General features: G+C 70.5%; 105 protein-coding genes and 1 pseudogene (1 of these 106 only partly in view). 41 read left to right on the plus strand and 65 right to left on the minus strand.

Annotated features, from left to right (window positions below; genetic code table 11):
- The first annotated feature begins 134 nt into the window (after positions 1-134).
- Positions 135-1,253 (plus strand): DUF5937 family protein, encoded by a 1,119-nt coding sequence (locus ACGFNI_RS23275; RefSeq protein ID WP_393686545.1) that lies wholly within the window; start codon positions 135-137, stop codon positions 1,251-1,253.
- A gap of 156 nt (positions 1,254-1,409) precedes the next feature.
- On the opposite strand, the gene ACGFNI_RS23280 is transcribed toward ACGFNI_RS23275, so the two are convergent.
- The 3 genes from ACGFNI_RS23280 to ACGFNI_RS23290 all read right to left on the minus strand — a co-directional run bounded on the left by ACGFNI_RS23280 (position 1,410) and on the right by ACGFNI_RS23290 (position 4,446).
- The gene (locus ACGFNI_RS23280) at positions 1,410-2,129 is read right to left on the minus strand and encodes a glycoside hydrolase family 75 protein (RefSeq protein ID WP_393686546.1); all 720 of its coding nucleotides are present in this window, start codon (positions 2,127-2,129) and stop codon (positions 1,410-1,412) included.
- 270 nt (positions 2,130-2,399) lie between these two features.
- Positions 2,400-3,095 carry a response regulator gene (locus ACGFNI_RS23285; RefSeq protein WP_393686547.1) on the minus strand — a complete coding sequence of 232 codons (696 nt, stop codon included), beginning with the start codon at positions 3,093-3,095 and terminating at the stop codon, positions 2,400-2,402.
- A gap of 148 nt (positions 3,096-3,243) precedes the next feature.
- Positions 3,244-4,446 carry a sensor histidine kinase gene (locus tag ACGFNI_RS23290; protein ID WP_393686548.1) on the minus strand — a complete coding sequence of 401 codons (1,203 nt, stop codon included), beginning with the start codon at positions 4,444-4,446 and terminating at the stop codon, positions 3,244-3,246.
- Positions 4,447-4,640: 194 nt separating this feature from the next.
- Here ACGFNI_RS23290 and ACGFNI_RS23295 point away from each other — a divergent pair, with 194 nt between their 5' ends.
- Both ACGFNI_RS23295 and ACGFNI_RS23300 read left to right on the plus strand, forming a co-directional pair.
- Positions 4,641-5,729 (plus strand): SAM-dependent methyltransferase, encoded by a 1,089-nt coding sequence (locus ACGFNI_RS23295; RefSeq protein WP_393686549.1) that lies wholly within the window; start codon positions 4,641-4,643, stop codon positions 5,727-5,729.
- 95 nt (positions 5,730-5,824) lie between these two features.
- Positions 5,825-6,967 carry an NADH-quinone oxidoreductase subunit D gene (locus ACGFNI_RS23300; RefSeq protein ID WP_393686550.1) on the plus strand — a complete coding sequence of 381 codons (1,143 nt, stop codon included), beginning with the start codon at positions 5,825-5,827 and terminating at the stop codon, positions 6,965-6,967.
- Between the two features lie 264 nt (positions 6,968-7,231).
- On the opposite strand, the gene ACGFNI_RS23305 is transcribed toward ACGFNI_RS23300, so the two are convergent.
- The 4 genes from ACGFNI_RS23305 to ACGFNI_RS23320 form a co-directional block, all read right to left on the minus strand.
- Complete coding sequence (locus tag ACGFNI_RS23305; protein ID WP_393686551.1) at positions 7,232-8,671, minus strand: hypothetical protein; 1,440 nt, start codon at positions 8,669-8,671, stop codon at positions 7,232-7,234.
- A gap of 63 nt (positions 8,672-8,734) precedes the next feature.
- Entirely contained in the window at positions 8,735-9,703 is a 969-nt protein-coding gene (locus ACGFNI_RS23310; RefSeq protein ID WP_393686552.1) for an ABC transporter substrate-binding protein, read from the minus strand.
- 89 nt (positions 9,704-9,792) lie between these two features.
- Positions 9,793-10,530, minus strand: a complete 738-nt coding sequence (locus ACGFNI_RS23315; protein ID WP_393686553.1) for an ABC transporter permease — start codon at positions 10,528-10,530, stop codon at positions 9,793-9,795.
- A gap of 3 nt (positions 10,531-10,533) precedes the next feature.
- Positions 10,534-11,325, minus strand: a complete 792-nt coding sequence (locus ACGFNI_RS23320; RefSeq protein ID WP_393686711.1) for an ABC transporter permease — start codon at positions 11,323-11,325, stop codon at positions 10,534-10,536.
- Positions 11,326-11,507: 182 nt separating this feature from the next.
- On the opposite strand from ACGFNI_RS23320, the gene ACGFNI_RS23325 reads away from it, so the two are divergent.
- Positions 11,508-12,710 carry an ABC transporter ATP-binding protein gene (locus ACGFNI_RS23325; RefSeq protein ID WP_393686554.1) on the plus strand — a complete coding sequence of 401 codons (1,203 nt, stop codon included), beginning with the start codon at positions 11,508-11,510 and terminating at the stop codon, positions 12,708-12,710.
- Positions 12,711-12,736: 26 nt separating this feature from the next.
- Here ACGFNI_RS23325 and ACGFNI_RS23330 read toward each other — a convergent pair whose 3' ends face one another.
- The 6 genes from ACGFNI_RS23330 to ACGFNI_RS23355 form a co-directional block, all read right to left on the minus strand.
- A complete protein-coding gene (locus ACGFNI_RS23330; protein WP_393686555.1) occupies positions 12,737-13,219 on the minus strand; it encodes a DUF3180 domain-containing protein in 483 nt (160 codons plus the stop codon).
- Positions 13,220-13,389: 170 nt separating this feature from the next.
- The gene (gene folK / locus ACGFNI_RS23335) at positions 13,390-13,983 is read right to left on the minus strand and encodes a 2-amino-4-hydroxy-6-hydroxymethyldihydropteridine diphosphokinase (RefSeq protein WP_393686556.1); all 594 of its coding nucleotides are present in this window, start codon (positions 13,981-13,983) and stop codon (positions 13,390-13,392) included.
- Positions 13,980-14,339: a dihydroneopterin aldolase gene (gene folB, locus ACGFNI_RS23340; protein ID WP_393686557.1), complete on the minus strand. Its 360-nt coding sequence runs from the start codon at positions 14,337-14,339 to the stop codon at positions 13,980-13,982. Before folB ends, folK begins: the two co-directional genes overlap by 4 nt.
- Before the next feature lie 367 nt (positions 14,340-14,706).
- Positions 14,707-15,198, minus strand: a complete 492-nt coding sequence (locus tag ACGFNI_RS23345) for a nuclear transport factor 2 family protein (RefSeq protein WP_393686558.1) — start codon at positions 15,196-15,198, stop codon at positions 14,707-14,709.
- Positions 15,199-15,203: 5 nt separating this feature from the next.
- A complete protein-coding gene (gene folP, locus ACGFNI_RS23350; RefSeq protein ID WP_393686559.1) occupies positions 15,204-16,109 on the minus strand; it encodes a dihydropteroate synthase in 906 nt (301 codons plus the stop codon).
- 139 nt (positions 16,110-16,248) lie between these two features.
- On the minus strand, positions 16,249-18,096 hold the full coding sequence (locus tag ACGFNI_RS23355) for a phosphatidylglycerol lysyltransferase domain-containing protein (RefSeq protein ID WP_393686560.1): 1,848 nt from the start codon (positions 18,094-18,096) through the stop codon (positions 16,249-16,251).
- Positions 18,097-18,236: 140 nt separating this feature from the next.
- Between ACGFNI_RS23355 and ACGFNI_RS23360 the strand changes: the two genes are divergently transcribed.
- Positions 18,237-19,352, plus strand: a complete 1,116-nt coding sequence (locus ACGFNI_RS23360) for an alpha/beta hydrolase (RefSeq protein ID WP_393686561.1) — start codon at positions 18,237-18,239, stop codon at positions 19,350-19,352.
- A gap of 70 nt (positions 19,353-19,422) precedes the next feature.
- Here the strand turns inward: ACGFNI_RS23360 and folE are convergent, their stop codons facing one another.
- From folE to dacB, 6 genes are all read right to left on the minus strand, one after another.
- A complete protein-coding gene (gene folE / locus ACGFNI_RS23365; protein ID WP_393686562.1) occupies positions 19,423-20,028 on the minus strand; it encodes a GTP cyclohydrolase I FolE in 606 nt (201 codons plus the stop codon).
- A gap of 108 nt (positions 20,029-20,136) precedes the next feature.
- A complete protein-coding gene (gene ftsH / locus ACGFNI_RS23370; RefSeq protein WP_393686563.1) occupies positions 20,137-22,149 on the minus strand; it encodes an ATP-dependent zinc metalloprotease FtsH in 2,013 nt (670 codons plus the stop codon).
- Positions 22,150-22,433: 284 nt separating this feature from the next.
- Positions 22,434-22,973: a hypoxanthine phosphoribosyltransferase gene (hpt, locus tag ACGFNI_RS23375; RefSeq protein WP_393686712.1), complete on the minus strand. Its 540-nt coding sequence runs from the start codon at positions 22,971-22,973 to the stop codon at positions 22,434-22,436.
- Positions 22,974-23,058: 85 nt separating this feature from the next.
- Positions 23,059-24,066 carry a tRNA lysidine(34) synthetase TilS gene (gene tilS / locus ACGFNI_RS23380; RefSeq protein WP_393686564.1) on the minus strand — a complete coding sequence of 336 codons (1,008 nt, stop codon included), beginning with the start codon at positions 24,064-24,066 and terminating at the stop codon, positions 23,059-23,061.
- Between the two features lie 228 nt (positions 24,067-24,294).
- Positions 24,295-25,422 (minus strand): zinc-dependent metalloprotease, encoded by a 1,128-nt coding sequence (locus ACGFNI_RS23385; RefSeq protein ID WP_393686565.1) that lies wholly within the window; start codon positions 25,420-25,422, stop codon positions 24,295-24,297.
- 85 nt (positions 25,423-25,507) lie between these two features.
- Entirely contained in the window at positions 25,508-27,121 is a 1,614-nt protein-coding gene (gene dacB / locus ACGFNI_RS23390; protein WP_393686566.1) for a D-alanyl-D-alanine carboxypeptidase/D-alanyl-D-alanine-endopeptidase, read from the minus strand.
- An 86-nt stretch (positions 27,122-27,207) separates the two neighbouring features.
- Between dacB and ACGFNI_RS23395 the strand changes: the two genes are divergently transcribed.
- On the plus strand, positions 27,208-27,702 hold the full coding sequence (locus ACGFNI_RS23395) for an inorganic diphosphatase (RefSeq protein ID WP_108151010.1): 495 nt from the start codon (positions 27,208-27,210) through the stop codon (positions 27,700-27,702).
- A 147-nt stretch (positions 27,703-27,849) separates the two neighbouring features.
- Here the strand turns inward: ACGFNI_RS23395 and ACGFNI_RS23400 are convergent, their stop codons facing one another.
- Together ACGFNI_RS23400 and ACGFNI_RS23405 are read right to left on the minus strand one after the other, a co-directional pair.
- Positions 27,850-29,613, minus strand: coding sequence for a threonine/serine exporter ThrE family protein (locus ACGFNI_RS23400; protein ID WP_393686567.1), 1,764 nt, complete (start codon positions 29,611-29,613; stop codon positions 27,850-27,852).
- A 242-nt stretch (positions 29,614-29,855) separates the two neighbouring features.
- Positions 29,856-30,566: a DedA family protein gene (locus ACGFNI_RS23405; RefSeq protein ID WP_393686568.1), complete on the minus strand. Its 711-nt coding sequence runs from the start codon at positions 30,564-30,566 to the stop codon at positions 29,856-29,858.
- 214 nt (positions 30,567-30,780) lie between these two features.
- Here ACGFNI_RS23405 and ACGFNI_RS23410 point away from each other — a divergent pair, with 214 nt between their 5' ends.
- Positions 30,781-31,149, plus strand: a complete 369-nt coding sequence (locus ACGFNI_RS23410; RefSeq protein WP_227049759.1) for a YbjQ family protein — start codon at positions 30,781-30,783, stop codon at positions 31,147-31,149.
- Positions 31,150-31,222: 73 nt separating this feature from the next.
- On the opposite strand, the gene ACGFNI_RS23415 is transcribed toward ACGFNI_RS23410, so the two are convergent.
- Entirely contained in the window at positions 31,223-31,981 is a 759-nt protein-coding gene (locus ACGFNI_RS23415; protein WP_393686569.1) for a MerR family transcriptional regulator, read from the minus strand.
- 115 nt (positions 31,982-32,096) lie between these two features.
- Here ACGFNI_RS23415 and leuE point away from each other — a divergent pair, with 115 nt between their 5' ends.
- The 7 genes from leuE to ACGFNI_RS23450 all read left to right on the plus strand — a co-directional run bounded on the left by leuE (position 32,097) and on the right by ACGFNI_RS23450 (position 36,307).
- Positions 32,097-32,750 (plus strand): leucine efflux protein LeuE, encoded by a 654-nt coding sequence (gene leuE / locus ACGFNI_RS23420; RefSeq protein ID WP_393686570.1) that lies wholly within the window; start codon positions 32,097-32,099, stop codon positions 32,748-32,750.
- A 429-nt stretch (positions 32,751-33,179) separates the two neighbouring features.
- Positions 33,180-33,386, plus strand: a complete 207-nt coding sequence (locus ACGFNI_RS23425) for a hypothetical protein (protein ID WP_392080173.1) — start codon at positions 33,180-33,182, stop codon at positions 33,384-33,386.
- Positions 33,370-33,894, plus strand: coding sequence for a DUF6879 family protein (locus ACGFNI_RS23430; RefSeq protein WP_393686571.1), 525 nt, complete (start codon positions 33,370-33,372; stop codon positions 33,892-33,894). The genes ACGFNI_RS23425 and ACGFNI_RS23430 overlap by 17 nt, the downstream gene beginning before the upstream one ends.
- Positions 33,878-34,714, plus strand: coding sequence for a Scr1 family TA system antitoxin-like transcriptional regulator (locus ACGFNI_RS23435; RefSeq protein WP_393686572.1), 837 nt, complete (start codon positions 33,878-33,880; stop codon positions 34,712-34,714). The genes ACGFNI_RS23430 and ACGFNI_RS23435 overlap by 17 nt, the downstream gene beginning before the upstream one ends.
- An 89-nt stretch (positions 34,715-34,803) precedes the next feature.
- Positions 34,804-35,061: a hypothetical protein gene (locus ACGFNI_RS23440; RefSeq protein ID WP_393686573.1), complete on the plus strand. Its 258-nt coding sequence runs from the start codon at positions 34,804-34,806 to the stop codon at positions 35,059-35,061.
- Positions 35,062-35,145: 84 nt separating this feature from the next.
- Positions 35,146-35,598: a glycine-rich domain-containing protein gene (locus ACGFNI_RS23445; protein ID WP_393686574.1), complete on the plus strand. Its 453-nt coding sequence runs from the start codon at positions 35,146-35,148 to the stop codon at positions 35,596-35,598.
- Between the two features lie 67 nt (positions 35,599-35,665).
- Complete coding sequence (locus ACGFNI_RS23450; protein WP_393686575.1) at positions 35,666-36,307, plus strand: class I SAM-dependent methyltransferase; 642 nt, start codon at positions 35,666-35,668, stop codon at positions 36,305-36,307.
- 742 nt (positions 36,308-37,049) lie between these two features.
- Here the strand turns inward: ACGFNI_RS23450 and ACGFNI_RS23455 are convergent.
- A complete protein-coding gene (locus tag ACGFNI_RS23455) occupies positions 37,050-37,100 on the minus strand; it encodes a hypothetical protein (protein ID WP_393686713.1) in 51 nt (16 codons plus the stop codon).
- 562 nt (positions 37,101-37,662) lie between these two features.
- On the opposite strand from ACGFNI_RS23455, the gene ACGFNI_RS23460 reads away from it, so the two are divergent.
- Positions 37,663-38,163 carry a hypothetical protein gene (locus ACGFNI_RS23460; RefSeq protein ID WP_393686576.1) on the plus strand — a complete coding sequence of 167 codons (501 nt, stop codon included), beginning with the start codon at positions 37,663-37,665 and terminating at the stop codon, positions 38,161-38,163.
- A gap of 46 nt (positions 38,164-38,209) precedes the next feature.
- Here the strand turns inward: ACGFNI_RS23460 and ACGFNI_RS23465 are convergent, their stop codons facing one another.
- Positions 38,210-39,790: a recombinase family protein gene (locus ACGFNI_RS23465; protein WP_393686577.1), complete on the minus strand. Its 1,581-nt coding sequence runs from the start codon at positions 39,788-39,790 to the stop codon at positions 38,210-38,212.
- Positions 39,791-39,817: 27 nt separating this feature from the next.
- Here ACGFNI_RS23465 and ACGFNI_RS23470 point away from each other — a divergent pair.
- From ACGFNI_RS23470 to ACGFNI_RS23480, 3 genes and pseudogenes are all read left to right on the plus strand, one after another.
- Positions 39,818-40,057: pseudogene (locus tag ACGFNI_RS23470) on the plus strand (LysE family transporter); the annotation flags it as partial.
- An 81-nt stretch (positions 40,058-40,138) separates the two neighbouring features.
- Entirely contained in the window at positions 40,139-40,789 is a 651-nt protein-coding gene (wrbA, locus tag ACGFNI_RS23475; RefSeq protein WP_393686578.1) for an NAD(P)H:quinone oxidoreductase, read from the plus strand.
- 16 nt (positions 40,790-40,805) lie between these two features.
- Complete coding sequence (locus ACGFNI_RS23480) at positions 40,806-42,221, plus strand: glutamate decarboxylase (RefSeq protein ID WP_393686579.1); 1,416 nt, start codon at positions 40,806-40,808, stop codon at positions 42,219-42,221.
- A 27-nt stretch (positions 42,222-42,248) separates the two neighbouring features.
- Here the strand turns inward: ACGFNI_RS23480 and ACGFNI_RS23485 are convergent, their stop codons facing one another.
- From ACGFNI_RS23485 to ACGFNI_RS23500, 4 genes are all read right to left on the minus strand, one after another.
- Positions 42,249-42,941 carry a PadR family transcriptional regulator gene (locus tag ACGFNI_RS23485; protein WP_393686580.1) on the minus strand — a complete coding sequence of 231 codons (693 nt, stop codon included), beginning with the start codon at positions 42,939-42,941 and terminating at the stop codon, positions 42,249-42,251.
- 78 nt (positions 42,942-43,019) lie between these two features.
- The gene (locus tag ACGFNI_RS23490) at positions 43,020-43,571 is read right to left on the minus strand and encodes a DinB family protein (protein ID WP_393686581.1); all 552 of its coding nucleotides are present in this window, start codon (positions 43,569-43,571) and stop codon (positions 43,020-43,022) included.
- Positions 43,572-43,717: 146 nt separating this feature from the next.
- The gene (locus tag ACGFNI_RS23495) at positions 43,718-45,175 is read right to left on the minus strand and encodes an aldehyde dehydrogenase family protein (protein WP_393686582.1); all 1,458 of its coding nucleotides are present in this window, start codon (positions 45,173-45,175) and stop codon (positions 43,718-43,720) included.
- Positions 45,176-45,259: 84 nt separating this feature from the next.
- Positions 45,260-46,123 (minus strand): helix-turn-helix domain-containing protein, encoded by an 864-nt coding sequence (locus ACGFNI_RS23500; protein ID WP_393686583.1) that lies wholly within the window; start codon positions 46,121-46,123, stop codon positions 45,260-45,262.
- A 302-nt stretch (positions 46,124-46,425) separates the two neighbouring features.
- On the opposite strand from ACGFNI_RS23500, the gene ACGFNI_RS23505 reads away from it, so the two are divergent.
- Positions 46,426-46,908, plus strand: coding sequence for an ATP-binding protein (locus ACGFNI_RS23505; RefSeq protein ID WP_393686584.1), 483 nt, complete (start codon positions 46,426-46,428; stop codon positions 46,906-46,908).
- A gap of 72 nt (positions 46,909-46,980) precedes the next feature.
- On the opposite strand, the gene ACGFNI_RS23510 is transcribed toward ACGFNI_RS23505, so the two are convergent.
- From ACGFNI_RS23510 to rpmG, 5 genes are all read right to left on the minus strand, one after another.
- Positions 46,981-47,220, minus strand: a complete 240-nt coding sequence (locus ACGFNI_RS23510) for a DUF397 domain-containing protein (protein WP_393686585.1) — start codon at positions 47,218-47,220, stop codon at positions 46,981-46,983.
- A 264-nt stretch (positions 47,221-47,484) separates the two neighbouring features.
- Complete coding sequence (gene rpsR, locus ACGFNI_RS23515; RefSeq protein WP_393686586.1) at positions 47,485-47,721, minus strand: 30S ribosomal protein S18; 237 nt, start codon at positions 47,719-47,721, stop codon at positions 47,485-47,487.
- 91 nt (positions 47,722-47,812) lie between these two features.
- Complete coding sequence (locus ACGFNI_RS23520) at positions 47,813-48,961, minus strand: CobW family GTP-binding protein (protein ID WP_393686587.1); 1,149 nt, start codon at positions 48,959-48,961, stop codon at positions 47,813-47,815.
- Complete coding sequence (locus tag ACGFNI_RS23525) at positions 48,961-49,254, minus strand: type B 50S ribosomal protein L31 (protein ID WP_393686588.1); 294 nt, start codon at positions 49,252-49,254, stop codon at positions 48,961-48,963. The genes ACGFNI_RS23520 and ACGFNI_RS23525 overlap by 1 nt, the downstream gene beginning before the upstream one ends.
- A gap of 5 nt (positions 49,255-49,259) precedes the next feature.
- Positions 49,260-49,463: a 50S ribosomal protein L33 gene (gene rpmG, locus ACGFNI_RS23530; RefSeq protein WP_393686589.1), complete on the minus strand. Its 204-nt coding sequence runs from the start codon at positions 49,461-49,463 to the stop codon at positions 49,260-49,262.
- A gap of 76 nt (positions 49,464-49,539) precedes the next feature.
- Here rpmG and rpmB point away from each other — a divergent pair, with 76 nt between their 5' ends.
- The 3 genes from rpmB (at position 49,540) to tatA (ending at position 50,412) form a co-directional block, all read left to right on the plus strand.
- The gene (gene rpmB, locus ACGFNI_RS23535) at positions 49,540-49,776 is read left to right on the plus strand and encodes a 50S ribosomal protein L28 (RefSeq protein WP_393686590.1); all 237 of its coding nucleotides are present in this window, start codon (positions 49,540-49,542) and stop codon (positions 49,774-49,776) included.
- On the plus strand, positions 49,776-50,081 hold the full coding sequence (gene rpsN / locus ACGFNI_RS23540; RefSeq protein ID WP_393686591.1) for a 30S ribosomal protein S14: 306 nt from the start codon (positions 49,776-49,778) through the stop codon (positions 50,079-50,081). The genes rpmB and rpsN overlap by 1 nt, the downstream gene beginning before the upstream one ends.
- A gap of 112 nt (positions 50,082-50,193) precedes the next feature.
- A complete protein-coding gene (gene tatA, locus ACGFNI_RS23545) occupies positions 50,194-50,412 on the plus strand; it encodes a Sec-independent protein translocase subunit TatA (RefSeq protein WP_393686592.1) in 219 nt (72 codons plus the stop codon).
- Positions 50,413-50,442: 30 nt separating this feature from the next.
- Here tatA and ACGFNI_RS23550 read toward each other — a convergent pair whose 3' ends face one another.
- The 7 genes from ACGFNI_RS23550 to ACGFNI_RS23580 form a co-directional block, all read right to left on the minus strand.
- Positions 50,443-51,288: a nitrilase-related carbon-nitrogen hydrolase gene (locus ACGFNI_RS23550; protein WP_393686593.1), complete on the minus strand. Its 846-nt coding sequence runs from the start codon at positions 51,286-51,288 to the stop codon at positions 50,443-50,445.
- 552 nt (positions 51,289-51,840) lie between these two features.
- A complete protein-coding gene (locus ACGFNI_RS23555; protein ID WP_393686594.1) occupies positions 51,841-52,248 on the minus strand; it encodes a rodlin in 408 nt (135 codons plus the stop codon).
- Between the two features lie 429 nt (positions 52,249-52,677).
- Positions 52,678-53,088 carry a rodlin gene (locus ACGFNI_RS23560; protein ID WP_393686595.1) on the minus strand — a complete coding sequence of 137 codons (411 nt, stop codon included), beginning with the start codon at positions 53,086-53,088 and terminating at the stop codon, positions 52,678-52,680.
- Between the two features lie 221 nt (positions 53,089-53,309).
- Positions 53,310-53,600 (minus strand): hypothetical protein, encoded by a 291-nt coding sequence (locus ACGFNI_RS23565; RefSeq protein ID WP_393686596.1) that lies wholly within the window; start codon positions 53,598-53,600, stop codon positions 53,310-53,312.
- 271 nt (positions 53,601-53,871) lie between these two features.
- Complete coding sequence (locus tag ACGFNI_RS23570) at positions 53,872-54,105, minus strand: chaplin (RefSeq protein WP_393686714.1); 234 nt, start codon at positions 54,103-54,105, stop codon at positions 53,872-53,874.
- A 373-nt stretch (positions 54,106-54,478) separates the two neighbouring features.
- Positions 54,479-54,889 (minus strand): rodlin, encoded by a 411-nt coding sequence (locus ACGFNI_RS23575; protein ID WP_393686597.1) that lies wholly within the window; start codon positions 54,887-54,889, stop codon positions 54,479-54,481.
- Between the two features lie 241 nt (positions 54,890-55,130).
- Positions 55,131-55,316 carry a chaplin gene (locus tag ACGFNI_RS23580; RefSeq protein ID WP_393686715.1) on the minus strand — a complete coding sequence of 62 codons (186 nt, stop codon included), beginning with the start codon at positions 55,314-55,316 and terminating at the stop codon, positions 55,131-55,133.
- Positions 55,317-55,622: 306 nt separating this feature from the next.
- Here ACGFNI_RS23580 and ACGFNI_RS23585 point away from each other — a divergent pair, with 306 nt between their 5' ends.
- The 4 genes from ACGFNI_RS23585 to ACGFNI_RS23600 all read left to right on the plus strand — a co-directional run bounded on the left by ACGFNI_RS23585 (position 55,623) and on the right by ACGFNI_RS23600 (position 59,972).
- The gene (locus tag ACGFNI_RS23585; RefSeq protein ID WP_393686598.1) at positions 55,623-56,747 is read left to right on the plus strand and encodes a winged helix DNA-binding domain-containing protein; all 1,125 of its coding nucleotides are present in this window, start codon (positions 55,623-55,625) and stop codon (positions 56,745-56,747) included.
- A 75-nt stretch (positions 56,748-56,822) separates the two neighbouring features.
- On the plus strand, positions 56,823-58,502 hold the full coding sequence (locus ACGFNI_RS23590; protein ID WP_393686599.1) for a bifunctional 3'-5' exonuclease/DNA polymerase: 1,680 nt from the start codon (positions 56,823-56,825) through the stop codon (positions 58,500-58,502).
- A 181-nt stretch (positions 58,503-58,683) separates the two neighbouring features.
- Entirely contained in the window at positions 58,684-59,553 is an 870-nt protein-coding gene (locus ACGFNI_RS23595) for a DeoR/GlpR family DNA-binding transcription regulator (RefSeq protein ID WP_393686600.1), read from the plus strand.
- Entirely contained in the window at positions 59,550-59,972 is a 423-nt protein-coding gene (locus tag ACGFNI_RS23600) for a RidA family protein (RefSeq protein WP_393686601.1), read from the plus strand. Before ACGFNI_RS23595 ends, ACGFNI_RS23600 begins: the two co-directional genes overlap by 4 nt.
- A 29-nt stretch (positions 59,973-60,001) precedes the next feature.
- Here ACGFNI_RS23600 and ACGFNI_RS23605 read toward each other — a convergent pair whose 3' ends face one another.
- The 8 genes from ACGFNI_RS23605 to ACGFNI_RS23640 all read right to left on the minus strand — a co-directional run bounded on the left by ACGFNI_RS23605 (position 60,002) and on the right by ACGFNI_RS23640 (position 66,558).
- Positions 60,002-60,910 (minus strand): phosphatase PAP2 family protein, encoded by a 909-nt coding sequence (locus ACGFNI_RS23605; protein ID WP_393686602.1) that lies wholly within the window; start codon positions 60,908-60,910, stop codon positions 60,002-60,004.
- 459 nt (positions 60,911-61,369) lie between these two features.
- Positions 61,370-62,329, minus strand: coding sequence for a hypothetical protein (locus ACGFNI_RS23610; protein WP_393686603.1), 960 nt, complete (start codon positions 62,327-62,329; stop codon positions 61,370-61,372).
- Positions 62,326-62,667, minus strand: coding sequence for a PadR family transcriptional regulator (locus ACGFNI_RS23615; RefSeq protein ID WP_393686604.1), 342 nt, complete (start codon positions 62,665-62,667; stop codon positions 62,326-62,328). The genes ACGFNI_RS23610 and ACGFNI_RS23615 overlap by 4 nt, the downstream gene beginning before the upstream one ends.
- A 212-nt stretch (positions 62,668-62,879) precedes the next feature.
- Positions 62,880-64,127 carry an acyltransferase family protein gene (locus ACGFNI_RS23620; RefSeq protein ID WP_393686605.1) on the minus strand — a complete coding sequence of 416 codons (1,248 nt, stop codon included), beginning with the start codon at positions 64,125-64,127 and terminating at the stop codon, positions 62,880-62,882.
- A gap of 197 nt (positions 64,128-64,324) precedes the next feature.
- Positions 64,325-65,164 (minus strand): glycerophosphodiester phosphodiesterase, encoded by an 840-nt coding sequence (locus tag ACGFNI_RS23625; protein ID WP_393686606.1) that lies wholly within the window; start codon positions 65,162-65,164, stop codon positions 64,325-64,327.
- Positions 65,165-65,435: 271 nt separating this feature from the next.
- Entirely contained in the window at positions 65,436-65,618 is a 183-nt protein-coding gene (locus ACGFNI_RS23630) for a hypothetical protein (protein WP_393686607.1), read from the minus strand.
- Positions 65,615-66,346 (minus strand): hypothetical protein, encoded by a 732-nt coding sequence (locus tag ACGFNI_RS23635; protein WP_393686608.1) that lies wholly within the window; start codon positions 66,344-66,346, stop codon positions 65,615-65,617. The genes ACGFNI_RS23630 and ACGFNI_RS23635 overlap by 4 nt, the downstream gene beginning before the upstream one ends.
- On the minus strand, positions 66,343-66,558 hold the full coding sequence (locus tag ACGFNI_RS23640) for a hypothetical protein (protein WP_393686609.1): 216 nt from the start codon (positions 66,556-66,558) through the stop codon (positions 66,343-66,345). The genes ACGFNI_RS23635 and ACGFNI_RS23640 overlap by 4 nt, the downstream gene beginning before the upstream one ends.
- Positions 66,559-66,792: 234 nt before the next feature.
- Here ACGFNI_RS23640 and ACGFNI_RS23645 point away from each other — a divergent pair, with 234 nt between their 5' ends.
- Both ACGFNI_RS23645 and ACGFNI_RS23650 read left to right on the plus strand, forming a co-directional pair.
- Entirely contained in the window at positions 66,793-68,127 is a 1,335-nt protein-coding gene (locus ACGFNI_RS23645) for a helix-turn-helix transcriptional regulator (protein ID WP_393686610.1), read from the plus strand.
- Positions 68,124-68,942, plus strand: coding sequence for a class I SAM-dependent methyltransferase (locus tag ACGFNI_RS23650; RefSeq protein WP_393686611.1), 819 nt, complete (start codon positions 68,124-68,126; stop codon positions 68,940-68,942). Before ACGFNI_RS23645 ends, ACGFNI_RS23650 begins: the two co-directional genes overlap by 4 nt.
- 150 nt (positions 68,943-69,092) lie before the next feature.
- Here ACGFNI_RS23650 and ACGFNI_RS23655 read toward each other — a convergent pair whose 3' ends face one another.
- From ACGFNI_RS23655 to ACGFNI_RS23695, 9 genes are read right to left on the minus strand one after another with little or no spacing between them, the layout of a single operon-like run.
- On the minus strand, positions 69,093-70,373 hold the full coding sequence (locus ACGFNI_RS23655; RefSeq protein WP_393686716.1) for a carboxylesterase family protein: 1,281 nt from the start codon (positions 70,371-70,373) through the stop codon (positions 69,093-69,095).
- Positions 70,370-71,374, minus strand: coding sequence for an amidohydrolase family protein (locus ACGFNI_RS23660; RefSeq protein ID WP_393686612.1), 1,005 nt, complete (start codon positions 71,372-71,374; stop codon positions 70,370-70,372). The genes ACGFNI_RS23655 and ACGFNI_RS23660 overlap by 4 nt, the downstream gene beginning before the upstream one ends.
- A gap of 8 nt (positions 71,375-71,382) precedes the next feature.
- Complete coding sequence (locus tag ACGFNI_RS23665; RefSeq protein ID WP_393686613.1) at positions 71,383-71,904, minus strand: 3-hydroxyanthranilate 3,4-dioxygenase; 522 nt, start codon at positions 71,902-71,904, stop codon at positions 71,383-71,385.
- Positions 71,901-72,368, minus strand: a complete 468-nt coding sequence (locus ACGFNI_RS23670; RefSeq protein ID WP_393686614.1) for a RidA family protein — start codon at positions 72,366-72,368, stop codon at positions 71,901-71,903. The genes ACGFNI_RS23665 and ACGFNI_RS23670 overlap by 4 nt, the downstream gene beginning before the upstream one ends.
- A complete protein-coding gene (locus ACGFNI_RS23675) occupies positions 72,361-73,176 on the minus strand; it encodes a 2-keto-4-pentenoate hydratase (RefSeq protein WP_393686615.1) in 816 nt (271 codons plus the stop codon). Before ACGFNI_RS23675 ends, ACGFNI_RS23670 begins: the two co-directional genes overlap by 8 nt.
- Positions 73,173-74,222, minus strand: a complete 1,050-nt coding sequence (gene dmpG, locus ACGFNI_RS23680; protein WP_393686616.1) for a 4-hydroxy-2-oxovalerate aldolase — start codon at positions 74,220-74,222, stop codon at positions 73,173-73,175. Before dmpG ends, ACGFNI_RS23675 begins: the two co-directional genes overlap by 4 nt.
- Positions 74,219-75,157 carry an acetaldehyde dehydrogenase (acetylating) gene (locus tag ACGFNI_RS23685; RefSeq protein WP_393686617.1) on the minus strand — a complete coding sequence of 313 codons (939 nt, stop codon included), beginning with the start codon at positions 75,155-75,157 and terminating at the stop codon, positions 74,219-74,221. The genes dmpG and ACGFNI_RS23685 overlap by 4 nt, the downstream gene beginning before the upstream one ends.
- Positions 75,154-76,011: a 2-keto-4-pentenoate hydratase gene (locus ACGFNI_RS23690; RefSeq protein ID WP_393686618.1), complete on the minus strand. Its 858-nt coding sequence runs from the start codon at positions 76,009-76,011 to the stop codon at positions 75,154-75,156. Before ACGFNI_RS23690 ends, ACGFNI_RS23685 begins: the two co-directional genes overlap by 4 nt.
- The gene (locus tag ACGFNI_RS23695) at positions 76,008-77,486 is read right to left on the minus strand and encodes a 2-hydroxymuconic semialdehyde dehydrogenase (RefSeq protein ID WP_393686619.1); all 1,479 of its coding nucleotides are present in this window, start codon (positions 77,484-77,486) and stop codon (positions 76,008-76,010) included. Before ACGFNI_RS23695 ends, ACGFNI_RS23690 begins: the two co-directional genes overlap by 4 nt.
- An 84-nt stretch (positions 77,487-77,570) precedes the next feature.
- Between ACGFNI_RS23695 and ACGFNI_RS23700 the strand changes: the two genes are divergently transcribed.
- Positions 77,571-78,503 (plus strand): LysR substrate-binding domain-containing protein, encoded by a 933-nt coding sequence (locus ACGFNI_RS23700; RefSeq protein ID WP_393686620.1) that lies wholly within the window; start codon positions 77,571-77,573, stop codon positions 78,501-78,503.
- Between the two features lie 18 nt (positions 78,504-78,521).
- Here ACGFNI_RS23700 and ACGFNI_RS23705 read toward each other — a convergent pair whose 3' ends face one another.
- The 6 genes from ACGFNI_RS23705 to ACGFNI_RS23730 all read right to left on the minus strand — a co-directional run bounded on the left by ACGFNI_RS23705 (position 78,522) and on the right by ACGFNI_RS23730 (position 84,555).
- Positions 78,522-79,061, minus strand: a complete 540-nt coding sequence (locus ACGFNI_RS23705; protein WP_393686621.1) for a Pycsar system effector family protein — start codon at positions 79,059-79,061, stop codon at positions 78,522-78,524.
- 57 nt (positions 79,062-79,118) lie between these two features.
- Positions 79,119-79,502, minus strand: a complete 384-nt coding sequence (locus tag ACGFNI_RS23710) for a hypothetical protein (RefSeq protein WP_393686622.1) — start codon at positions 79,500-79,502, stop codon at positions 79,119-79,121.
- Positions 79,499-80,476: a hypothetical protein gene (locus ACGFNI_RS23715; protein WP_393686623.1), complete on the minus strand. Its 978-nt coding sequence runs from the start codon at positions 80,474-80,476 to the stop codon at positions 79,499-79,501. Before ACGFNI_RS23715 ends, ACGFNI_RS23710 begins: the two co-directional genes overlap by 4 nt.
- A gap of 89 nt (positions 80,477-80,565) precedes the next feature.
- Positions 80,566-82,830 (minus strand): hypothetical protein, encoded by a 2,265-nt coding sequence (locus tag ACGFNI_RS23720; protein ID WP_393686624.1) that lies wholly within the window; start codon positions 82,828-82,830, stop codon positions 80,566-80,568.
- Positions 82,827-83,642: a hypothetical protein gene (locus tag ACGFNI_RS23725; RefSeq protein ID WP_393686625.1), complete on the minus strand. Its 816-nt coding sequence runs from the start codon at positions 83,640-83,642 to the stop codon at positions 82,827-82,829. The genes ACGFNI_RS23720 and ACGFNI_RS23725 overlap by 4 nt, the downstream gene beginning before the upstream one ends.
- Before the next feature lie 169 nt (positions 83,643-83,811).
- Entirely contained in the window at positions 83,812-84,555 is a 744-nt protein-coding gene (locus ACGFNI_RS23730; protein ID WP_393686626.1) for a Crp/Fnr family transcriptional regulator, read from the minus strand.
- A 772-nt stretch (positions 84,556-85,327) separates the two neighbouring features.
- Between ACGFNI_RS23730 and ACGFNI_RS23735 the strand changes: the two genes are divergently transcribed.
- Positions 85,328-86,716: an FAD/NAD(P)-binding protein gene (locus tag ACGFNI_RS23735; RefSeq protein ID WP_393686627.1), complete on the plus strand. Its 1,389-nt coding sequence runs from the start codon at positions 85,328-85,330 to the stop codon at positions 86,714-86,716.
- A 78-nt stretch (positions 86,717-86,794) separates the two neighbouring features.
- Here the strand turns inward: ACGFNI_RS23735 and ACGFNI_RS23740 are convergent, their stop codons facing one another.
- Positions 86,795-87,463: a GPP34 family phosphoprotein gene (locus ACGFNI_RS23740; protein WP_393686628.1), complete on the minus strand. Its 669-nt coding sequence runs from the start codon at positions 87,461-87,463 to the stop codon at positions 86,795-86,797.
- Between the two features lie 113 nt (positions 87,464-87,576).
- Between ACGFNI_RS23740 and ACGFNI_RS23745 the strand changes: the two genes are divergently transcribed.
- Entirely contained in the window at positions 87,577-88,041 is a 465-nt protein-coding gene (locus ACGFNI_RS23745; RefSeq protein ID WP_393686629.1) for a hypothetical protein, read from the plus strand.
- Positions 88,041-88,358: a transcriptional regulator gene (locus tag ACGFNI_RS23750; protein WP_393686630.1), complete on the plus strand. Its 318-nt coding sequence runs from the start codon at positions 88,041-88,043 to the stop codon at positions 88,356-88,358. The genes ACGFNI_RS23745 and ACGFNI_RS23750 overlap by 1 nt, the downstream gene beginning before the upstream one ends.
- 131 nt (positions 88,359-88,489) lie before the next feature.
- Here ACGFNI_RS23750 and ACGFNI_RS23755 read toward each other — a convergent pair whose 3' ends face one another.
- A complete protein-coding gene (locus tag ACGFNI_RS23755; RefSeq protein WP_393686631.1) occupies positions 88,490-88,642 on the minus strand; it encodes a hypothetical protein in 153 nt (50 codons plus the stop codon).
- A gap of 209 nt (positions 88,643-88,851) precedes the next feature.
- Between ACGFNI_RS23755 and ACGFNI_RS23760 the strand changes: the two genes are divergently transcribed.
- From ACGFNI_RS23760 to ACGFNI_RS23800, 9 genes are all read left to right on the plus strand, one after another.
- Complete coding sequence (locus tag ACGFNI_RS23760; protein ID WP_393686632.1) at positions 88,852-89,163, plus strand: plantaricin C family lantibiotic; 312 nt, start codon at positions 88,852-88,854, stop codon at positions 89,161-89,163.
- 53 nt (positions 89,164-89,216) lie between these two features.
- Positions 89,217-89,378, plus strand: a complete 162-nt coding sequence (locus ACGFNI_RS23765) for a class II lanthipeptide, LchA2/BrtA2 family (RefSeq protein WP_393686633.1) — start codon at positions 89,217-89,219, stop codon at positions 89,376-89,378.
- Between the two features lie 337 nt (positions 89,379-89,715).
- Positions 89,716-92,457 carry a type 2 lanthipeptide synthetase LanM family protein gene (locus ACGFNI_RS23770; RefSeq protein WP_393686634.1) on the plus strand — a complete coding sequence of 914 codons (2,742 nt, stop codon included), beginning with the start codon at positions 89,716-89,718 and terminating at the stop codon, positions 92,455-92,457.
- Entirely contained in the window at positions 92,454-94,610 is a 2,157-nt protein-coding gene (locus ACGFNI_RS23775; protein WP_393686635.1) for a peptidase domain-containing ABC transporter, read from the plus strand. Before ACGFNI_RS23770 ends, ACGFNI_RS23775 begins: the two co-directional genes overlap by 4 nt.
- On the plus strand, positions 94,607-97,357 hold the full coding sequence (lanM, locus tag ACGFNI_RS23780; protein WP_393686636.1) for a type 2 lanthipeptide synthetase LanM: 2,751 nt from the start codon (positions 94,607-94,609) through the stop codon (positions 97,355-97,357). Before ACGFNI_RS23775 ends, lanM begins: the two co-directional genes overlap by 4 nt.
- Positions 97,358-97,368: 11 nt before the next feature.
- Positions 97,369-98,316: an LLM class flavin-dependent oxidoreductase gene (locus ACGFNI_RS23785; protein ID WP_393686637.1), complete on the plus strand. Its 948-nt coding sequence runs from the start codon at positions 97,369-97,371 to the stop codon at positions 98,314-98,316.
- Between the two features lie 70 nt (positions 98,317-98,386).
- Positions 98,387-99,304 carry an ABC transporter ATP-binding protein gene (locus ACGFNI_RS23790; RefSeq protein WP_393686638.1) on the plus strand — a complete coding sequence of 306 codons (918 nt, stop codon included), beginning with the start codon at positions 98,387-98,389 and terminating at the stop codon, positions 99,302-99,304.
- The gene (locus ACGFNI_RS23795; RefSeq protein WP_393686639.1) at positions 99,301-100,029 is read left to right on the plus strand and encodes an ABC transporter permease subunit; all 729 of its coding nucleotides are present in this window, start codon (positions 99,301-99,303) and stop codon (positions 100,027-100,029) included. The genes ACGFNI_RS23790 and ACGFNI_RS23795 overlap by 4 nt, the downstream gene beginning before the upstream one ends.
- Before the next feature lie 578 nt (positions 100,030-100,607).
- Positions 100,608-113,394: the 5' portion of a non-ribosomal peptide synthase/polyketide synthase gene (locus tag ACGFNI_RS23800; RefSeq protein WP_393686640.1), read on the plus strand. The gene runs 4,013 nt beyond the window's last position; the window shows 12,787 of its 16,800 coding nt (coding positions 1-12,787); it begins with the start codon at positions 100,608-100,610; its stop codon lies off the right edge, out of view.

Genomic DNA, 113,394 nt, shown 5'->3' on the forward strand with positions numbered 1-113,394 from the left:
TAGGCGTCGAGCATGTGCTGCTGGTGTGCGTTCATGCCCTCACTCTGGGGCGCCGCCGAGTGCCGTGGCGCGTCGATTGACGAGAGCCGTCAATCGACAACGGTGCAGGTCGAAGCATCGCGCATGATGGGTGCATGGCCGACGTCATAGACATCACCGGGCTGCCGCCCGAGCGTCTCCTCTTCGCCCCGTCACCCCTGGCGGAGCTGGGCGCCGCACTGCACGCGCTGTCCGAGCCGGGCCACCATCCCGGACTGCACGGCTGGGTCACGGCGACCACGGCAGGGCTGAAGACCGACCTCGCCGACCGTCTGTGCGAGGCGGACTTCCTGTGGCGGTCGTCGCGTTCCGACATCCTGCTGCCGACCCGCCCGGGGGCGACGCTGGCCGAGGACCTGGACGCACTCGACCGGATCGACGACGAGCGGTTCGTGGCAGCAGCCTTCGAGGTCACCTGCTCGTCCCGCTACACCATGGTCACGCCCTCACCCCTCGTGGACGCCGAGGAGCGGGCGCGGGTACGGGAGATGGCGGCGGCGCGCGGGCCGCGCCAGGCGGCGTTCACCAACCGCATGCTCACCGACCCCGACGGGCTGCGGGTGTGGCTGCGCCGCCTGTTCGAGGACTGTGAGGAGGAGTTCTTCGGGGACATCTGGCGACGGGTCGGCATCCAACTGGCCGCGGACGCCCGGCACAAGACCGAACTGCTGCGGCACAAAGGGCTGGCGGAAACACTGCCGGCGACATCGACCGCCCTCTCCCTGGAGAGCGGCGGCCAGGACGGAAGGGGGAGCGACGGCGAGCGCATCATCGTCGACAAGCTGGCCGTGGGCCGCACGACGGCGTTCTCGGACGCGGCCGACCCTGGCGTGACGTTCATCCCGACGTCGTTCGGCTGGCCGCACCTGCTGCTCAGCCACGCGCCGGGCTGGCGCCCCGTGCTGCAATACCCGGTCGCCAGCCCGGAGTTGCCGGCACCGGCCGCACTGGAACTCGTACAGCAGCGGCTGGAGGCCCTGAGTCACCCGATGCGGATGCAGCTGTGCCGGACACTGTCACGCGGGCCGCACACCACGGGCGAACTGGCCACCGCGTTCAGCATCACGCCGCCCGAGGTGTCCCGGCACGTCGCGATGCTGAAGAAGGCCGGCCTGATCCAGACGCGGCGCCGTGGCCGATACGTCCTGCATCAGCTGGACCTCCAGGTAGTGGCCCGACTCGGCAGCGACTTCCTGGAGGGGGTGCTGCGGTAGGGAGTGCTGCCGCAGGGGGACGGTGCCGTAAGGGAGCGCTCCCCCGCAAGGGAGTGCTGCGGTGGGGGTGGGGTGGAGGGGGGGAGGCCCCCCCGGGGGGAGCAGGGACCTGCAGCCCCCTCCCTGCCTCCCCGCCCCCTCCCCGCCACCCCGCTCCTAGTTGTCCTGAAGGAACTTCTTCGCGAGGGCGTCGCCGCGGCTGACGGCGTCTTCGTGGCTCTCGATGGGGTCGGCCTTGGAGTTCTTGAAGAGGAGGTAGGTGACGCCCGAATCGGCGCCGCCCGACTCCGGGTTGGGGTCGATGCCCAGGTTTTTGGCGGCTGCGTACGACGCCTCACCGATGATCTTGTTCGGGCCGGTGTCGCCGACGACGGCGTACTCGACCTGGTTGTTGTAGATGATGGCGACCACGCCGCCGCCCTTGATGCCTGCCGCGCCGTAGTCCCAGATGTCGCTGACGCTCGGCACCACGACGTACGGGAGTTTCTCGGCGCTGAGCGGCTTGCCGTTGGACTGGTGGAACGCCGTGTCGTCCTGGAACCAGGGGTCTGTGTCGGCGTTGCACTGGGTGGTGATCTGGCCGTCGCAGTCTATGTCCATGTCGGCCTTCCAGAAGACTGCGCCGTTCTTGCCGCAGACCGGGACGGTGGCCGAAGTCTCTTCGTCGGTGCGGTACTTGCCCTTGGAGAGCTGGTCGCACGTGGCGAGCTTGGCGAGCAGGTCGGATGCGCCGACCGAGCCCTCCTGGAGGCGGTGCGCCTTTCCGGCGGACGGCGGGGGTGCTGCGGTGGTCGGCTGGGCCGCGGCGGGCAGGGCGGCTGCGGCGAGGAGTGCCGCACCGGAGGCGGTGGCGAGTGCCAGGATGCGTGTCCGCACTGGGGAACCTCTCTATTAGGAAGGTTTCCTTACCGAGCGGGGTCAATCTGCTCCTGTTGCGTGTCCACGTCAACCCTTTGGGTGATGCGGTTCCGGCCAGGCTCAGTCGTCTCCCGGCCCGAGTCTGACCCCCGCCGGTCCGCACGCCCCGCCCGACGTGCCCTCAGGACCGGCTGTTCGCCCGGTCGGAGGCGAGGCTTCGCCCACTCGCCTCCGCCGGCGCCTGACCCGTCCCCACCGAGCGCCCGACCCGCCAGACGCCCACCCCCGCTAGGCCCCCGGCCCCGACCCCGCGCCCCCGGCCCGTACCAGGCCCGTTTCGTAGGCGAGGACCACGGCCTGGACGCGGTCCCGGAGGCTCAACTTCGTGAGGATTCGGCCGACATGCGTCTTGACCGTGGCCTCCGACAGCACCAGCTTCGCCGCGATCTCAGCGTTCGACAGCCCCTGCGCGACCAGCAGCAGCACCTCGCGCTCGCGTTCCGTGAGCCGTCCCAGCTCGGGCCGGTCCGGCTCGGCGGCCGTGGCGGGCAGCATCGGGGTGAAACGGTCCAGCAGCCGACGGGTGGTGGAGGGAGCGACGACGGCGTCGCCGCTCTCCACGGCCCGGATGGCGCCCAGCAGTTCACTCGGCGGCACATCCTTGAGCATGAAGCCGCTGGCGCCCGCCTTCAGCGCGGAGAACGCGTACTCGTCGAGGTCGAACGTGGTGAGGATGAGGACCTTCGGCGCGTCCTCGTTCCGGCCGCCCTCGCAGATCCGCCGGGTGGCCTCGACGCCGTCCAGATGAGGCATCCGGACGTCCATGAGGATGACGTCGACCTTCGTGGAGCGCAGCACCTCCAGCGCCTGCACGCCGTCGCCAGCCTCGGCGACGACCTCCATGTCGGGCTGCGCGGCGAGCACCATCCGGAAGCCGGTGCGCAGCAGCGCCTGGTCGTCGACGAGCATCACGCGGATGGTCATGGCAAGGGGATCCCTTCGGGGGTGGGGCTCCAGGGTACGGAGCGTGCAGGGTACGGGCCGACGCACCGGAGCGGGTGCGGGGACCTGGCAGGCGCCGCTCGGCGTCCGGAAGCACCACCCCGTTCGCACCGCCCGGTTCGCACCGCCCTCACCGTTCGGGCTTGAGCGGCAGGACAGCATTGATCCGGAAGCCGCCGCCCTCGCGTGGCCCGGCCTCCAGCCGTCCGCCGACCATGCCGACCCGCTCGCGCATCCCGATGAGGCCGTGCCCCAGGCCGTCGGCGCCGCCCTCTTCGTAGAGTTCGTGCTGCGCGCCCCGCCCGTCGTCCTCCACGAGGAGGCCCAGGTCGGCGTCCCTGTAGGTGAGGCGGACGGTCGCGCCGACGTCGGGACCGCCGTGCTTGCGCGTGTTGGTCAGCGCCTCCTGCACGATGCGGTACGCGGTGAGTTCGACGCTGCTGGGCAGTGGCCGCGGCTCGCCCTCCACCCGGAAGTCGACGGGCAGCCCGGCGCCCCGTACCTGGTCGACGAGGTCGGCGAGCTGCTCCATGCCGGGCTGCGGTACGTACTCGCCGCTCTCGGGCTGCTCCCCGGTGCGCAGCACGCCGAGCAGGCGGCGCATTTCGGCCAGTGCCTGCCGCCCGGTGCCGGAGATGGTTTCCAGTGCCTGCCGGGTCTGCTCCGGGGCACTGTCGAGGACGTAGGCGGCGCCGTCGGCCTGGACGACCATCACCGAGACGTTGTGGGCGACGACGTCGTGCAGTTCACGGGCGATCCGGGCACGTTCGGCCGCGACGGCGATGCGGGCCTGCGCCTCCCGCTCCTTCTCCAGCCGGGTGGCCTTCTCCTCCAGCTGCGCCCAGTAGGCGCGCCGGGTCCTGACGGAGTCGCCGAGCACCCAGGCGAGCACGAACGGGCCGGTGAGCAGCGCCGTGACGAAGATGTCCCCCCAGACGGGGCGGTTGCCGGTCGCCCCGTCGAAGCGCATCAGGGAGAGCGCGGGGCCGATGAGCCCGCCGGTGAGGGCGAGCCGGGAGGCCCAGCGGGTGGTGCCGGAAGCGGCGGTGTAGATGATCACCAGCATCGCGAAGTCGCCGGGATTGCTCGGCACGTTGGCGATCAGCTGTCCGACGCCGAGCGCGACGGCCAGCAGCAGCATCCACTGGGGCCACTTGCGGCGCAGCGCGATGACGGTGCACAGGCCGACGGTGAAGAGTGCGCCGAGGGACTGCTCGACGGCTCCGCCCGGCAGCGACACGACCCACAGGCAGTTGAACCCGAAGAGGAGGAACGCCCAGAAGGAGTCCACCCCTGTCGGGTGTCTGCGGAAGAAGTCGTAGAGGCGCTGCACGTAACCCAGCGTATGCAGGCCGTATAGGTGTACGGGTCAACCGGAGGGGCGATCCTGTGCGCCGCGTCTACTCCAGAAGGTGGAGACCGGAGCACGCCTACGGCGTCGCCCGGCGCTCGTCCCTCCTGCCCATCCCGCCCGCCGAGCGCCCCCGCCGCGTGTACCTGCCACCCCCTCGTGCGTACCGTGGTCCGGTGACAAGCGAGTGGTGTGGCTGGCGGGACGCGGCGGAAGCGGCCCTCTACGGTCCTGACGGTTTCTACACCCGGCCCGGCGGCCCCGGTCCCGCGGGGCATTTCCGTACTTCCGTGCACGCCTCGCCCCTCTATGCCGGTGCCGTCGCCGGGCTCCTGTGCCGGGTCGACGCGGCGCTCGGGCATCCGGACGAGCTGGCGCTCGTCGACGTCGGCGCGGGCCGCGGCGAGTTGCTGACGGGGGTGCTGGACGCGCTGACGGACCGGACCGGGGCGGCGGGCGCCGCGGCCCCGCTGTCCGCGCGGCTGCGCCCGTACGCCGTCGAGCGTGCCGCGTGTCCTGACGGTCTGGATCCGCGCATCGGCTGGCTGGCCGAGCTTCCGGCGCCCGGTTCGCTGACCGGGCTGCTGTTCGCGAACGAATGGCTCGACAACGTTCCGGTGGAGGTCGTCGAGACCGATCCGGACGGGGTGCCGCGCCGGGTGCTGGTCGGCGCGGACGGCACGGAGCGGCTGGGCGACCCGGTCGGCGGCGCGGACGCGCAGTGGCTGGCCCGCTGGTGGCCCGGCCTCGTCCCGGAGTCCGGCCGGGCCGCCCCCGCCCCCGGCCTGCGCGCCGAGGTGGGCCGCCCGCGGGACGCCGCCTGGGCGCGGGCCGTCCGTACGCTGCGTGCCGGGCTCGCGGTCACCGCCGACTACGCGCACCGGCGGGACGGCCGTCCGCTCTTCGGCACGCTGACCGGGTTCCGGGCGGGGCGGGAGGTGCCCCCGGTGCCGGACGGTGGCTGCGACATCACCGCGCATGTCGCGCTGGACGCGTGCGCGGGCCCGGCGGCCGGGCTGCTGACCCAGCGCGAGGCACTGCGCGCCCTCGGCGTGACCGGCCGGCGCCCGCCGCTCCCCCTCGCCGCCACCGACCCCGCCGCCTACGTACGGGCGCTGGCCACCGCGGGCGAGGCCGCGGAGCTGACGGACCCCGCAGGGCTCGGCGGCTTCGGCTGGCTCGTCGAGCCCGTGGGCGCGGCCTGTGCCGGAATCCTGGACGATCTCGGCGCCGGGCGGGTCCGGCGGGAGCACGGCGGCGGCTAGGGCGCGGGCGCGGTACGGGCACCGGCCCGCCCGCGGCCCGTACCGCTCCGCCACCTCCTCCCGTCCCCGCCCCGCCGAACTGCGAGACTGTTCCCATGACGGAGACGACGGTCGGCATCGGCGGCGCGGCGGAGAGCACCGACATGGTGCTGAACATCGGCCCGCAGCACCCCTCCACGCACGGCGTGCTGCGGCTGCGCCTCGTTCTTGACGGTGAGCGCATCCAGCACGCCGAGCCGGTGATCGGTTACATGCACCGCGGCGCGGAGAAGCTGTTCGAGGCGCGCGACTACCGGCAGATCGTCATGCTCGCCAACCGTCACGACTGGCTGTCGGCGTTCTCCAACGAGCTGGGCGTGGTGATGGGCGTCGAGCGGATGCTGGGCATGGAGGTCCCGGAGCGGGCCGTGTGGACCCGTACGCTGCTCGCCGAGCTGAACCGCGTGCTCAACCACCTGATGTTCCTCGGCTCGTACCCGCTGGAGCTGGGCGGCATCACGCCGGTCTTCCACGCCTTCCGCGAGCGCGAGGAGCTCCAGACCGTCATGGAGGAGATCTCCGGCGGCCGGATGCACTACATGTTCAACCGGGTGGGCGGCCTCAAGGAGGACCTGCCGGCGGGGTGGCTCGGCCGGGTCCGGCACGCCATCGCCGATGTCCGTTCCCGGATGGACGTGTTCGACAATCTCGTCCTGGGCAACGAGATCTTCCGCGGCCGTACCCGCGGCGTCGGCGTGCTGTCCCGTGACGCGGTGCACGCGTACGGCGTTTCCGGGCCGATCGCGCGCGCCTCGGGTGTCGACTTCGACCTGCGGCGCGACGAGCCGTATCTCGCGTACCCGGATCTCCAGGACACCCTCAAGGTCGTCACCCGGGATGCGGGCGACTGTCTGGCGCGTTTCGAGTGCCTGCTGGAGCAGAGCCACAACTCGCTTGATCTCGCGGACGCCTGCCTGGACCGCATCGCCGAGCTGCCGCCAGGGCCGATCAACCAGCGGCTCCCGAAGGTCCTCAAGGCCCCGGAGGGCGCCACCTACGCCTGGACGGAGAACCCGCTCGGCATCAACGGCTACTACCTGGTGTCCAAGGGCGAGAAGACGCCGTACCGCCTGAAGTTGCGGTCCGCTTCGTACAACAACATCCAGGCGCTGACCGAGCTGCTGCCGGGGACGCTGGTCGCGGACATGGTCGCGATCCTGGGGTCGTTGTTCTTCGTCGTCGGCGACATCGACAAGTAGACGTCGGCAAGCAGCCGCTGCGGGGCGCGAGTCGGGGCCGCTCCCGGTCTGTGCCCGTGCCCCTGCCGCCGTCACTTCGGCTGCGTGCTGCCGGACGCGTCGTCGGGCAGCCGGCGCGGCGTGGCGGCCCGGTCCTTCTTCGCCGCGGCACCGGTGTCATGCGTCCGGCCCCGCCTCCGGCCCGGGAGACGGGCGGGGACGGGGCCGGAGCGCAGGTGCCGGAGGGCGAGTGCCTGAGGGCAGGTGCCGGAGGGCGAGTGCCGGTTACGAGATGGCGCTGCGCAGCTCCGCCACGTCGAGCTGTTCGGTCTCGTCGTGCGCCGTGAGGTCGATGACCTCGCCGACACCCTCCGCGGGAGCCTCGGCACCGGCCTCGCCGCCGTCATCGGCGGCGTTCCCCGGTCCGTCGGGCGCCGTCTCCGTACGCGCGTCGGGAGCCGTCTGCGGGCACCCGTCCCCGGCCTCTTCCGTACGGGCGTCCTGAGCCGCCGCTTCCGGGGTCTGGCCGGGGCGGAGGCGGGCGGTGGCGTGGGCCGACTGTTCGGCGACGGCCTCGTCGCCCACGACGTCCGCGAGGTCCTCCTCCAGCGGGGCGGGCAGTTCGCGCGGCGCCGCGTTGCCGAAGAAGTCGAAGCCGCCGATGGCGCGGGACGCCCGGGGGCCGGGTGCCGCGGGCGGTGCGACGGCGGCGGCAGCGGCCGGGATGTGGCGGAGCGCGGGGGCGGCGGCCTCGGCGGTGCGCGCGGTGGCCGTCGCTGGCTTCCCCCGGCCGTCCTCACCGTCCTGCCCGCCGGACTGCTCCGGACGGTCCTGGGCGGGGTTCCGGCTGCCGTCCTGGACACCGTGTGCGCCCTGGCCGCGGGCGCTCTCGTCGCGCTGGCGGGCGGCGTTGCGGGCCAGCCGCCGGAGGGCCAGGTCGGCCTGCGCGAAGGTGGCACCGGACGCGGAACGGCCGTCCGTGGCCCGCGCGTCGGCCGTGCCGCGCTTGTCGGTGGCGGCCCGCTTGTCGATGGCGGGGCGGCCGTGCGCCGCGTGCCGGCCGCCGGATGCGGCGGGACGGTCGGAGGCGGCGGGACGGTCGGAGGTGGCGGGACGGTCGGAGGTGGCGGGGCCGTCGGTCTGCGGCCCGTCGGTCCCGGGGCCGTCCTGTCCTTCGGTGCGGGTGCTGCGTTCGACGGACGTGCCCGGGGTGCCGTGCGGCTGCCGGGGCAGGCCACTGCCGAGCGCGGTCAGCTCCTTGGCGGGGGCCGCCGCCTCGATCGCGAGCAGCCGACGGCCCTCCAGGGCACTGGCGCGCTCGGTCTCGGCGGTGGCGTAACGGCGCAGCAGATCGGCGTGTTCGGTGCGCAGCCTGGCCAGTTCGGCACGCTTGGCCCGCAGCTTGGTGTCCAGGGCGGCTCGTATCTCGCGGGCCTCCTCGACGTCCGTTTCGAGTTCGGCGATCCGCTCCTCGGTCCGCCATTCGTCACGGGTCCGGGCGCGGCTCAGCTCGGCGACCCGCTTGCCGGCCTTGCGGTCCCAGACGCGCAGCAGGACGGAGCCGCTGACCGCGGCGGCTGCGGCACCCGCTGCGAGTCCCCGCTGCACCAGGTCGTCGCCGACGAACCACGCGCCCGCGGCGCAGGCGATCGACGTTACGGCGACCGAGGAGGGAGGAAGCAGCCGGTGGAGGGGTGGTGAATGGCGGTGGCGTCCTCGTGGCATGGCCAGAAACTTACCGTGCGTGCGGGGCCTATGGGGCCCCGCCCGCCGATCCGTTCCCCGTGGTTACTTCTTCACCAGGCCCTTCGACTCCAGAAATGTCTGGGCGACATCCGCGGGCTTGAGTCGCTCGGCGTCGACCTTGCGGTTCAAGTTGATCAAGTCCTTGGTCGTCAGCACACTCGTGAGCTTGCCCAGAGCCGTCTCGATCTCCTTGCTGCCGGCGCTCTTGGCATTCACCACGGGCAGCACATTGTCGGCGTTCTGGAGCTTCTTGTCGTCGTCCAGGAGCACCAGACCGAAGTTCTCCAGGGTGGCGTCCGTCGTCGTGGTCAGCACCAGTTGATCGGTGCCGTCCTTGACCGCCTGCTTGGCCGGTGTGGTGCCGACGCCCTTCGGATCGATGCCCTTGACGTCGATGCCGTAGGACTTCTCCAGGCCCGGCTTGCAGAACGGCCTGGTCTCGCACTCCTCGCCGGCGGCCAGGGTGACCTTCTGCCCGGACGCGCCGAGATCGGAGAGCGTCTTCAGCTTGTGCGCCGCGGCGAATTCCTTGGTAACGGCGAAGGCGTTCTGGTCGGTTGCCTCACCGACCGGCAGTACCTTCAGTCCGCGCGGCCCGGCGAGCTTCTTCAACGCCGTCACGGTCTTGTCGATGTCACTGGAGGCGACGGGCTTCGCCTTGGCGCCGTTCTTCTTCGCGTTGAGGAATTCGGCGAGGGTGGAGGCGTATTCCGGAACGACATCGATCTGGCCCTTCTCCAGGGCCGGTTCATACAGCTCGCGATTGGCGAGTGTCTGTACGCGTGCGGCGTATCCGGCATCGTTAATGATCTTGGAATAGATCTCGGCGAGCACCTTCGACTCGGTGAAACCGGCAGAGCCGACGACGATCTCGCCCTTGCCGTCCCCCTTGCTGGGTACTCCGCCCTTGTCCTCAAGGCTTTCGCCGCCGCATGCGGCCAGCCCGGCCGCCAATGCGATCACTGTGCCCGCGACAAGCGCGGTGCGCGACGCGCGTGACGTGCTGCTCATGGGATTCACCATTCGGTTCGTTGAGTTCGGATGTGCTGGTTGGAGCGCGGACCGTGCGGAAGGCAGCTTGGCAAAGGGCCGGCGCCGCGTCAGGCGGGTTTCCCTACCGCGACCGCATCGTCACCACGGCCGCCGCGCCGCCCGCGGCCCTTGGCGCGGCGCCGCCGCCCCCGCATCGGGTCGAACAGCCGGTCCACGAGGATCAGCGCGCCCTCAACGGCCAGCGCCAGTACGGCCACCAGCACGGCGCCCGCGACGACCTGCGGGGTGTCGTAGTTGCCGAAGCCCGCGGTGATGATCCGGCCGAGCCCGCCGCCGCCGGCCAGCGCGGCCAGTGTGGCGGTCGCGACGACCTGCACGGTGGCCGACCGCAGCCCGGTCATGATCAGGGGGTAGGCGAGCGGCAGTTCCACCCGCAGCAGGAGCTGCGGGCCCGACATGCCCATCCCCCGGGCCGCCTCGACCACGTCGCGGTCCGCCTCCCGCATCCCCAGGTAGGCGTTGGTCAGCAGCGGCGGTATCGCGAACAGCACCAGCGCGATGACGGTCGGCCAGTCGCCCTGCTTTCCCAGCGGGCTGAGCGTCAGCAGCACCAGCACCGCGAAGGTCGGCACCGCCCGCCCGATGTTGGAGAGGTTGACCGCCAGCGTCCCGCCCTTGCCGATGTGCCCCAGCCAGAGCGCCACCGGCAGGGCTATCAGGCAGGAGATGACCAGGCAGACCGCGCTGAGCTGGACGTGCTCGCCGAGCCGGTGCCATACCCCTTTTTCCCCGGCCCAGTTGGCGGCCGACATCAGCCACTGCCAGGCGCCCGTGATCGCATCCATCGCTCAGGCCACCGCCTTCGTCACCCGTGCCGCGCGCCGCGCACGCGACCTGGCCCGCGCCTGCGCCCGCGTCCACGGCGTCAGCAGCCGCTGGAGTGCCAGCAGCAGCAGATCGGCCACCAGCGCCAGCAGCACGCACAGCACCGAAGCCGTCAGCACCTCCGCCTTGAAGAAGCCCTCCATGCCGCTGGCGATGAGATTCCCCAGGCCGCCGTATCCGACGACGGAACCGATCGTCGTCATCGCCACCGTCGACACCGTGGCGATCCGCAGCCCGGCCACCAACGCCGGTATCGCCAGCGGGAGTTCCACGCCGAACAGCAGCCGCAGCGAGCCGTACCCCATCCCGCGGGCGGCCTCCCGGACCTCGCCCGGCACCGCTTCGAGCCCGGCGAGGATGTTCCGCACCAGGATCGTCAGCGAGTAGAGCACCAGGCCCGTGACGACCACCGAGACGGAGACCCCGAAGACCGGCGTCAGCAGGGCGAACATCGCCAGCGAAGGGACCGTGTACAGCACCGTCGTCAGCCCCAGGACCGGCCCGGCTGCGGCCCGCCAGCGCCGGGCGGCCAGCGCCAGCGGAAAGGCGATCAGCAGCCCGATGACGACGGACGCGACGGTGATCCCGATGTGCTGGAGCGTCGCGTCCAGCAGCTCCTGGCTCCGGGTGCGGACGTACTCACCGCAGATCCAGTCGTTCGCCTCCAGGCAGCTCGGGCCGCCCGGCTGCCCGGCCGCCTGCGCCACGTGATGTCCGGTCAGCTGTGTCGGCAGGCTCGCCGGCAGCTGTGCCATCAGCTGCGTACCCCACGGCACACTCACCCGTCGTCACCTCCCCCGCCCCTGTCGCTCACATTTTCGGTGACTGTCTGCGACCCTATCCCCCACCACTGACAATCGGCCCGGCCCGCCATTCATCCGCCACATCGCGTTCACAACTGCCTGGTCACAATGGAACCGTCCACCTTGGGGGAAAGATGATCCGCTTCGCGCACGTCACCAAGCGCTACCCCGACGGCACCACCGCCGTCGACGACCTCTCCTTCGAGGTCGCGAAGGGTGAACTCGTCACGCTCGTCGGCCCGTCGGGGTGCGGCAAGACGACGACGATGAAGATGGTGAACCGGCTCATCGAGCCCACCAGCGGCAGCATCCACCTCGACGGCGATGACATATCCGCCATCGACCCCGTCGAACTGCGCCGCCGGATCGGCTACGTCATCCAGCAGGTCGGGCTCTTCCCCCACAAAACCGTCCTGGACAACACCGCGACCGTCCCGCACCTCCTCGGCTGGCAGCGCAAGAAGGCCCGCGAGCGGGCAGCCGAACTCCTCGACCTGGTCGGCCTGGACCCGGCCGTCTACGGCGACCGCTACCCCGACCAGCTCTCCGGCGGCCAGCGCCAACGCGTCGGCGTGGCCCGCGCACTCGCCGCCGACCCACCCGTCCTCCTCATGGACGAACCCTTCGGCGCCGTCGACCCCGTCGTCCGCGAACACCTCCAGAACGAATTCCTCCGCCTCCAGTCCACCCTCCACAAGACGGTCCTCTTCGTCACCCACGACATCGAGGAGGCGGTCCGCCTCGGCGACCGCATCGCCGTCTACGGGGAGGGCAGGATCGAGCAGTTCGACACCCCGGCAACGGTCCTGGGCGCACCGGCCACCCCGTACGCAGCCGCCTTCGTCGGCGCGGACCGCGGCCTCAAGCGGCTCTCCGTCACCCCCGTCGAGAGCGGCGACCTCGATACGCCGCCGGTCGTCCGCCTCGACGACCCCGCGGACCGGGCAGCCGCCCTCCTCGCGGCCGACGACGCCTCCTGGGCGGTCGTCCTGGACGCCGACGCGTCCCCGTACGGCTGGGTGTCCGCCGCCGCGCTCGGCGGCCCGGCACCGGACGCCGCGGCCTCGCCCGGCACCACGAAGTCCGCCGCGGGCACCGTCCGCGACCACGCCCGCCCGATGGACGCCGCGCTGCCCCTGGGCGCGCCCCTCAAGGAGGCGTTCAGCGCGATGCTCCAGCACGACGCCGGCTGGATAGCGGTCCTGGACGGCACGGACTACCGCGGCGTCCTCACCCCCGGCCGGCTGCACGCCGCGCTGCGCCGCTCCACCGGCGCCGACGCCGCGCGCATCCCGCGCGACGAGGTGTCCCTGGACGCGGTGCCCGGAGGCCGCTGACCGGAGGCCGCTGACCTGCCGTCCGCCTACGCCGCGGTGGCGCCCGCTTCGTCCTCGTCGTCCGGCAGCTTGCAGACCCGCTCCAGGAAGATCGCCGCCGCCACCACGGCGGCGCCCGCCAGCACCGAGAGACCGGCGTAGATCGCCTGGTCCCGGCGCGGCGCGACATCCATGCCCGAGATCAGCAGGAAGACGCCCGCGCCGCCGTACAGCCCCGCGACCAGCGCCGCCACCAGAGCGCTCGCCTGCCCGAACACCACCGCACGGGCGGCGACCAGCGGCTCCACACCCTTCGCGCCGGAGCGCCGCTCGCGCTGCGCCCGCAGCCGCGCGCGGAACGAGAGGGCGGTGGCGGCCAGCACGGCCGCGATCAGCGCCAGCACGATCGGCGCGGCCAGCGGCACGCTCGGCAGGGTGCCCAGGCTGTCCCACAGCCGGGCGCCGGCCCACGCCAGCACCCCGGCCACCAGAAACAGCCCGACCAGCACCTTGATTCGTAGCTGCTTCACCGAGCCATCGCCCCTTGCGCCCTCATGGCTGCCCCGCTGTCCTGATCGAGTCGTCCGTCACGTACACCCGCGTCCGCGCCACCGCGGCCTCCGCGATCACGCCGTGCGTCACGCCGTACGCAACCACATCGCGCGGCCCGGACGCCGTACGCGACCCGCAAGCCTAACGACTACTCGGGCAGGTGCAGTTCCAGGTCGGCGCGCGCCTGCACGCCCTGGCTGCCGACCGAGGCCAGCAGTTCGGCGACCGCGCCGTGGCCAGGCACCTCGGCCGACGGGTCGACGTCGTGCCACGGCACCAGCACGAAGGCACGCTCGTGGGCGCGCGGGTGCGGCAGCGTCAGCCGCGGGTCGTCGGAGACCACGTCCTGGTAGGCGAGGATGTCGACGTCGATCGTGCGCGGGCCCCAGCGCTCGTCCCGCACCCGCTCGAAGGCTTCCTCGATCGCGTGCCCGCGCTCCAGGAGGGAGTCCGGCGGCAGCGTCGTCTTCACCAGCACGACGGCGTTGAAGTACGAGGGCTGCGAGCCCGGGGTCACGCCCCACGGCTCGGTCTCGTACACCGGGGAGACCGCCTTGACCCGCAGTCCCGGGGTGTCCTCCAGTGCGTCGACGGCACCCTGGAGCGTCTCCAGGCGGTTGCCGAGGTTGCTGCCGAGGGAGATCACGGCGCGCTTCGGGTTGGACAGGGTCACATCCGCCGCGTCCACCTGCTCCACCACGGAGGCGGGCACCGGCTGAACGGTCGGGTCACTGCTGGTCATACTCGACTCCGGGTGATGGTGATGGTCACGTCGTCGAAGGGGACGGTGATCGGGGCATCCGGCTTGTGCACCACCACCTCCACCTCCTGCACCCCCTCGTGCTTCAGGCACTGGGTGGCGATCCGCTCCGCGAGGGTCTCGATGAGGTCGACCGGATCGCCCTCGACGACGGCCACCACCTCCTCGGCCACCACGCCGTAGTGCACGGTCTTCGCAAGGTCGTCGGTGGCTGCTGCCGGGCGGGTGTCGAGCCCCAGCACCAGGTCCACGATGAAGGTCTGGCCCTCCTCGCGTTCTCGGGGGAACACCCCGTGGTGCCCTCGGGCCTTCAGCCCACGCAGCGCGACACGATCCACGCGAATCACTCCCACTGGTCCCACTGGCACCTTTGGCACCACTGCTCGTCGGAATTCCGGACATGCGCCGAACCTGTCCGGCACACCGCCCGTCGTCGAATCTACCTGCGAACACCGACAGCGCTCGCCCATGGGGGCTATGGACAAGGCCCCTCACTGCTGCTAGGAACCCGCCAGTCGGGCCGGGCCCGGACAGCCGTGAGGCCGCCCGCGCGGCCTCCTACCCCGGTTACCCCGGACCGCGTCCCCCACCCCTACCCACACCGCACTTGGCTCGAACGGGTGCGCTCCCGATCACCCCGCTGACGCCCGCCATCACCCTGCCGCGGCGCCCGGAGGCCCGGACGGCGACGTCCCGCGGTCCTCCTCAGACCGCGCCGGGCGCCCCGCCGGGACCGGCCGCGCCGTCCTCGTCGTCGCCGTCCTCGTCGCCGTCGCCCTCGCCGTCCGTCAGCACCGGCGAGCCGTGGTGCGACCACACCCGCCAGCCCTCCTCGGTACGCCGGAAGACGTTCGTCGCGACGACCAGTTGGCCGATAAGCGGCCCCACCGATCCGTCGTCCTCGGCGGGCCCGCCGCTGAGGATGTTCTCCGTACACGTCACCAGTGCCGTGTCACCCATCACATCGATCTCGACGTCGGTGAGAAAGAACTGGATGTACTCGGTGTTGGCCATGATCAGCGCGTACGAGCGGAGCACCTCGCCACGCCCGCGCAGCACAGGCCACCCGGGATGGACGACGCTGACCTGGCCGTCCAGCCACAACCCGGACATGGCTTCGTGGTCGCCGCGCTCGATGGTCTCGTACAGGGTCGTGTTCGCCTGCTCGACCAGCTCGATGTCCGTACGTGGGCGCAAGCCGCTCACACCGTTCCCGTCGCGTTCGCCGTCATGTCCTCGCGGCCGGCCGTGCCCGCCGCGCGTTCCACCGCGCGGGCCACGCGTACCGCGTCCGCGCTCGCCCGCACCTCGTGCACCCGCACCGCCCAGGCCCCCTCGCGCGCCACGATCGCCGACACCGCCGCCGTCGCCGCGTCCCGCTCCCTGGCCGGCGGCGGGGCGGTTCCTTCACCGCCCGCCAGCACCCTGCCCAGGAACCGTTTCCTCGATGCGGCCACCAGCAGCGGACGGCCCAGGGCGCGCAGCCTGCCCAGCCGGGCGACCAGCGCGAGATCGTGCCCGGCGTCCTTGGCGAAGCCCAGACCCGGGTCGATCACTATCCGCTCCGGGTCGATGCCGCCCGCCACCGCCCGCTCCATGCTGCGGCCCAGCTCGTCCACGACCTCGCCGACGACGTCCGCGTAGACGGCACGGTTGTTCATGTCGATGGACCGGCCCCGCCAGTGCATCACCACGAACGGGACGTACGCGGCGGCCACCGTCGGCACCATCGCCGGATCGGCTGCGCCCGCACTCACGTCGTTGACCAGCCGCGCCCCCGCCTGCACCGCCTGCTCGGCGACGGCGGCCCGCATGGTGTCGACGGAGACCACCGCGCCCGCGGCGGCCAGCTCCCGTACGACGGGGACGACACGGCGCAGCTCCTCGGCCTCGTCCACCCGCGCGGCGCCGGGGCGGGTCGACTCGCCGCCCACGTCCACCAGGTCGGCGCCCTGCGCCACCAGATCGAGACCGTGTTTGACGGCCAGCTCGGTGTCGAACCACTGGCCGCCGTCGGAGAACGAATCGGGCGTGACGTTCACCACGCCCATCACCGCACAGCGGTCCCAGTCCGGAAGTCCGGCCACCCGGTCACGCGAGGTACTCATGCCACCAGCGTAGGCGGTGTACCAAGGGTCTTTCGTTCGGATCATGCCGGCCCCCGCGAGCCCGGCACGATCCGAACGAAAGACCCTTGCGCCTGCGCGACGGCCACCGGCCGCCGCCCGCGCACCCGGTACGCCCCGCTCAGGCCGCGTGCTCCATGGCGCTCGCGGCCGGCCGGGGCGCATCCGTGTGCGCGCAGGGCCGCGGCTCGACGGGCTTGCGGCGGCGCAGCGCCCGCGGCAGGCCCAGCTCCAGATAGCCCTCGGCCTGGAGCGCCGCCAGGCCGATCCGCGGGATGTCCCGGCTGTTGCGGAACACCACGAAGCGGGGCTCCCAACGGGGCCTGAACTTGTCGTTGAACTTGTACAGCGACTCGATCTGGTACCAGCGGGACAGGAAGACCAGCATGCCGCGCCACACCCGGATGACCGGGCCCGCGCCCAGCTTCTCGCCGCGCTCCAGAGAGGAGCGGAAGACCGCGAAGTTCAGCGACACCTGCTTGATCTTCAGATCGGGCGCGGCCTGCAGCGCGGCGACGATCAGCAGTTCGTTCATCCCGGGGTCGGCGCTGCGGTCGCGGCGCATCAGCTCAAGCGAGATGCCGTCGCCACCCCACGGCACGTAGTGCTGCATCGCCTTCAGGTCGCCGAAAGGACCGGGCTCCTCGCCGTCGGCGGGTGCCTGGTGCGCGGTGGCTATCACCGCGTCGCCGTCGGTCACCGCGTCGATCCGCCCCAGCGCCATGGAGAAGCCGCGCTCGGTGTCGGTGTCCCGCCAGGCGTCCGCGGCCAGCTGGATGCGCGCCAGCTCGTCCGGCTCCAGGTCGCGCACCCGGCGCACCCGGGTCTCGTAGCCGTTGCGCTCGATGCGCTTGACCATCTGCCGTACGTTGCGCATCGCGCGCCCGGTGAGGCTGAAGTCCGCGACGTCGACGATCGCCTCGTCGCCCAGCTCCAGCGCGTCCATGCCGGTCTCCCGGGTCCACACCTGGCCGCCGGTCTCGCTGCACCCGGTCACCGCCGGCGTCCAGGAGTGCGCCCGCGCCTCCTCCATGAACCGCTCGATCGCGCCGGGCCACGCCTCGACGTCACCGATCGGGTCGCCGCTGGCGAGCATCACGCCGGAGATCACCCGGTAGCAGACCGCGGCTTTGCCGGTCGGCGAGAAGACCGCGCCCTTGTCGCGGCGGAGCGCGAAGTAGCCGAGCGAGTCGCGGCCCCCGTGCTTGGCCAGCAGCTCCCGCAGCCGCGACTCGTCCTCGTCGGTGAGCCGGGCCACCGGATGCTCCGGGCGGAACGCCAGATACGCGGTGGTGGCGAGGGTGAGCAGGCCGAGCGCGCCGAGCGAATAGCCGACGGTGTAGTCGACCCGGTGTGTGTAGGCGATCGGGCCCTCGAAGCCGAACAGGCCCCACAGCACGTGCTGGACCCGCTCCCACAGGGACGGCGAACCGACGATCTTGCCGGGGTGCGAGCTGACGATCACCAAGCCGATGCCGAAGCTGGCGCCGCCCAGCACCACGGCGTTGGCCACCGCCTTCCAGCGGCTGCGCGGGTCGGGCAGCGCGGCGAACTCCTTGCGGTGCCACAGCAGGAACGCCAGCAGCGCCAGCGAAAGCACCGCCCCGATGAAGGAGTGGCGGTAGACGAGCTGCGCGGCGATACCGACCGGGAGCAGCGCCACGGCAGCCGCCCAGGCCCGCCGCTTACGTCGTTTGAGGCCGTGCGCCAGGAGGAGCAGCAGAATGCCGACGACGAGGGACGCGGCGGCGGCCAGCGGGCTGACCGCGCCCGGCAGCACCTCGGCCAAGGCGTGCACCCGGCTGTGCCGGAACCGCGGGAAGATGCCTGCCACGAGGTTGAGCAGACCGATGAGGACACCGGCCGTGCCGACGCACCGCGGCACCGACTCGGGCCGCGGCCCGCGGAGCCAGCGTGGCGTGCGCCACGCAACCGTCTCCGACTTTTCGCCATCTAGCCTGTCAGACATCACTTTCCCGTCGCCCGGGTCGAGAGAACGTGCGAGCCTTGTCGCAGCATCTGGACTTTTTGCGCCCTGTATGACGGCGTTCCAGGGCTCGGGGTTCCATCAGCGGACGGATGGGCCGGCCGCTCGGAAGAAAGCACCTCATGGGTCTCACCAGCAAAAAAGTGCTGATTCTTGCTGTCGTCATCGCCGTGGCGCTGTTCATCGTCACGATCTGGCTCTGGCCGCGGCTCTCCGGCCGTAACTGGCGCACGGTCCTGGGCCGCGTCGGACTGCTGCTCGTCACCCAGATATCGCTGTTCGCCGCGGTCGGTCTCTTCGCCAACAACTCGTTCGGCTTCTACGCCTCCTGGGCCGACCTCTTCGGCCAGGAGCAGGAACCGGGCGTGGTGACCACCTACAAGACGGGACCGGACGGCACCCAGCTCCAGACGCTGGGCAGCGAGCGCTTCAGCATCCGCGGCGCGGGCCGCCCGGACGTCGCGGGCCGGATAGACAAGGTCCTGATACGCGGCGAGCAGTCCCACATCACCAGCCCGGCCTTCGTCTACCTTCCGCCGCAGTACTTCCAGCGCGCGCACGCCCACCGGACGTTCCCCGCCGCGGTCGTGCTCACCGGCTACCCGGGCACCGCCGAAGCGCTCTACAAGAAGCTGCACTTCCCGCAGACCCAGCACGACCTGCACAAGCACGGCAAGATGCAGCCGACCGTCCTGGTGATGATGCGCCCGACGGTGGCCCCGCCGCGTGACACCGAGTGCGTGGACGTACCCGGCGGCCCGCAGACCGAGACGTTCTTCACCAAGGACCTGCGCCGCGACATCGCCGGGCACTACCGCGTCGGACCCGACGCCAAGAGCTGGGGCGTCATGGGCGACTCCACCGGCGGCTACTGCGCCCTGAAGATGACCATGCGCCACCCCGAGTCGTTCTCCAGCGCCGTCGCGCTCTCCGGCAGCTACAAGGCCCCCCTCGACGCCACCACCGGCGCGCTCTTCGGCGGCGACAAGCAGCTGGAGCGCGAGAACAATCTGCTGTGGCGTCAGCAGCACCTGCCGGCCCCGAAGGCGAGCTTCCTGGTCACCAGCAGCAAGCAGGGCGAGGGCAACTACCGCGACACCCTGAAGTTCATCAAGGGGACCAAGTCCCCCTCGCAGGTCGCGTCGATCATCCTCGACAGCGGCGGCCACAACTTCAACACCTGGCGCCGGGAGATCCCGGCCGCCATGGAATGGCTGGGCGGCCGGCTCAAGGTCTGACCCGCAGAACGAACCCCCACCGCACGGCCCGTACGCTCCCGTACGGGCCGGACGCATGTCCGGACGGGCGTCAGCGGGCCAGTATCAGGCTCATCGCCTCGGCGCGGGTGGCCGGGTCACGGAGCTGCCCGCGCACCGCCGACGTGGTGGTCTTGGCCCCGGGCTTGCGGACGCCGCGCATGGTCATGCACATGTGCTCGCACTCGATGACGACGATGACGCCGCGCGGCTCCAGGATGTTCATCAGCGAGTCGGCGATCTGCGTCGTCAGCCGCTCCTGGACCTGCGGGCGGCGGGCGAACACGTCGACCAGCCGGGCCAGCTTCGACAGGCCGGTGATCTTGCCGTCGGTCGACGGGATGTAGCCGACGTGCGCGACGCCGACGAACGGCACCAGGTGGTGCTCGCAGCTCGACGTGACCTCGATGTCCTTGACCAGCACCATTTCGTCATGGCCGAGGTCGAACGTCGTCGTCAGCACGTCCTCCGGCTTCTGCCACAGCCCGCCGAAGATCTCCCTGTACGCGCGCGCCACCCTGTTCGGCGTCTCCCGCAGGCCCTCGCGGTCCGGGTCCTCGCCGACAGCGATGAGCAACTCGCGGACGGCGTCCGCGGCGCGCTTTTCGTCGAACTCGCCGATCGCGCCTTCGCCGTCCAGCGTCACAGGGTCGGTCATGTGGTGCCTCGTTCCTTCTGCGCCGGCTCCCCCATGCGGAATGCCGCGCCTCCAGGCTAGAACCTGTGAGGCGCGGCATTCATTCCGGGTCCGTTCGGGCCCTGGCGATCAGCTCTCCGGGTGGTTTTCCTCCGGGGACTCCGCCTTCTCCGTGGAGACCGTGGCGGTCGTGGGCACCGTGCCGTTGGCCGGCGACAGCTCCCGGGGGGACAGCACCGGCGGGCGGGTCGACGGGGTACGCCGCGAGGAACCGGTCCACGCCGGGCGGGCCGGGCGCTTCACGATGTGCTTGAAGACCTCGGCGATCTCCTCCTTGCCCAGCGTCTCCTTCTCCAGGAGCGTCAGGACGAGGTTGTCGAGCACGTCGCGGTTCTCGACCAGGATCTCCCACGCCTCGTTGTGCGCGGTCTCGATGAGCTTCTTGACTTCCTCGTCGACCAGCGCGGCGACCTCTTCGGAGTAGTCACGCTGGTGGCCCATCTCGCGGCCCAGGAAGGGCTCGGAGTTGTCGGTGCCGAACTTGATGGCACCGAGACGCTCGGTCATGCCGTACTGCGTGACCATCGCGCGGGCCGTGGCGGTGGCCTTCTCGATGTCGTTCGCCGCACCCGTGGTCGGGTCGTGGAAGACCAGCTCCTCCGCCGCGCGCCCGCCCAGCATGTATGCCAGCTGGTCGAGCATTTCGTTGCGGGTGGTGGAGTACTTGTCCTCGTCGGGCAGGACCATGGTGTAGCCCAGGGCCCGGCCGCGGGACAGGATCGTGATCTTGTGGACCGGGTCGGAGTTCGGGGAGGCCGCCGCGACCAGGGCGTGTCCGCCCTCGTGGTACGCGGTGATCTTCTTTTCCTTGTCCGACATGATCCGGGTCCGCTTCTGCGGGCCGGCCACGACGCGGTCGATCGCCTCGTCCAGGAAGTGATTGTTGATCAGCTTCGCGTCGCTACGGGCCGTCAGCAGGGCGGCTTCGTTGAGGACGTTGGACAGGTCGGCACCGGTGAAGCCGGGGGTCCGCTTGGCGACGGCCGTGAGGTCGACGTCCGAGGCGACCGGCTTGCCCTTCTGGTGCACCTTGAGGATTTCCAGCCGGCCCTGCATGTCCGGACGGTCGACGGCGATCTGCCGGTCGAAACGGCCGGGGCGCAGCAGCGCCGGGTCGAGGATGTCCGGGCGGTTCGTGGCGGCGATGAGGATCACGCCGCCCTTCACGTCGAAGCCGTCCATCTCGACGAGCAGCTGGTTCAGCGTCTGCTCGCGCTCGTCGTGGCCACCGCCGAGACCCGCACCGCGGTGCCGGCCGACGGCGTCGATCTCGTCGACGAAGACGATCGCCGGGGCGTTCGCCTTGGCCTGCTCGAAGAGGTCGCGCACCCGGGAGGCACCGACACCGACGAACATCTCGACGAAGTCGGAGCCGGAGATCGAGTAGAACGGCACGCCGGCCTCGCCCGCGACGGCGCGCGCCAGCAGCGTCTTGCCCGTTCCGGGCGGGCCGTACAGCAGCACACCCTTCGGGATCTTGGCGCCGACGGCCTGGAACTTCGCCGGCTCCTGGAGGAACTCCTTGATCTCGTGGAGCTCCTCGACCGCCTCGTCCGACCCCGCGACGTCCGAGAACGTCGTCTTGGGTGTGTCCTTGGTGATCAGCTTCGCCTTCGACTTCCCGAAGTTCATCACCCGGGAGCCGCCGCCCTGCATCTGATTCATCAGGAACAGGAAGACGACAACGATGAGGACGAAGGGGAGCAGCGACAGCAGCACACCGACGAACGGGTTCTGCTTCGACGGGGAGACGGTGTAACCGTCCTTGATCTCGCCGGTCTGGTACTTGGCCTGCAGGTTCTTGGCCACATCGACGCCCTGGTCGCCGATGTAGCTCGCCTGGAGCTTGTTGGAGCCTTGGATCTTGTTGTCGCCCGACAACTCGACCTTGATCTTGTTCTCGTCGCCGGTCGTCAGCTCGGCGGATTTCACCTTGTTGTCAGTGATCGCCTTGACGACCTGACCGGTGTCCACCGTCTTGTAGCCGCCGGACGAGCCGACGACCTGCATCAACACGACCACGGCGAGGACGGCCAGCACGATCCACATGACCGGCCCACGGAAGTATCGCTTCACGTCCATCCATACGGAGCCGACACGGCCCCGTCCCTCCTGCCACAGTGAGGCACAACAGCCCCGTGGAGGGCTGGTCGTGCGTACGGTGTATTACTGGCCCGAAAAATGAGTGCCTTCGGACGGTACCCCAGCATTGTCACCCGACGCCGCCGCCCACGGTTAACAATGAAGCCTCGGATTCCGTTCCCGCTGCTTCAACGGCGGACGGCCCCGAGGGGTTCCCGCCGCGGCACAACGGCTGCTCCGGGCCCTCGCCGGCCGATGGTGGCCGACGAGTGGTGGTGCGTCCCTCAGCCGCCGTACACGTGCGGCGCGAGGGTGCCGACGAACGGCAGGTTCCGGTACTTCTCCGCGAAGTCCAGGCCGTAGCCGACGACGAACTCGTTGGGAATGTCGAAGCCGACCCACTTCACGTCGAGTGCGACCTTGGCGGCCTCCGGCTTGCGCAGCAGCGTGCAGACCTCCAGCGAGGCCGGCTCGCGCGAGCCGAGGTTCGACAGCAGCCACGACAGCGTCAGGCCGGAGTCGATGATGTCCTCGACGATCAGGACGTGCTTGCCCTTGATGTCGGTGTCGAGGTCCTTGAGGATGCGGACCACGCCGGAGGACTGGGTGCCCGCGCCGTAGGAGGAAACGGCCATCCAGTCCATGGTGACGGGGGTGGACAGCGCGCGCGCCAGGTCCGCCATCACCATCACGGCGCCCTTGAGGACTCCGACGATGAGCAGGTCCTTGCCCGCGTACTCCGCGTCGATCTTCGCTGCCAGCTCGGCCAGCTTGGTGTCGATCTCTTCTTTGCTGATGAGCACCGACTGAAGGTCGGAACCCATGTCCTTGTCGTCCACCCGTGCCACTCTCGCTCGGTTCGGTGTTCATGTCAGTCGTGAGACTGGTGAAGCGGGGCAGTCCTGCGGCTCAGCCCTGCCGAATGACCAGTCTGCCACCCTGCCGTCGAACACCGACCCGCCCGGGGAGGTTGATGGCGCCCTGACCGCGCCAGGCAGTGATCAGCCGGTCCACTTCCTCGACGTGGCGGGCGAAGAGCGAACCGGCCGGCGAACCCGCCGTGATGGCGGCCCTGCGCAGCACCCGGCGGCGTACCGCGGCGGGCAGCGCGAACAGTCCGGCGACGTCCAGAGCACCGTCATCGACGAGGACCGTCCGTTCCGCGTCGGCCGCCCAGCAGTCCAGGGCGTCGGCATCGTCACGGGAGAGCTGCGCGGTACGGGCCAGGGCCTCCACGACGCCTTTGCCGAGCGCCTTTTCGAGCGCGGGCAGCCCTTCGTGCCGGAGCCGGGAGCGGGTGTAGGAGGGGTCGGCGTTGTGCGGGTCGTCCCAGACCGGCAGCGACTGGATCAGGCATGCCTTGCGGGCGGTCTGGCGGTCGAGTTCCAGGAAGGGGCGCCGGTAGCGGCCGTTGCGTCCTGTGGTGGCGGCCATGCCGGAGAGCGAGCGGGTGCCGGAGCCGCGGGCGAGGCCGAGCAGGACGGTCTCCGCCTGGTCGTCGCGGGTGTGGCCGAGGAGGACGGCGGCGGCGCCGAGGCGGTCGGCGGTCGCGTCGAGTGCGGCGTAGCGGGCGTCGCGGGCGGCGGCTTCGGGGCCGCCTCCCTTGCCGACGGAGACGGCGACCGACTCGACCGGATCGAGCCGCAGGCCGCGCAGCCGCAGCACGACCTCGGCCGCGCGGATGTCGGAGCCGGCCTGGAGGCCGTGGTCGATGGTCACGCCGCCCGCCCGGACGCCCAGCTTGGGCGCTTCGAAGGCGAGGGCGGAGGCGAGCGCCGTGGAGTCGGCGCCGCCGGAGCAGGCGGCGAGCACGAGCGGGGGCTCGGCCGATTCCTGCGCGCAGTGCTGGTTCAACACGTCGTGGAGTACGCGGCGGACCGCCAGGCGTATCGCGGCGACCGCTGGATGGGGACCCATGTCCGTTTCCAATCGTTCAGCTGGGGAGCCTCGGCGCGTGACGAGCAATTCGTCACACAGAGTGCCTAGATGGTGACAGAGGCGAGCAGTTCCCCGAGCATTGCACGCCTATCCATCGGTCACGGTCCCTCAGAAGGGTGATTGAGGGGGCATTCATCTGCCGTGCGAGGTGTGTGCGGCTCCCCGCTGCCTTACCGTGCCCCCTTCTCGGACGCGGCTTTCCCGGACCTAACCCCGCACGCGGGCGACCCAGTCGGCGGGCGCGGCGATCTCCTGCTTGGTGGGGAGGGTGTTCGGCGAGGTCCAGACGCGGTTGAAGCCGTCCATGCCGATGTCGTCGACGACGGCGCGCACGAACCGCTCGCCGTCGCGGTACTGCCGCAGCTTGGCGTCCAGGCCGAGGAGCTTGCGCAGCGCCAGGTCGAGCCGTCCTGCGCCGCTGGCCCTGCGCTTCTGGAACTTCTCGCGGATCTCCGCGACGGAAGGCACGACGTCGGGGCCCACGCCATCCATGACGAAGTCGGCGTGGCCCTCCAGGAGGGACATCACGGCGGTCAGCCGGCCGAGGATCTCGCGCTGGACGGGGGTCTGCACGAGATCGACGAGGGAGCGCCCGCCGTCCTCGCCCTCCTCGCCCTCGGGCCTGGCGCCGGCCAGCGACTGGGCGGCCTCGCGCAGCCGCTCCAGGAGGGTGCCGGGATCGATGTCGGTCTCCGCGAGGAACGACTGGATCTCGCCCTCGATGTGGTCGCGCAGCCAGGGGACGGCGGTGAACTGGGTGCGGTGGGTCTCTTCGTGCAGGCACACCCACAGGCGGAAGTCGTGCGGGTCGACCTCCAGCTCCCGTTCGACGTGCACGATGTTCGGCGCGACGAGCAGCAGCCTGCCGCCCTGGGCCGCGGCGGGCAGTTCGCGGGACGCGGGGGCGAACGTCTCGTACTGGCCGAGGACGCGGGAGGACAGGAACGACAGCAGCATGCCCAGCTCGACGCCGGTCACCTTGCCGCCGACGGCGCCGAGCACGGCTCCCCCGGGGCCGTTGGAGCGGCGGGTCTCCATCTTGTCCAGCAGCGGCTTGAGCACCGCGCGGAACCCGGCGACGTTGGCCTTGATCCAGCCGGGCCGGTCGACGACCAGGACCGGGGTGTCGTGCGGCGCCTCGCCCGCGGGGCCCGGCTGTGCCATCCGCGTGAAGGCGCGGACGTGTTCCTCTGATGACCTGGCGTGCCTGCGCAGCTCGGCGACGATCGCCCGCGCCTCGTCGCGGCTCACCTCTGGACCGGGCCGCACGAACCGGGTCGCGGTCGCCACCGCGAGATTCCAGTCGACCATCTCGACACCACCGATGCTCGTCATGCGTTCACGGTACGTGGGCAGTTGGCTCGGGGGTAGCCGACCGGGGTTTTGCGGTGCGGGCGCCTGCCGCCGCGCGGCCCGGGATTCAGCGGCAGCCGCAGTTGGCGACCGCCGACGCGAGGGTGTCGAGCGCCTCCTGGGCACCCTGGGCGTCGGTGGTGCCGCTGGTCATGAAGGCGAAGACCAGCAGCCGTCCGTCGGCGTCGACGACGGTGCCTGCCAGGGTGTTCACGCCGGTGAGGGTGCCGGTCTTGGCCCGTACCGCGCCGGCGCCCGCGGTGTCGCCGTAGCGGTCGCTGAGGGTGCCGGTGAAGGCGGCGACGGGCAGGCCGGTGACGATCGGGCGCAGCTCGGGGTGGTCGGGTGCGGAGGCGCGCAGCAGGAGGTGGGAGAGGAGTTCAGCGGTGACCTTGTCGTCGCGGTCGAGGCCGCTGCCGTCGGCGAATTTCGCGCCGGCCAGCGGCAGCTTCCGGTCGGCGAGGGCCTTGCGTACGGCGGTGGCGGCGCCGGCGAAGCTGACCGGCTCGCCCGCGCCGACGGCGGTCTGCCGGGCAAGACCTTCGGCGATGTCGTTGTCGCTGTGGGTCAGCATCCGTTCGACGAGGTCGGACAGCGGCAGGGAGCGGACCGCGGCGATCCGGTCGGCCTTCTTGGGGGCGTGGGCCGCTGCCGGGGTGCCCCGGACGTCGATGCCGCGGGCCCGGAGCAGGCCGGCGAAGGCGCGGGCCGCGGCGGCGGCCGGGTCGGCGTCCCGCGGCGCCGTGCCGTGGTCGCTGTCGTCGAGCCGTCCCTCGTCGGTCATCAGGGCGCTGACCGGGGCGATGTTCTCGTTGGGGCCGATGGGGTGCAGGCGGGGCCCGGAGTAGAGCGAGGTGTCGTAGCCGAGGGCGACGTCGGTGGTGCCGCGTTTCTTGAGCGTGCGGGCGGTGTCGTCGGCGAGGGTGCGCAGGTTGGCGGGGCGCTGGTCGGCGGCGCCCCGGGGCGGGCGGGCGGTGAGCGTCGGGTCGCCGCCGCCGACCAGCACGATGCGGTGCTTGCCCGCGTGCTTGCCCTTCCCGCCCTTCCCGGGGGCCGCCACGACGGTGGTCAGGATGCGGTGGTCGGGCCCGAGCGTGGACAGTGCGGCGGTGGCGGTGGCGAGCTTGACGGTGGAGGCGGGGGTGGAGGCGGCGTGCGGCTCGGCGCTGAAGACTTCGCGCCCGGAGGCGACGTCGAGGACGGAGGCGCTGCGCAGCGGGCCCAGCGCCTCGCTCTTGAGCAGCGGGGCGAGCGCGTCGGACAGCCCGGCCTTGGTGGGTGCGGGCGCCGCGGCGCGGCCTGACGTGCCCCGGTCGGGGGCGCCGAGCGCGGGCAGGACCTGCGGGGTGCCGGGGCCCGGATCCGCTTCCGGGCCGGGGGCTCCGGCGTGATGCTCGCCACCTGTTCGGGCCGCTGCCCCTGCGCGGGCCCGCTCGGCCGTACGCTGACCCGAGTCCCACGGCCCGGCCGTCGCCACCGCGGCGGTCGCGACCGCCAGACCGGCGACGGCGGACACCGTGGTCAGCCGCCAGGTCTGCCGCGTACGCAGCGGCGCGGACCGCCACGCCTGTGCTGCGTCACGCCCGGCCGCCTGCGCGGTGCGCGACGCGGTGCGCGCGGCTGACTTCGCCGACCGTTGCGCCGACTGCCATCTGACCTGCCACGATCCGGTCTCCGGCACCTCGGACCAGCCCCTTTCGCCACCACACACCTGCGTGGGGGACACTTAATCACCAGACCTATGTGTTGATCATGGAGGAGCCACCCGTGGAGTTCGACGTCACCATCGAGATCCCGAAGGGTTCGCGGAACAAGTACGAGGTGGACCACGAGACCGGTCGGATCCGCCTGGACCGTCGACTCTTCACCTCGACCAGCTACCCCGCCGACTACGGATTCGTCGAGAACACCCTGGGCGAGGACGGCGACCCGCTGGACGCGCTGGTCATCCTGGACGAGCCGACCTTCCCCGGTTGCCTCATCAAGTGCCGCGCCATCGGCATGTTCCGGATGACGGACGAGGCCGGCGGCGACGACAAGCTGCTGTGCGTGCCCGCGTCCGACCCGCGCGTGGAGCACCTGCGGGACATCCACCACGTCTCGGAGTTCGACCGCCTGGAGATCCAGCACTTCTTCGAGGTCTACAAGGACCTGGAGCCCGGCAAGTCCGTCGAGGGCGCGAACTGGGTCGGCCGCACCGAGGCCGAGGCCGAGATCGAGGCGTCGTACAAGCGCCTGGAGGCGCAGGGCGGCGCCCACTGACGTGGCCTTTCCGGGGGCCTTCACCGGCCCTCTGATCCGGCGCGTGCGCTGATTTTCGTACGCGAACGGGCGGCACCCGGTCGGGGTGCCGCCCGTTCGTGCGTGCCGGGGCTGGCGGGCGCGCCGGGAAGGGCCATCGGCCCCGGGTCAGAAGCCGCGGGTGCGCTTGGCGGCGCGGCGTCCGCCGCCGGCCGCCTCGGGCCCTGGGGCGCGGAGGAACAGCCGGGCGACCTCGCCTCCGAGGTTCACGCCGACGGCGATGGCCAGCGCCAGCGAGACCGCTTTGATCAGCGACGAGATGCCGTCGAGAAGGTTGCCCTGGGCGAAGTTGAGCAGCCCGAAGTACGTGGCGCTACCGGGCAGCAGCGGGCCGATGGCCGCGGTGACGTAGGGCAGCGCGGAGGCGTAGCGGTAGCGGGAGAGCAGCTGTCCGAAGAGGCCGACGAGGCCGGCGGCGATGGCGGTGGCGGGCACCGCGTCGAGCCGCGCGACGTTGGCGAGGGCGCCGTAGACGACCCAGGCCACCCCGCCGTTCAGCGTGGCGAAGGCGACGGTGTGACGTTCCTGCTGAAGCAGCACACAGAACGCCAGCGCCAGCAGCATGGACGCGCCGATCTGCACCACCGGCTCGTTGTAGACGTGCAGCGCCTCCTCGGGGTTGAGGCGTCTGAGCCCGGGATTCACCTGGAGCCCGATGTACAGCACGCCGAGCACGCCGACGACGATGCCGACGATGAGGTAGCCGACCTCCAGGAGACGCGCGGACGCGGTGATGTAGTAGCCGGTCAGGCCGTCCTGGACACCGGCGACCAGCGCCCGTCCCGGGATCAGCGCGAACAGCCCACCGGTGATCACCGCGGACGCCTGCACGTTGGCGTGGATCAGGCCGAAGCCGACGCCCATCATGGCGGGCGGCATCGCGGCCACCACGAACTGGTAGAACTCGGGCAGCCCGCGCCCGGAAGCCAGCCAGGCGAGCCGGTCGCCGAGCATCGAGCCGATCGCCGCCGCGACGAACACCAGCAGCCCGCCGCCGACCAGCATGGAGGCGGCGCCGGACAGCAGCCCGGAGGCCAGCGTCAGCGCCCAGCTGGGGAACGGGTGGCGGTTACGGCGGATCTCGGCGAGACCGCGGTACGCCTCTTCGAGGGTGATGCCCTCGGACGTGATGTCGTCGACGAGCCGGAAGACCGCGGACAGCCGGGTGTAGTCGACGCCGCGCCGCCGCACCGTCCTGCTGGCCGTGACGGGGTCGTCGACCAGCGAGGGCTGGTACGAGATGGACAGCAGCGTGAAGGTGACGGTGGGCTCGACCCGCTCCAGGCCGTAGGCGTGCGCGACGCCGAACATCGCGGCCTCGACGTCCTCGGCGCCCTCGCCGCCTGCCAGCAGGATCTCGCCGATACGGAGCGTCAGGTCGAGCACGCGCGGGACGGCGGGCCCGGTCTCGTCGGTCCGCTCGGTCCGCTCGGGGATCGGGCGCTCGTGGACCGGCATCCGCAGCATGGTGCGCATCCGGTCCTGCCAGGGCGCCTCTTTGGTGAGGCTGATGACGGGGATGCCGTGCGGCGGTGTGAAGGCCGGGAATCCGCCGGGCGGCGTGGTGCCGCCGGGCGGCGCGAACGCCGAGCCCTCCTGCTCCGCCGGCACCTCCGGACGCAGCCCTTCGGGCAGCGCGAACTCGGATGTGGTGCTGCTCTCGTCCTCGGGCAGCGGCGGGTACGGCACGCCCATCGGCGGGGTGAAGGCGCTGCGCGCCTCGTCGGGTGACAGCTTCCTGTCCTCGTCGAACGACTCGGGGCCGTTGCCCGACGAGGTGGTGCCGTTGCCGTTCCGCGCGCTCTTCGAGCCGTTCTGGGAGTGCGGTGTGCCGTTGGTTCCGCGCTGGCCGCGCTGTGGGTCCGACGCCACGTCTCTTCGCTCCTCGTACGCCTCATGCGACCGTCAAGGACACGATGCCTGATGGCGTCCCGGTGCGCGCGGGCCGGGGGGTGTTTCCCGGCCGCCCTACGGGCCGGCGAGGGTGGTTCGGGGGTGCGCCGGCGTGCCGCGGAGGCGCGGCCCGCGCTCCGGGTGCAGGTCCCGCACCGGCTGCGCGCCCCCGGTGCGCCCGCCGCCGCCGGACGCGGAGCGGCGCGGCGCCCGTACGGGTGTCAGCGCTTGGCGTGCCGGCCGCGGCGTCCGTCGCCGCCGTTCGGCTGCGGGGCGGCGGCCTGGCCCGGCACCTCGGCTGCGGCTGCCTTCTTGGCCTTGCCGCGGGCCCTGAGGAACTCGACGGCGATCGGCACCACCGAGATCAGCACGATCAGGACCAGCATGGCCTCGATGTTCTTGTGCACGAACTCGATGTTGCCCAGCGCGGCGCCGAGCAGCGTGACGCCCGCGCCCCACAGGGTGCCGCCGATGACGTTGAAGACCAGGAACGAGCGGTAGTTCATCCGGCTCACACCGGCGATGATCGGCGTGAACGTCCGCACGATCGGGACGAAGCGGGCCAGGATCAGCGACTTGGGGCCGTACTTCTCGAAGAAGTCGTGGGCCTTCTCGACGTTCTCCTGCTTGAACAGCCGGGAGTCGGGCCGCTTGAACAGCGAGGGGCCGACCTTGCGCCCGAAGAGATAGCCCGCCTGGTCGCCGAGCACCGCGGCCAGCACGACCAGCGCGCACACCGCCCACAGCGGCAGGTCGATCTTGTTGGTGGTCACCAGCAGGCCGGTGGTGAACAGCAGCGAGTCGCCCGGCAGGAAGAAGCCGATCAGCAGGCCGGACTCCGCGAAGACGATGACCAGGACGCCGATCAGGCCGTACGTCGCGATCAGGTAATCCGGGTCCAGCCACTGGGGGCCGAGCGCGAGAGTGTTCACGGGGTGAAGGCTCCTGGGTCGAGGGCGCCGGATCGCGCAGTGCGACGGGGAAGCGACGGGGATACGGGCGCAGTGTGCGGCCCAAAGCTATCAACGCCGGATGACGGCCCGTGGTTCCATCCGGCCCCGCGGACGGCCGCACCCCCGCGGATGTCCCGGACGGACTGGCCCGGCGGACCGAACCACGCAATGCTGATCACCAAGGAGGTGCGCCATGGGCATCGAGGAGTACGGCGGCGGACAGCAACCCCAGTCCGACGTCCTGGTGGTGACGACGAACGACGTCCCCGGTTTCACCGTGCAGCAGGTCATCGGCGAGGTATTCGGACTGACCGTCCGCTCCCGCCACCTGGGCAGCCAGATCGGCGCCGGGCTGAAGTCGATGATCGGCGGCGAGCTGAAGGGCCTGACCAAGACCCTGGTCGAGACGCGTAACCAGGCCATGGAGCGCCTGGTCGAGCAGGCCCGCTCGCGCGGCGCGAACGCGGTGCTGATGTTCCGCTTCGACGTCACCGAAGCGGCCGACGTCGGCACCGAGGTGTGCGCCTACGGCACCGCGGTGGTACTCGCCCCGCAGAGCTGACCCGGCGCGGCCGGCCCGGAGGCGCGCTCCCCGGACCGGCCGCCGCACCGCCGTACGACGACTGTGCCGCAGGTCACGCCCGCCGCGCCGCGTTGGCCAGGATGGCGTCGCGCAGGTAGACGGCCAGGCCGGGGCGGATCGCCTCGTAGGTGGCGGTGAACCGCTCGTCGTCGACGTACATCCTGCCGATCCCGGTGTGGATCTCGTAGGTGCAGTCGTAATACGCCCGGCAGATGAACTGCCGGTGTTCCTCGGCGACCGCCGTCGCCGCATCGGACGCCGGGTCCGCCCCCGCGTCGAGGAGGGCGGCCATCCGCTCGTGGACGGCGTCCATTTCGGCGGTCAGCCGCTTCCAGTCGTCCTTGGTGTACGCGGCGGTCCTGCGCTGCGACTCGCGGTACGCGTCCGTCGTGCCCCAGCGCTCGTGGACCTCGTCCTCGTACACGTCGGGGTCGAAGTCGCCGAACACCTCGAACTTCTCCTCCGGTGTGAGCCGTACGTTCATCCTTCGTGCCTCCATCGCCTTGTCGACGGCCGCGGCCATCTCCTGGAGCCGGCCGATGCGCTCGCCGAGCAGCTGCCGCCGACGCCGCAGGTGTTCGAGCGGATCGGCGTCCGGGTCGTCCAGGAGCACCGCGACCTCGTCGAGCGGAAAGCCGAGCTCCCGGTAGAAGAGGATCTGCTGGAGCCGGTCCAGATCGGTATCGGTGTACCGCCGGTGACCTGCGTGATTACGCGCGCCGGGCACCAGCAGGCCGATCTCGTCGTAGTGGTGCAGAGTGCGCACCGTGACCTTGGCGATGCCCGCGATCCGTCCCACCGGGTAACTCATTTCCGCCCCTTTCTCGGTACGTGTGCCACGCTCCCTCCTCCCGCCGCGTGAGGTGCAAGTCCGCATCCTGAAAAGGCGTGCGGGGGAACGGCCCCGGGGTGCGATCCTTCGTCCCATGCTGGGGATAACGGACCTTTCCACGTATCTGGCGGGCCTCGCGCTGATCATTCTGCTGCCGGGCCCGAACTCGCTGTACGTCGTCTCGGTGGCGGCCAGGCGCGGCCCGCGCGTCGCCTACCGCGCGGCGGCCGGGGTGCTCTGCGGCGACACGGTGCTGATGACGCTGTCGGCGGGCGGCGTGGCCTCGCTGCTCCAGGCCAGCCCGGTGCTCTTCACGATCGTCAAGTTCGCGGGCGCCGGCTATCTGACCTGGCTGGCGTTCGGGATGCTGCGCGGCGCGGTGGCCCTGTGGCGCGGCCGGGAGGCGCGCCGGGCCGCCCGCGACGGGGAGCAGGCGGAGCCGAAGGCGGCCGTCGAGCGGCCGTACCGCAGGGCGCTGGTGGTCAGCCTGCTCAACCCGAAGGCGATCTTGTTCTTCATCTCTTTCTTCGTGCAGTTCGTTCCAGAATCCAACCCCCTGCCAGGCTTCATCTTGCTTGGCGTCCTCGCCCAGGCCGCAAGCGTGTTGTACCTGTCGTTCCTGATCTTCGCGGGTGCCCGGCTGGCAGCGGCGTTCCGCAGGCGCAAGGCGCTCAGCGCGGGAGCTACCTCCGTGGCCGGGATGCTGTTCCTGGGGTTCGCGGTCAAGCTGTCGCTGGCCAGCGCGTAGGGGGCCGCCGTGTCTGACCCCCGCCAGGCAGCAGCCCTGTTCGCCCGCATGAGCCCCCAGGAGCAGCGAGAGGCACTAGGAGTCCTGGGGGTGCCCGAGAGGCCCCAGGAGGAGCCCCAGGAGCCTGTCAAGGTGACCCCGTTCTCTGCCCTGGTCAGCGCACCCAGCAGGCGGAAGCGTCGGCCCATCACCGTGAAGGTGGATACCGCCGATAGCGCGGGTTGATTCAGTAAGTTCAGTTTCTTCACGTGGGCTTGGCGTCGCTGGTAGCTGACCTGATGCGCTCTCAAGTCGCCAAGCTCCGTGCTCCCGGCCCGTGTTTATGCAAAGACGCGCATAGTCGCGTTCCTGCATAGACGGCTCACCCGCCCCGCTCGTACTGTCGTGACGACCGGCCCGCAAGGGGCCCGTAGCAGGGGGTTCACAGCTATGGCTCGTGAGGAACTGACCCGACTGACCGGCAACGGGAACGGGAACTGCAACAACGACGACTGCCCGAACGTCTACCGCACCGCGTCCGGCTCGTTCGTGGTCCAGGGGGACGTTTCCAAGGCGTTCACCGCACCGGACGGCGAAGGGCTCGTTGAGATCCCCGAGGAGACCTTGAGGGAGGCTTTCCGTGCTCTTGGATGGTGAAGCCTGGACGGCCAAGGTTCAGGGCTTCAAACAGGAAGCGTGGCGACTCGAAACCCTTCCCGTCTACAGGGTGCCGAGTGAGGACGGAGATATCCGGGACTTCCTGGCCGGGCAACGACTTGACCCCGAGAACTACTCCTCCGGTTACACAGAGGGCCTGAAAAAGATCAGGGCAGAGGGGAAGTCCAAAGGGCGGGTCCACATCGTCAGGCAACCGCTCACGGACTATCTCCGCTTTGAGTTCATGTACTACGACGTTCACTCGCGGGCCGGGGACGACATCCGCATCCTGGATGTAACAGAAAGGCCCAACCCCCTTGAAGGGGTTCAGGACTTCTGGCTTTTCGACCGTTCGGAAGTCGTCCTCATGAACTATGCGGAGGACGGCACCCAGGCCGGCCGGGAAATTTACGACGGCGACCCAGCACCGTACATCGAATACCAGCGGATTGCCCTCGCGGAATCCGTGCCGTTCAGGGAGTACATCAACGGTGGCCATCGAGCCTGACGAGCTAGACCAGTCGGGGCGTGAACTCGCGGCCATGCTTAAGCACCTTCGCAAGCAAGCCGGGCTCTCAGGGGGCCGGCTTGCTGCACGTTGCAACATGTCCCAATCCAAGATCAGCCGGATTGAGGGCAACAAATCCCGCCCGTCACTCCTGGACGTTGAACAGATTCTTCGGGGCCTTGAAGCTTCCCCCGCCATAGCAGCTGAGGTCATGGCCCTGGCCAGGATTGCGCAGACTGAGTGGCAGGACGGCAGGACCCTTCGCAGGAAAGGGCTCGACAAGAAACAGTTGCAGCTTGCTGGACTTGAAGCATCCTCCACAACATTCCGATACTTCCTTCTCTCCATGATTACCGGGCTCCTGGCCACCCCTGAATACGTCCGTGCCAGCTTGACCCAGGCACCCCCGGAGCAGCAGGCCAAGGCCGTGGCTATGAAACTCGACCGGCAAAGGGTCCTGTTTGATCGCTCCAAACAGTTCACGTTCATTCTGACTGAGCAGGCCGTCAGGTATCCGCTCGTGCCGCCTCACGAGCTGGCCATGCAGATTGACCGACTTGTATCCTTCACTCGCCAGCCGAACATCAGGCTCGGGATTATCCCCATGGGGGTCAACTTCTCTTCTGGGGCTCTGAACACATTTACGGTCTACGGCGAGACCCTGGCAACCGCTGAACTGGACCTGGGTGCAATCGTGTTCCGTGACAGTCGAGACGTACAAGACCTGATCAGCCGCTTCACCACCTACGAGGAATACGCGCTCTTCGGCGAGCCTGCCAGGGAGCACCTGACTGCCTGGGCCGATCACTGCCGAAGGTGATCTTTATTCGACAACGTGAATAACTTGCCGTATCGCTCCGGGACTCGGGGATCATTTTTCCCGCTACGAGCTACGGGAGGCGCGACGGCATGGCAGCAGATTCTCAGCAGGACGCACCGTGGAAGCCGGGCACAGCCGTGTTCGACAAATCCAGTCACATGGTCGGCGTCATCCAGGACCAACGCGGGCCCATGCTCACCCTAATCCGCCCCTCCGGCCTGAGCTGGCAGACCAGCATCGTTTCCGTGCGTCTCCTCGACGACAGGGAACGCATTCAGCTTGCTGCCCTTGCCCGGCACCAGCAGGTACAGACCCTGGCCAAGCTGCGGCGACGCGTAGCCCTCTGAGACCCCCGCCCCGATCACCCAGGCTCGTTGAGTGGCCGGGGCGGGCTCCATCACCCGAGCACGACCACGTGAAGGGAACCACTGATGGCAACAGCGGTACAGGTCCGAGACCCCCGGAGTCTCGTCCCCATCCAGGTGTGGGACAGGGCAGTCCGGCTGATCATGCGGGATCACGTCATGGGGCGTGACCTGGCTGAGCGCATCTGCGGTCAGGCCGTCGCCTACCTGGTGACCTCCGCCGAGTGCCCCGAGACGCGCATGGGGCCCTCCCAGGCCGTGGACCTGGGCGTCCACTCGTTCGTGCTCGACTCGGTCAATTACATGGCGTTCTGCGACCAGCACGCGGGACGCTACATCCACCACGTCCCGCACCTGCCCGGAGAGGGAGCCGGGGAGCCCCCCGCCCTGCGGGACACGGTCAAGGCCATCAAGGCTTCCGGCTTCGAGATCGACCCGGAGCTGTGGACCATGAAGGACGCGGCCGACTGCTCCCAGTGCCACGCCGGGTGCACGGACAGCCCCAACAGCGGGAAGTAGCACCGCACGGACCGTGGCAACTCCCCTCGGAGACGGGGGGAGTTGCCGCCACGAGGAAAGGTTCTGTATGGAGGTCGTTGACGCCTGGGAGCGGTACGCCCAGGGACGGACGCCACGGAGGGACGCCAACGCTTCCGGGGCCAAGACGTGGTTGAACTGGACGCAGTACGCCGACCACGGCCCTGATGAATCGATCCTCGGAGAACTTCAAGACCGGACCGTTCTGGAGTTGGGCTGCGGCACGGGATGCAACCTTGCCCATCTCTCCACGCTCGGGGCCGAGTGCATCGGCGTGGACATCGCCCCCAGCCAACGTGAGAAGGCCGTAGCGCGATGGGGCCACCTCCCCGGCCTCACCTTCCATACGGCAGAGGTGACCGACCACCTGTGCCGCACAGACGGCCCCCTCGATGTGGTCCTGTCCGTCTTCGGGCCTGTCTGGTTCGCGGACCCTGAACAGCTCCTCCCCCTGATTCGGAAGCGGCTTTCCCCTGGTGGGGTGCTGGCCTTCTCCCACAAGCCCCCCTCGGCCGGCTCGGAACCGGTCGGCACCCTGAGAGAGGCCAGGGCGGTAACCAGGTGGGACTACACCCCAGAGGAATGGTCGGCCCTTCTGACCTCTTCGGGGTACTCGAATTCCAAAGCCGAGATCATCCCTCCCCCTAAAGGGCAGGAGGTAGGAACCCTCCTAGTAAGGGCCTACACGTAAGACCCGGAATTACCCTGAATCCCTCTGCCTTATGGGTGGGGGGATTCTCTTTTACCCACCCTTCCGAAGGTGACGTAAATCACTCAATGGAGAATGGAGGCCAATAAAGGCAAAGGTTTTACAAAAGAATTCTGAAACCCTGGAAGCGTACGTTATCGGAGAGCCGCGCTCCGCCGGTTCTCTTTTCAATTCGACTAACCTTGTTACCCCACTCTCTGGGTAAATTCATTTTCACCGTCGGTAACAACTGGACCGTACCTCTCTGAATCAACTGAACCCAGAACCAGTTCTGGCGTGTCACTGCCAGCCCCACAAGGCTGGCTAGTTCCACTGTTCGGACTCTCGTCCTCTCCTGCCTTCGCCGTGTTGAAAATAGGAAAGGCCAGTCCAAAGACGGGCCCTGCCTCTACCTACATCCAAGGATCATCTACACCTAGGTCCAGCAGTTCAAAAGAAGTCTTAACTTGGTCCTTACTTGGACCGTTACTTGGTAGTCCCCTGTTGTTGAGGGTCGGTGCGTGCGGGGTCTTTAGGGTCGGCTCTGCCTGATGTTCAGGGCTGGCTACTCGACCCTGGACTTTAGGGCTCCCCAGGTTGCCCCGCTTGCTCCTGGGCTGCGCCTTGCACCTATCGCCGGGCAGCCTCCGATGACGGCAGCAGCCCGGGATGACGATTCGGAATCGCCAAGGCTTGCCCATGTGCCGTTCTTCCACGATCAGCCATTCAGCGGCGACGGCCTTTTCTATCCAAGGGTCGATATCACTACTGCGGGTCTTACCCATCCAGTGAGCAATGTTGGTCTTGCTTACGCGAATGCCAGCAAGGCCACCGTTCCTGCGATATTCCCCATCCTCCCAATCTGCATACTCTGCCATGACTGCCAGCATTGCGGAGGGCCCTAGATCCAGCCCCTTGCAGCCATGGACGATCTTCCGGACTATGCTCACTACCTTGTAGGTGTCATTCATTCTGTTCTCCTGAATTCGTGGCGTTACGCAGCTTCTTCATGATTTGCTTGCAATCCTCGGGCAGGTCTTCAAATCGGTACTCTCTGTCTCGAACGACCCGACTGTTCCCGTCTTCGTCCACTCGACAGGTGATCACTCGCATACCTTGCCCTTGTCCACCAGCGCTACTCAATGAACTTTCCTCTCGTCTACTTTCGCTCGACCCCACGCATTCAAGACTGCCCTGAACTTCAGGGCTAATCAACCCAGCCATGTCCAAACTGGGTGTATGAGTAAACCTAAATAAACTTCTGACCTGGGGTGACCCTGAGCCGGCCACCCCCTGTTTGTGGAACGGGTCACAGGGTTTATTCAGTGCGTGTCATGGCTGGGTGTAGCGTGCGCAGCATGAGCGGATACGAGGTGCGGCAACGGGTCGGGGATTGGGTACTCACGGCGGAGTGGTCCGGTGCCGACACCCAGGGAGGCCCCCAAAGGCTCACCATCGAGCCAGCAGAGGACGCCACAGGACGGGACGTTGCCCGAGGGGTTACCACCACCGTTCTGCGCCGGTTGGAGCCTGAGTTGAGCCGGATCATCGAGAAGGCCCAGGAGGCAACTGGACGGGCCCAGGGAGAGCTAGAGGCGCTGGCGGAGCAGGCGCGGGCGGAGCTGGCCTCCGGCCGTCTCTCAGACCGGTACCTAGCCCTTCTGTCTGCTCTGTACGTGGGGGCGTCCAACAGGGGTGTACAGGCCCCCGTGAAGTGGCTCGGGGATGCCGTGGGTAAGACTCAGAACACCATGAAGGATCACCTGAAGCGAGCGAGGAAAGGCGGCTTTCTGGAGACCGTTGCCGACAGGAAGGCCGGAGGCATCGTTACCGGGAAGGCCAGAAACCTCTTAGAATAGCAGAAAACCCCGGCCGCTGTGACCGGGGCTGTTCCGTGTCTGGGCTCTAGCTCCAGTGGTCACCCATCTTGATCAGCTTCTTCTTTACATCGTGCGGGATGACCAGCTTCCCAACTACTTCCCCGCCAGCGTCCCGGCCAAGTTCAAAGGTGATTCCGGCGCTCAGCAGGTCTTGCTCCATAGCCTCAATGCCACCAGCCTCCCAATGCTGCCTGTACGTCTTGCCAGCGCTCTGGTAGATCCACCTGTCCTTTATGGACTCCGGATCAATCTTGGCCAGGTCAGTCATTAGGGAGTCTAGAGTGCTCTCCGCCTTCTCTCGGATAAAGCCCGCCTTGTCGAACCTCCCCCCAGGTTCCAGGCCCGTCATGTAGTAAGCAATGGACTCTTCCAGTCGCTTACGCTCTCGCCTGTTCTCTTCGCCACGGGCGTACTCTCGGCGGATCACCTCGTAGTCTCCGAGTTCACCGAAGACGGCCTGCGCCAAGGAGCGGTAAGTATCCTCGGGGTCTGGAATCACAAAACCAGGCTTGCGACACCTGGGGCATCGCAGGTAGCGATATTCCCTCTCCTCTCCCGTGGAGAGCGTCTTGTAACTGTTGGTCTCGTTGATGTTATTGGCGCACGTCTCGTGCTTGATGACACCCAGGAAGCGAGTAGGGCGACGGTTCTTCTCGTGGTGGCGCTTGTTCTTCGCACGGGAAGCCAAGGCTTGCTGAACCCTCTCGAATTCGTCAGCGGTCAGGATCGGATCATCCGTCACCCTGATTTCCTGCCCGTTCTTATCCAGCACAGGTTTCGAGCCGTAGGCCGTGGATTTGGTGCCGCCCTCGGTTCGAATGCCCTTCACAGCAGGATTCCTTAGAGTCCTGAGCACCTGCTGATTGTTCCACTTGCCATTGCTGTAGGTTAGGACCTTAGCCCTGTCCAACACCTTGGCAATCCGGTTTGCCGGTACACCCCGCATCGCAGCGGCGTACATGTAGCGCACCACCCGCGCCTTTTTAGGGTCCTGAACGAGGCGCAGCTTTCCACTCACTCTGGCCGTCTTGTAACCGAATGACGGTTTACCGATGCGCCATTGGTCCTGCTGCTTGGTGTACTCCCAGAGCGAGGAAACACGGGTCTTGGTGTTGGCTGTTTCGATCTCTGCCACGGCCGCAATGAAAGTCACCATTGCCTGAGCCATCGGGGAGGACAGATCCAAAGTGTCATTCAAGGAGGCCAGGTTCTTCCCGAACTTCTCACACCATTTGATGACCTCGTGAAGGTCAGAGATTCGCCTGATGAACCTGTCCAGCTTCCAGAACAGAATCAGGTCAAATTCCGGTATCCGGTTGTTCAGCCAGTCGCCAAGCTCTTTCCGCTCCCAGGGTGCTTTCTTGGTGGCCGAGACTCCAAGGTCCCTCGCCACACCCACAACCCTGATGCCTTCCCGGACGGCGTGACGGCGTAGGTCGAGTTCCTGGCGTGCCGGACTGGTGGTGTCCTCCGTGAGGATCGAGAGTCGGACCGACAGGAGCCCACGGGGCGCGTCCTCGGGCAGTGCCTCGTTCTTGGCCTTGAGTTCGGCCAGCTCCGCCAGCTCGTCTGCGGTCCACTCCGGGGCGGTCTGAGTAGGTGTCATGAGATGAGAGCGTAGCAGTTTGATTCTGTCACGTTCTTCGTGCAGTTCGTGGATCCGTCGTACGCGCACCCGGTGCTGTCGTTCCTGACGCTGGGCGCCTGGGCGCAGCTGTTCAGCTTCACGTACCTGTCGGTCCTGATCTTCAGCGGGACGTACCTGGCGGCGACCTTCCGGCGCCGCCGCAAGCTGACGGCCGGCCTGTCGGCGGGCGCGGGCGCGGCGTTCCTCGGCTTCGCGGCGAAGCTGTCGATGGCCGGCGCCGGCTGATCCGGCCGCTGCGCCCTTTGGCCGTACACCGCAGGCCACCGCACCTCCTGCGCCCCTATGTTCGGGGTCAGGAGGTGCGCCATGTCCCCGCCCGACGCCCCTGACGGACACGAAGGACCGGCCGTCAACGTAGCGGTCATCTACTACTCGTCGACCGGCACCGTCGCCCAGCTCGCCCAGCTCATCGCGGACGCGGCCGAGCACGCCGGGGCCGAGGTGCGGCTGCGCAGGGCGGCCGAGCTGGCGCCGCAGGCCGCCGTCGACTCCAACCCGGCCTGGGCGGCGAACGCCGCCGCCACCGCCGACATCCTGGAGGCCGTCCCCGAGGACATGCTCTGGGCGGACGCGGTGATCTTCGGCACCCCCACCCGGTTCGGCAACGTGACGTCCCAGCTCAAGCAGTACATCGACACCCTGGGCGGCCTCTGGCAGCAGGGCAGGCTGGCCGACAAGGTCTACAGCGGCTTCACCGCGACCGCGACCCGGCACGGCGGCCAGGAATCCACCCTGCTCGCGCTCTACCAGACCGTCCACCACTTCGGCGGCATCCTCGTCGCCCCCGGCTACACCGAACCGGCGAAGTTCACCGACGGCAATCCGTACGGCACCTCGCACGTCGGCGGCCCCGACACCCCGCTCGACGACGACGCCCGCACCGCGGCCGGAATCCAGGCCCGGCGCGTGGTGAAGTTCACCCGGGCGCTCAAGTCCGGTCTTTCCGGCACGGATTGAGGGGTACCCGCGGCAGATGACTCTCCACAAAGGCACATCCGGCGGCGACCGCGAGCGGGCCCGGCACCCGGTCAACCCGTTCTACGGCGAGGCGGACCCGGTCGCCGGCATGAGCAGCTCGCCGTCCCGGCACACCCTGCCCGAAGGCCCCATCTCCCCGCACACCGCCTACCAGTTCGTGCACGACGAGCTGATGCTGGACGGCAATGCCCGCCTCAACCTGGCCACCTTCGTCACCACCTGGATGGAGCCGCAGGCCGGGGTCCTGATGGCCGAGTGCCGGGACAAGAACATGATCGACAAGGACGAGTACCCGCGCACCGCCGAACTGGAGAAGCGCTGCGTGGCGATGCTCGCCCACCTGTGGCACGCGCCCGACCCGTCGGCCACCGTCGGCTGCTCGACGACCGGGTCGAGCGAGGCGTGCATGCTCGCCGGGATGGCCTTCAAGCGGCGCTGGGCGCTGCGCAACAAGGACCGCTATCCCGGCAGCGCCAGGCCCAACCTCGTCATGGGCGCCAACGTCCAGGTCTGCTGGGAGAAGTTCTGCAACTTCTGGGAGGTGGAGGCGCGCCAGGTGCCCATGGAGGGCGACCGCTTCCACCTCGACGCCGAGTCGGCCGCGGCACTGTGCGACGAGAACACCATCGGCGTGGTGACGGTGCTCGGCTCGACCTTCGACGGGTCGTACGAGCCGGTGGCCGAGGTGTGCGCGGCGCTCGACGCTCTCCAGGAGCGCACCGGACGGGACATCCCGGTGCACGTGGACGGGGCGTCCGGCGCCATGATCGCGCCGTTCCTCGACCCCGACCTGCCCTGGGACTTCCGGCTGCCGCGGGTCGCGTCCATCAACACGTCGGGCCACAAGTACGGCCTGGTCTACCCGGGCGTCGGCTGGGCGCTGTGGCGGGACACCGACGCACTGCCCGAAGAACTGGTCTTCCGCGTCAACTACCTGGGCGGCGACATGCCGACCTTCGCCCTGAACTTCTCCCGGCCCGGCGCGCAGGTCGCCGCGCAGTACTACACGTTCCTGCGGCTCGGCCGGGACGGTTTCCGCGCCGTCCAGCAGGCCACCCGCGACGTGGCCCGCTCGATGGCCGAACGCATCGGCGCGCTGGGCGACTTCCGCCTGCTCACCCACGGCGACGAACTGCCGGTCTTCGCCTTCACCACCGCCGACGACGTCACCGCCTTCGACGTCTTCGACGTGTCCCGGCGGATGAAGGAACGCGGCTGGCTGCTGCCCGCCTACACCTTCCCGCCGCACCGCGAGGACCTGTCCGTGCTGCGGGTGGTCTGCCGCAACGGCTTCTCGCTCGACCTCGCCGACCTCTTCCTCGCCGACCTGATCCAGCTGCTGCCCGAACTACGCCGCCAGGAACACCCGTTGGGCCGCTCGGAGGCGGAGGCGACGGCCTTCCACCACTGACCGGCGCCGGTGGCCGGGCCGCGCCGCTCAGCCACCGCCAGGGCCGTCGTCCCCCTCGGCGTCCCGCGCAACGTCCCGCCCCGCGCGGCCCGGCCCGCCGCGCTCCCCCGCCGCGTACGGGTTGGCGGCGCCGTCCGGAAGCACCCCGACGAACGGATCACCCTCCCCTGCGAACACATACGCACCGGCCTCGATCCGCTCGATCAGGCCGCGCGTCCACGCGGCGCCGCTGTCCGCCGAGTGCACCCACATGTTCATGATCTCGCCGATGTGGCCGAGCTTTTCGGGGCCGTCATCGGGTGTGTAGTACGCGGTGACCGTGGCTCGCCACTCCGCCAGCGCCCGCACCCGCTCCTTGAGCAGCGCCACCGCGTCGGCGCGCGGCAGGTCGACGAGGAAGCCGAGTCCTGCGCTCAGTTCGTCGGTCTTCCGGTCGGGCTGCGACAGTGCGGCCCGCAGCAGCGTGAAGAACTCCGCGTCGCCCGCGGCGGTCACCTCGTACTCCGTGCGCGGCGGGCCGCCCGCCGTGCTCGGCGCGAGGTCGTGGGCCCGCAGCAGGCCCTGCTTCGCCAGCTGCTTGAGCGCGTGGTAGATCGACCCCGGCTTGGCGTTCGACCACTCGTGGGCGCCCCAGTACTCCAGGTCGCCTCGCACCTGATAGCCGTGCGCCCGCCCGTGCTGCCGCACCGCGCCCAGCACCAGCAGCCGGATCGCCGACATCGTCCCTCCGCCCCTGGCCGCACCGGGAGAGCCCTGCGCACCCGGTACGGCCAGCCTAGAGGGGACGGGTGCCGCCCGTTACGCCCCCTGCTGCGCCGCCCGCTCCTCGTCCACCAAGGCGAAGGCCGTCCTGCCGTCCAGGGACTCGCGGACGATGTCGGCGTGCCCCGCGTGCCGGGCCGTCTCCTCGATCAGGTGCAGCACGAGCCAGCGCATCGACTGCGTGGCCCGCGGCGGGTACCACGGCGCCTCCGGCAGCGGAAAGGTGTCGTCCAGACTCGGCACGGACCGGATGAACTCCTCGGTCCTGCGGGCGACCTCGTCCCAGAAGGCCAGCACGCTCCCGACCGTCTCGCCGTCCGCGAGCCGGAAGCTCAGCGGCCAGGAGTCCTGGTCCCTGGCGATGGAGTGCGGCAGTTCCTGCGCCGTCTCGACCCAGCCCTGCTCGGTCTCCGCGACGTGCTTGAGCAGCCCGCCGACCGACAGCTCGCCCGCGGTCGGCTGCCGCCGCGCGTCCGCCTCGCTCAGCCCGAGCGCCGCGCGCCGCAGCCCGCCGCGCTGTGCCTCCAGGAAGGCCAGGAGCGCACCGCGCTCGTCACCATGGGCCTCGGCAGGAACGTGAGTGGGCATGACGCCGCCTTTCGTGAAGTCCCGGGGCGGTGCGGCTGTGTGCCGCCCGCCTCCCGACACCTCGAACGCTACGGAGCCATGCGGACAGTGGCTGTCCGCATGGCTCCGGTGTCGCGCGAAAACCGGGACGCCGGTCCCGGTCGGCCTCAGAACGGAAAGCGCGACCTGCCGTGCTGGATGGAGATCCACTTGGTGGTGGTGAACGCCTCCACCACCGCGTCTCCGTTGAGCCTGCCCACGCCGGAACTCTTCTCACCGCCGAACGGCACGATCGGCTCGTCGTGCACCGTGCCGTCGTTGATGTGGATCATGCCGGTCTCGATCCGCTTGGCGAACCGCACCCCGCGCTCGATGTCCGCGGTGTGCACCGCCCCGCTCAGCCCGTACGGCGACGCGTTGGTGATCCTGACCGCTTCCTCGTCGCCGTCGAAGGGCACCAGCAGCACCACGGGACCGAAGATCTCCTGCCCGAGGATCCACGAGTCCTCCGGCACGTCACCGAGCACGCTCGGCGCGACGAGGGTGCCACGGGCCTCGCCGTGGACGAGCGCGGTGGCCCCCTCGGCGACGGCCCGGCCGACCATCGACGAGACCGCCTCGGCCTGCCCCTCGTTGATCAGCGGCCCGATGTGGGTCTGCGGATCCACCGGGTCGCCCACCTTCAGGGACGCGACCTTCGCCACGAACTTCTCGGTGAACTCCCGCTCCACCGCGCGGTCCACCAGCACGCGGTTGGCCGCCATGCAGACCTGGCCCTGGTGGACGAACCTGCTGAAGACCGCCGCGTCCACCGCGTAGTCGAGGTCCGCGTCGTCGAGGACGACCAGCGCGCTGTTCCCGCCCAGCTCCAGCACCGTCTGCTTGAAGTGCGATGCGGCGACCGTCGCGACGTGCCGGCCGACCTTCTCCGAGCCGGTGAAGGAGATCACCCTGGGCACCGGGTGCTCGATCAGCGCGTCACCGATCTCGGCGATGTCGGTCACCACGACGTTGAGCACACCGGCCGGCAGCCCGGCCTCCTCGAAGATCTTGGCGACCAGACCGCCGCCGCAGACCGGGGTGTTCTGGTGCGGCTTGAGCACCACGGCGTTGCCCAGCGCGATGGCGGGGGCGACCGACTTCATCGACAGCAGCAGCGGGAAGTTGAACGGGCTGATCACCCCGACGACGCCGACCGGCAGCCGGTAGAGGCGGTTCTCCTTGCCGTCCACGGGCGAGGGCAGGATGCGCCCCTCGGCGCGCAGCGCCAACTGCATGGCCTCCCGCAGGAATTCCCTGACCAGGTGCAGTTCGAAGCCCACCTTGGCGTGGGTGCCGCCGACCTCGGCGGTGATCGCGTCGGACAGCTCGGCCTCGCGCGCGTCGACGATCTTCAGCGCCCGCTCGAAGACCAGCCGCCGGGTGTACGGATTGACCTCGGCCCACTCGCGCTGCGCACGTTCCGCCGCGCGGTACGCCTGGTCGATCTCCTCGGCCGTGGCGACCGGTATGGAGGCCAGTTTCTCCCCGTTGTAGGGGTTGAAATCGACGATGTCCCAAGAGCCGCTCCCTGAGCGCCACTCGCCGTCGATGAACTGATGTGCCACGTCGTCGAAGTAGGACATGCGAACCCGATCTGGAGAACAGGGCGCTCAGGGCGCCGCATTGGGGGGTGCTGACTCCTGATGGTTTGTCATCCTACCCACGCGTCACATCAATTGGAGTAGACCACGAAGGAGATCCCGGGACTCGGCCGGATTCGGGCCTTCTTCCTGGAGTCGGTCCATCACGCGGGCGTACAGCGCCACTTCATCGGGCTTGTCCACGTACAGGGCGCTGGTCAGCTGCTCCAGGTAGACGATGTCCGGCAGGCCCGACTCCTGGAAGCCCAGCATGGTGAAGGCCCCGCTCTCGCCGGCGTGCCCGCCGATACCGAAGGGCATGATCTGGAGGCGCACGTTCGGCCGCTCCGACACCGCTATCAGATGTCTCAACTGGTCCCGCATCACCTGTCTTTCGCCGTACGGGCGGCGCAGCGCGGCCTCGTCGAGCACGCAGTGGAACTCCGCGGGCCGCTCGGCCAGCAGCAGCTTCTGCCGTTCGAGACGCAGCGCGACCCGGCGCTCCACCTCCGCCGGCGCGGCGTCCGGCATGCCGCGTCTGACGACGGCGTCGGCGTACTCCTCGGTCTGCAACAGGCCGTGCACGAACTGGACTTCATAGGTGCGCAGCGCGGAGGCGGCGCCTTCCAGACCGACGTACGTCTGGAACCACCCGGGCAGCACGTCGGAGTAACTGTGCCACCAGCCCGCGACGTTGGCCTCGCGGGCGAGCGACTGCAGCGCCTCGCGCTCCTTCTCGTCGCCGACGCCGTACAGCGCGAGGAGGTCCGCCACGTCTCTCGACTTGAAGCTGACCCGGCCCAACTCCATGCGGCTGATCTTCGATTCGGACGCGCGGATCGAATAGCCCGCGGCTTCTCGGGTTATCCCGCGCGACTCCCGCAGCCGGCGAAGCTGCGATCCCAGCAGAATCCGCCGCACCACCGACCCGCTCGACTCACTTGCGGACACCTTTCCGACCCTCCCGTGGCCCCACCCGCCCAATAGTGCGCCGCAGTCTGCCACGTTCCCGCATCGTTGAGTGCTCATCCGGTTACTGATATGTGAGGCCCGTCCGGCCCTTCCGCAAGAAGACGGCAGGAAGAATTGACCGCGAACCGGAACGCTCTCCCGCAATCGCGGCACGTGCACGTGCATCTGCCCTTGCATCTGACGTACGCATTCGGAACCATGGGCGTCGCACGCATGCACGCTCGTGAAAGATCCGCCAGATCCGGCTGACCGGCCGTCCGCGAACGCCAGGAGTGCCTCGCATGGGGACCAAGGTTTTGACCATGCTCGAGCCGTTGTGGCAGGGCTTTCCTCCCGTCGATCCCTGGGCAGTCTCCGGATCCGCCTCCTGCACCCTCGCGCCACGCTACGAATCGGTGAGCGGCGCGCGGAAGTTCACCCGCGAGACGCTCCAGGGCTGGGATCTGGACGACCTCTTCGACGGGGTCGGCCTGGTGGTCTCCGAGCTGGTCACCAACGCCCTGCGGCACGCCGTGCTCGCCGCCCCCACGCTCGCCGACGCCCCGCCGCCGGCCCGGCTCCATCTGATGCGCTGGTCCTCGCGGTTGGTGTGTGCGGTGCGCGATCCCAGCGACGATTCGCCGGTCGCGGGCGAGGCCGACTCCGGCGCGGAGTCCGGGCGCGGGCTGCACCTCGTCGACTCGTTCAGCGACAGCTGGGGCTGGCACCCGCTGTCGGGCACCCCGCACGGCAAGATCGTGTGGGCGCTCTTCCGGCTGCCGTAGCCCGAGCCGCTCCCCGCGCGGGCACGGACCGCCACCGGGCCGCTCCGCCCCCGCGCACGGCCCTTCCTGACCTCAGTCGCGCACCAGGTGGTCGAACTCCCCGTCCTTGACGCCGAGCAGCATCGCCTCGACCTCGGCCGGCGTGTAGATGAGCGCGGGCCCTTCGGGGAACCGGGAGTTGCGTACCGCTATCTCCCCGCCCGGAAGCTTGGCGAACTCCACGCAGGAGCCCTGGGAGTTGCTGTGCCGGCTCTTCTGCCACGCCACCTCACGGAGATCCGTTGCGGCCATGCCGTTGTATGCGTGGGGCACAGGAGTCTCCCGGGTGATTACTGGTCTTCAACTGCCCGGGATCATAGCCGCGTTCACATGCAGATGCATGCGCAGATGCAAGTGCACGACAGGGGGTGCCGACGCCGTCACTGCACGTCGAGCGCCCGCACTGCCGCACACCTGTACGTATATTCGGCCGGTAACCGCCCCTTACTGTCCGGCACCCGACGCGGCGGGACGGGCGGGCCGGCGCCACGGGGGACGAGCCGGTGGAGAGACGTACGCCATGCCCCGCGGGTTCCCTCACCTCGACGGGTACGGCAGCAGCGCCATCTCCCGGGCGTTCTTGATCGCCCGCGCCAGCTGCCGCTGCTGCTGCGCGGTGACCCGGGTCACCCGGCGGCTGCGGATCTTCCCGCGGTCGGAGAGGAACGTCCGCAGCAGACCGGTCTCCTTGTAGTCGACGTGGGTGATGCCCGCCGCGTCGAGCGGATTGGGGCGGGGAACGGGCGTCCTGCGGGGGTCGGATCGACGGGCCATGGCGGGGAACTTCCTTACGGGATGCGGGAGATGGGGGTATGAGACGAGCCGGCCGGGCCCGCGCCACTGCGCACGGGCCCGGCCGGCCCGGCTACGGAACGGGGTCGAGCAGCGCGTCGAAGGCGGGCGGCAGGCTCTTCCAGGCCGACGGGCCGCCGGCGAACTCCGCGTCCGTGAGCAGACAGGAGTCCAGCAGCGAGGCCAGCCCCTCCCGGTCGAGGCCGGGCGAGGTGAAGACCAGGTGCTGCCCGCGGTCGCCGTGCTCCGGATGCCAGTCCAGCGCGGCGGCTGCCCGGCGCACCGGCGGCACCAACTCCCAGGCGGCGTCCGGCAGCGAGGCCAGCCACGGACCCGCGTTCTCCACACACAGGGCGCCGCCGGCCGCGTCCCAGGACAGCAGCGTGTCGGGCCGGTCGGCCAGCCAGAAGCGGCCACGGCTGCGCGCCGCCGCGCAGGTCAGGTCCTCCAGCGCGGCATGGAGCCGCCCGGGGTGGAACGGCCTGGTGTGCTGCCAGACGAGCGTGCTCACCCCGTCCTCGTCGGCCTCCTGCGGCAGCAGGGCGCACGCCGGGTGCTGCCGCCCGGCCGCCGCCTCGACGTCGAACCCGGCGACCGCGACGGCCGCCAGCTCCGGCGAATCGACCGCCACCTGCCGCGCCGTCGGATGGAGCTGCCGCAGCAGCGCCAGATCGGCTTCGTCGGCCGCCTCCTCCCCCGGCACCAGCACGAGCACCGGCGGGTACTCCAGCTGCCGCGCCCAGGTGTCGGCGACGGTGCGCTGATCGGAAGCCGCCGCGGCGAGGCCCGCGTCGACGAGGTCGTCACCGCACCCGAGATAGGGCAGCAGCAGCGCCGGATCGACCGCGGTGATCACCCCGGTCAGCCCGATCTTCGCGCTGCCGCAGGCGGTGACCACCTCGGCCATCGCCTTCGGCTCGACCGAGTCCCACAGCTCCACGACGGCCAGCCGGCAGGTGCGCCCCGCCGCCAGCCGCTCCAGCTCCGGCACCAGATCCTCGCGCAGCGCACAGCACGCGCAGTCGTTGACCAGCGGCGCCCGGCCGGCATCGAGCGTGCCCGACGCGTCCCTGACGGTCCGCTCGACGGTGCCGTCGGCCGCCGACTCCAGGTCGTGGTGGAGGGCGACGCTGCCCGGCACGGCGTGCAGCAGCCGCTCGACGGCGGCCCGCCGCGCCTCCGCGTGCAGGCCACCGACGAGGACGACAGCGAGCCGCTCCATCAGCGGGCCCCGCCCTTGCCGTAACGGCGCTCGAAGCGCTCGACCCGGCCCGCGGTGTCGAGCACCCGGGCGGTCCCTGTGTAGAAGGGGTGGCTCGCCGACGAGATCTCGACGTCGACGAGTGGGTAGGTGTGCCCGTCCTCCCACTCGATCGTCGTGTCGCCGGTGACGGTCGATGGGGCCTCCCCTGGTCGAGCGGAGCCGAGAGCTCGGGGACGGGTCAGGAAGGCGAAGTCGGCGGCCCGGTCGCGGAAGACGACGGGCCCGTACGCGGGGTGGATTCCGGGCTTCACGAAGCTCAGCGCTCCTCTCGGAAGGTGACGTGCCGGCGGGCGACCTGGTCGTACTTGCGCAGGACGAGGCGGTCGGGATCGTTCCGGCGGTTCTTGCGGGTGACGTAGGTGAATGGGGCCTCCCCTGGTCGAGCGGAGCCGAGAGCTTGGGGACCGGCACCGGCGGTGGACCGGAGCTCGACGACCGGGCGTAGTTCGTTGCGGGCCATGTGGTTAGTATACGGAAATGGTTTCCATTTTCAATAGGCCCTCACCAGGGGCCCCTCCCGAAGGGACCTCGTCACCATGTCCGCCCATTGCCAGCTGACCGGCCGCAAGCCCGGCTTCGGCAACTCCGTCTCCCACTCGCACCGGCGCACCGCACGCCGCTTCGACCCGAACATCCAGCGCAAGCGCTACTGGCTGGAGAGCGAGGGCCGGCACATCCGGCTCACGCTGAGCACCAAGGGCGTCAAGACCGTCGACACGATCGGGATCGAGGCGACCGTCGCCCGGATCCGCGCACGAGGGGAAAAGGTCTGATGGCCAAGCAGAGCAAGATCGCCAAGAACGAGAAGCGGCGCGCGACGGTGGCCCGCTACGCCGCCCGCAGGGCCCTCCTCAAGGCCGTCATCCGCAACCCGCGGACCCCACAGGAGGAGCGGTACGCCGCCCAGCGCGAACTGTCCCGCCAGCCGCGCGACGCCAGCGCCACTCGGGTACGCAACCGCGACAGCGTCGACGGCCGCCCCCGCGGCCACCTCCGCGCCTTCGGCCTCTCCCGCATCAGGGTGCGCGAGCAGGCCCACGCCGGCTTTCTCCCGGGGGTGCGCAAATCCAGCTGGTGACCCGGGCCGCCCGGCCGCCCGCCCGGGGGCGACCCCTCGGCCGGGCGGCCGGACCGTTCCGGTCATACTGGGCAGAACGTCCGCAGGCACCCCCGACGAAAGCGAGCACGACATGCTCCGGAACGCCTTCGAACCCTGGCACCTCATCCTGATCATCGCGGCGCTCGTGCTGCTCTTCGGCTCGAAGAAGCTGCCCGACATGGCCCGTGGCCTGGGCCGCTCGATGCGCATCCTCAAGTCCGAGACCAAGGCGCTCAAGGAAGAGCGGCAGACCGAGGAGCCGCACACCTCGGCCGCCACCCCGCGTCCGGAGTCGGCCACCGGCCACTGACCGCGCACGGCCGCCAGGAGGCGGCAGCGCTCAGCTGTCCCCGCCCTCCTCGATCAGCCGCCGCACCTCGCGGTCGATCAGCCCCAGCCGCGCCTCGGCGACCAACGGCACGGAACGGCGCTGCCGCCGCGCCTCGGACAGATCGATGTCGACGGTGACCAGCGCGGGCTCCCACTCGGGCGCCTGCGCCACCACCGCACCCCGGGGATCCACCACCCGCGAGCCGCCCCAGAAGGCCGCCCCGTGCTCGTTGCCGACCCGGTTGACGAAGACCACCCAGCACTGGAGCATCTTCGCCGTATAGGCGAGCAGGGTGCCCCAGTACAGGCCGGTGTCCATCGCCCCCGGATCCAGGCTGGCCGCACTGTTCGTCGGCACGAACAGCACCTCGGCCCCGTCCTGCACCGCCAGCCACGGCAGCACCGGCTGCCACGCGTCGTTGCAGACCAGCGTCGCGCCCCGCCCGCCGCTCGGCGACTTCGTCAGGTCGTACGCCCGCAGCGACTGCCCCGGACTCACGTGCTTGCGCTCCTCCCAGGCGAGATAGTTCGGCAGGTAGAGCTTGCGGTGCGCGTGCACCAGCGCCCCGCCCGCATAGTGCGCCGACGTGTTGTACGCACGCATGTTGGTGTGCTCATGAAAGCCGACCAGGACATCGGGCCCCAGCATGCTCAGCTCCAGCAGTCGGGAATCCCGCGCCTCGACCGACGCGTCACGCTCCAGGGCGCCCAAGTGATAGCCGTGCAGGCTGAGTTCGGGAAACACCACCAGATCGGCGCCCTGGGTGGCGGCCTGCTCGATCTGCTCCCGGGCGACGGCGAGATTCTCCGGGACGTCCCCCAGGACGCAGTCCGTCTGCGCCAGCGCTATCCGCATCGCCGCACCTCACCCATTCATCACCTTTTGCGGCATTTCCTCCTGCCATCCTCCCAGAGGTGGCCCGAAAAGGCCCCGGCACAGCGACAGCCCCTGTCCGGCCCCGCTCCGCTCCCCGCCACCCGCCGCATCGTTTCCCCGCCGGCCCTGCGCCACCCCGCCTCTGACCGAGCCCTTTGCGCCACTTCAAACCCCCGACGTACGCCGGTCCCACCAATGAGCGAATGAACGATCCTGCCCGTGCCGGAGCGGATGTTCACGCGTTGATCCGCACAGTCCGTCGTCCGAGCGCCGGTGGCTTCCAGCCGCAGCGCCACCAGGCAGCGTGGTACGACGGCGCGCGGTCGAGTCGTCCGGCGATGCCGACGGCCGCCTCGACCGGGCGGCCCAGGCCGAGCGGCCCGCCGGACCCGCTCGGCCGGCCGCCGAGACCACCGCCCCGCGCGCCTCTCGGCCCCCGGCCCCCTCACCCCCACGCCCCGCCCTCACGACCGGGCGGCCGGCCCCGCGTCCACAGACGCGGAACCGGCCGCCCGGGCAAGCATGGGGCCGTCAGTGATTGCCGACACCGTTCCCGGAGAGCACCGGGATGTCGTTGACGAGGTGCGACAGCGGCTCGTCGCCCTTGGCCTGCGTCGAGTTCTTCGCGCACTGCTGGTTCTGCGGGTTGGCCAGGACGTTGACGTCCTGCACCGTGATCGGGACGAGCCCGATCAGCGAACCGACGTTGACCTTCGCCGGCACGCCCAGGCAGAGGTCGTTCAGCGACCCCTGGACGAGGCCGAGCTGAGTGCTCAGCTTGCCGTGCGTGGTGGAGTTGCCGTAGGCGGTCTTGGCACCGTTGCCGTTGACCGTCGTGGTACCCGAGTCGTTACCGACCGCGAGCGCCTGCGGGGCAGCCGCAGCCGAGACACCCACCAGCGACACCGCGAGGGCGGCGCCAGCCATGATCTTCTTCATCGTACAAACCCTTCCGTACACGGAGCTTCCGGCACGGAAGCCCTGATTCAACAACCCGTCAGAATGCCCCGGGTTCCGGCTGGTCACCCGAACAGATGGAGATCCCGCACCGAAGAGCCGTCACCCTTCGCTCACACGCGGGGTCTGCGCCGCCGCATCCGGCCGCGCAGACCCCTTGTGCACCTGCCGGCATGCCCACACTTCCGCAACCCCATCAATCCCACGGACGCATGGGCATGCATCCCTCCACACACCGTGCCCAACGAATGACATCGACCCCTCCGGTCACGGCCGCATAACAATGCAGGGAATTCGATAAGCCCCGCATTTCCGCTCCGAGCACGCTCCCCACGGCACTGTTCCGGGCAGCGAAAAACCCGGGCCGCCCAGAAGAAGGAGGGCTGGGCGGCCCGGGTTTCCTCGCACCGGTCAGTGGTTGGCGGTGCCGTTCCCGGAGAGCACCGGAATGTCGTCCAGAATGTGCGACAGCGGCTCGTCGCCCTTGGCCTGCGTCGAGTTCTCGGTGCACTGCTGGTTCTGCGGGTTCGACAGGACGTTGAGGTCCTGGACCGTGATCGGGATGAGACCGATGAGCGAGCCGATGTTCGCCTTGGCGGGCAGCCCGATGCAGGGCTTGTTGAGCGAGCCCTGGATAAGGCCGATCTGCGGGCTCATGTAGCCGTAGGTCGCGGAGTTGCCGTACGTCTGCGCGGCACCGTTGCCGTTGACGGACGTCGTGCCGTGGTCATTGCCGACCGCCATCGCCTGCGGGGCGGAAGCGGCAGCAATGCCGACGATGGACGCAGCCGCGGCTGCGGTCGCCAAAGCCTTCTTGATCATTGCGTTGTCCTTCGTGTTTCGGGTTGCCCTTGGACCGGGCACCGTGCCCAACCCGGGTTATTGGAGTGGGGTTGTGCAGATTCACTCGGATGAGCTTGCGTCCTGATCTTTTTCTTCGATCAGAAAATCCGCCCGAGATACCGAAGAAGCGATACGGCGGCCGTCTCGAATATCGGTGGTCCGACATTTCCGTACGACGACAATCCGCACCGCGCGGGGAATTAGCGCCCGAGCGGCAGACCACCGAGCAGCTTGCTGTCCTTGGCGGCCCCCGTGGCGCCGCCGAGGAGGTTCGCCGCTCCGGACTCCGCGTTTTCGCCCGCGCCCCTGACCGTGTCGACCAGCGGCCGGATCTGGTGACCGTCCAGCTGCTCGCTGTTCAGCGCCTCCGTGAGCCCGCCGTTGAGGCTCATGGCCGGAGGCGCGGGCGGCGCGGCAGCGAAGGCGGGAGTGGCCGCACCGATGGCCATCAGAGAACCGGCGACAACAGCGGCGGACTTCGCGTACTTCACTTTGGACTGTCCCTTCTCGGGCGGTGCTCGGGAGAGCGCGACACCAGAGCCGCGTGAGCAATCACTTCGCTGCTCGGATCACCGCTTTCCCCCTGACTAACGAGAACCGCCCGCCGGGGAAACTCTGAAGTTCCCGGTTCTTGGGAACGCCACTCAAAAGGTTCGCCGGGCCGCCGGGCACACCCCACGCGGACCGTAAACCGGCCGGCCTCGGTGCACGGAAAAGACGCACCGAGGCCGGCCAGGACAACGCGGTTCGAATATCTTCGAATCAGCCGTTGACGCAGGTGTTGCCGAACGCCGGGTTGAGCAGCCCGATGATGTCGATCGTGTTGCCACAGAGGTTGATCGGCACGTGGATCGGCACCTGGATGACGTTGCCTGAGATGACGCCCGGGGAGTTCTTGGCGGAGCCCAGGGCACCCGAGTCGGCGAATGCCGGTGCTGCCGCACCCACTGCCATGAGAGTTCCGGCGGCGACCGCAGCGGCCTTTGCGTACTTCACTTTCAGCCCTTCCTGCAGCGGGTCCGTGGCGGACACGTCCTTCGTGCCGCACGGGCGTGAACCTGCTCGCCCGTAGCTCCGCTGACGATATTGGTAACGACGTCCCCTCGCCGACGAAACTCCTGCGGAGGAGTTTTCGGAAAAATCGCCCGATCGACCCGGAGTCGTTTCGGCCGATAGTCACCACGCATGGTGCGCGGCCTCGCCGTCGGAGCCACCGCAGGACGAACAGACGAAGGATTGTTTGACGTATACGAATTCCTGCCGGAGGCGGATCGAAATACTCCGGCCCACGATTCGCAGCGGGGCACCACACGGCCCGGACCACCGGGAGGAGAGAACCGGGGATCCGGGCCGGTGGCTGACGGAAGGGTCAGTGGTTGGCGACGCCGTTGCCGGAGATGACCGGGATGTCGTCGAGGATGTGCGACAGCGGCTCGTCGCCCTTGGCCTGCGTGGAGTTCTCGGTGCACTGCTGGTTCTGCGGGTTGGCCAGGACATTGACGTCCTGCACCGTGATCGGGATGAGACCGATCAGCGAACCGACGTTCGCCTTGAGCGGCAGGCCGATGCAGGGGTTGTTCAGCGTGCCCTGGATCAGCTCCAGCTGCGGGCTCATGTTGCCCTTGGTGGTGGAGTTGCCGTAGGCGGTCTTGGCACCGTTGCCGTTGACCGTGGAGGTGCCGTTGTCGTTGCCGACTGCCATCGCCTGGGGGGCGACCGTCGCCGTAATGCCGACGATGGAGGCGGCTACGGCCGTCGTGGCCAGGACCTTCTTGATCACGATTTACCCTTCTCGAAGCGGAGCGTCCGAATCCGGAGCGCCCTGGTCAACTCGCTTCTGAGGGTGCGGTTTCGCCCCTTCACCCAAATGCCACGAAACCATAGACACATATCACCAGATCCAGGTGGCGCCGCGGGCCGTGATCCGGGCCCGGCATGCGGAAGGCCGGTACGGAGATCAAAGACTCCGTACCGGCCGGAAGCTGTGCGGCCCGGGGCGGGCGACCGCCGTCGGGCGGTGCTCAGCTGTTGACGCAGGTGTTGCCGAAGGCCGGGTTGAGCAGACCGATGACGTTGATGGAGTTGCCGCAGAGGTTGACCGGAACGTGGACCGGAACCTGGATGACGTTGCCGGAGACGACGCCGGGGGAACCGTTGGCGCCACCCGCGGCACCGGAGTTGGCGGAGGCGATGCCGGCCCCGCCCATGACAGCGACGCCCGCGGCGGCGGACAGGACGACGGCCTTGGAGACAAACTTCACGGCGAACCTCTTTAACTGAGCAGCATTCAGGACCTGTACGACTGCAAAAAGCGCCGTACTGCCGCGTAGAGCGACAAGCTGCTCAACGGCTCACGGCGCGTCGAAGTAGCGGCTCATTCGAGTGAATCGGGAGCCTGGTGTGCCATGTGTGGCCCTTGGAACATCGGCCCGGGGTACGGCCGTTCGAGGCCCGGGGCGCCAAGATCACGTCGCTCACGGTCGATTGTCAGTGGTCTCGTGTGCAATGGATCCATGAAGGTTACCCATGCTCAGGTGTGTGCCTGGCGGCTGCGGCAGCAGAGCCTTCTGCCGCGGACGAACGTGTCCCCGGCGAAGCTCGTCGGGCGGCTGGCGGGTGTCCAGGCACAGGTGGCGTCCGCCGCCGAACTCGCCCTGGCCACACGGCGGAAGACGCCGACGGCCGGCGCCGTGCAGCGGGCGCTCGCGGACCGTTCCCTGGTGCGCACCTGGGCGATGCGCGGCACCCTGCACCTGCTGCCCGCGCGGGAAGCGGCGGCCTATCTGGCGCTGCTCGGGGCCGCGCGCACCTGGGAAAAGCCTTCCTGGCAGCGGGCGTTCGGGGTCAGCCCTGCACAACTGGCGGCGCTCGGCGACGCGGTGGACGAGATCCTCGAAGGGCGGGTGCTGACTCGCCAGGAGTTGACGGCCGAGGTGCTCGCGCGGCCGGGGCTCGGTGGCCTGGGCGAGCAGTTGTCCTCCGGGTGGGGTGTGCTCCTCAAGCCGCTGGCCTGGACGGGACGGTTGTGCCAGGGGCCGGCGCAGGGGCAGCGGGTGACGTTCACCGCGCCGCGGACGTGGGTGCCGGGGTGGCAGGGGTTGCCGGATCCGGAGGAGGCCGCGGCGTTGGTGGTGCCCGCGTATCTCGGGGCGCACGGTCCTGCGACGCCTTCGGCCTTCGACGCCTGGCTGCTGCGCGGGGCGACGCGTAAGCCCGTGCTCCGTGGCTGGTTCGCGGCGCTCGGCGACCGGCTGACGGAGGTCGAGGTCGACGGGACGGGCGGGGCGTATGTGCGCAGCGAGGACGCCGAGGCGCTGGCGGGGACGCGGCCGTCGGACGTGGTGCGGCTGCTCGCCGGTTTCGATCAGTACGTCCTCGGGCCCGGTACGGCCGACACCCGGCTGATCGCGGCGGCGCGGCGCAGGGCCGTGAGCCGGGCCGGGGGCTGGGTCTCGCCGGTGGTGGTGCACGCGGGCCGGGTGGCGGGGGTGTGGGAGTTCGCGGACGAGGAGGTGGTGGTGGTGGTGACGCTCTTCCGGGAGCACGGCGCGGTGCCGCGGGCCGGTCTGGAGGCGGAGGCCGCGCATCTGGCGCGTTGCACGGGCCGGGAGCGGACGCTGCGGGTGCGGACGGAGTGAGGGGGGACGGGTGAGATGGGTGGGTGAATGGGCTGGTCAGGGGGATTGTCAGACCCTGGTGGAAGACTCGGGGGCATGAGATGGGCGGTGGCGGAGACGGGCGACGGGGGTGCGCGTCTCTGCCCGCTCGCCCAGGACGGGCGGCCCGCCGGGCCTGTGGTGCGGGAGCCGTCGCTGGCCGAGGCGGTCCGGGCGCGGCCCGAGGTCGAGCGGTGGGTCTGGCGTTCCACCGCGGACGTCTACCGGCGGCTGCTGGCGGCGGGGGTGCGGGTCGAGCGCTGCTACGACGTGGAGGCCGCCGAGGCGCTGCTGATCGGCCACGAGGAGGGGCAGTCGGGCCAGCCGCGTTCGCTGGCCGCCGCGTGGGCGCGGCTGCACGGCCTGCCGGTGCCGGAGGACGCTCCGGTGCGGGCGGCCGAGACCCAGCCCTCGCTGTTCGAGCCGGGTCCGGTGCCGCTGCCCGACGGCGCGGACGAGCTGACCGCGCTGCTGGAGGTCTACGCGGGTCAGGTGGCGCGTACGGAACGGGCCAAGGAGCCGGAGCGGTTGCGGCTGCTGCTGGCGTCCGAGTCGGCGGGGACGCTGGTCGCGGTGGAGATGACGCGGGCCGGGGTGCCCTGGCGGGCGGATGTGCACCGTGCGCTGCTGGACGGGCTGCTGGGCGAGCGGTATCCGGGCGGCCTGGAGACGCGGCGGCTGGCGGAGCTGGCGGAGGAGGTGTCGCGGGCGTTCGGCCCCGGGGCCCGGGTGCGCCCCGATCTGCCGAACGACATCATCAGGGCCTTCGCGGGCGCGGGGATTCCGCTTTCCTCGACCCGCAAGTGGGAGTTGCAGCAGCTCGACCATCCGGCGGTGGCGCCGCTCCTGGAGTACAAGGCGCTCTACCGGCTGCACACCGCGCACGGCTGGTCCTGGTTGCAGCAGTGGGTGCACGACGGCAGGTTCCGGCCCGCGTATCTGCCCGGCGGGACGGTGTCGGGGCGCTGGACGACCAACGGCGGCGGGGCCCTCCAGATCCCGAAGATCATCCGGCAGGCCGTGCGGGCCGATCCCGGGTGGCGTCTCGTGGTCGCCGACGCCGACCAGATGGAGCCGCGGGTGCTGGCCGCCGTCTCGCGGGACCGCGGCCTGATGGAGGTGGCGGGCAGCGGCCGTGATCTGTACGCGGATCTGGCCGCCCGTGCCTTCCGGGGTGACCGGGCGCAGGCCAAGCTCGCGCTGCTCGGGGCCATCTACGGGCAGACGTCCGGTGACGCGCTCAAGCACCTGGCCGACCTGCGCCGCCGTTATCCGGCCGCGGTGGCGTACGTCGACGACGCGGCGCGGGCGGGTGAGGAGGGCAGGCTGGTGCGGACGTGGCTGGGGCGCACCTCGCCGCCCGCGTCCGTGGCGCCGCCCGACGAGGCGGGTCTGCCGCAGGAGGAGGCGGTGTCCTCGGGGTACGGCAGCAGTGCGGCGGCCCGTGCCCGCGGCCGGTTCACCCGTAACTTCGTCGTGCAGGGCAGCGCGGCCGACTGGGCTCTGCTGGTGCTGGCGGGGCTGCGGCGGACGCTGCACGAGGCCGGGCTCCGGGCCGAGCTGGTCTTCTTCCAGCACGACGAGGTGATCGTGCACTGCCCGGCGGAGGAGGCCGAAACGGTGGCGGCGGCCATCGCTTCGGCCGCGGACGCGGCGGGACGGATCGCGTTCGGCCGGACCCCGGTGCGTTTTCCGTTCACGACGGCGGTGGTGGACTGCTATGCGGACGCCAAGTAGGGAGAAGTAGTGGGGGGGTGAGGCGCGAGAGGGGACGGGGGCGTGGCGGATGGGGTGTGTGGGGTACTCGGGATGCCGGTGCCATGACCTGGGGGTGCGGGCGGACAGCGCCTAAACTCCCGGAGTAGGGGGCCGGCCGTGCGGTGGGCGGCCGACATCCGATCCGGAAAGGGACCACGCGTTGACCGACAGCGAAGGGAATCAGACCTCGGTCGCGACCGGGGTCGCGGACGGGCACGCGTCGGCCACGGGCGTCCCGGCGGCGAAGCTGAGCCCCAGGAACCGCCGGAAGCGCATCGCGGACCGGGTGCTGGCCGAAGGCCAGGTGACCATCGAGGAGCTGGTACAGGAGCTGGGTGTCAGCCAGATGACGGTCCACCGCGACCTGGACACGCTGGAGCACCAGGGGTGGCTGCGGAAGGTGCGGGGCGGTGCGACGGCGGCGCCGAACGCCCTCTTCGAGTCCAACGCGCGCTGGCGCGGCAATGAGCAGGTGGCGGCGAAGGAAGCCATCTGCGCGGCGGCGCTGGCCATAGCCGAGCCGGGCCAGGCCGTGATCATCGACGACTCCAGTACGGCGCTGCCGCTGGCCCGTACGCTCGCCTCGCGCGGCGCCTACACCGTCATCACCAACTCCCTCCAGGTGATCAACGAGTTGGCGGAGGAGCCCGATATCCGGGTGATCGCGCTGGGCGGCGAGTACCACGCGGCGTTCAACGCCTTTCTCGGGATGTCCACCGCCGATATCGCCCGCAGCTTCCGCGCCGATGTCGCCTTCCTGTCCACCTCCGCCGTCGACAACGGCCACTGCTACCACCAGGCCCAGGAAAACGTCCTGGTCAAGCGGGCGTTGATGGCCGCGGCCCGGCGCCGGGTGCTGCTCGTGGACCACTCGAAGTTCGGCCGCCAGGCGCTCTACGAGCTGGCGCCGCTGGCCGACTTCGACCTCGTCATCTCCGACGAGCTGCTGCCGCAGGAGGAGCAGGACGCGCTGCAATCCCTGGGCGTGCGCTACGAGTTGGCGGCGGAGGGCGCCCACCATCGGTCGTGAGCGACACCCCGCTGGAGCGGATCAACCCGCCGCAGCTGTCTGCGCCGAGCGGTTTCAGCCATGCGGTCGTGGCCGCCACGGGGACGATGGTCTTCCTCGCCGGGCAGACCGCCCTGGACGCGTCCGGGCGGATCGTCGGGCACGGCATCGTCGAGCAGTTCGAGCGGGCCCTGGCCAATCTCCTGGCCGCCGCGGCTGCGGCCGGTGCCGCCCCCTGCGACCTGGCCAAGCTCACCGTCTTCGCCGTCGACGTGGACGGCTACCGGGCCCACGCCCGGGAGATCGGGCGGGTGTGGAAGCGCCTGGTGGGCGGCGACTACCCGGCGATGTCCGTGATCGGCGCCGCCCGCCTGTGGGACGAGGCGGCGCTGGTCGAGATCGAGGGCATCGCGGTGGTCGGCCGGGGCCGTGGCGTCTGAATCCGCACGGGGGCCGGCGCCCCGCGTCGTCAGGAGCGGCGCGGTGCGGGCCGTCCCATGGCGGTGAGCCAGAGCAGTGCCGCGCAGGCGACCGCGGCCACGGCGAACACCAGCGGGCGGGCGAACGCGTCGGCCCGTGAGCCCGCCGACAGGGCGCCGGCCACGGCGAGGGCCAGGGCCGGCCAGGCGCGCGGGCGCGTGCGGGCCTCGGGGGCGACGGACGGCAGCAGGCGGGTGGCGAGTGCGTAGCAGGCGCAGGCCAGCAGCGTGGCGCCGAGCGCGTCGCTGGGCCGGTGCCAGTAGAGCGCCTGGACGGCGGCGGCGGTGACCGCGAGCCAGAGCGCGCCGGCCGCGGCGACGTAGGGGCGGGTGCGCGGGGACGCGATGAGCAGGGCGCCGGCGACCAGCCCCGCGGCGATGGCGACGTGGCCGCTGGGAAAGCTCGCCTCGACGAGGTTCCCGGGGGCGTGTGACAGGTCGGGGCGGGGCAGCACCGCCTTGTTCAGGAGCTCCGTCGCCCCGAGCGTGACCACCGCGACCGCGACGGCGGCGGCGCCCGCGAGCGGGCGCCTGCGCACCGCGGCGACCACCGCGAGCAGCACGACGCCCACGATGAGGGTGGCGTACTCAGCCGTCAGCGGCGGCGGGCCGAGCGACTGGGCCCACGGGAAGATCCGGGCGTCGTCGGCGAATCCGACGACCAGGGAGTTCTCCGCCGCCTGCCCGAACGGGGTGCACACCGCGAGCAGGTAGACGGCCGCGAACGCGGCGAGGAACAGGGCGGCCGGGCGCAGCCGGGCCGGGTAGGAGGCGGTGCCGGCGGGTGCGCCGGAGGTCGCGCCGGGAGTCGCGCCGAGGGCCGTGGGATCCGGCCGGGATTCCCGTGTGTACCGGTGGTCCTGCTGGTCCTGGCGGTCCTGCTGGTCCTGCTGGTTCATGGCCTTCTCGTTCCGTCGGGGCTCGTGCCTCATGACATGCCGTCGGCCCTGGGCCGGGAGCGGGCACTAGGGCGTTTCTGACGGATCTCCGTGGAGGAAGGAGCGGCGTCTGGTGCGTGCGATCGCAAGGCGCCGGGATGTCTTCATAGCGGAGCTATGGGGACATTGCGGCAACGCCGCGAGCGTGCGTGCCAGACGCCGCGACGCCGCGGAGATCCGTCAGAAACGCCCTAGATCCTGTCGTGGGGGGGGGGGCGCCCGCCCGGGGGGGGGGGGGGGGGGGGGGGGGCCGCGGCGGGGGGGGGGGGGGGGGGGGGGGGGGGGGGGGGGGGGGGGGGGGGGGGGGGGTACGCCCCGCGCCCCCCCCCGCGCCCCCCCCCCGCCCCCCCCCCCCCCCCCCCCCCCCCCCCCCCCCCCCCCCCCCCCCCCCCCCCCCCGCGGCCCCCCCCCCGACAGGACCTAGCCGAGCTGCGGGCTGCTGCGCCGGGTCCTGGCCGCGGCGATCAGGACCGGGAGTGCGGCGAGCAGGACGAGGATGACGGCGGATTCCGATACGTGCCGGTTGTCCAGGGGCATCGCCGAGGTGAGGAGTGCGTGGGCGCGCAGCAGCGTGAACGCGGCGACGGGGATGGTCCACCGGAAGTCGCCTGTGGTGGTCGTCGCCCACCACGCGGCGAGCAGGGCGCCGGCTTCGACCACGAGTTGCGCGCGCTGGAACCACGGGTCGTAGGAGGCGATGCGCAGGGCGCCGGCCACGAACATGGCGAGGAGTACGGGGACGAGCCAGCCGTAGGAGCGGCGGCGCAGCCGTCGGGGGCGGCACAGGGCCAGCGCCGCGCAGGCGGCACACAGCGTCGCCGACAGGGCCAGGTTGCCGGCCCTGATCGGTGCGGCGAGGCCGTAGTAGCCGACGCCCACGACACCCTCGTCGCCGAAGAGCGTCGAGCTGCCGAGCGTGGCACCTGCGTAGATCATCAGCGCCGCGGCGGGCAGCGCGAGCCACGGTTTGCCGCGCAGCAGCGCCACCAGGGCGGCCAGCGGGAGCAGTCCGTAGGGCAGCAGCCGCGTGGGCGTGCCTGGCCCCTGCGCCCACGGGTACCAGCCGGCGTGATGGAAACCGATGGCGTTGCCGGGGTCGATGCGCAGCGCCCAGTCCCAGACGTCCTGGAGGTACGGCACCAGCGCCAGGGCGGCGAGGACGAGGGCGGCCAGGTGGATGCCGTCCAGCCACCACGGCCTGGCGGTGTCGTCGGCCGCGGTACGGGCGTGCGCCTGGATCCCGCCGCGCAGCAGGGCGGCGGCCTCGCGGGGCGGCGGCCAACTGCGGCCCGGGTGCGCCTCGGTGAGGCAGGCCAGCAGCTCGTCCCCGTACCGGTCACGGTAGGTCTTGGGGTAGGCGGCGAGCAGCAGACGGTTCATGCGGGGGCCGTCCCGGGGATCCTGCGGCGAGCGGTGACGACGGCCGCGGCCTGTTGCATGCGCAGCGCCTCCTGCTCCAGCGTGCCGGTGCCGTCGTCGGTGAGCCGGTAGTAGCGGCGTTGCCGCCCGTCCACGACCTCCTCGTGGTCGGCGGTCACCAGACCGGCCTTCTCCATTCGCTCCAGCGCCCCGTACAGGGTGCCGACGGCGAGTGTGAGCCGTCCGCCGGTGGCCTGTTCGGTGGCCTTGATGATGCCGTAGCCGTGCAGCGGTCCGTCCAGGAGCGCGGCCAGGATGAAGTACTGCGGTTCGGTCAGGATCGGCTGCCGTTTCCTCATGATCGGGAGCATATATCGGCACTCGAAGTATGCGGCTCCCGGGGCACGGCCTCAGGCCCGGCTCCGGCGGCCCGTGGCCGTGGCCGTGCCCGTGGCCGTTGACCGGCGGTGTACCGGAGCGGCACGCGGCAGGGCCTGGCCGCCGCCCCCGAGAAATGACGCGGCCGGGCACCGGAGCGAGTGCTCCGGTGCCCGGCCGGGTGGTGGCGGGCTCAGGCCCTGCCGCGTGCCGCTTCCACCGGGTCCTTCTTGAAGGCCCAGGTCATCTTGGGCTCCATGGCCCAGCGGAAGGCCCGTTGCACCGGTGGGGTGCACAGCAGTGTGATGACGGTGCCCGCGATGAGCGTCAGCAGGACGGCGCCCCACGGCGTGTGCATCCACGGGTTGTCGTACCAGTGCCAGAAGCGGGAGCCCTTGGCGAGGAAGCCGTGCAGCAGGTAGCCGTAGAGGGTGCCGGCGCCGAGTGCGGTGCACCACATCGTGCGGCCCGGGATCCAGGCGAAGAAGCAGGCCACGAGCACCAGCGAGCAACCGAACATGGCGAGCGTCATCACGGCGCCGCTCCACCACGGGGCGCCGAGTTCCTGGGCGGCGTCGCGGTGGTAGAACCACGCCGCGTTCATCCGCGGCGCGGCCCAGTACGCGAAGACCAGGGCGGCGGCCATGACCGGCACCGCCGCGATCCTGGCCTGCCGGCGCCTGACGAGCTTGAAGTGCTCGGGGCGCAGGCTCAGGCCGATCACGAAGAACGGCAGGAACTGGAGGACCCGTTGGAGGTCGAGGTCGTCACCGATGTCCGGTGAGACGGAGGCCAGTACGGCGATGGTCAGCGCCAGCGGGACGGGCCAGCGCACGATCTTCCACAGCGGGGTGGTCAGCCGCCAGATGAACAGGGCGATCAGGAACCACGTCAGGTACCAGGGGTCCAGGAGGCTGATCGGATAGCCGGGGTCATCGTCCGCCCACCGCTTGAAGAGGGTGTACGCCACCTCGAAGAGGATGTACGGGATGGCGACGCCGGTGATCAGCCGCTGGAGGCGGTCCTTGCGCATGTCGAAACTGCGCGAGAAATAGCCGGAGATGATGATGAACGCCGGCATGTGGAAGGCGTAGACGGTGATGTAGAGCGCGGCGGCCGAGCGGCTGCCGTCCCGGAGCGGTTCCCAGGAATGCCCCATCGCCACCAGCACGATGGCGAGGTATTTCGCGTTGTCGAAGAACGCGTCGCGCTGCTTGGCCTTCGGCTGCCCCGCATCGGCCTTCGGCGTCTCCTTGGCGGCGCCGGCCGTGGCCATCGCGGCCCTGGCGGGTGCCGTCGCCGTCGCCGTGCCGCCCCTCGCCACGTCCCGGTGGCCCTGCTGTGCCCCCGGCCACGCCAGGTTCAGCGTCTCGTCCGAGCCCTGCTGCTGCGGGGGAAGGGGAACCCGCCGGTCGCCGTGCGCCTGTGCATCGTTCGTCAAGGGCCCTCCCGGAACGAACCCAGAGGAGGAGTGGGACGCTGGATCTCACGGGGTGCCAAAACGGAACCCATAAGCCAAATCCTGCGTCTTAGTTCTTTTGCGGGGAGCATGGCGGCATCGAACATCCCAGGCACCTTAACCGCGGCGCGGGAATCCCGTAAATCCCTGCCGGATACGGCCCTTACCGCGCGGGAACCCTACGCGACGACACCCTCTATGCCCCGCGCCGCAGCGGCCGGCGCCCCGGCGCCCGTACCGGCTCCCCAGGCGTAGATCTCCAGGGGTCTGCCGTGCGGGCCGCGCAGCCGGTGCACGGCGGCGATCCAGGCCGGACGGGCCTTGGCCATCGGCGGGTTGATCTGGTCGGCGAACCTGGCGTAGCGCGCGAGGTCACGCAGCCGCGGCGCGCCCAGGATGCCGGTGCGCACCTGCGGGACCAGTGCGTGGACGGTCCGCACACACGGCACGCAGAAGCTCTGGACGACCAGTCGGCGGTCGGTGTGCGCGCGGTCAAGCCAGCCTTCCTCGCGGAGCAGGGCGACGGTCTGCGCCTCGATGCCCGGGTAGCGCGCGGGGGATTTCAGTTCGAGGAGCAGCGCCTGGCCGTTGTGCTCCAGCCGCCGCAGATAGCCGGTGAGGGTGGGCACCCGCTCCCCCGCGAACCGCTTCCCGAACCAGCTTCCGGCGTCCAGGCGGGCGAGGTCGGCGGCCGTGAAGTCGCCCACCCGCCACGGTGCGCGGGCGGGGAAGACCCGCGCCGCGTCCGTCGTCCGCCGCAGCGTCGCGTCGTGCATCACGATCAGCTGCCCGTCCTTGGTGCGCTGCACGTCGTTCTCGACCCAGACGCGGCCGAGCCGGTGCGCCGCGTCCACCGCGGCGATGGTGTTCTCCGGGGCGCGGTGTGCCGCTCCCCGGTGCGCTATGACCAGCGGCGCGGCGGCCGTGGCCGGTTTTCCGGGTGCCGCGGACGCCGTGCCCACGGCTATCGCGGCCAGCGCGGCGGCCCCGACGGCCAGCCGTATCGGTCGGCGCGGCATGGGGCCTCCAGGTGGCTCGCCCGCAGGGGGCGGACCACGGCCCCTCGGTTGCGTCGGCCCCTCCCACGGCGGAAGGCGGCACTCCACCGAAGATCACCCGGCCCCGGCACCCCCGCTATCCGGGCACGGCCATCCGGGCGCCCGGCGCTCTACGCGTGCAGGTGGCCCTGGCCGCCGTGCCGGGCTGATGCACGGGGCCTTCCGGTGGTGCCCGCCCCCGGTAAAGGGGGCGGAGGGCTGCCGTCGGCGCTTGCGGCGGCAGCCCACCCTGCTACGCCTCGGGGTCAGTGCGGCGGGGAGCCCGGTCGACGGTTCCTGGTGTGTCGAGCCAGGACGGGCCGGGTGCGCATTGCTCGCAGAGCGTACGAGTGATGACCGGCCCGGAGGCGGCGTCGATGAAGACGTTCCGCAGGCCGTTCATGGATCCGCAGTGACAGCATTCGGAATCGGTCACAGATCCCCCCTCCCGTCGACGGCCGTCTCGTGGGGGGCTTCGGACCACGTGAGGAGCCGGTCGATGTGTGCTTCGTGGTAGAGACCCGTCGGTGGTGCATCGGCGCACCGTTGGCATAGTGAAAACTCCCAGCCTGGCCCGGAGTCCGCATGCAGGTAGGTCTCGGCGACATCGTGGAGGGTGCCGCATCCCTCACACGATGCGGGCGTGGGTGGGGTGTCATCCATGTCGGTTCCTCGGGCCGACGGAGAGGACTCGGCATCTGGGTGTTGCCGGAGCGCGGTCATGCCCCGGTAGGCGCGGCCTGTGGCGGCGGTGCGGTGGAGGTACGCCCCGATGGAGTCGGGGCCGGCGCCGGGCGGCAGCGGATCGAGGCCGAGCGTGAGGCACACCGGTCCGCCCGCGGCGACATGGGCCTGCCAGCCGGGCCCCGGTGACGGCAGGCGCAGGGTGTAGGCCGGGTGGCCGTAGTCGAGCGCAACCATGGGGCCGCGCATCAGGACGCGGGTGCCGATATCGGGCATCGGCTCAGTGACTGGGCGAAGTGTCATGGCTTCGGCCAGGCCGAGGAGCGCGGTCTCGATGGCCGCGACGGTATGGCCTCCGAGCTGCGGGTGGACGTGCCCGATCAGCAGGGCTCCTACAGGATCGGCGGGCGAGGCAGTGTCGAGCCAGGTGGATACGGCGACCCCTGCGAGGAACGCCGGTCCGGGGACGGGACGGATCACGATGCGGTCACCTCTGGCTCCGCCTCGTCGGCGCGGATACCGGCCGCGCGTTGTTCCCGCGCGGTGGCCAGCCGCGCGTGGCCTGACGGGCAGCCCCAACCGACCCCACCGCCTGGCGGCCGGAGTTGGAGGCACGGCCCTTGGTTGCCCACGACGCGGCCGAGCCGGTTCGTTCGACGGTCGACGACGTAGACGCCGGACCGGTAGCTCATGACAGGTCCCCCTGCAGAGTGCGGTGGTGCCGACCGGCGATGGCTACGGATGCTGTTGACGGGAGGCACGCGCATCGACGGTTCACAGCGTTGATGCGCGGCGTTGATCCGGGCTCGTGATGAGAAGGCGACTGCATACCGACAGCGAACCAATCTCACTCGTGAGTGTCGGGAGCCCGGCAGGGGGCCAACTCAGGGGCCAGAATGGGGGCCAGGAGTCTTCGGGGAGGTGTGATGGACGACGGCATCGGCCCCTTGCTCGTGCGTCTGCGTGAGCCTCGTGGGTGGACCCAGCAGGACGTTGCTGACAAGTGCAACGACCTGGAAGGCAGTGCCGCCAAGACGGGGAAGGAGATCGGGAGATACGAGCGTGAGAAGCGGCTCCCCACTCCCTACACGCGTACGTGTCTGGCCGCGGTCTTCGGGGTGGACCGATCACTGCTCGATCGGGCAACAGCGGTCAGTAAGCAGCGACGGCATAGTGCCGTGGACGCAAAACCTGGAATGAGTGGGTCGGCACATGGCCCTTCAGAGACGGTGGAGAGCGCTGCGGCTTCCCTCGCTGCGGATGCGGCGTCCTCTTCGGCCTTCATCCGTTTCATCGCGGCAACCAACACGGACATCACCGCGGTTGAGGGCCTTCATGCCGATGTGGCGCGCCTCGCTCGGCACTATGTGAGTCACCCGCTCTCGGAACTGCATGCAGAGATCAGAGACCTCCGCGAGACCGCATTCGGGCTCCTGAAGGGAAGGCAACGACCTTCGCAAACCGTTGAGTTATATGTGATTGCGGGACGCCTGTGCGGGATCTCGGCGCATGTGTGCCTCGATGCCGGCGACTATGACTCGGCGGCGGCTCAGGCGCGGGCGGCTTGGGCGTGTGCGGACGTGGCCCAGCACAACGGCATGAGGGCATGGGTGCGTGCCGCGGATTCCTTGATCGCCTTTTGGGCGGGCGACACTCTGCGGGCCGCTCAATTGGCCCGAGCGGGGCAGCAGTTCGTCGCCTTCGGAAGCATCGGTGCGCGACTCGCCAGCCTCGAAGCGCGAGCCTTGGCGGCGGGGCGTGACCAGCGCGGAGCCGTGCGAGCGCTTGCAAGGGCCGAGCGACTGCGCGAGAAGATGAACGGCGAAGACGAGGTGCCGGGGATCTTCAGCTTTCCGGTTGCGAAACAGGCTGCCTATGCCGGGACAACCCATCTCGCGCTCGGCGGTGAGATCCACGTACAGCAGGCCATCATGAGCGCGGAAACCGCGGTCCGGTTGTACCGGGGGGCTGAGAACGATGACCGATCCGTCGGTGACCTGTTCGCCGCGCATGTTGATCTCGCGCGCGGGCACATGATGGCGGGCGACGTCGACGGTACGGAGGCGATGCTCGGATATGTGCTGAACGCACGCCCCGAGACCCGGTCGGCGAGCATCGCCCGCCGGCTCGGTGATCTCGGCGAAGAGTTGTCCGCCCGTGCGTACCGTGGATCCCCGCAGGTCGCGAACCTGCGGGAACGACTCCAGGAGGCTGCCGTGAGGAACCCCCTCCCCAACACGTCCCGCAGGCACGTCACATGACGGGGCCGTGCGCCGGACACGACGCCGCGGTGACCGACCGGTCGACCCTGACGGGCAGCGCGTATCGGAATGACCGTGCCCTCGCCGCCCGGCAGTCGCTCTACCGGTGGCAGGCACCACGCTACGACCTCCCCGGGCTCGTCATGGAGGAGTTGAAGGCCCTACGGGGAACCGTTGTCGACGTGGGGTGCGGGAACGGCAGGTTCATCCAGCGCATCCGCGCGGGCCGGCCCGACCTTCGCCTGCTCGGTCTCGACGTGTCGGCGGGAATCCTCGATGGCGTCCCCGGGCACGTGGGCATCGCGGACGCCGAGCGCCTGCCACTGCGCTCCCACAGTGTGGCGGCGGCACTCGCCCTGCACATGCTGTACCACGTAAGGGACATCCCCCAGGCCGTCGGAGAACTCTCGCGCGTGATCACTGAGCGGGGGATCGTGATCGCGTCGACCAACAGTGACCGCGACAAGTCCGAACTCAACCAGCTGTGGGAGCGCGCAGCGGGTGACGTGCTCGGGCGGGAGAAGGGACCATCGCGCATCTCGCTCAGCGCGCGATTCTCTCTGGAGAAGGCCCGGGATCTGCTGGGCGAGGCATTCGGCACGGTGCGGTCGATCGACCTGCCCGGCACCATCACCGTACGCAGTGCCGAACCGGTGGTGGCCCACATGGAGTCCTACCGAGCCTGGGCCGACCACCACGAGGTGCCCTTCGCGCCCACCATCGAGCGGGCACGGGAGATCGTCGACCGCCACATCGCCCAGCACGGCGCGTTTTCGATCGAGGCACGGGGCGGCCTCCTGGTGTGCTCCCGCTAGCCGGCGCTCTACGCATACGGGCAGCCCCGGTCGTGGTCAGGGACCGGGGCCGCCCGGTGGCCGGGCCGCCCCACGGGGGCGGGGGCGGCCCGGCCGGAACCGGTGCCGGTCCACGGGGACCGGCACCGGTGGCTCGTGCTCCGCGGCGGGTCAGGCCGCGGAGACTCCCTGGTCCTCGCCCCAGCGCACCGGGTACCCGGCGGTGGGCGCGGGGTCGACGCGTCCGGTGCGGGCGAAGCAGGACCAGGTGGCGCGCAGTGCCCGGCCGAAGGCGTCGACCTCGTGCCACGGGACGGTGCCGAGCAGCGGCGAGTCACGCCAGGCGGCCTCGTCGCCCAGCAGCAGCGGGAGTTCGAGGCAGTGGGTGGCGCCGTAGGCGGAGCCTTCGGGGGCCCAGTCCAGGCGGTAGGTGGCGAGCCGCGCGCCGGCCGCGCGGGCCCAGCGGGCGAACTCGGCCACCGGGCGGGTGAACGCCTCCTCCTCGGCGGCGCGGGCCGCTTCCCGGGGCAGGCCGAAGGCGGTCAGCTCCTCCCGGGTCCAGCCGACCAGCAGGTCGATGCCGTCGAGCCCGGCGGTGGGCGGCTCGGCGGGCACCGGCGGCACACCGAGCACCGGACCGAACGGCGGCATCACGCGGCTGCCGGTCCGCGCGGCGACGTGCTCGGCGGTGGCAGAGCGTGCCCCGAGCAGTTCGCCGAAGGTGGCGGTGCGCGGGTCGCCGGCCAGCGCTTCGGCGAAGAACGCGCCCTGTTCCGCGGCCTGTTCGGGAAGGGTGGTGGCCAGTTCGAGCACCGGGCTCTGGAGGATCGCCCGGCGCAGCAGCCGGGGCGTCTCGGGGTGGCGGAGCAGCAGGGCCAGCGAGATGGCGCCGGCGGACTGGCCGCAGGCGGTGACGTTGTCCGGGTCGCCGCCGTGCCGCGCGATGTTCTCCCGCACCCAGCGCAGCGCCTCCAGTTGGTCGAGCAGGCCGAGGTTGCCTTCGCTGACGCCCTGGTGCCGCAGGAAGCCGAGCGGGCCGAGCCGGTAGCCGGCGCTGACCACGACGAGGCCGCCTTCGGCGCTCAGCCGGGAGCCGTCGTACCAGTCGAGGAGCCCGGAGCCGCTGGAGAAGCCGCCGCCGTGGAAGAAGACCAGGACCGGGCGGGGCGGGGCCGGCGCGGCGGGGGCGGTGATGCGGAGGCTGAGGCAGTCCTCGCCCTGCAGGTACAGGTCGTAGGGCGTGCCCATCACCGCGTCGAGCCGGGAGGGCGGCTGCGGGCAGATCTCGCCGCTCGCCGCCTCGTCGGAACCGGCGGGGGTGCGCTGCGGCGGTCCGAAGCGGTCGGCGGTGGCGTAGCGGATCGGGCCCGTACGCCGCACGGCGGCGGTCGCGGCTTCGTTCGGTGCGTCCACGGGAACTCCTCTCAGTCGTCCGGTCGGTCGTCCGGTCAGTCCTCCGGCAGTCCCAGGAAGCGCTGGGCGTTGCCGCCGAGCAGCGCGGTCCTGTCCTGGTCGGTGAGGAAGTCCGCGCGGTGCACGACGGCGCCGACGGGGCGTTCGCCGAGCGGGTAGGGGTAGTCGCTGCCGACCATCACCTGGGAGGCGCCGAGGGTGTCCACCAGGGTGCGCAGCGCGGCCGGTTCGAAGACTACGGAGTCGACGGAGAAGCGGTCGAGGTACTTCGACGGCGGCATCTGGGAGGTGGCGATGACGTCGGCGCGCTGGTGCCAGGCGTTCTCCAGCCGGCCGAGCCAGAAGGCGAACGAGCCGCCGCCGTGCGCGAAGCAGATCTTCAGCGAAGACGGCACCCGGTCGAGGACGCCGCCGAGTATCAGGGCCAGCACCGACAGGTGCGTCTCGGCCGGCATGCCGGTCAGCCACTGGGCCATCCACCGGTCCAGGCGCGGCGAGTTGGGCATGTCCCAGGGGTGCACGAAGACCGGCGCCCCGCGTTCCGCGCAGTGCTGGAGGAACATCACCACACCCTCGTCGTCGAGGTCGCGGTCGCCGACGTGGTTGCCGATCTCCACACCGTGGTGGCCGTTGTCCAGGCACCTGTCGAGTTCCCGGCAGGCGGCTTCCGGGTCCTGGAGCGGTACCTGCGCGAAGGGCAGCAGCCGGTCGGGGGCGGGGGCGCAGATCTCCAGGGCGAGGTCGTTGAAGATCCGGGCGGTCTTGACGGCCTGGTCGGCGGGGCGCGCGTAGGAGAAGAACACCGGTGTGGGCGAGACGACTTGGAGGTCGATGCCGTCCGCGTCCATGTCGGCGAGCCGGGTCTCGGCGTCCCAGCAGTCGGCGCCGATCCGGCGGAACTCCCGGGAGCCCACCATGATCATGGCCTCGCGCTCGGACGTGGCGCGCAGCCAGGGCCAGTCCCCCGCGGGGCCCGCCTCCTTCGCCAGGTCGGGCCAGGCGCGGGGGACGTAGTGGGTGTGGATGTCGATGTGTCTCATGGTGGTGTTCAGCCCTTGCCGGGGTGCAGCGTGCCGCAGGCGCGGCAGGTGCGCGCCTGCTCGTTGTCGTAGAAGCTCTCGAAGACCGGGGGCAGGTCGGTGACGATGTCGCGGACCTGGAGTTCCTCGGCGTGCACCAGCGCGTCGCATCCGGGGCAGTACCACTGGAAGCTCTCCAGGGTGCCCTCCTCCCGGATCCGCTCGATGACCAGGCCGATCGAGCCCGCCTCGGGGCGCTGCGGGGAGTGCGGGACGTTGCCGGGCAGCAGGAACATCTCGCCCTCGCGGACGTCGATCCGCCGCTGCCCCTCATCGGTCACGACGTTGACGTGCATATTGCCCTTGACCTGGTAGAACCACTCCTCGTACGGGTCGACGTGGAAGTCGGTCCGCTGGTTGGGGCCGCCCACGACCTGCACGATGAAGTCGCTGACACCGTCCCAGATCTGACGGTTGTTCACCGGCGGCTTCAGCTCGTCGGCGTGCTCGTTCACCCACTGCGCGAAGTTGATGACCGGGGGAAGACTCATCGTTGACCGTCCCTTCCGCTGTCCTCGGCTGCGTTGTCGTCGGCGGCGGCGCCGTCGTTCCTGCGGGCGATGCCCTGGATCTCGATCAGGAGATGCGGGTGCGGGAGCTGGTGCACGGCGACGGTGGTCCGGGTGGGGCCGCTCTCGTCGAAGTACTCGGCCCAGACCTCGTTGTAGCCCGCGAAGTCGTTCATGTTCACCAGGTACGTGGTGACCTGCACGAGGTCGTCGAGCCCCGCGCCGGCCGCGGCCAGCACCTCGCGGACGTTCTCCAGGACCGCCCGGGTCTGCACCCGGATGTCGAGGGTGGTGGCGCCCATGTGGTCGGCCGATGCGCCCGCGATCGTGTTGTCCGGCCTGCGGCTGCTGGTCCCCGAGAAGAAGACCAGCTCGCCTGCGGCCTTGACGTGCGGGAAACGTCCGCGCGGCGTCGCCTTGCCGGGGACGACGATGCCGTCACTCATCGGTGGCCTCCCCCACGGTGAAGCCCGCCCTGCCGAGCCCGGTCACGGTGGCCTCCACCGAGGTGCCAGGGGTCAGCGCGACGGCCGGGGTGGCGGCGCCTGCCAGCAGGATGCTCCCGGCCCGCAGGGTGTGCCCCTGGGCGCGTGCCATCCGCACGGCGGCGTGCACGGCGCGCAGCGGGTGGCCGAGGATCGCGGCGGTGGAGCCGGTCTCGGCGGTCCTGCCGTCGATCTCCAGGCGCACCCCGCGGTTGGCGAGGTCGCCGGCGTCGGAGAGCGCGGTCCACGGGCCGAGGACGTAGCCACTGGCCGAGGTGTTGTCGGCGACGACGTCCTGGAGGGTGAAGCGGAAGTCGCGGTAGCGGCTGTCGATCACTTCGAGGGCCGGGGCCACCGCGTCCACGGCGCTCTCCGGGTCGAGGTCGTCACCGGGTCCGATGTCGGTGCCGAGCCGGAAGGCGACCTCCGGCTCCACGCGCGGGTGCACGTACCGCCCTAGCGGGACGCGGTCGCCGTCCGCGATCCGCATGCCGTCGGTGAGCCGCCCGAAGATGACGTCGAAGACGCCCATCTGCGCGGCCTTCGTACGGCTGGTGAAGCCGAGCTTGACGCCGCTGATCCGCTCGCCGCGGGCCAGCCTGCGGCCGATCAGCAGCTGCTGGACGCGGTACGCCTCGTCCAGTGTCAGCGCGCCCGACGAGGTGAGCTGGGGTACCGGTTCGGCGCGGACCGCGGCCGTGTCGAGCAGCCCGGCGGCGGTGTCGTGGACCGCGCCGTTGCGGGCGGCCGGGTGGTGTGCGGTGGTCATGCTGCGCCTTCCTCACGCGCGGCGGCCAGATCCAGCGCCACGTCGACGATCATGTCTTCCTGGCCGCCGACCATCTGCCGCCTGCCGACCTCCAGGAGCAGTTCCCGCACGTCGAGACCGTAGCGGGCGGCGGCGCGTTCGGCGTGCAGCAGGAAGCTGGAGTACACCCCGGCGTAGCCGAGGGTGAGGGTTTCCCTGTCGACCCGTACGGGCCGCTTCTGGAGCGGACGGATCAGGTCTTCGGCGGCGTCCTGGAGGGCGAACAGGTCGCAGCCGTGCCGCCAGCCGAGCAGGTTGGCGACGGCGACGAATGCCTCGATGGGACAGTTGCCCGCGCCCGCTCCCTGTCCTGCGAGCGAGGCATCCACCCGCGTCACGCCGTTCTCGACGGCGACCACGCTGTTGGCGACCGACAGCGAGAGGTTCTCGTGGGCGTGGATACCGATCTCGGTGCCCGGGTCGAGGACGTCGCGGTAGGCGCGTACCCGGGCGGCGACGTCGGGCATGGTCAGCCGGCCGCCGGAGTCGGTGACGTAGACGCAGTGCGCGCCGTAACTCTCCATCAGGGCCGCCTGCTTGGCCAGCCCCGCCGGGTCGTTGAGGTGGCTCATCATCAGGAAGCCGGCCACGTCCATGCCGTTCTCGCGGGCCCAGGCGATGTGCTGGGCGGCGACGTCGGCCTCGGTGCAGTGGGTGGCGACCCGCACGCTGCGCACCCCGGCGGCGTGCGCCTGGCGCAGGTCGTCGATGGTGCCGATGCCGGGCAGGATCAGGGTGGTCAGCCGGGCGCTCCGGACGACGGACGCGGCGGCCTCGATCCATTCCAGGTCGGTGCGGGCGCCGTGCCCGTAGGTGACGCTGGAGCCCGACAGGCCGTCGCCGTGCGCCACTTCGATGGCGTCGACGCCGGCCGCGTCCAGGGCGCAGGCGATGGCGCGGACCTGTTCGGTGGTGTAGCGGTGGCCCACGGCGTGCATGCCGTCCCGCAGGGTGACGTCCTGGACGAAGACGGACCTGCCGTCCGCGCCGCCGGTCTGGGTACTCATCGGGTGGCTCCTTCCCGCTCCCCGGCGACCAGGCGTTCCGCGGTGCGCAGGGCGGCTGAGGTCATGATGTCGAGGTTCCCCGCGTAGTCGGGCAGGTAGTGGCCGGCGCCGGTGACCTCCAGGAACACCGACACCTTGGTGCCGCGGAAGGCGCGCCCGATGCCGGGCACGAAGGGCTCGTCGACGGGGTCGAACTGCACGTCCTGCTTGAGGCGGTAGCCGGGTACGTACTCACGGACCGCGTCGGCCATGGCGGTCACCGAGCGCCGGATCTCCTCCTGCCGGTCCCGGTCGGCCGTCTCGATCAGGCAGAAGACGGTGTCCCGCATCACCAGCGGCGGCTCTGCGGGGTTGAGCACGATGATCGCCTTGCCGCGTTCCGCGCCGCCGACCTGCTCGATGGCGGCGGCGGTGGTCTCGGTGAACTCGTCGATGTTGGCGCGGGTTCCGGGGCCCGCCGAGCGCGAGGCGATGGAGGCCACGATCTCCGCGTACCGGACCGGGGTCACCCGCGAGACGGCCGCGACGACCGGGACGGTGGCCTGCCCGCCGCAGGTGACCATGTTGACGTTGTCGGCGCCGGGGTGCGCGTCGAGGTTGACCGGCGGCACCACGTACGGGCCGACGGCGGCCGGGGTGAGGTCGACCATCAGCTTGCCGTGTTCCTTCACCACCGCGTAGTTGTGCCGGTGCGCGGCGGCCGACGTGGCGTCGAAGACGACCTCGACATCGGCGAACTCCGGCATGGCGCGCAGCCCTTCGACCCCGTCGTGGGTGGTGGCGACGCCCAGCCTGCGGGCCCTGGCGAGCCCGTCGGACTCCGGGTCGACACCCGCCATGGCGGCCACGTGCAGGGTCTGCGACAGCCGCTTGACCTTGAACAGCAGGTCGGTGCCGATGTTGCCGGATCCGATGATCGCTACGGCGCGCGTCATACCGCGCCCCCTTCCTGAACGTTCCGGGTGTCCCGGATGAAGTCGGCGTGGACCTCGCCGAGCCCGTCGAGCCGGGCGCGGAAGACACCGGGCCCGGTGACGGGCACCATCGGGCCGAGCGCCCCGGACAGCACCGTTTCACCGGCCCGCAACGGGGCGCCCCGGCGGGCCGCCTCCCGGGCGAGCCAGACCACGGCGGCCACCGGGGTGCCAAGGCAGGCGGCCCCCGATCCGGTGGAGACGATCTCGCCGCGGTGGTCGAGCGCCATGCCGAGGCCCGGCAGGTCGACGGCGGACAGCGGGCGCGGGGTGGTCCCCAGGACCAGGGCGCCGCTGGAGGCGTTGTCGGCGACGGTGTCGGTGATGCCGATGTCCCAGCCGGCCACCCGCGAGTCGACGATCTCCAGCGCGGGCAGCAGGAAGTCGGTCGCCCTGATCACCTCGGCCGCGGTGACCGCATCGCCGTCCAGGTCGCGGCCGAGCACGAAGGCGACCTCCGCCTCGATCCGCGGCTGGAGGAAGCGGCCGATGTCGACGGGCTCGCGGTCGGTGAGCACCATGTCGTCGAGCAGCACGCCGTAGTCGGGGGTGAAGACCCCGAACTGCTGCTGCACGGCAGGCGAGGTCAGCCCGATCTTACGGCCGGCCCGGCGCGCCCCGGCCGCCAGACGGTCGGCGATGACGGCGCTCTGCACGGCGTACGCGGCGTCCTGGTCGGTGTCGCCGATCAGGTCACGGACGGGGGCGCAGGGGGTCCTGGTGGCGGCGGCGGTCCGCAGGCGTTCGACCGCCGCGGCCTGCTCGGGGGTGAGGTCGCGGGCAGCGGGCCCGGCACCTGGTTCGGTGGTGGTCACAGCTGCACGCACACATTCGTCGGCTCGGAGTAGAAGTGGAGGGAGTGCGTGCCGCCCTCGCGGCCGATACCGGACAGGCCGGTGCCGCCGAAGGGGGAGCGCAGGTCGCGCAGGAACCAGGTGTTGACCCAGGCCATGCCGGTGCGCATCTGCTGGGCGACCCGGTGGCCGCGGTCCAGGTTGCTGGTCCACACGCAGGAGGCGAGGCCGTACGGCGAGTCGTTGGCCAGCCGGATGCCCTCTTCCTCGGTGTCGAACGGGATGAGTCCTGCGACCGGGCCGAAGATCTCCTCGCGCATGGTGCGGTCGGTGTGCTCCAGGCCGGTCCACAGCGTCGGCTCGATCCAGGAACCGCCCGCCAGGTCCGGGCCGAGGTCGGGTATGCCGCCGCCGGCCAGGACCTCCGCGCCTTCCTTCCGGGCGAGTTCGAAGTAGGAGAGGACCTTCTCGCGGTGCGCCTGGGAGATCAGCGGCCCGGTGGTCGTCGCCGGGTCTTCGGGGCGTCCCGGCCGCAGGGCGCGGGCGCGCTCGGCGAGTCCGGCGGCGATCTCGTCGAAGACCGGGCGCTGGACGTAGACCCGCTCGGTGCACAGGCAGACCTGCCCCGTGTTGGTGAAGACGGACCGGGCGAGGCCGTCCACCGCCCGCTCGACGTCGGTGTCGGCGAACACCAACGCGGCGTTCTTGCCGCCCAGTTCGAAGGAGACGGGCCGCACCCGCGGCGCCACCGCGCGCATGATCGCCGAACCGGTCGCGGACTCGCCGGTGAAGGTCACCCCGTCCACGTCCGGGTGCTCGGTCAGGTACCCGCCCGCCGACTCGGGGCCGAAGCCGTGCACGACGTTGCAGACGCCGTTGGGCAGCCCGGACTCCTGGAGGATCTCGGCGAGGATCGTGGCCGTGGAAGGCGTCTCTTCCGACGGCTTGACGATGACGGCGTTTCCGCAGGCCAGGGCCGGTGCGAGCTTCCAGGTCAGGAGGAGCAGCGGCAGGTTCCAGGGCACGATGACGGCGACCACGCCGAGCGGCTTGCGGACCGCGTAGTTGAGCGCCTTGCGGCCACCGGGAAGTTCGGTGAGGAAGGAGTCGAGGCCGGTGGCGGAGATCGTGTCGGCGAAGGCGCGGAAGTTCGCGGCGGCGCGCGCCACGTCGAGTTCCTTGGCCAGCGCGACCGGCTTGCCGGTGTCGGCGACCTCGGCCGCCACCAGCTCGTCGAAGCGGTTCTCGATGCCGTCGGCGACCCGTCGCAGCAACCGGGCGCGTTCGGGGACGGTGGTACTGCCCCAGGGCCCGTCGAGCGCCCGGCGCGCGGCACGGACGGCGACGTCGACCAGGACCTGATCCGCCTCGTGGACCCGTCCTATGAGCGAACCGTCCACCGGGCTGATCTTGTCGAAGGTGTGCACGCCGTCCACCAGGGCGCCGTCCACGAAGTTCCGGATCTCCCGCACGGGGAGCGAGTTGCTGCGGCTCATGTCAGCGAGGCTAGGCACCTCAGCCATGCCTGAATAATGCTCTTTACGTTCCTTGCCATAGCCCTACGGGCATACCCTGAGTCCATGGAGAGCGAGAAGCTTCTCGACGGCCGGCTGAAACTGCGCCACCTCACGCTCGTCACCGCCGTCGCGGACCAGGGCAGCGTCATCCGGGCGGCCCAGGAGCTGCACATCACCCAGCCCGTCGTCACCCGCGCCCTGCACGACCTGGAGACGATCCTCGGCGTCCCGCTGTTCGAGCGCCACCACCGCGGCATGACCCTCACCCTGTACGGCGAGTCCTTCGTCGGCCACGCCCGCACGGTCCTGGCCCAGCTGCGGCAGGCCGGCGAGGAGCTGACCCACCTCGCCGCCGGCAACCTCGGCACCGTCACCATCGGCATCCACCTGGCCGGCTCGAACCTGCTGCTGCCGCGCGCCATAGCGGCACTCAAAGCGGCCCACCCGTCGGTCACCGTCGTCGTCCGCGAGGCCGACCCCGACACCCTGCGGGCCGGCCTGCTCTCCGGCGAGATCGACCTCACCCTGGGCCGCCTCATCGGCTCCCCGCCCCCGCGCCTGACCCACGAGCAGCTCTACCGCGAGCCCGTACGCCTGGCCGCCCGCGCAGGCCACCCGGCCCACCGGCAGCGCAGCCCGTCACTGGCCCAACTACGCCGCTACCCCTGGGTGTTGCCCATCGACCGCACCGCGCTCCGCGCCGAACTGGAGGAACTCTTCACCCACGAGAACGTCGAACTCCCCGCCGACCGCGTCGAATGCACCTCGATGCCGACCCTGCGCCACTTCCTCCTGTCCACCGACGCCATCGCCGCCCTCCCCCTGCTGATCGCCACCCAGGACGCCGACCTGCGCCTCATCGACACCCCCCTCAAATCCATCAGCCAGGCCGTGGGCATCACCCGCCCGTCGGACCGGCCCCTGTCACCGGCGGCGGAGGCACTGCATCAGCGGTTGCGGGAGGAAGCGGGGGAATTGGCGGAGTTGCTCGGCTAGCGGGGCTGCTCCGTTTCATCAACTCACCAGCACCCCCAGTACCAGCGCAACCGCGCCGAGTGCGAAACAGCTGAGCCCCATCCTGATCCAGCGATGTTTGGCCGCGGCGATGCCGCTCGCGTCACCGAGCGCCGTCACCAGTCCGGCAAGCTGGTCATCCTCGGCGCCGCGCAGTGCGTCGGCGAGCATCCCCGTGCGCGCGGCGAGCCGGACATCGAGGAAATAGGTGACGGGGAGACCGGTGCGCCAGCGGCTCGACCGGTACCGGGGGAAAGTGGCAAAGAGCAGGAAGCCCACCGCCGCGACCCAGGCCAGGCTGCCGACTCCGCCGAAGACCCGGCCGGCCCCGACCAGCAGTGCGGCCTCCCACTGTCCGCTCACCACCGCACCCGCACACACCCCTATCGCCGCGATGAGCACGGACGCCTTGCTGTCGGCCCGGCCGATCTCGTTCCGCACTTCGGCCAGCAGACGCTCGGCGGTCTGTACCCCCTTCACCTCGTGCGCGGTGGAGCGGGACGCCGCTGAGGGTGGGGATGAGCCAGTTACATCCGTCATTTCCCGTACTCCTGATGTAGCCGTCGGGATCTGCGTGCCGGGACGCATCGCGCCTGGTCACAGCAGGCGGGGGACCATCATCGCCGCGGCACCGAGCACACCGCACCACAGGGAGCCTCGGTGCCCCAACCGCACGGCCGCGGCATGCAGGGCGGTCAGCAGCGTGCCGGCGCACCGGTGACCGGCGCCCGCGAGCGCGCACACCGCGTCTCCGTACGCGTAGGCAAAGGCCGCAGCATGACCCGAAACCCGTCGCTGCGCTCTGGTCCAGCAGTACTCCGGGAACAACAGCCCGGCCGCTGCGACATTCAGCGCGTATTCAACGCCCGTCCCCAGGTGGACCAGCAAGGGCGCCGTCACCCATCGCAGCACCACGTAGAAGACGCCGCTGAGCAGCAGGAAGGACACCACGTCCCCCAGCGCGTCCGGGGCCGTGGTCACTCGCCTGCCCCCGGCCTGCCCCCATCGGCGTCCCGTCCGTGCGATCCCCGCTCCAGCTGTTCCCGGTAGATCGGCTGCTTACGGGTCCGGCCCCGGGCGGCATCGTGCAGCCGCTCCTTCAACCCCTCCAGCGCGGCACGTGCGGTCTCCTCCACCATGTGGTCCTCGACCACTCCGGAGTCAAGGATCTTCTCGATGAGACTGATCTGGTTGCTGCTCGCCTCCCGCTCGTCGTCGCGGATGGAGGAGATCGCGAGCGGGATGTCGCCCGGGTTCTGGGACAGATGCGCGCCCCAGCGGGTCATCTCGCCCTGGCTGAGGAGCGTGCTGTAGAAGGTGCTGCGCGCTTCCATCTCCTCCTGATCATTGCGGGTGCGCAGCCGGGTGAGTTCGTGCTCGCTCCGTGTCCGCATCTTGGTGTAGTCGATGGCGCGCAACGAGGAGAGCTGGCTCATCGCCTCCTCGTCGAGGCTGAGCCGCACCTGGCAGTGGATCTCCAGGCCCTCGTCCGCCGCCAGGGGACCGGAAGCCAGGGCCTCCATCACCGCGTCTTCCGCCTCGGCGCTGCTCTCGATGGAGTATCGGCGGCTCGCCCGGCGCATCCGGGCCAGCAGCCGCGGTTCGACCAAGGCGCGCACGTCCCGTACCTGCTTCTCCACGATCACCGTGGGGTTGGTGACCCGCCAGGTCAGATCGGTCTCCGCCGAGAAGAACGAGGCATCCCCCTCACTGGGCAACCTGTGCACCAACGTCATGTGCTGTATCCCCATGTCCACCTCGTACAGGGCCCGGAGGTTCTTGCTCACCAACTCACCGCGGGTGGGCTGCTGATGGGGAAGATAGGTCAGCGGCCGGCCGCCGGAAGCGAGGAAGACGAGGGCGCGTTCGGCGTAGGCCGGCGGTCGGTTGCGTACGTATTCGAAGCGATGCAGGGGGCGTTCCGCGCGTACGGGGTCGTTGACGATCGGTGTCATGTGCTTCTCCTGCTTCCGTCTTCTCTTTGCTGGGAGGTGGGGCGGTCCAGGTCTTCTTCGGTCCGGGGCGAAGCAAAATTGACGTAGCGTCAGAATTTTGTGAGTGCGTGCGGGGGCTCGACGGGAAGGGCGGTTCGCAGCCGCTGGGCCGCGGGGCTCGGAGTGCCGCTGCGGTCGCGGAACCGACGCAGCAGGTAGTCGAGCCGGTCCCGCTCGTTCGCGGTCACGGCCAGCTCCGGCAACAGTCGGCACAGCGCCTCCTCGACATCCGACACGGCCTCGACGTCCGGCGACGCCCCTGCGGCGGGCTTCGCCCCGGACACGGACCTGACCGCCGCCTCCTTGGCGGACGCATGATCGGCGGCTCGGACCCAGAGGATGACACCGTTCCGCGCCTCGTCCCGTGTGACGCGGTCCCCGAGCAGCCCGCGCCACAGCGCTACGACGTGCCGTCGGGCGTCGGGTTCCCGGTCCGCCAGCCAGAGCAGCCGGGGCCAGGCCGAACCGGCGCCCGGCTCGTAGCGGCGCCGCGCCGCGCCGCGCAGAAAGCCCCCGGCCGCCAGCGCGCCCAGACGGTCGCCCCCGCCCCGCCACTGCACGAGCCGTTCCAGGACCGTGGTGACCGCCGGGCCCTGGAGCAGGACGTCGAGCGTCTGCTCCAAGGCCGCCTGCAAGGTGGCGTCGGGCACCGGTCCGACCGCGGCCATCCGGCCGATGTCCCGCAGCGCCGTGGTGACCGTGGTGCCGCCCAGAAGCGCGTAGGCGCGGGCCGCCGTCCACCGCTGCCCCAGGTCGTGCTTCCGGCTCCAGACGCTCAGCAGCCGCCGGACCGGTGCGTCCATCCCGTGTTCCGCGGCCGTATACAGCGCCCAGGCAGCAAGTTGACGTTCCATCAGAGTCGGCGACGAGGCCCAGCGAGTGAGGAACCGCTCGCACGCGTAGCCGAAATCGGAACTGGCCAGCACTCCGGCGGAGACCGCTCCGCGCAGCCGCACCAGTGGCCGTTGATCCGTCACCAGCGCATCCAGCCATTCCAGCATGGGCTCCCTGACCGTGGGATGACTCGTCCAGACGTGGCGCAGGGCGGCGCTCCAGGTGTTCTCGTTCTTGAACGCCACCGCCTGTTCAGGGATCGGGCCCCACGGAGTGTCGGAATCGACGCTGTACTCCCGTGCGCTGGCGAGTTCCAGCCGCTTCGCCCTGGACGCGCCGAAAACCTTGTGCCCTGCCGCACGTTCCGGTCTCTCGACAGCATCCAAACGCCCGTAGAGACGGTCGCCGAGATCGGCAACGAGCGGATAGGGCGATCCGTCGAATGCGGCGAGCGAGATCAGGAACGCCTTGTCGCGCAGATCCGTCTCGCTGTCGCCGAACCAGGAATCGACCAGCGCCTCAGCAGAAGTACGCCCGTACCCGGTCAACTGCTCCATCCCGCAGCGCCCGCCGGAGTACTCGGTGAGCAGCCGAGCGAACTCCGCGGCTTCCTGCGGCGAAGGGCCGGAGCGCACATACCCGTCGCTCACCTCCAGTTGCAACAGCCGGGCGGCCTCGTCGGATGCCTCCGGGCGGGAGTGGCCGGACTGCTGGAGCAGATGGACCAGGTGCGCCGCGACGACATCGGCCGGACTGGGCGGCGCCCACTCCTTCACCGCCACCCCGTCCAGTACCGTTCCGGGGTCCACGACGACGACGAACAGCCCGCCCGAGTCCCCGAGCCGATGCCGTACGGCGTGCAGATGGATGTCTCGCAGCGGTCCGTCCTCGCCGGTGGCCGGATCCACCACCAGATGCGCCTTCCCCGGCTGCACATGGCCCGCATAGTCGGAGGGTTCCGCCCCGGGGTCCAACGCGACGACCTCGACGGCTTCCCTGCCGACCTGCCGCATCATCCGCAGCGCGGCGGTCCGGCGCCCGGTGCCCCGGCGTCCCCGCAGCACGAGGACGCGCTCTGCGGCGAGGTCGGCACACAGTTGGTCGTAGCACCGGTTCGGCGCGAAGGTCAGCTTCGTCCTTTCCAGCTCCGTGGCAGGAATGGGGCCGACCCGGCGCAGCCTTGACGGTTCGCCGCTGTGCAGGTGCACTCGGACGTTTTTGTCGCCGGCCACGACGTCACCGCGCACCCGGGTGTCACCCATGACGTTGGCCCGGCCGCCCCGCAGGTGCGGCGCGAGAGCGAAGAGCTGCTCAACGGCCTCCCACGCCTCCGGCGGCTCTTCCTGCTCCGGTGCGGGGGGAGCCGCCTGCTTCCCAGGCTGCTCCCCTTCCCGCTCGGTGCCCTTGCCTTCGGGGCCCTTGCCCTCGTCGCCCCCCGTCTCGTCGCGACCGGGCTCCCGCTCCTGCTCCTGGCGGTTCAACGGTCCGTACCTCCAGAGGACCGACGCCGGTTCCGCTCAGCAGCGTGGGTGCCGACGTTCTTGTCACCCGCGACGGCGTCTCCATCGACCCGGGCCGCCCCGAAGAAGAAGTTGCCGCTCTGTGTGTGAAGGACCGGCCCAGGGGCGGGGTCCGCCGACGGGCGTTCGCCTTCGGCCCGGTCCTGAGCAGGCGGGACCATACCGGGCTCGTCCACCGGCGGCCACTCATCCAGTGTGCTGTCCCGCATCACGGCGTCGTGGTACCACCCCGTCAGTACGCCTTCCTTGCTGTCTGCGGTCAGCGGATGGAAGTACTCGGGCCTGACTCCGTGGTGGGCATGACGGACCACGCCGTGATAGACGGCCTCCGATACGCACAGGACGCTGGGCTCGGAACCGGCATCCAGCGCATCGCGCAACTCCTCTGCATCCAGCAGCCGGAAGGCATGAATCAGATCGGCGCCGCCCGCCCCGAACTCGTCCGTCGTCACCTCCCCGGCGTGGAGGACGATGCGGAGCCGGACCTGAACGCCGGCGGCGGCCAGCCGGTTGTTGCTGATGAGCCTCATCGGTGTGGTCGTCAAGAGGGCTCTGATCAAGGACGGTTTGGGTACGGATGGCTCGATGAGGACGAAGACCCCGTCCCCCCTGTCCTCACTGCGGTATTCGGTCGGTTCGACCGATGCAGCCGAGAGCGTCTCGCGCAGGACCGCGTACAACATGCGGCGGATCACGGCCTGTTCGGTGTCGAGGCGGCCTCCCGACCCCTCGATGTCCATGAGAAGAATGGTCTTGTTGCTCGGTTCTGGCATCGCGCGCCTTCTCGGGTTGGCTCGCCCGGCCTTCAGGGCGGCATCGGTGTGCGGGGCATCCGGGCAGCCGGCCGATCGATCAGGTTCGGCATCAGCCGGATGCCTCGACCAGAGTTCAACAAGACGGCCCGCCGCAGGAGGACCGTTGCCACACGCCCAATGTGACGGATTACGCAGATCCGCCGATGCGACGCAGGATCTCGGGCCGCATCACGATCAAGGACCGTCGGCGCGTGGTCACTACTCCGCGCTCCCGCAACTCGCGCAACTCGCGAGTGACCGCCTCTCTCGATGAACCCACCGACCCGGCCAGCTCCTGCTGACTGAGCGGCACTCGGACGAGAATGCCCTCCGGAACCCGCTCGCCATGCCACTCCGCAAGTTCCAGCAGCAGCCTGGCCAGTCGCTCTTTGACGCCACAGGCCGCGAGTTCCAGCCGCTTGCGGTCCCCGGCACGCATCCGGTCGGTGATCACCGCCATCAGCCGACGTGCCGCCATCGGATGCTCATCGAGGAAGACCGTGAACCGTTCTGCCGCGACGACCATCGCCTTGACCGGTTCCAACGCCGTCACAGAAGCGGAACGGGACGAACCCTGCAGGGCGGCGCTCTCCCCCACGATGTCCCCCGGCCCGCGCAAGGCAAGCAGCGCCTCGTGACCGTTGTGTGAGTCGGCCGTCACCTTCAGCCAGCCGTCGAGGACCAGCAGAACGTGGGAGGAGGGCTCTCCCTTCCTGAGCACGACGGCACGGGACGGGTAGCGCAGCTCAACACCAGATGCCAGCAGAGCCTTACGGCTCCCCTCCGCGAGACGGGCGAGATAGGGCACCCGATCATCGACCAGAACGGGCTCGAAGCCCCGCCCCGGTATCTTCACACCCTCGAACGCCGCGTCATCGGCAGCACTCTCCATTGCCGTGTCCTTCCCCGTGCCGACAGCAGCACTTGGCGACACCGCCAGCTCACCGAACGGACATCCGGGTCACCCCAGGGGGAGAGCCTGTCGCCCGCCTCCGGCATGGTGGGTTGCCTCAAGCGCCCGACGATTTTCGCTCAAGTCGAGGAAGAAGAGCAAAGCTTCCCGGCACCGAGGGACCTCACACAAAGGACCTACGGAACAACACCTACCGGAACGCCTGGCGCCCCGCACTCCGGCAACCGTGCCCCGGCACGACCGGCCGCCCCCGAACCATCGGCGCTGACGCGAACGGTGGGGCGCGCCCAGAGACTCCTGCACGTGAAAAGTGCCCTCCGCCTGGGCCGGAAGACCCCCTCAAATCCATCAGCCAGGCCGTGGGCGTCACCCGCCCGTCGGACCGGCCACTGTCACCGGCGGCGGAGGCACTGCATCAGCGGTTGCGGGAGGAGGCACAGGCGCTGGCGGAGCTGCTCACCGCGGACGGCGCCGACGAGTTCGCACCGCCCCTCGCGAGAAGCCGTGAGGAGCCGTCCGGTGGCCCGGCGGCCACGGTGCGGCAACGCGCCGGGTGCCGGGCGCCGGACGCCGTTACCAAACGGCAAGAACAGACCGTTATGCCGCAGTTGGCCTGAAGTGCCCTGTCATATTGCCGCTTGCCGGGCGATCGTTGCAGCGTTGATCAGCGGGTCCGTGCTCACGCAGGCGCGCCGCGCCCCGGCATCGGCCACCCGGGCACGACCGCCAACCACACTGGGAGGCAAGGGAATTGGCGCGCAACCAAGAACCCCGCACCGTCGCGGTGGTCGGAGCCGGCGCCTCGGGCACGCTCACCGCGGTCCGCCTGCTGCAACGCGCCGAACGCGAGCGCGTCCCCCTCGGCGTCTGGCTGATCGACCCGGCCGGGGAAGCCGGCCGCGGCCCCGCCTACGGCACGGACGACCCGCGCCACCTGCTCAACGTCCCCGCGGGCGGCATGAGCGCCTTCCCCGAGGACCCCGGGCACTTCGTGCGCTGGCTCGCGGCGCGGGGCCACCACCCGGCCGGTCCGGACGACTTCGTCCCCCGCATGCACTTCGGCCGCTACCTCTCCGACGTCCTCGACGAGGCCGACCGGCGCGCCGCGCTCCCGCGGCTGCACCGGCTGCACGACCGCGTGACGGACGCACGGGCCGACGCGTCGGGGGTGACCCTCAGGCTCCGCGCCCACGGATCACTCCGCGCCGACGCGGCCGTCCTCGCCCTCGGTGTCTTCCGGCCCGGCTGCTCATGGGCGCCGCCCGCCCTGCGCTCCGGCGACCGCTTCATCGCCGACCCCTGGCGGCCTGGCGCCCTCGCCACGGTCCCGCCCGCCGAGGACGTCCTCATCGTCGGAACGGGCCTGACCATGGCCGACACGGCACTGACCGTCGCCCGCCACGGCCGCGTCGTGCACGCGGTGTCCCGCGGCGGGCGCCTGCCCCACACCCATCTGGCGCCTCCGGCGGGGCTCCGGACGGCCCCGCCCTGCGCCCCTCCCGCTCTCTCCGGGCACGACGGCCTCGCCGCCCTGCGCCGGTCCGCGCTGCGGCACATCGGCGAGAGCCGCCGCCGGCACGGAGACTGGCGGTTCGGCGTCGACAGCCTCAGACCCCTCACCTCGTCCCTGTGGCAACAGCTCTCCCTGGCCGACCGGCGCCGTTTCGTCCAGGAGGACCTGCGCCGCTGGGAAACGCACCGCCATCGCATGGCACCGGACACCGCCGCCGCCCTCCACGAGGCCCTGCGCACCGGCGCGTTGGAGGTCGGACCCGGCGAGCCGGCCGACGCGCAGCCCGTACCTGAGGGCCTGCGCATCCGGCTGACCAGCGGCCGGACCCTCACCGTAGGAGCGGTGATCAACTGCACCGGACCGCCGTCCCGGGTGCGGGACAACGACGACCCGCTGGTCCGCTCCCTGCTCGCCCGCGGCCTGGCCCGCGAGGACCCCCTCGGCATGGGCCTCGACACCCTGACGGACGGCCGACTGCACTCCGATGGCAGCTCAACTGCCGTACCTCTGTGGACACTTGGCGTCCTGCGACGGGGCACCCTCCTGGAAAGCACCGCCATCCCGGAAATCCGCCACCAGGCACACCATGTCGCCACCGCGGTCCTGCACGCCGTCGCCGGGAGCTGACTCCGCTCCTGGCGTGACGACGAGCGGGGCGACAACTCGCTTTACCATCAAGCGCGTTGACGTCCCGTCAGGCATGTCCTAACTGCTCGAAGCCCCCGCGCTGGCCGCCACCGCCGCAGTCAGCGCGCCGTGGACGGCCCGGATGGCGTCCCGTACCGCCGACGCGGCCCACTCACCTTCCGACAGTTCCTTGATGCGGGCCTTGCGGTCGGCGGCGGGTACGTCGTGGAAGACCTTCTTGGACAAGCCACAGGCGTCAATGAGCGCCACCAGCGCGGCCGTTCGCGGATCCGCGGGGCCGCCGGCCATCGCCTGGGCGAGCCGCTCGCGCACCTCGGAGGTGAACTCCGGGTCGCGGTCGGCCCAGTGGGACACCGGGACCAGTCCCAGTACGCGGTGGGTCTCCTCCACCAGCACGCCCTGCTTCGCGAGGCCGGCGAGCAGGCGGGCGTTCACCTCGCGCGACTCGGCCTTCTCCACCCACCACTTGGGCTTGCGCGCACGCGAGTCGGCCCGGATGCGGGCCGCCAGCGCTTCGAGTTCCGGGTGCGCCATGCCCTTCCCGGCCGCATCACCGGACTCGTCCGCGGTCAGCCGTCCGTCCCGGACGCCGACCTCACCTCGCAGCGCCAGCTCGATCAGCAGCGCCCCCGCCACACCCCGGGTCGCCGCGATGCCGTTCAGCAGCTTTCTGCCGTCGGAATCGCGGCCGACCAGAAGGAGTTCCTCCGCCAAGATCAGTTCCATGTCCCCAGCGTATGGCCACGGACCGACATCGCAACAGTACTTTCCCGTGGGGAAAGAACCTGGTACTTTCCCGTGAGGAAAGCACGGGTACCGGAGAGGGCACAGGGGGCCACATGACCATTCACGACGCGCAGGCCGCACTGGACGACGCCAGGCGCCGCCGCGGGCAGTCCCGCGCCGAGTACCTGCGGTACGGGCTCTCCCTGCCCTACCTCCTCGCCGGAGCGCTGATCGTGTTCGCCGCGTTCGCCTCCTTCGACCTGCCCAATCCGTGGGGCGGCGCGGTGCTCTTCCCTTCGCTCGTGCTGCTGGCGGGGACGGTGGCGGTGTACCTTCGCCGGGCGGCCGTCCGGATGCCGCTGACCGGCAAGGACGCGTTCCTCGCGGTGGCGGTCGGGCTGGCCCTGGTGGCGCTCTTCCGGCTGCTGTCGGGCCTCGCGGACGCCGGCGGCGTACCGGCGCCGCACGCGGTGGCTGCGGCCGTGCTGTGCGTGGCGGGTGTGCTGGTCGCGGGCAGGTGGCGGGCGGTCGCGGTGTCGCGTGCGCAAGGTGAGGGCGAAGAGGCCGGGTCGCGCTGATGGACGACGGCTTCAACGAGTTCCTGCACGTTCCCGCGCGGCTGGCGATCGTCGCGCTGCTGGCCCCGGCGAGCTGGACGGAGTTCGGCTTCATGCGCGAAGCCGTGGACACCAGCGACTCCGCGCTCTCCAAGCAGGTGTCCGCGCTCGCCGCCAAGGGCTACCTGGAGGTCCGCAAGCACAAGAGCATCGGGGGCCGGCGCGCCCTCGTACGGCTCACGCCCGAGGGGCGGGAGGAGTTCAGGCGGCATGCCGATGCGCTGGAGCGGATCGCGGCAACTGCCCGCGCACCGCAGGTAGTTGGGCCGGACGGCTGACCGTCGTACCGCACCCGCGATGGGCCCGTCTCCCCCGCCGGGGCGCGGGAGACGGGCCCGGGTGACGCGGCGCCGTTCCGGCCGGTTCACACCGGTCGGGGCGGCGCCGCGTGCTCACTGCGCGCGGCGCGTCAGATCCCGGACGTCATGACGGTGACCTTCTCCGCATCCGACCACTTGTCGGACTTCCGCTTAGCGCGCTTACCGTCGCCGCCCGCGTCCTTGTCGGCACGCTTCGCCTCAGTCGCTGCGCGGTCCTGGTCCTTGTTCTTCTTCCCGAACACGGCACTCTCACCTTTCACTGTGGGGATTCCGTTTACCGCCCCTTCCCGTCCCGGAACGCACTTACTCCAGCTCCCTTCCGGAATCACACATTCCGTGTTCCTCAAGGGGCGCTTCGCGTTCCGGATTCCCGCGCCCGCCATCCATTAGCCACAGGTCGCTCAGCCCTCAAGAGGTCGACACGAGATTCCGGTGTGACGCTGTTCACAACGTGAAGAAGTTGTTGCTTGTGAGACAGGTCGGGTACGTTTCTAGCCGTTGCCTGACCAGCAACGGTTACACCAACGGGGAGATTACGAGTTTTTCGCAACCCCCCTTTGGTGTGTATTTTAACGGGGAGGGGGGTGAATTTTGCATGCCTTTCGAAGGTGATGTTTCCCTTATTGAGGAAATTGCCGAGCAGGACTTTGACGGTGTGGCGTACGGCGCCTGCACCACCAACACGTTCTCGCTCAGCGACCACGTTGGTAACAACGGTGGCTGGTGCACGCTGACCAAGGAGTGCCAGCCCAACTGCAACTGATGCCACTTCTGTGCGCAAAGTTGCCGCTTACCAATGAATGGGGGTGAACAGACATGGAGAAGCAGGACTTTCTGGGTGCCTACGACGAGCTCGAACTGATCGAGCTCGGCGAGGAAGACGCGCAGGGTGGCACCACTACCCCGGCGTGCGTCGCCACTTCGATCGCGGTGTCCACCGCTTTCTGCCCGACCACCAAGTGCACCAGCAAGTGCTGATGTACTGAGGCGGGCCAAGTAGGCCATGGGGTGGGGATCGGTGCATGATCCCCACCCCATGGTGCCAATAGCGTACCGTATCCGCGCGCATCAAAGTGAAAGACCATTGCTCTCTTCACAGAAACTTTACCCAGAATTTGACGACGCGGAACGACGGGAAACTATCGAGCCGTTGTCCGCGTTCGACGACGCCGTACTCGAGATACTCACCGCACCTGCCGGGGCCGGAGAAGGAATTCCGCCCGAGGCGGCTCTGCGCTGGGCATCAGAAAAAGAAGAGTACCCATTCCAGCGCATCATCCGTGAATTGGCCACCCAGGTATGTCTTCCTGATCTCGTGGCCGCACACGGCGCGCTCTTCGGCGATACCGACGCCATCACACTACAGCTGCTGACCCGTGTCGAAAACCGTTTGCGTATTACCTGTACCCGCTCTTTGGTCGCCGCGGTCAACGCGGCTTCGGCGAGCGAACAGCTGACGGGCGACACCGGAAACGCGCGCTACCTCGACTTCGTCACCACTTTCACCGCTGAACGGCTGGGCGAAACTTTCCCGCTCCTGCGCTCCTCGGTCGGCCACCTCATCCGGAACTCCGCCGCGGCCTTCGACGAGCTCTGCGCGCGGCTGACCGCGGACCGGCAGGCCATCGCCGAGGCATTCCGCATCGCCCCCGACGACGCCGTCACCTCCATCGGCCAGGCCGACGGTGACGCGCACGCGCACGGCCGCAGCGTGTCCATCCTGACGTTCGCCTCGGGCGCCCGGCTGGTCTACAAGCCCCGCGACATCTCGTGCGAAGCCGCCTACGAGGAGATCGTCGCCCACGTCAACCGCGAAGCCGGCACCAGCCTTCCGGCGGCGCGGGCGCTCGACCGCGGCGGCTACGGGTACGTGGAGTACATCCAGGCCGAGGACGTCTCGGACATCTCCCCGCAGTTCATGAAGTGGTGCGGGGAACTCGCCGCGGTCTTCCACCTGCTGGACGCCCGCGACATGCACTTCGAGAACATCGTCGCCACCCGCCGCGGCCCGGTCCCGGTCGACCTGGAGACCCTGCTGCACCCCGCCCGGGTGCACGTCGGCCCCCGTCCGGAAGCGGACGGCAACGCCTACGACGTCATCGCCCGCTCCCTGTACGGGATCGGCATCCTCCCGCTGGTCATGGCGGGCAAGGAGGAGGGCTCCGGCCACGTCGACCTCGGCTTCCTCGGCGGTGAGAACAAGGGGACCTCCCCCTTCAAGGGGCTGGTCTTCGAGAACCCCTTCACCGACAAGATCAAGGTGGTGCTGCGGGCCGAGGAGTCAGGGCAGCGCAGCACCGTGGTGCAGACGGCCGGCGAGGCGGACATCCACCACCTCGCCGAGCAGATGGCCGACGGATTCGCCGCCACCGCACGGGCGTTGACCCGCGGTCTTGACGCCTGGGCCGCGCACCTGACCCGGCTGGCCGGCGGCATGCGGGTGCGGTACGTGCACAACCCGACGGCGCTGTACGCGCAGAGCCTGCGGATGGCCGCGTCCGCCGCCGCCATGGCCGCCCCCGCCACCAGCCTCGGCCTGCTCAAGCGGATCGCGATCACGTCCAAGACCTCGCACCGCGGCATCATCGTCGCCGAGCTGAAGCAGATGGCCGAACGGGACGTGCCCTACTTCGCGGCCGACGCCACGGACACCGTGCTGTACGACGCCGACGGCGACGACACCGGAGCGCGGCTGCCCGAAACCCCGCTCGCGCGGGCCCTGGCGAAGGCCGCCGAGCTGGACGAAACCGTCATCGAGCAGCAGCTCACACTGCTCTACTCCGCCTTCTGCTCCCGGTTCCCCGACAACCACCTCACCGGAACCGACACCTCACCGGCCGCCCCCGCGGCCTCCCGCGATGGCAGCCTGCACGACGTCGCGCGGCACATCGCCGACCGTCTGGTGACGAGCTGCCTGCCGGACAAGTTCGCGCACCTTCCGCGTACCTGGATCGGTCCGCTGGCCTCCGCGCAGGCGGAGCGGGTCTGGCCGTGCGGGGTGCTCGGCTACGACCTGTACACCGGCCGTACCGGTCCTGCGCTGGCGCTGGCCGCCGCCGGGCGGGTGCTGGACGACGCGACGTACCGCGACACCGCCCGGCAGATCTTCGCCACCAGCGCCGACATACTCGCCGGGCAGCGCTACGAGGAACGCAGCGTGCAGCAGACCGGGCCCGGCGCCTACACCGGCCTGACCGGTCTCCTGTTCGCCCTGGACACGGCGGGCCGGCTGCTGGACGAGCCGGAGTGGATCCGGGCCGCGCAGGACGCCGTCCCGCTGGCCGTGGAACGGATCGACGGCGAGCGGGCCGGCGGCGATGTCATCGGTGGCATCGCCGGCACCGCGACCATGCTCGCCGCCGTCGGCGGGCCGCACGCGCAGCAGGCGCTGCCAGGACTGACGGCGATGCTGTGCACGATGGCCGAGGAGGGCCGGGGTGCGTGGTTCGAGCAGTCCGGATTCGCCCACGGCGTCGCCGGAGTGCTGCACGCGCTCAGCGTGCTGCGTCCGCACACCGTCGATCAGGACCTGCGGCGGCGCTCCGACGCGGCCGTCGGTCTGCTGCTCGACCGGCTGGCGGCGTTCCACGACGCCGCGGAGGACAACTGGTTCTCCAACATCGCCACACCGGACCGGTTCTCCACCGGCTGGTGCCACGGCGCCGCCGGTATCTCCCTGGCGCTGCTTGCCTGCGTCGAGCACACCGGTGACGAGCGGGCCCGCGGCTGGCTGGGGCAGGCCCTCGCCAACACCGCGGAGCAGGGCTTCGGCCGTAATCTGACGTGGTGTCACGGTGATCTCGGCAACCACGACGTGCTGTCCGGCGCCGCCGTGCGCCTCGGCGACGCCGAGCTGGCCGGGCAGGTGGCCGCCCTGGAGGACACCTGGCTGCGGCCCGACGTGTTCCTGCGCAAGCTCGCGGACAACCGCAGCCGGTACGCGCACACCAACAGCATCATGGTCGGCACCTCAGGCGTCCTGCTGCACCTGCTCAACCGGATCGCGCCCGGCACCCGGCTCTCGCCGCTGTCGCTGACCGGCGGAGCCCGGGGATGAGCCGGCGCGTACCGACGGTCACGCAGGTCACACAGACCGAGTGCGGCCTGTGCTGCTGCATCGCGGTCATGCGGTACTGGGGGCGCAGCGAGGACTTCTTCACCGTCCGCCAGGACCTGGAAGCCGGTCGCGACGGCCTGGGCGCCAAGCAGCTGTCCGACTTCCTGCGCTCGCGCGGCATGCAGACAAAGGCGTTCCGCGTCAAGGCCGTTGAGGCGCTGGCACAGTTCACCTCGCCCGTCATCCTGTACTGGGAGGACTACCACTTCCTGGTCCTGGAGAAGTTCGACGGCCGTGTCGCTACGGTCATGGACCCGGCCGTCGGACGGCGCCGTCTGACCCGCGACGAGCTGGAAGCCGGGTTCAGCGACATCGTCATCGCCGCCGAGCCAGGACCCGATTTCGTCCGGCAGCGGCAGCCGGCGACGAAGGACTGGCGGACGGTCCCGCTGTTCGCCGAGCGGTCCTTCGCCCGCATCGCGCTGGTCGCCGTGCTGTCGCTCAGCGGCTATCTCGCGGTTCTGGGCATCCCGGCGCTGACGAAATGGGCCGTGGACCGGCAGGCCGACTGGCGGGATCTGAGCGATCTGTCGGTGGTCACCGGCGCGGTGGTGGCGGCGGCCGGCGGCTACCTGCTGCTGTGGCTGATGCGGGTGACGGTCCTCTCCTCGCTGATCGCGGTGATGGGGCGGCATCTGATGTCCCACACCTTCCGCAAGCTGCTTTCGCTGCCGTACAAGTTCTTCAACACCCGGCAGCCGGGTGAGCTGCTGTTCCGCCTGAACACCGTCAACGTCGTACGCGACCTGCTGTCCTCGCGGATCGCGCAGGGCGTGCTCGATATCGGCACCCTGGTGTGCATCAGCGTCTACCTGTTCGTCGTCGAGTGGCGGATCGGGCTGATCGCGACGGCGCTGTTCGCGGTGAACGGCGTGTACCTGTGGGCCACCCGCAACCGCGTCAAGGAAGTCACCGACGCGGAGATCAGCCAGCTGGGCCGGAGCCAGTCGACCCAGCTCGACGCCATCGTGTCGATCCCGACGATCAAAATGGGCGGCTACGCCCAGCAGTTCGCCGACGAGTGGGCCAAGATCTACGGCTCGTCGCTGGACGCCATGAAGAAGCGGATGCGGCTCCAACAGGGCTGGATCGCCGGTGTCGCCACCACGACGCAGATGTTCGGCCCCATGGTGCTGCTGCTGGCCGGCCTGTACTTCGTCTCGCACGGCATCGTCTCGCTGGGCTCGGCCATCGCCATCCAGTCGGTGTCCGTCACCTTCTTCTCCATGACGACCTCGGTGTTCCAGATGTTCACCGAGTTCACCGAGGCGTCCCGGTACATGGCCAGGCTCAGCGACATCACCGCGCACGACAGCGAGGACGCCGGCGGGCAGACCCGGCAGCTGGACGACGCCTCGATCACCCTGCACGATGTGCAGTTCCGGTACACGCGGCACGCCGCTCCGGTGATCGACGGGGTGTCCCTGCACATCCCGGCCGGCTCGCGGGTGGCGCTGGTGGGGGCGTCGGGGTCGGGCAAGTCCACGCTCGGCCGGCTGGTCTGCGGTCTGCACGAACCGACCGACGGCGTCGTCGAGTTCGGCGGCCGGCCGATGGCGGACTACGACAAGAACTTCATCCGCCGCCAGATCGGGTACATCCCGCAGGAAGTGCACCTGCACAACCGCACGATCCTGGAGAACCTCACGCTCGGCCAGGACATCTCGCCCGAGACGGTCCGCGCGTACTGCTCCGATGTGGGCATCCTCGACTTCGTCGAAGCGCTCCCGATGGGCCTGAAGACACTGGTATCCGAGCTGGGAGCGAACTTCTCCGGCGGCCAGCGGCAGCGCCTGGCGATCGTCAGGACGCTGCTCCAGAAGCCGAAGATCATCGTGATGGACGAGGCCACCGCGTCCCTGGACACGATCAACGAGCGCCGCGTCACCCAGATCATCGAGGAGTCGGGCGCCACCCAGGTGATCATCGCGCACCGGCTGGCCACCATCAGGAACGCGGACCGCATCTACGTGCTCGACGACGGGCGCGTGACCGAGCACGGCACCCACCAGCAGCTGCTGGACAACCAGGCGACCTACGCGGCCCTCTACGCGGAAACCGACGCCCCCACCTTCCTAGGCGAGACAGCATGAGCCAGACCGAACCGTCCGTATCCGTCCCCGCCTTCCTCCCCTTCTACCTGCGCATCGCCCCCAGGGACGACTTCGCCCGCGCCCTCGCCCCCGTCCTCGACGAGGTGGTGGCGCCGGAGAGCCGCGACACCGTGGTGCACCGGATGTGGGACGTCCTGGTGTGCACCGTCGAGGGCCACAGCTACCGCACGCTGATCGGCGAGTTCCACCAATACCGCGAGGCCATGGGCCTGGCGCCCGACGCCACCAGCAGCACCGCGCTGGACGCGTTCGCCGCGACGCTGCGGGACACCGTGCAGCAGGACGCGCTGCTGGACCGCTACCCGATGCTCAGGCAGCGGCTGACGACGGTCACCGGCAACATCCTGGCGGCCTGCCGTGAGGTGCTCGACGCCTACCGCGACGACACCCTGGCGCTGAGCGAGGCGTTCGGGCTCGACCCGGCGGGCGAGGCGATCACCGAACTCGAACCGTCCAGCTCGGACCCGCACAACGGCAACCGCCGGGTGGTCTTCCTGACCACCAGCGGCGGCCACCGCCTGGTGTACAAGCCCCGCGCGCTCACCGGGGACGACTTCCTGCGCGATCTCTACCGCGCGGCCGGCGCCCACCTGACGCACCCGCTCGACACCTGCGTCCCTGATTCGGTGACCGTCGGCGCGCACGGCTGGCAGCGCTTCACCGCGCCTTCGCCGATGGACGACGCCGGTCAAGTGCCTCGCTACTTCTACCGGTTCGGCGCGCTGACCTGCCTGCTGAGCGCCATCGGGTCGACCGATCTGCACGATGAGAACCTGCTGGCGCACGGCGAGTACCCCTGCGTGATCGACACCGAGACGCTGCTGCGGGGTGACGGCGGCGTGGCGAACGACTCGCTGCCGCACGTCCTGATCAACCACATGAAGAACTCGGCGTCGTCGACGATGCTGCTGCCGGTGGAGAACCCGGACTCCGTCATCGACGTCATCATGTCGGGCGCCGGCCTCATCGGGGAGCAGCAGTCGGAGATGCGGGCGCCGACCGTCACCGACAAGCAGAGCGACGCGATCCGGGTGGAGTGGGATCCCATCACTTACTCGCACACCATGAACGTGCCGACGCTCGGCGACGACCAGCTGTCCATCGCCGACCACTTCCCGCACGTGATGGCCGGGTACCGCGACGCCCTGGCGTTCCTGCGCACCGGGGAGGCGGACAAGACGCTGGCGGCCTACCCGGACATCCCCGTACGGTCCGTGCTGCGCTCCACGGAGGTCTACAGCCGCTACCTGGACGCCTCCACGCACCCCAAGTACCTCGTCTCGCAGGCGGAGGCCGACCGGCTGCACGGGCTGCTGAGCCGCAAGACCCAGCTGGCGCCCGAGCAGATCGCCTACCTGCGCCGGACCGAGACGGCTTCGCTGAACGCGGGCGACATCCCGTACTTCTTCACGCACGGCTCGTCGACGGCGCTCGCCAGCGGCAGCAGCAGGCTGCCCGGCTTCTTCAAGCTCTCGGCCCTGGACAACGCGCGGCGCGGGGTGCGCGCCGCCGCGGGGCAGCACGAGCGCTACCACCAGTTCCTCATCGAGGAGTGCCTGGGCGGCGTCGCCACCGACCCGCGGGGCCTGTCGGCGCACGGTGTCTTCGGCGGCGACACGCTGGCCCAGGCCGCCCCGGGCGCCTGGGGCTTCGGCATCGCGGAGGTGCTCCGCGATCTGGCCGTCACCGCCGAAGGGCCCGACGGCGTGCAGGCCGGCTGGCTCGGCAGCATCGGCCCCGACCGGGGCGTCTCCACGATCACGCCGGGCAACTACGTCGCCTTCCACGACATGGGCGGCATCACCTCCCTGATGCGCCGCGCGGCCTCGCTGAACCCGCGCCACGCGGAGCCGGCGCAGGCCGCGGACGCCGGTTTCGCCGCGCTGTCGGCCGAGTACCACGAGGTGCTGGAGAAGATGCCGGATTCGGTGTTCTCCGGCCTGGCATCGGTGCTGCTGTCCCGTCCGCACGGCGTCGACGACGACTGGACGGACAGGCTGATCGGCCTCATGGAGCAGCGGGGCGACGCGCTGGAGGCGGACGTCTCCAACGGCCCGGCCGGCGTGCTGATGGCCGTGCTCGCCCGCGTCGAGCAGGGCCACCGGCACCGGCCCGAGCACATCGACGCGCTGGTCGAGATGGCCTTCGGCGAGGGGCGTCCGGCGCCCGCGGGCGGCGAGATGGAGTTGGCCCACGGCGCGCTGGGGCTGTACTGGGCGAAGGCCCGCGCGGGCCGGGTGCTCGGCGACGCGCGGCTGACCGACGAGGCGTTCGGCTGGCTGTCCGCGCGCCTGGACGCGCAGCGTCCGGCCGTCACCGGCTGGTGCAAGGGCGCGGCGGGTGTGCTGGTGGCTGCGGTCGAGATCTGCCGGTCAGCGGGGCGTCTCGACCGGCTCGCCGACGGCCGGCTGGCCGCCCTGGCCGACGCCATGACGGTGCTGGACGAAGGGCCGGTCGAGCTGTCGGTCTGCCACGGCACCAGCGGCGTGGTCCAGGCGCTCGTCGTGGCCTCCCGCGCCACCGGGGACCGCGCGCTCATCGGCCGGGCCCGCGCCTACCAGGGCGAGGTCATCGACCGTGCGCGCCGGCACGGCTTCTACACGGGGGCGGCGGGCCGCACTTCGCTCATCGGCTACATGCTCGGCTGGGCCGGTGTCGCCGACACCGACCTGATGCTGGCCGCGCCCGACGCCGGCCACCGGGCGCCCGTCGCGCTGATCGGTTAGGAGGGGCCCGCGTGCGCTACTCGATCACCCTGCCCATCGTCGCGACCCGGCCCGAGCAGGCCGTTCCGTTCGCCAACCTGGTCCGCTGGACGCAGGCCGAGCGGCTCTGGCAGGGCCAGACGCAGGTCATCGACAACCACCACCTGATGAGCTGGCTCGCCGGGATCGGGATCCGCGTCCCGGCGGGCTTCGGCGTGAACCTCACCCCGCTGCGGTCCCCGTACCAGGCGGCGACCGAGGCGCGTTCGACCGCCCTGGCCACCGGCTGCGACGTCATCGCCGGATACGGTCCCGGCGGGCCGAACTTCCAGCGGATACTCCTGGGCAGCCCGTACCGGAGCCCGCTGACCGCCACCCGCGAGTACGTCACGACGGTGCGCACGCTGCTGCGCGGCGAGTTCGCGCAGGCGGAAGGGGAGTACTTCTCGACCCACGCCCAACTGGTGCCCGTCCGCGCCCCGGAGGTGCGCGTCGGCGTCGGGGTGCTGCGGCCGAAGATGGCCGCGCTCGCCGGGCAGGTCGCGGACCGTGCGATCACCTGGCTGTGCCCGCCGTCCTACCTGCGCGACGTCCTCGTACCCGAGGTGCGCAAGGGCAGCGCGGCGGCGGGCCGGGATCCGGTGCCGGTCACGGCGATCGTGCCGTGCGCCCTCGCGCGGGACGGCCGCGACATGCGGGACACCGCGCTCGCGACGTTCGGCATGCACCTTCAGGCCGGCCACTACCAGGACACCCTCCGGCACGCGGGCATCGAGGTGACCGGTGAACGGGCGGACGCGGACCGGCTGTTCGACGCCGGAGGCTTTCTGTACGGCACCCCGCGGGACATCCGCGACCAGCTGCGCGCGTTCGCCGACGCCGGAGTCGACGAAGTGGTCATCAACGTGATGGGGGTCGCGGCCACGAAGGGCGCCCGCGCCGCCGCCCAGGACCTCGAAGAGATCCTTCACGTGTTGTAGTCCCCCCACAGCAGGCGGGCCCGAGGTGCCGCACGGCCCGCCTGCGAACGAACCGAGTCAATGGGTATTCATGATCGAGATCGAGAATCTGAGCAAGCGCTACGGCGACAAGACCGCTGTCGACGACCTGTCGTTCACCGTCGCCCCGGGCAAGGTGACCGGCTTCCTGGGGCCCAACGGTGCCGGAAAGTCGACCACCATGCGCATGATCCTGGGGCTCGACCGGCCCACGGCGGGACGGGCGTTGGTGGCCGGCAAACCCTACGCGCAGCACTCCAGGCCGCTGCTGAAGGTCGGCGCGCTGCTGGACGCCAAGGGCGTCAACGGCGCCCGCACCGCCTACCACCACCTGCTCGCTCTCGCCGCCTGCAACGGCATCCCCGCCTCGCGGGTGCACGAGGTGCTCGACATGACGGGCCTGTCGAGCGTGGCCCGCAAGCGGACCAAGGGCTTCTCCCTGGGCATGGGGCAGCGGCTCGGCATCGCCGCCGCGCTGCTCGGCAAGCCGGAGATCGTCGTGCTCGACGAGCCGGTCAACGGCCTCGACCCCGAAGGCGTCGTGTGGGTACGCGAGTTGATGAAGCAGCTCGCGTCCGACGGATGCACGGTCCTGGTCTCCTCGCACTTGATGAACGAGATGGCGGTCACCGCCGACCATCTCGTGATCATCGCCAAGGGCAGGCTGCTGGTCGACTCCGCCATGAGCGACTTCATCGTCCAGCACTCCCGGCACAGCGTGCTGACCCGCGTCGCGGACCCCGAGGCCCTGCGGGCGGCGCTGACCGCCGAAGGCATCCGCAGCGAGCGCCTTCCCGACGGGCGGCTCGAAGTGCTGGAAGCCGGGGTGGAACAGGTCGGCGAGATCGCGCACGCGCGGCAGATCGCCGTCTACGAGATGGCCGCGCAGAGCGCGTCGCTGGAAGAGGCATTCATGCAACTGACCTCGCAGCAGACCGAGTACCGGGCGACGCTGGAGGGACCGCGATGAGCCACGCCATGCGCGCGGAATGGATCAAGCTGACGAGCCTGCGGACGCACATCTGGTCGCTGCCGGTCTACGTCGTCATCTGCCTCGCGATCAGCGGCCTGATGGGCTACACCAGCCGGAAGAACACCGGCATCGACCCGGTCGCCCTGGGGTTCTCCGGCCTCCAGAGCGGGATGATCCTGATGGTCATCCTCGGTGTCCTGGCCATCACCCACGAATACTCGTCGGGCACGATCAAGAGCTCGCTGCTCGCCGTGCCGAAGCGGGGCGTGTACTACGCGGGCAAGCTCGCCACCCTGATGCTCGTGACGGTCGTGCTGTCGGCCGCCACCGCGGCGGTGAGCTTCTTCTTCGTCCAGGGGCTGCTGGGTGACTCGGGCGTCGCGGCGGACGCCGGGATCGTCGGGCGGATGGCGGGGGCGGCGCTCTACACGGCGCTGCTGGTGGCCTTCTCCATGGGCCTCGCGACGGTGCTGCGGTCCAGCACGGTCACGCTCGGCCTGCTCGTGCCGATGTTCTTCATGCTGTCGACGATCTTGAACAACATCCCCGCGACCCGGACGTTCGCCCAGTTCCTGCCGGACATGGCCGGCTCGCTGATCCTCCGCAGGGACCTCCCGCCGGACGCGGTGCTCAACGGCGGGACCGGCCTCGCGGTGCTCGCCGCGTGGGCCGTGGTGACGGTAGGGGCCGGATACGTCACGCTCTCGCGGCGCGACGCCTAGGAGATCCCGTCCGGTGCCGTGTCCTGCCGTGAACGGCGGGTTTCGGAAAGGTGTCTGCGGCTTTTGGTACCGCAGACACCTTTCGCGCGGGCCGGATGTGTGGTTATTAACGCTTACCGATCACGCTTGACACGTATTTGCGTGACAGCCGATGATCGCTGTGACTGTTGTGACTTATGTGGCGACAACCCGGGGGGGAAATTGATGGTCAGCACGCCATGTTTATCGGCGAGTTGCGCCCCTCCTGAGGCCACCGCACCGCACGCAGCACCGGGCCAGGCCATGTAGCCCCTCTCCCGCACCGCTGATCCGCACCGGGACCGCCGTCGGCACTCCCGGGTGCCGCACCGTGCCCGCACACCGCGTCCCACGAAGGCAGGACCGCCACGAAGGCAGGACCGCCGCACGGGTCCTCGCCTGCCTCGTCCACCAGAACCGGCTGCCCGCAGGCAGCCGCAGCACCGGCCACCGGCTCGACGCAGCATGCCGAAAGCCGGCTTCCCACCGGGGCACTCGCCCCTGCCGGGCCCTCATCCCTTGCAGACCTCATGCTCGCCATGTACAGGAGTTAGCAGATCGTGGACGCAGTCGAAGCGAACGCCGAGAGCACCGACGCGACCGGAACCGAGCACCGCCTGCCGGTCACCGAGGCCCAGCGGGGCATCTGGCTCGCCCAGCAGGTGGAGGCGTCCGCGGGTGTCTACAACATCGGCGAGTGCCTCGAACTCCGCGGCGCCCTGGACGTGGACCTGCTGCGCCGGGCGATCCGTACCGCCGTGGCCGAGAGCGAGGCGTTCCGCACCACCGTCCGGGTCGACGGCGAGGAGATCGAGCAGGTCATCGCCGACGAGCCGGAAGCGGACCTGGAGATCGTCGACCTCTCCGCGGGGCCCGACCCGCTGGCGGCGGCCGAGGAGTGGATGCACCAGCACATCTGGGAGAACGACTACCGGGGGCAGAACTGCTCGACGGGCTTCGCCCTGCTGCACGTCGCCCCCGGGCACGCGCTGTTCTTCCTGCACGGCAGCCACCTGGTGATCGACGGCTACGGCGGCGTGCTGGTCGCGCGCCGGATCAGCCAGGTCTACACCGAACTGGCGCAGGGGAAGCCGGTGTCCGACGCCTGGTTCGGCCAGGTCGCCGGCATCGTGGCGGGTGACGTCGACTACCGCGCGTCGGACGCCTGGGAGCAGGACGCCGCCTTCTGGCACACCCACCTCGCCGACCGCCCCGAGGCCGTGACGCTCTCCGGGCAGCCCTCCCGCCTCGCGCCCCGTACCCGCATCGTCCGCCGGGATCTGGCGGACGAGGACGCGGCCGGCATCGTGCGCATCGCCGAGCAGTTGAAGGTGTCCACCACGACCGTCCTGCTGGCCCATGTCGCCCTGCTGCTGTGGAAATCGACGGGCCGCTACGACGTGCCCGTCGGGCTTCCGGTGACCGCGCGGGTGGGCGCCGCGTCGAAGCTGACCCCCGGCATGATGTCGAACATCCTGCCGCTGCGGCTGAGCGGACGGCCCGACCAGGACTTCGCGGCGCTGACGGCCGACGTCTCGGCCACCGTCAGGGCGTCGATGAGGCACCAGCGCTACCGCTACGAGTGGATGATCCACGACAGCCGCCGGGTCCACGGCAGGCAGGACCCGCTGTTCGGCGTCGGCGTCAACATCATGAACTTCAACTCGGAGCTGCAACTGGGCGACGTGGCGGCCGAGTTCCGTATGGTCAAGACCGGTCCGGTGCACGACGTCACCCTGAACCTCCGGATGGACCCCCGCCACGGCAGCCTCGTCGTCGAGATCGAGGGCGACGCCGAACGCCACGACGACGACGGGCTCAACACCCTGGCCGACCGCCTGGTGACGGTGATGCGGCAGGTGCGCGAGGCAGGCCCCGCGGGACGGGTGGGCGACCTCTCGCTGCTCTCCGACGACGAACACCACCGCGTGGTGACGGAGTTCAACGACACCCGCCACGACGTTCCCGCCCTGACGCTGCCCGCCCTCTTCACCGAGCAGGCCGCCGCCGCCCCGGACGCGCCCGCCGTCGTCTCCGGTGAACAGCGGCTGACCTACCGCGAGTTGGATGCGGCCACGGACACGCTGGCCAGGACCCTGCGCGCACAGGGCGTCGCGCCCGAGCAGTTCGCCGCGCTGTTCCTGCCCAGGTCGCCGGCGCTCGTGGTGGCGGCCCTGGCCGTGTCGAAGGCCGGCGGCGCCTACGTGCCGGTCGACCCCGAATACCCGGTCGAGCGCGTGCGGTACATGCTCGACGACGCGAGGCCGCCGGTGGTCCTCACCACCGAAGAACTCCGTCCTGCCGTGGCAGCCGCCCTGGGCGACGGCGCCCGGATACTCGTGCTCGACGAGCGGGGCACGCTGATATCCGGCGCCGATGCCGGTGCCCCGGCGCCCGCCACCGTGGCCGCCGCGCCCGGCCACCCCGCGTACATGATCTACACCTCAGGATCCACCGGGCAGCCGAAGGGCGTGGTCGTCACGCACGCCGCCCTGGTCAACCGCCTGCTGTGGACGCAGTCCGCCTACCGGCTCGACGCGACCGACCGGGTGCTCCAGAAGACCCCCGCGAGCTTCGACGTCTCGGTGTGGGAGCTGTTCTGGCCGCTGTGCGCCGGTGCGACGCTGGTACTCGCGGAGCCCGGCGGCCACCGCGACCCCGCCTACCTGGCGTCCGTCATCACCGGGCAGCGGATCACCGTCCTGCACTTCGTGCCGTCCATGCTCGACCTGTTCGTCCGCGAGGGCCTCGCCCGGTCCTGCGACAGCCTGCGTCTGGTGCTGTGCAGCGGCGAGGAGCTGACCCCGGCACTGCGCGACGGCCTGCTGGAACAGCTCGACGTCGACCTGCGCAACCTCTACGGACCCACCGAAGCCGCCATCGACGTCAGCGCGTCGGGACGGCTGCGCCCGACGGACCCGGCCGGTCCTGTGCCGATCGGCGGCCCGGTGTGGAACACCCAGCTGTACGTCCTGGACGCCGCGCTGAACCCGGTGCCGGTGGGTGTGGTGGGCGAGCTGTACCTCGCCGGCGCGCAGCTCGCGCGGGGCTACCGCGGCCGGGCCGGGCTGACCGCCTCCCGGTTCGTCGCCAACCCCTTCGACCCCACCGGCGGCCGGATGTACCGCACCGGCGACCAGGTGCGGTGGAACGACCGCGGTGAACTCCTCTACCTGGGCCGCGTCGACGACCAGGTGAAGGTCCGCGGGGTGCGCATCGAGCCCGGCGAGGTCCGGGCGGCCCTGCTCGCCCACGCCGACGTCGCGCAGGCGGCCGTCGTCGTGCGGGCGGACGGCGACGGGCAGAACCAGCTGGTGGGCTACGCGATCCTGCACGCCGGGTCGGAGGCCACCGGCGCGGGGCTCCGCGGCGAGCTGGCCCGCAGCCTGCCGGGACACCTGGTCCCCGCCCACATCGTGCTCACCGACGCGCTGCCGCTGACGCCGAACGGCAAGCTCGACCTGCGGGCGCTGCCCGCCCCCACCGCGACCGCGGCCCCTGCGGGACGCGCGCCCCGCGACCCCCGCGAGCGGCTGCTGTGCGAGCTGTTCGCCGAGGTGCTCAAGACGGACCGGGTCGGCATCGACGACTCGTTCTTCGACCTCGGCGGCCACTCCCTCAGCGCCACCCGTCTCACCAGCCGCATCCGTTCCGCACTCGGCCTGGAGGTGCCGGTGCGCGCGGTGTTCGACGCGCCCACCGTCGCCGAGCTGGCCGCCTGGATGGACAGCGACCACCCCGGCACCCGGCGCATCCCGGTGCGGCGCCACGAGCGCCCCGAGCAGGTGCCGCTGTCCTACGCGCAGAGCAGCCTGTGGTTCCTCCACCGGATGGAGGGCCCCTCGCCCACGTACAACATCCCGCTGATCCTGCGCCTGTCGGGCGCCCTCGACCGAGAGGCCCTGCGCGCGTCCTTCCAGGACATCGTCGACCGGCACGAGTCCCTGCGGACGCTCTTCGCCGTGGACGAGGCGGGCCACCCCCACCAGCGGATACTTGCCCCCGAGCAGGCGCAGGTGCCCTGGTCGGTGCAGCGGACCACGGAAGCGGAGCTGGACGGCCACCTGGAAACGGCCGCCTTCCACCTCTTCGACCTGGCCACCGCGCTCCCGCTGCGGGTGACCCTGTACGAGACGGCCGAGAACGAACACACCGTACTGATCCTGCTGCACCACATCGCCGCCGACGGCTGGTCCTTCACGCCGCTGGCGAGCGACCTGCTGACGGCGTACTCCAGCCGCGCCGCCGACGAGCCGCCGCAGTGGGCGCCGCTCCCGGTGCAGTACGCCGACTACGCCCTCTGGCAGCGCGCGCTGCTCGGCGACGAGAAGGACCCGGAAAGCCTCGGCCACCAGCAGCTCGACTACTGGACCCGGCGGCTCGGCGGCCTGCCCGACGTGGTGACACCGCCCACCGACCGGCCGCGCCCCGAGATCGCCTCGCACCAGGGCGACACCCTGGACTTCACCCTCGACGCCGAACTGGTCGGCCGGATACGGCAGTTGGCCGGCGCCCACGACGCGACGGTGTTCATGGTGCTCCAGGCGAGCCTCGCGGCGCTGCTGACCCGGGTGGGCGCGGGCCACGACATCCCCATCGGCTCACCCATCGCCGCCCGCACCGACGAGGCGCTCAACGACCTGGTGGGCTGCTTCGTCAACCTCCTCGTCCTGCGCGTCGACACGTCCGGCGCCCCCACCTTCGCGGACCTGCTCACCCAGGTCCGCCGCGACAGCCTGGCCGCCTACGCCCACCAGGACATGCCGTTCGAGCGCATCGTGGAGGCCCTCAGGCCGCAGCGGTCGACCGGCCACCACCCGCTGTTCCAGGTCTCCTTGGCCCTCCAGAACAACGAGTACCCGCGCATCGCCCTGCCCGGCGTGGAGGCCAACGGCCGCCCCATGTACATCGGGGTGTCCCGCTTCGACCTCGCCCTGAGCCTGCTGGAGCGGTCCGACAACGACGCCGACGGCACACCGGCCGCCATCGCGGGTGTCGCCGAGTTCGCCACCGACCTGTTCGACCGTGCCACCGTCGAGACGCTGATGGCACGGTGGACGCTGCTCCTGGAGCAGTTCGTCGCGGAGCCCGCCCGGCCGATCGGACAGGCACAGCTGCACTCCGCCGACGACCGTACGGAGCTGCCGGTCGACGCGGCCACCGCAGGCGACGACCGCGGCGCGGTCACCCTGCCGGTGCTCGTCGAGGACCGTGCGGCCCGCTCGCCCGAAGCCGTGGCGCTGGTCGCCGGGGCGGCGGACATCGGCTACCGGGAACTGAACGCCCGCGCCAACCGCCTGGCGCACACGCTCATCGCCCGCGGCATCGGCCCGGAGCACACGGTGGCAATCGCGCTGCCCCGCTCCGCCGACCGGATCGTCACCGTGCTGGCCGTGGCCAAGGCGGGAGCGGCCTTCCTCTCCGTCGACCCGGCGTACCCCGCCGAGCGCATCGCGTACATGCTCGGCGACGCAGGACCTGCGCTGCTGATCACGCACGACGCGCTCGCCGCCGACCTGCCGGTCACCCTCGACCAGCTCTTCCTCCTGGACACCGCGGCCCCCGAGTGGGACCGGGCGGGCGCGGGGCGCGACCACAACCCCACCGACGCCGACCGCGTCCGCCCGCTGCGTCCCGAGCACCCGGCGTACGTCATCTACACCTCGGGCTCCACCGGCACGCCCAAGGGCGTCGTGGTCCCCCACACCGGCATCGCAGGGCTGGTCGCCACCATGGCCGAGCGGTTCGCCATCGACGCCGATGCCCGGGTGCTCCAGTTCGCCTCGCCCAGCTTCGACGCGTCCGTCATGGAACTCCTCATGGCGCTCCCGAACGGCGCGGCGCTCGTCGTGCCGCAGGACGACACCGTCCTCGCAGGTGACACGCTCGCGTCCGTCGTCGCCGAGCAGCGGGTGTCGCTCGCCCTCATCCCGCCGACGCTCCTCGCAGGCGTCAAGCCCGAGGCGCTCAGCGGCCTGCGCACCCTCCTCGTCGGCGGCGAGGCGTGCCCCGCCGAACGCGCGGCCCGGTGGGCCGTGGACCGCCGCATGCTGAACGCGTACGGGCCGACCGAGGCCACCATCTGCGCCACCACCAGCGGCGAACTGTCCGGCTCCGGCATCCCCCCGATCGGCACCCCGGTGGCGGGCGCCCGCACCTACGTACTCGACGCCGGTCTTCGCCCCGTGCCGGAAGGCGTCGTGGGCGAGCTGTACCTCGCCGGGCCCGGCCTGGCCCGCGGGTACCACAACATGCCGGGCCTGACCGCCCAGCGCTTCGTGGCCTGCCCGTTCGGCGCCCCGGGTGAGCGGATGTACCGCACCGGAGACCTGGCGCGCTGGAACGCGGACGGCCAGTTGGTCTACGAGGGCCGCGTGGACGGGCAGTTGAAGCTGCGCGGCTTCCGCATCGAGGCGGGCGAGGTCGAGACGGCGCTGCTCGACCAGCCAGGCGTGGACCACGCCGTGGTCATGGTGCGCGAGGACCGCCCCGGCGACGTCCGGCTGGCCGCCTACGTGGTGCCAGGTGGCGAGACGGACGGCCCCGACGCCGAAGCCGTCGACGCGCTGCCCGAGCGCCTGCGTCGTGCGCTCCAGACCCGCCTGCCCGACTACATGGTGCCGTCGGCCGTGGTGGTGCTCGACGCCCTGCCGATGACCGTCAACGGCAAGCTCGACCGCCGTGCCCTGCCGGTCCCCGAAACCCGCGGCGGCGCCCTGTCCCGCGGCCCCCGGACGGTCCGCGAGGAACTCATCGCCGGACTGTTCGCGGAGGTCCTGGGCCTGCCCGCGGTCGGCATCGACGACGACTTCTTCACCCTGGGCGGCCACTCACTCCTGGCAACGCGCCTGGTCAGCCGGGTCCGCTCGGTCCTGGGCGTGCAGCTGGGCATCCGGGACATGTTCGCCGCGCCGACGGTGTCAGCGCTGGCCGCCCGGCTGGACGAGACGTCAGGCGTGGCCCGTCCGGCCCTGTCCCGGCAGGAACGCCCCGAGACCGTCCCGGTCTCCTACGCCCAGCGGCGCCTCTGGTTCCTCAACCAGTGGGAAGGCCGCTCGGCGACCTACAACATGCCCCTCGCCCTGCGCCTGACGGGCGCACTCGACGGCGAGGCACTGCGCGCCGCCTGGGACGACGTCCTGGCCCGCCACGAATCCCTGCGGACGGTCTTCACCGAACAGGACGGCGAACCCGTCCAGGTCGTCCTGCCCGTCGGCCGGGCGGCATCGGCCGCGCTGACGCAGGAGCGGATCGACGGCGACGTCGACGCGTGGGTCCGCGAGGTGGCCATGCGCGGCTTCGACCTCTCCGCCGACCTACCCGTCCGCGTGGTCCTTGGCACCGTGTCGGACACCGAGTCGGTCCTGGTGCTCGTGGTGCACCACATCGCGGGCGACGGCTGGTCCGTGGCACCCCTGGCCCGCGACCTCTCGCAGGCGTACGGGGAGCGCTGCGTCGGACGGACCCCGCAGTGGGACGAACTGCCGGTCCAGTACGTCGACTACACCCTCTGGCAGCGCGGCTTCCTCGGCTCCGCCGACGACTCCCACAGCGTCATCGGCCGCCAGACGGACTTCTGGCGCAAGGCCCTCGCCGGCGCCCCGGCCGAACTGGCGCTGCCGTGGGACCGCCCCCGCCCGGCGGAGGCGTCCCACCGCGGCGCCGTGGTCTCCTTCCACATCGGCGAAGACCTGCACCAGGCCGTGAAGGACCTGGCGTCCACCTGCGGCGTCACCGCCTTCATGGTGCTCCAGGCAGCGGTGGCCGTCACCCTTCAGGGCTTCGGCGCGGGCGACGACATCCCGCTCGGCACACCCGTAGCGGGCCGCACCGACGACAAGCTGAACGACCTCGTCGGCTTCTTCGTCAACACCCTCGTCCTGCGCACCGACCTCTCCGGCGCCCCGTCCTTCCGTGACGTGCTGGAACGCGTCAGGGAAGCGGACCTCGCCGCGTACGAGAACCAGGACGTCCCCTTCGAAGCCGTCGTGGAAGCCGTCAACCCGGCCCGCTCCACCCACCACCACCCGCTGTTCCAGGTCATGGTGGACCTCCAGAACAACGCAGGGCACCAGCTGTACCTCCCCGGCCTGGAGATCAACGCCGTCCCGACCGGCTGGGACATGGCCAAGTTCGACCTGGAGTTCTCCTTCTCCGAGGCGACGGTGTTCGCCGGCGGCCCCGAGGCCGGCGACGGCGGGAGCGGCCTGTCCGCCGACCTGTCCTACGCCGTGGACCTGTTCGACGCGACGACCGCACAGCGCATGGTCCAGGGCCTGGTCCAGGTACTCACCGCCGTGACGGCCGCCCCGGAAGCACCGGTCACGCACATCGAGGTGATCACTCCCGCCGAACGCGCCGACGTACTGACCGAACGCAACGCCACCGAGCGGCAGTTGCCCGCCACGACACTGCCCGCGCTCCTCGCCGAGCAGGCGGCACGCACCCCGCAGCACACCGCCGTCGTCTTCGACGGCAGGGAACTGTCCTACGCGGACCTCGACACCCGCTCCAACCGCCTGGCCCGCCATCTCATCGGCCAGGGCATCGGCCCCGAGGACCGCGTCGCCGTCGCGCTCCCCCGCTCCGAACACCTCATCACCGCCCTGCTCGCCGTCCTCAAGACCGGCGCGGCCTACCTCCCCATCGACCCCACCTACCCGCACACCCGCATCGCCCACATGCTGAGCGACGCACGCCCCGCCGCCCTCCTCACCGACCAGGAAACCCTGGCCACCCTGCCCGAGACCACAACTCCCGCCATCACCCCGGCAGTTGACACTCTCGGAGCGCTCCCGGCCGGCCCCCTCACCGACGCCGACCGCGTCCGCCCGCTCCGTCCCGAGCACCCGGCGTACGTCATCTACACCTCCGGCTCCACCGGAACCCCCAAGGGCACCACCGTCGAGCACCGGGCGGCAGGCAACTTCATCGCGGCCATCAGCCCCGCCTACGGCATCGCCGACGGCACCCGGCTGCTCGGCTTCGCCGCGGTCACCTTCGACGTGTCGGTCTTCGAGATCTTCACCGCGCTCACCTCGGGCGCCACGCTGGTCCTCGCCGCCGACGAGCAGCGCACCGACGCGCTCCGGCTCCAGCAGCTGCTGCGCGACGAAGAGGTGACCGTCGCCGAGCTGCCGCCCGCCGTCATGCCGCTGCTGGACCCTGCCCAACTCCCGGCGCTGCGCCCGGTGTCCGTCGGCGGCGAGGCACCGGCCGGGCGTCTGGTCGACGAGTGGGCGACGGCCGACCGGGAATTCTGGAACGGCTACGGCCCCACCGAGGCCGCCGTCGCCGTCACCCTGATGAACTGCCTCCCCCCGGCCGGCGACAGGACCCCGCCGATCGGCCGCCCGGTGGCCAACACCCGGGCATACGTCCTGGACGGCGCGCTGCGCGTGGTCCCCCCGGGCGTGACCGGCGAACTGTACATAGCGGGCGACCAGTTGGCCCGCGGCTACTTCGATCAGCCCGGCCTGACCGCCTCCCGCTTCGTCGCCGACCCCTTCGGCACACCCGGCGCCCGCATGTACCGCACCGGAGACCTCGTCCGCTGGAACACCGACGGCAACCTCGTCTACATCGGACGCGTCGACGACCAGGTCAAAATCCGCGGCTTCCGCATCGAACCGGGTGAGATCGAAGCGGTCCTCACACAGCACCCCGCCACCGCCCAGGTAGCCGTCATCCCCCGCGAAGACGGCCCCGGCGGCACCCACCTCGTCGCCTACACCACCCCCACCGACAGCGACCACGACCCCGCCCACCTCCCTGCTGAACTCCGCACCCACGCGGCCCAGCACCTGCCGGACTACATGGTTCCGTCGGCGGTGGTGGTACTGGACACCCTGCCGATGACCGCCAACGGCAAGCTCGACCGCAAGGCGTTGCCTGCCCCGGAATACCCCGGCAGCACGGCGGCGCGCACCCCGCGCACCGTCCGCGAGGAACTGCTCGCCGGGCTCTTCGCCGAGGTCCTGGACCTGCCCGCCGTCGGCATCGACGACGACTTCTTCGCCATGGGCGGCCACTCACTCCTGGCCACCCGCCTGATCAGCCGCATCCGCACCGTCCTCGGCGCGGAACCGGCCATCAGGGACCTGTTCGCCGCCCCGACCGTCGCCGCCCTCGCCACCCGCCTCGACGAGACCTCGGGCGTGGTGCGTCCGGCCCTGTCCCGGCAGGACCGCCCCGAGACGGTCCCGGTGTCGTACGCCCAGCGGCGCCTCTGGTTCCTCAACCAGTGGGAAGGCCGCTCGTCGACGTACAACATGCCGCTGGCGCTCCGCCTTTCGGGCCCGCTCGACGGCGAGGCACTGCGCGCCGCCTGGGGCGACGTCCTGGCCCGGCACGAATCGCTGCGGACGGTCTTCACCGAGCAGGACGGTGAACCCGCCCAGGTCGTCATCCCCGTCACGCAGGCCGCGTCGGCCGTACTGACGGAAGAAGCGGTGCGGGGCGAGTCGAGCGACTGGATCAACGGGGTCGTCAAGCGCGGCTTCGACGTGTCGGAGGATCTGCCCGTCCGGGTGGTGCGCGGCATCGTCTCGGAGACCGAGTCGATCCTCGTCATCGCCGTCCACCACATCGCGGGCGACGGCTGGTCCGTGGCCCCGCTGGCCCGCGACCTCTCGCAGGCGTACGAAGACCGCTGCGCCGGACGAGCCCCCCAGTGGGACGAACTCCCGGTCCAGTACATCGACTACACCCTCTGGCAACGCGACTTCCTCGGCTCCGCCGACGACCCCGACAGCGTCCTGCGCCACCAGACCGACTTCTGGCGCAAGGCCCTCACCGGCGCACCCACCGAACTCACCCTCCCCTGGGACCGCCCCCGCCCCGCCGAGGGCTCCCACCAGGGCGACGTGGTCCCCTTCCGCATCGGCGAAGACCTGCACCACGCCCTCACCGACCTGGCGTCGACCTGCGGCGTCACCGTCTTCATGGTGCTCCAGGCGGCCGTGGCCGTCACCCTTCAGGGCTTCGGCGCCGGCGACGACATCCCCGTCGGTACCCCCGTCGCGGGCCGCACCGACGACAAGCTGAACGACCTCGTCGGCTTCTTCGTCAACACCCTCGTCATGCGTACCGACCTCACCGGCAGCCCCACCTTCCACGAGGTGCTCAGGCGCGTCCGGGAAGCGGACCTCGCCGCGTACGAGAACCAGGACGTCCCCTTCGAGGTGGTCGTCGAGGCGATCAACCCGGCACGTTCGACCAACCACCACCCGCTGTTCCAGGTGATGGTGGACCTCCAGAACAACGCCGATGCCGACCTCCGGATGACGGATCTGGAGATCACGGAGGAAGCCCTCCGGCTCGATGCCGCCAAGTTCGACCTTCAGTTCTCGCTGACGGAGCGCGAGGGCGACCAGGGCGGCTGGCTGGCCGGTGACCTCTACTACGCGGTGGACCTGTTCGACGCGACGACCGCGCAGCGCCTGGTCCAGGGCCTGGTCCAGGTACTCACCGCCGTCACCACCACCCCGGAAGCACCGGTCACGCACATCGACGTGATCTCCCCCGCCGAACGCACCGGCCTGCTGGCCGACCACAACGCGACCGAGCGGCAGCTCCCTGGCGGTTCACTGCCCGGACTCTTCGCCGACCAGGCGGCACGCACCCCGCAGAACGTCGCCGTCGTCTTCGAGGAACGGGAGCTGACCTACGCCGACCTCGACACCCGCTCCAACCGCCTGGCCCACTACCTCATCGACCAGGGCGTGGGCCCCGAGGACCGCGTCGCCGTCGCACTCCCCCGCTCCGAACAGCTCATCGTCGCCCTGCTCGCCGTCCTCAAGACGGGCGCCGCCTACCTCCCCGTCGACCCCGCCTACCCCCAGGCCCGCATCGCCCACATGCTGAGCGACGCACGCCCCGCCGCCCTCCTCACCACCACCCACACCACACTCCCCGAGACCTCAACTCCCGTTCTCACACCGACGGTTGACGCTCTCGAAGCGTTCCACGCAACCCCCGTCACCGACGCCGACCGCGTCCGCCCCCTGCACCCCGGACACCCCGCCTACGTCATCTACACCTCCGGCTCCACCGGAACCCCCAAGGGCATCACGATGCCGTCCGCGGCGCTGGTGAACCTTCTCCAGTGGCACCACGCGGAGCTGCACCACACCGACGGCGGTCGCACCGCGCAGTTCACCGGCATCAGCTTCGACGTGTCCGTGCAGGAGATCCTGAGCGCCCTCCTTTCGGGCAAGGCGCTCTGCATCCCCGACGACGACATCCGCAAGGACGCCGGGGAGTTCGTCGAGTGGCTGGAGAAGACCGAGGTCAATGAGCTGCTGGCGCCGAACCTGATGGTGGAGGCGGTGAGTTCGGCGGCAGCCGAGTACGGCCGCACCCTGCCCGCGCTGACGGACGTCATGCAGGCCGGCGAGCGCCTCCAGCTCAACGAGCCGGTCCGCGGCTTCTTCCGCGAGACGCCGCGACGCCTGCACAACCACTACGGCCCGGCCGAAACGCACGTCGTCACCGCCCACTCGCTGCCGCACTCCGAGTCCGCCTGGCCGACGGACCCGCCGATCGGCCGCCCGGTGGCCAACACCCGGGCATACGTCCTGGACGGCGCGCTGCGCGTCGTGCCTCCGGGCGTGACCGGCGAACTGTACGTGGCCGGAGCCCAGTTGGCCCGCGGGTACCTGGGCCGGCCCGGCCTGACGGCTTCCCGCTTCGTCGCCGACCCCTTCGGCACGCCCGGCACTCGCATGTACCGCACCGGAGACCTCGTCCGCTGGAACACCGACGGCGACCTCGTCTACATCGGACGCGTCGACGACCAGGTCAAAATCCGCGGCTTCCGCATCGAGCCGGGTGAGATCGAAGCGGTACTCGCACAGCACCCCGCCACCAGCCAGGTAGCGGTCATCCCCCGCGAGGACGGACCGGGCGGCACCCACCTCGTCGCCTACATCACCCCGGCCGACGATCAGGACACCGCCCACCTTGCCGCTGAACTCCGTTCGCACGCAGGGCAGTTCCTCCCCGACTACATGGTCCCGTCGGCGGTAATGGTGCTGGACACCCTCCCGGTCACCCCCAACGGAAAACTCGACCGCCGCGCCCTCCCCGCCCCCCAATACCTCGACACCACGACGGCACGCACCCCGCGCACCGTCCGTGAAGAGATCCTGGCCGGGCTCTTCGCCGAGGTGCTGAAGCTGCCGTCGATCGGTATCGACGACGACTTCTTCGCCATGGGCGGCCACTCACTCCTGGCCACCCGCCTGATCAGCCGCATCCGCACCGTCCTCGGCGCAGAGCTGGCCATCAGGGACCTGTTCGCCGCACCCACCGTCGCCGCCCTCGCCACCCGCCTCGACGAGACCT

The organism is Streptomyces sp. NPDC048644 (assembly GCF_043199105.1).
GTDB lineage: Bacteria > Actinomycetota > Actinomycetes > Streptomycetales > Streptomycetaceae > Streptomyces.

Excerpts from the sequence above, each read along its gene's own strand:
- ACGFNI_RS23285 (WP_393686547.1), bottom strand. The coding sequence starts at position 3,095 with ATGACCATCCGCGTGATGCTCGTCGACGACCAGGCGCTGCTGCGCACC.
- ACGFNI_RS23640 (WP_393686609.1), bottom strand. The coding sequence starts at position 66,558 with ATGAGCTACCGGTCCGGCGTCTACGTCGTCGACCGTCGAACGAACCGG.
- ACGFNI_RS23660 (WP_393686612.1), bottom strand. The coding sequence starts at position 71,374 with ATGAGACACATCGACATCCACACCCACTACGTCCCCCGCGCCTGGCCC.
- ftsH (WP_393686563.1), bottom strand. The coding sequence starts at position 22,149 with ATGGACGTGAAGCGATACTTCCGTGGGCCGGTCATGTGGATCGTGCTG.
- ACGFNI_RS23355 (WP_393686560.1), bottom strand. The coding sequence starts at position 18,096 with ATGTCTGACAGGCTAGATGGCGAAAAGTCGGAGACGGTTGCGTGGCGC.
- ACGFNI_RS23645 (WP_393686610.1), top strand. The coding sequence starts at position 66,793 with ATGGACGACGGCATCGGCCCCTTGCTCGTGCGTCTGCGTGAGCCTCGT.
- ACGFNI_RS23670 (WP_393686614.1), bottom strand. The coding sequence starts at position 72,368 with ATGAGTGACGGCATCGTCGTCCCCGGCAAGGCGACGCCGCGCGGACGT.
- ACGFNI_RS23795 (WP_393686639.1), top strand. The coding sequence starts at position 99,301 with ATGAGCCACGCCATGCGCGCGGAATGGATCAAGCTGACGAGCCTGCGG.
- rpmG (WP_393686589.1), bottom strand. The coding sequence starts at position 49,463 with ATGGCCCGCAACGAACTACGCCCGGTCGTCGAGCTCCGGTCCACCGCC.
- ACGFNI_RS23520 (WP_393686587.1), bottom strand. The coding sequence starts at position 48,961 with ATGGAGCGGCTCGCTGTCGTCCTCGTCGGTGGCCTGCACGCGGAGGCG.
- ACGFNI_RS23320 (WP_393686711.1), bottom strand. The coding sequence starts at position 11,325 with ATGGCACAGCTGCCGGCGAGCCTGCCGACACAGCTGACCGGACATCAC.
- ACGFNI_RS23700 (WP_393686620.1), top strand. The coding sequence starts at position 77,571 with ATGGAGAGCGAGAAGCTTCTCGACGGCCGGCTGAAACTGCGCCACCTC.
- ACGFNI_RS23495 (WP_393686582.1), bottom strand. The coding sequence starts at position 45,175 with ATGTCCTACTTCGACGACGTGGCACATCAGTTCATCGACGGCGAGTGG.
- ACGFNI_RS23615 (WP_393686604.1), bottom strand. The coding sequence starts at position 62,667 with ATGAGGAAACGGCAGCCGATCCTGACCGAACCGCAGTACTTCATCCTG.
- rpmB (WP_393686590.1), top strand. The coding sequence starts at position 49,540 with ATGTCCGCCCATTGCCAGCTGACCGGCCGCAAGCCCGGCTTCGGCAAC.
- ACGFNI_RS23445 (WP_393686574.1), top strand. The coding sequence starts at position 35,146 with ATGGCAACAGCGGTACAGGTCCGAGACCCCCGGAGTCTCGTCCCCATC.
- ACGFNI_RS23465 (WP_393686577.1), bottom strand. The coding sequence starts at position 39,790 with ATGACACCTACTCAGACCGCCCCGGAGTGGACCGCAGACGAGCTGGCG.
- ACGFNI_RS23440 (WP_393686573.1), top strand. The coding sequence starts at position 34,804 with ATGGCAGCAGATTCTCAGCAGGACGCACCGTGGAAGCCGGGCACAGCC.
- ACGFNI_RS23415 (WP_393686569.1), bottom strand. The coding sequence starts at position 31,981 with ATGAGTTACCCGGTGGGACGGATCGCGGGCATCGCCAAGGTCACGGTG.
- ACGFNI_RS23750 (WP_393686630.1), top strand. The coding sequence starts at position 88,041 with ATGGACGACGGCTTCAACGAGTTCCTGCACGTTCCCGCGCGGCTGGCG.
- ACGFNI_RS23275 (WP_393686545.1), top strand. The coding sequence starts at position 135 with ATGGCCGACGTCATAGACATCACCGGGCTGCCGCCCGAGCGTCTCCTC.
- folP (WP_393686559.1), bottom strand. The coding sequence starts at position 16,109 with ATGAGTACCTCGCGTGACCGGGTGGCCGGACTTCCGGACTGGGACCGC.
- rpsN (WP_393686591.1), top strand. The coding sequence starts at position 49,776 with ATGGCCAAGCAGAGCAAGATCGCCAAGAACGAGAAGCGGCGCGCGACG.
- ACGFNI_RS23665 (WP_393686613.1), bottom strand. The coding sequence starts at position 71,904 with ATGAGTCTTCCCCCGGTCATCAACTTCGCGCAGTGGGTGAACGAGCAC.
- ACGFNI_RS23560 (WP_393686595.1), bottom strand. The coding sequence starts at position 53,088 with ATGATCAAGAAGGCTTTGGCGACCGCAGCCGCGGCTGCGTCCATCGTC.
- ACGFNI_RS23790 (WP_393686638.1), top strand. The coding sequence starts at position 98,387 with ATGATCGAGATCGAGAATCTGAGCAAGCGCTACGGCGACAAGACCGCT.
- ACGFNI_RS23555 (WP_393686594.1), bottom strand. The coding sequence starts at position 52,248 with ATGAAGAAGATCATGGCTGGCGCCGCCCTCGCGGTGTCGCTGGTGGGT.
- ACGFNI_RS23585 (WP_393686598.1), top strand. The coding sequence starts at position 55,623 with ATGAAGGTTACCCATGCTCAGGTGTGTGCCTGGCGGCTGCGGCAGCAG.
- ACGFNI_RS23705 (WP_393686621.1), bottom strand. The coding sequence starts at position 79,061 with ATGACGGATGTAACTGGCTCATCCCCACCCTCAGCGGCGTCCCGCTCC.
- ACGFNI_RS23305 (WP_393686551.1), bottom strand. The coding sequence starts at position 8,671 with ATGCCACGAGGACGCCACCGCCATTCACCACCCCTCCACCGGCTGCTT.
- tatA (WP_393686592.1), top strand. The coding sequence starts at position 50,194 with ATGCTCCGGAACGCCTTCGAACCCTGGCACCTCATCCTGATCATCGCG.
- ACGFNI_RS23605 (WP_393686602.1), bottom strand. The coding sequence starts at position 60,910 with ATGAACCAGCAGGACCAGCAGGACCGCCAGGACCAGCAGGACCACCGG.
- folE (WP_393686562.1), bottom strand. The coding sequence starts at position 20,028 with ATGACCGACCCTGTGACGCTGGACGGCGAAGGCGCGATCGGCGAGTTC.
- ACGFNI_RS23385 (WP_393686565.1), bottom strand. The coding sequence starts at position 25,422 with ATGACGAGCATCGGTGGTGTCGAGATGGTCGACTGGAATCTCGCGGTG.
- ACGFNI_RS23715 (WP_393686623.1), bottom strand. The coding sequence starts at position 80,476 with ATGACACCGATCGTCAACGACCCCGTACGCGCGGAACGCCCCCTGCAT.
- ACGFNI_RS23490 (WP_393686581.1), bottom strand. The coding sequence starts at position 43,571 with ATGCCCACTCACGTTCCTGCCGAGGCCCATGGTGACGAGCGCGGTGCG.
- ACGFNI_RS23450 (WP_393686575.1), top strand. The coding sequence starts at position 35,666 with ATGGAGGTCGTTGACGCCTGGGAGCGGTACGCCCAGGGACGGACGCCA.
- rpsR (WP_393686586.1), bottom strand. The coding sequence starts at position 47,721 with ATGGCCCGTCGATCCGACCCCCGCAGGACGCCCGTTCCCCGCCCCAAT.
- ACGFNI_RS23300 (WP_393686550.1), top strand. The coding sequence starts at position 5,825 with ATGACGGAGACGACGGTCGGCATCGGCGGCGCGGCGGAGAGCACCGAC.
- ACGFNI_RS23485 (WP_393686580.1), bottom strand. The coding sequence starts at position 42,941 with ATGTCGGCGATCCGGCTGCTGGTGCTGGGCGCGGTGCGGCAGCACGGG.
- ACGFNI_RS23550 (WP_393686593.1), bottom strand. The coding sequence starts at position 51,288 with ATGCGGATAGCGCTGGCGCAGACGGACTGCGTCCTGGGGGACGTCCCG.
- ACGFNI_RS23740 (WP_393686628.1), bottom strand. The coding sequence starts at position 87,463 with ATGGAACTGATCTTGGCGGAGGAACTCCTTCTGGTCGGCCGCGATTCC.
- ACGFNI_RS23725 (WP_393686625.1), bottom strand. The coding sequence starts at position 83,642 with ATGCCAGAACCGAGCAACAAGACCATTCTTCTCATGGACATCGAGGGG.
- wrbA (WP_393686578.1), top strand. The coding sequence starts at position 40,139 with ATGTCCCCGCCCGACGCCCCTGACGGACACGAAGGACCGGCCGTCAAC.
- ACGFNI_RS23590 (WP_393686599.1), top strand. The coding sequence starts at position 56,823 with ATGAGATGGGCGGTGGCGGAGACGGGCGACGGGGGTGCGCGTCTCTGC.
- ACGFNI_RS23580 (WP_393686715.1), bottom strand. The coding sequence starts at position 55,316 with ATGGGCGGGGCCGGCATCGCCTCCGCCAACTCCGGTGCCGCGGGTGGC.
- ACGFNI_RS23315 (WP_393686553.1), bottom strand. The coding sequence starts at position 10,530 with ATGGATGCGATCACGGGCGCCTGGCAGTGGCTGATGTCGGCCGCCAAC.
- ACGFNI_RS23460 (WP_393686576.1), top strand. The coding sequence starts at position 37,663 with ATGAGCGGATACGAGGTGCGGCAACGGGTCGGGGATTGGGTACTCACG.
- ACGFNI_RS23650 (WP_393686611.1), top strand. The coding sequence starts at position 68,124 with ATGACGGGGCCGTGCGCCGGACACGACGCCGCGGTGACCGACCGGTCG.
- ACGFNI_RS23325 (WP_393686554.1), top strand. The coding sequence starts at position 11,508 with ATGATCCGCTTCGCGCACGTCACCAAGCGCTACCCCGACGGCACCACC.
- dmpG (WP_393686616.1), bottom strand. The coding sequence starts at position 74,222 with ATGAGTACCCAGACCGGCGGCGCGGACGGCAGGTCCGTCTTCGTCCAG.
- ACGFNI_RS23425 (WP_392080173.1), top strand. The coding sequence starts at position 33,180 with ATGGCTCGTGAGGAACTGACCCGACTGACCGGCAACGGGAACGGGAAC.
- ACGFNI_RS23730 (WP_393686626.1), bottom strand. The coding sequence starts at position 84,555 with ATGGAGAGTGCTGCCGATGACGCGGCGTTCGAGGGTGTGAAGATACCG.
- ACGFNI_RS23505 (WP_393686584.1), top strand. The coding sequence starts at position 46,426 with ATGGGGACCAAGGTTTTGACCATGCTCGAGCCGTTGTGGCAGGGCTTT.
- ACGFNI_RS23675 (WP_393686615.1), bottom strand. The coding sequence starts at position 73,176 with ATGACCACCGCACACCACCCGGCCGCCCGCAACGGCGCGGTCCACGAC.
- lanM (WP_393686636.1), top strand. The coding sequence starts at position 94,607 with ATGAGCCAGACCGAACCGTCCGTATCCGTCCCCGCCTTCCTCCCCTTC.
- ACGFNI_RS23685 (WP_393686617.1), bottom strand. The coding sequence starts at position 75,157 with ATGACGCGCGCCGTAGCGATCATCGGATCCGGCAACATCGGCACCGAC.
- ACGFNI_RS23775 (WP_393686635.1), top strand. The coding sequence starts at position 92,454 with ATGAGCCGGCGCGTACCGACGGTCACGCAGGTCACACAGACCGAGTGC.
- leuE (WP_393686570.1), top strand. The coding sequence starts at position 32,097 with ATGCTGGGGATAACGGACCTTTCCACGTATCTGGCGGGCCTCGCGCTG.
- ACGFNI_RS23410 (WP_227049759.1), top strand. The coding sequence starts at position 30,781 with ATGGGCATCGAGGAGTACGGCGGCGGACAGCAACCCCAGTCCGACGTC.
- hpt (WP_393686712.1), bottom strand. The coding sequence starts at position 22,973 with ATGGGTTCCGACCTTCAGTCGGTGCTCATCAGCAAAGAAGAGATCGAC.
- folK (WP_393686556.1), bottom strand. The coding sequence starts at position 13,983 with ATGACCAGCAGTGACCCGACCGTTCAGCCGGTGCCCGCCTCCGTGGTG.
- ACGFNI_RS23310 (WP_393686552.1), bottom strand. The coding sequence starts at position 9,703 with ATGAGCAGCACGTCACGCGCGTCGCGCACCGCGCTTGTCGCGGGCACA.
- ACGFNI_RS23745 (WP_393686629.1), top strand. The coding sequence starts at position 87,577 with ATGACCATTCACGACGCGCAGGCCGCACTGGACGACGCCAGGCGCCGC.
- ACGFNI_RS23610 (WP_393686603.1), bottom strand. The coding sequence starts at position 62,329 with ATGAACCGTCTGCTGCTCGCCGCCTACCCCAAGACCTACCGTGACCGG.
- ACGFNI_RS23765 (WP_393686633.1), top strand. The coding sequence starts at position 89,217 with ATGGAGAAGCAGGACTTTCTGGGTGCCTACGACGAGCTCGAACTGATC.
- ACGFNI_RS23695 (WP_393686619.1), bottom strand. The coding sequence starts at position 77,486 with ATGAGCCGCAGCAACTCGCTCCCCGTGCGGGAGATCCGGAACTTCGTG.
- ACGFNI_RS23625 (WP_393686606.1), bottom strand. The coding sequence starts at position 65,164 with ATGCCGCGCCGACCGATACGGCTGGCCGTCGGGGCCGCCGCGCTGGCC.
- ACGFNI_RS23360 (WP_393686561.1), top strand. The coding sequence starts at position 18,237 with ATGGGTCTCACCAGCAAAAAAGTGCTGATTCTTGCTGTCGTCATCGCC.
- tilS (WP_393686564.1), bottom strand. The coding sequence starts at position 24,066 with ATGGGTCCCCATCCAGCGGTCGCCGCGATACGCCTGGCGGTCCGCCGC.
- ACGFNI_RS23480 (WP_393686579.1), top strand. The coding sequence starts at position 40,806 with ATGACTCTCCACAAAGGCACATCCGGCGGCGACCGCGAGCGGGCCCGG.